Source organism: Bacillus haimaensis (genome assembly GCF_048270625.1).
Taxonomy (GTDB): Bacteria; Bacillota; Bacilli; order Bacillales; family Bacillaceae_I; genus Sutcliffiella_A; species Sutcliffiella_A haimaensis.
The window spans coordinates 3,629,266-3,744,608 of sequence record NZ_CP158164.1; the positions used below are offsets into that span (position 1 = coordinate 3,629,266).

Sequence of the window (115,343 nt, forward strand, 5' to 3'; positions counted from 1 at the left end):
AGCATACGACATTACGAGCCGCTTCCGCTACCGCGATTTTCCCGCCCACTTCAGGGTCCAGATAGAGATAGCGAGAGTTACAGTCTGTTGTCATTGCGAGCGCTTTTTCTGTTCCACGAATGCGGACAACCGCAGCATCGGAGCCAGGCACTACCACTGTATTTGTGCGGACTTGATAATCGTACTGGTCATAGACCCATTCCTTGCTTGCGATGGTAGGCTGCTGCAATAAGGCAAGAAGCGTATCCTCATAGCTATCCACTGCCGGTACGTCTGCTTCCATCTCCTGGAACTCTTTGTAGTAAAGCGGTTCAACAGAAGGCTTGTGATAGACAGGTGCTTCCTCTGCTAGTGCATCAACCGGAACATCTGCGATTACCTCGCCTTTATGAATCAGGCGCAGCATTTTATCATCTGTTACTTTTCCAATTGATACTGCTTCTAAGCCGTATTTCGCTACAATCTCCTGTGCCTCATGCTCACGGCCGACTTCCACGACGATCAGCATGCGCTCCTGGGATTCGGAAAGCATCATTTCATAGCCTGTCATGCCTGTTTCACGCTGTGGTACAAGGTCTAGGTTCATTTCGATCCCGGAACCCGCTTTGGATGCCATCTCTGCTGACGAGCTTGTCAAACCTGCAGCTCCCATGTCCTGGATACCGACCAAGCCGTCCCATTTTACAATCTCAAGGCATGCTTCAAGTAAAAGCTTCTCCATGAACGGATCTCCTACTTGAACTGCCGGACGCTTCTCCTCGGAAGCATCTGAAAGCTCCTCGGAAGCGAATGTTGCACCGTGAATACCGTCACGTCCTGTTTTTGCCCCAACATACATGACCGTATTGCCGACGCCCTTCGCCTGCCCTTTTTTGATATCCTCGTGGTTGATTAACCCGACACACATTGCATTCACTAGTGGATTGCCATCATAGGAAGGATCGAACTGGATCTCCCCACCTACAGTAGGGATCCCGACACAGTTGCCGTAGCCCGCGATTCCTGCCACTACTTCTTCAAACAAATATTTTACACGCGGAGATGTCAGCTCTCCGAAACGCAGCGAGTTTAATAGCGCAATCGGACGTGCCCCCATCGAGAAGACGTCACGGATGATCCCGCCCACTCCTGTTGCCGCCCCCTGGTATGGTTCAATGGCAGAAGGGTGGTTATGACTCTCAATCTTGAAAACTACCGCCTGATTGTCACCGATGTCCACGATACCCGCACCCTCACCAGGACCTTGCAATACCTTTGGTCCCTCGGTTGGGAACTTGCGCAGAACCGGCTTTGAGTTCTTGTAGCTGCAGTGCTCCGACCACATTACAGAGAAAAGTCCTGTCTCCGTATAGTTCGGCAAGCGCCCAAGAATCTTTTCTACCATTAAAAACTCTTCATCGCTGAGGCCCATTTCTTTATAAATGCCCTCTTGCTTGATCATCTCTGGATTTGGTTCAAGAAGTAACGACATGTGATTCCCTCCAATTGCGAACAATAGATTTAAAGAGTTTTAACCCATCATCACTGCCTAAAAGACTGGAAACCGCTCTTTCAGGATGTGGCATCATACCAAGTACATTGCCCTTTTCATTTACAATTCCTGCGATATCTTGTAGACTACCATTTGGATTATCACCATAATAGGAAAAAGCAATTTGCCCATTGCGCCTTAATTTCCCCAAGGTTATTTCATCACAATAATAGTTTCCTTCCCCATGTGCGATGGGGATGGTGATGATTTCACCTTTATCGTAGCTTGATGTAAAAAGCGTTTCATTGTTTTCGACCTTCAATTGAACAGGTCGGCACATGAATTTCAAGTTCTGATTTCTTCTCATTGCCCCTGGAAGAAGACCTGACTCCAGTAAAATCTGAAACCCATTGCATACCCCTAAAATCGGCTTTCCTGCTTCTGCCGCCTTTTGCACCTCAAGCATCACATTGGAAAAACGTGCGATGGCGCCGGAGCGAAGGTAATCCCCATACGAGAATCCGCCCGGAAGCAAGATCCCGTCAAATTCATCCAGGTTCGTGGCATCATGCCATACGTATTCCACTTCTTCGCCTAGTTCGTCCTTGATTGCATGATACATATCTACATCACAGTTGGAGCCCGGAAACACGATGACTGCAAATTTCACGATCCCACTACCTCCTCCACCTCATAGCGGTAGTCCTCGATTACCGTATTGGCTAGCAATCTTTCACACATCTCCTTAACAAGCACATCCAGGTCACGGTCCGTTTTCTCAATCGTCAGCTCCAGGAACTTCCCGATGCGCACTTCCTCCACCTCTTTGTAGGAAAGGCTATGAAGCGAATTTTTAACAGCTGTTCCTTGCGGGTCTAGTACACTCTCTCTTAACGTTACGAATACCTTCACTTTATACATGCTGCTCTCCTCCGATACGCGCTAGAATTTTTTCATATGCATCTGTCAAACTTCCTAAGTTCCTGCGGAAAACATCTTTATCCAATTTCTCGTTCGTTTCTTTATCCCAAAGGCGGCACGTGTCAGGCGAAACCTCATCAGCCAGGATGATCGTTCCGTCTGCCGTTTTGCCGAATTCAAGCTTGAAATCGACGAGGGTCAGGCCCCTATTCGCGAAAAATTCCGATAATAGAACGTTGACCTTCTGCGCTAAATGCTTTAACACGTCCACTTCTACAGGTGTTGCAAGCTTCAGTAGGCTAATATGATCTTCCGTGATCAACGGGTCCCCCAGGCTGTCATCCTTATAGTAGAATTCCACTATCGCCTGCTCCAATGCTATGCCTTCTTCGATGCCAAGGCGCTTTGCCATGCTGCCTGCAGTCACGTTGCGAACGACCACCTCCAAAGGAATGATGCTTACCTTCTGGACAAGCTGCTCGGTTTGGGACTTCTTTTCGATAAAGTGATTTTCGATGCCAGCTTCATGAAGCATGGAAAATAGTAAACTTGTAATCTCGTTATTTAAACGGCCTTTGCCATCGATTGTTGCCTTTTTTTCCCCGTTAAAAGCGGTTGCAGAATTCTTGTACTCAATCCAGACAATGTTCTCATCTGTTGTTGCATACACCTTTTTCGCCTTGCCCTCGTACATAAGGTCTGCTTTTTTCAGCATTGGGGTTGCCTCCTTTTTGATGTGGAAGATAGTTCACTTGGTAAACACCGCTGTTGATTTCCGCACTAGGCTGCGCTTTCCGCGGGGCGGTGCTGGAGCCTCCTCGGGCTTCGCCCTGTGGGGTCTCCAGCCTACCGCTACCTCCCGCAGGAGTCTTCGCCTATTGCTCCAATCAACAGCTAGTCACCTTAAAAACCAACACTAGTCTTTATAATTGCATGGGCTCAAGCAATCCCGGAGCCCATTTTTTAAAGTCCTAGACGTGTAAAAATCGTATCTACGTGCTGCAGGTGGTAGTTGTAGTCGAAGCAGTCTTCGATCTGTTCTGCAGTGAGGCGGGATGTGATTTTCTCTTCGCCTTCCACAAGCGTTCGGAAGTGAACCTGCTTTTCCCATGCTTCCATTGCTTTCGGCTGAACTGTGTCGTATGCTTCCTCACGGGACATTCCTGTGTCGATCAGAGCCAGTAGTACACGCTGGGAGTAGATCAATCCAAGTGTGCGATCCATGTTGCGCTTCATGTTCTCTGGGAATACCGTCAAGTTCTTGATGATGTTCCCGAAGCGGTTCAGCATGTAATTCAATGCAATCGTGGAATCCGGCAGGATGATGCGCTCCGCTGATGAGTGGGAGATATCCCTTTCATGCCATAGCGGCACGTTCTCATAGGCAGTCATCATATATCCGCGGATCACACGCGCCAAGCCTGTCATGTTTTCAGAACCGATCGGGTTACGTTTATGCGGCATAGCCGATGACCCCTTTTGACCTTTTGCGAAGAACTCTTCCACTTCACGCGTTTCACTCTTCTGCAGGCCACGAACCTCTACTGCAAATTTCTCGATGGATGTTGCGATCAAGGCAAGTGTGCTCAGGTAATGAGCGTGGCGGTCACGCTGCAGGGTCTGTGTGGAGATAGGTGCACGCTGCAGGCCTAATTTTTCACACACATACTCTTCCACGAATGGATCGATGTTGGCATACGTTCCAACAGCTCCGGAGATCTTCCCGAATTCGATTCCCTCTGCCGCCTGCTTGAAGCGCTCGAGGTTACGTTTCATTTCCTCATACCATAGGGCAAGCTTCAGACCGAATGTTGTCGGCTCTGCATGCACGCCATGTGTACGTCCCATCATGACGGTGTATTTATGGTCTTGCGCTTTTTCTTTTAAAATAGTGACAAAGCGCTCTAAGTCCTTTTGTAAAATGGCATTTGCTTGCTTTAGCTGATAGGATAACGCCGTGTCCACCACGTCCGTTGAAGTCAATCCGTAGTGTACCCACTTCTTTTCTTCGCCAAGTGTTTCGGATACCGCTCTTGTAAAAGCAACCACGTCATGGCGCGTTTCCGCTTCGATTTCTTTTATGCGCTCGATATCAAATGAAGCCTTCTCTCTAAGCACCTTTACGTCTTCCTTCGGGATGTCACCAAGCTCTGCCCATGCTTCACATGCCAGAATCTCTACTTCAAGCCATGCCTGGAATCTGTTTTCCTCTGTCCAGATAGCGCCCATTTCGGGTCTTGTATAACGTTCAATCATGTTAAAATCCTCCGTTCGTCTTTCTTCCAGATCTGCAGTGAAGCCTCTCGCTCCAAAGCCTGTTCCATTGTATCAGCCAAGATTGTGATATGTCCCATCTTGCGTTTTTCCTTGTTTTCCTTTTTCCCATAAAGATGAAGCTTCACGTCTTCGTAGTCCGAAGTCTGCTCTAGCGCACAATCCACATGTTCCCCTAATAGATTAACCATTACCACAGGCTTCCATAAGGTCGTTTTTCCTAGCGGCAGGCCGCATATCGCTCGGATGTGCTGCTCAAACTGCGATGTTTCGCAGGCGTCTATCGTAAAATGTCCTGAATTGTGGGGGCGCGGTGCCAATTCGTTGATGTAAACTGTGCCGTCTTCAAGGAGAAACATCTCCACCGCAAGCGTCCCAATCAATCCCAGGCTCTCTGCAAGTGCTGCTGCATATTCGAGCGCTCTTTCTTTTACTTCTTCCGCTACTCTCGCTGGTACAATCGATTTATATAGGATGTTTTCCCGGTGTTCGTTTTCCGCAACAGGGAAGGCTGTAATCTGTCCTTCCGTTCCCCTTGCCACCACAACCGAAATCTCTTTTTGAAAAGGGATCCATTTTTCCAGCACACATTCGCCGTGTTCGAGGAGCGCTGCTGCATGTTCAAGTGCTGACTCATCTTTCAGGACCACCTGGCCTTTTCCGTCATAGCCGAAGCGGCAAGTTTTCAGAACCGATGGATATCCAATCTCCATGACTGCTTCCCTTAGCTCTCCAAGAGTGTGGACTTCCTTATAAGGAGCGACCTGAAGGCCCGCTGCCTCGATCGCCTTTTTTTCTGTCACACGGTGCTGTGTAGCCTGAAGCACCTGGCTCCCTTGAGGAAGATAGGCGTTCTGCTCCAACCATGTCAGCGCCTCATAATCGATGTTTTCGAATTCATAGGTCACCACATCTGATATCTCTGCCAGCTTCCTGATCGCTTCCATGTCATCAAAGGCTGCCGTGATTTCCATATCGGCAAGCATACCGCATGGGGAATCGGGTGTCGGGTCCAATACTGCAATTCGGTAGCCCATCGCTCTTGCCGCAATCGCCATCATCCTGCCAAGCTGTCCGCCGCCTACTATGCCAATCATTGAGGGTGGTAGTATTTTTTTAAACAAGCTGCTCACTACTTTCCAACACCTGCAAGCGTGTTTTTTCTCTCTTTTCATCGAGGCGATTGGCGACTTCTTCGTCAAATGCTCCAAGCATCTGTGCGGCTAAAAGGCCTGCATTGGTTGCACCCGCTTTACCGATTGCCACTGTTGCAACCGGCACGCCACCTGGCATCTGGACGATCGATAGCAGGCTATCGAGACCGTTCAGGCTTTTGGATTGAACAGGAACCCCGATTACGGGCAAGGTGGTTTTGGCTGCGACCATTCCAGGCAGATGCGCCGCTCCACCGGCACCGGCAATAATCACCTTTAGGCCTCTTGTACGAGCTTGTTCAGCAAAGTCAAACATCAAATCCGGTGTGCGATGTGCCGAGACGACCTTCTTCTCGTATGGTATATGTAATTCATCCAGCACCTCGCAAGCATTCTTCATCGTGTCCCAATCTGAAGTGCTTCCCATGATAACTCCAACTAGTGCGTTCATCCTGTTCCATCCTTTCAGGTGCTGTATTTTTTGAAAATAGGAAAAGCCCAGCATAGACCGCCCCCTGCTAGAGGGAAAGCGATCCACCTGGGCTCCTGTCATAACAAAACAAGCCTTTGCCATAACAAACATAGATGATCGTAACTTCCCCTCATAGTCCGACCAATTTAAGGCGGTCGGGTAGAGACTTATGGGCCATATTCCCAAAATTATATGAGGTTTCATTATTTCGTTGTTATCTACGTTTATCTTATCGGTAAATTCGGTTTTTGTCAACGGATATCATGAACATTAAGGTCGGATTGTGAATTAATGTTCGTATTTTAGTGTTATTTTTCTACCAATTTACCTTCAAATATAATTTTTTTGCCAATTGGCAGTATTTCTTTATGTCCATCCTTTACCACCTCTTGGAAAATCGGTTCTTCCATTCTTCGTGATGGCTTGTACCCCTCTTTTTCCATACGGAGGAGGCACTGGTCTATGCTCTCATTTTCCATTACTTCAAAGCTTCGTTTTCGCGGCGTCTTGCCCATTCTTTGATTTTCCTTTCCTTCACAGCTTTTACCCAAAACCCGCCATGGATCGTTTTTGGTTCATATGCAATGATGAACGCTTTCGGATCGTATTCTTTTATTGTATGGTATAAGCTTACTTCATATTTTCTTGGTGTTAATATCTGCATCGCCATCCGGTCACCTTCGAGGCCATTCGCCTGCCAGTTTGTCACCCCATAGCCTTTTTCCCTTAAAAGCCTTGGCAGATCCTTGTCATACTCTTTTGTGATGACATTGACGGTCGTATAGCCGAGAGCGAGCTTCTCCTCGATTTTCATCCCGACAATGACACCGATCCCATATCCTAGGGCATAGGCGATCAGATTGTGTATCTCGTTCAGATTATCCAGAACCAGCCCCAACCCGACAACATAGATCACGACTTCCACCATACTGATCCCTGCAGCCAAGTAGCGCTGCCCTTTTAGCGTAAGAATCATCCTTATAGTAAAAAACGATACATAGACAATATTTATTAAAATAATGATTGCTACCATAACCAAGCTATTATCTAGCAAAATTATCTGCCTCCTCGTTGCAAATTCAGTTACTAATTGTACGGGAACCTGCTATTACATGTAAACACCAAAAGCAAATTAATTGGACCATCGTCCTATAAATGGTAGGCTTGTATAGTTGTCCTTTTGGTAACAAATACTTAGAAGAGAGAAGTGATGAACATTTTTAAAGGAGTGAAGACAAGTTGAAGAAAACAACCCCTGTATTTATTGTTTCTATTATCGTTGCAGTCTTATTCATCATCTGGGGTGTTCTGCCTGCCAGTATGCTTGGCGACGCCAGCCTGAATGCCGTTACAGGCGATGTCCAGAGCTTCATCGTGGATAAATTTGGTTGGTTCTACTTATTGACCGCCACCTTTTTCCTATTATTTAGTGTTATTCTTATATTCACTAAGTACGGCCGCATTAAACTTGGCAAGGATACGGATGAACCGGAATACAGCTATCTGACCTGGTTCGCCATGTTATTCAGTGCCGGTATGGGTATCGGATTAGTATTTTGGGGTGCCTCAGAGCCGATGTATCATTTCTATGCCCCACCGACCGGTGAAGGGCAAACTGCTGAGTCAGCCCGGATAGCAATGCGCTATTCATTCTTCCATTGGGGGTTCCACCCATGGGCCATCTATTCGGTGATTGCCCTGGCGCTGGCCTACTTCCAATTCCGTAAAGGAACACCAGGTGTCATCAATCAGATCCTGCGTCCGATTTTTGGCAACAAGGTGGATGGAAAAATCGGTGTATTCATCAACTTCATCGCAGTCTTTGCGACTATTTTCGGGGTGGCGACCTCGCTTGGTCTTGGCGCCATTCAAATTAGTGGAGGACTTTCGAGCATCACGCCTGCTGTCACGAATAATGTCGCGACGCAGCTTGTGGTAATACTGGTCGTGACGGTTCTGTTCATGCTATCTGCACAGACAGGCCTTAACAAAGGAATCAAATATTTGAGCAATCTGAATGTCATCCTGGCAATCGGATTGATGTTGTTCCTGCTTTTCGCCGGTCCTACCAACTTTATTATGGACCTGTTTACAACGACAGTCGGAGGATATCTGCAAAGCCTTCCTTCCATGAGCTTCAGAATGTTTCCTTTTGATCAGGACAACACATGGGTACAGGACTGGACCATTTTCTACTGGGCATGGTGGATCGCATGGGCGCCGTTCGTCGGCACCTTCATTGCCCGTATCTCCAAAGGCCGGACCATCCGCGAATTCTTACTTGGTGTACTTTTGGTTCCGACGATATTCGGTGGACTATGGTTTTCCGTATTCGGAGGCTCTGCCATCTTCCTGGAGTACTTCAAGGACATCCCGGTTTACAGTGTCATTGAATCGCAAGGAATGGAAGTTGCCTTGTTCTCTGTCCTGCAGAATTATCCGCTTGGCATGATCATGTCGGGATTGGCGATTTTCTTGATCTGTACGTTCTTTATCACATCAGCCGATTCTGCGACCTTTGTTCTGGGAATGCAGACGACCAATGGAAGCTTGAACCCGCCTGGATCCGTGAAATTCATTTGGGGAATCATCCAATCAGCGGCAGCAGCCATCCTGCTATGGACAGGCGGTCTCGAAGCATTGCAAACCGCCTCCATCATCGCCGCCTTCCCATTTGCCATCATCATGATCCTGATGGTATTCTCGCTGATCAAGGCATTTAAAGACGAAAGATTTACAGAAGTAAAGCCTAATGAGAGAAAGTTAAAATAACATTAAAAGGGGCCTGACCCTCAGCGCTTTAAAGCGCTGAGGGTCAGGCCCCTATTTTATTTCACCTTCCGCACTTTCCCATATAGCACTGCCGCAGGAATTATCAGAAGTCCACTGAGGACGATCGCGCTTCGGATGTAGTATCTGGTTGCGATGACCCCGACAAATGGTCCACCGAGTCCTTGGCCAACCGCGTTTCCCTGCCCCATAATGGAAAGTACTGTCGCCCTTGAGCCGCTTTCGAGCTGCTGATTCAGCCATGTCTGGTAGATCGGCGCTGTAATGGAACCGATGATCCCCAGCACCCAAAAGCTGAAGATTGCCCAATAGAAGGATGGAGCCAGACCGAAAATGAGCGTAAATACAATTTGCCCAAGCGTAAAAATGAACAAACTGTTTCGTATGATACGGGTCCTATTCACATCAAATTTCCGCTGATACCATTCCATGGCCCCAATGCTGATCAGGCTACCGATGAAGTGAATAATGCCGAACCAGACAACCGGACCCAGATCCCCTATCCTTGGAAAGGCATAGGCCTCCAACAGATGCGCTTCCCATAGGCGGTCGAAGCCTTCCGAAGCAGCTCCCATCAATACCGTAACAAGGAGAAGCATCCAGAGAACCGGCTTCTTTTTGATAAAACCAATACCTGAAAAAAAAGTGGATTTCATGGCACGGAACGGCATTTCTGCCGCTGCCGGTGCTCTGTCAAACCTTTCTTCTTTCATAAAGAAGCATAGGAATATCCCCAATAACACGTATATGCATCCACCAACTATATAAGGAAGATTCAATGCGATGCCGGCCAATACGACACTTCCCACGATACCAATCAGGCTTGCAACTAGACGTAGCTGGTTGGCTCTCACAAAAATGGCAGCTATTGTCTCTTCTCCCGCTTCATCCGCAAGCCATGCCTGATCGGCTCCGCTGAGGAATGTCTCGCCAAGCCCCCTGATAATCTCCGCCACCAAAAGGGATGCGAAAATAGCCAAAGCCCCAAATGCGAAGGCATCTGAAAAATAAGGGATAGACCCCTCAAGTATAAATGCACCGCCAAGTATGAAGGTCGCAGTGATCACCGAAAACCTTCTGCTATAGGTATCCGCCACCACGCCGGTTATCCCCTCAAAAAGGATGATCGTCAACTCAAGGACAGTCCCGATAAGAATGAGCTGAAAGGGATTCAGCCCAAGCTCCTCTATATAGTAAATGGCATAGGTTGTAAACATAATAGCGCTCGCAAGCGAGATAAGAAAATGCATCGTGTAATAGATATGCTTTGTTTCAATTGAATTCATTGTTACCTACCTTCCAATAAGTAACAACACTTCTTCATTTATGGTCCATGCTGTTACATATTATTTTGTCGTTTCCCCTGTGTATCGTTTTCTTGCACATGTAAAATTTTTTGACATGTTGAACACCTCCATTCTGAAATATATCAAAATTCGAAACCTTTGTATTCAAAAAAATTTCGACATACTTTTAGTAGGCACTTACCCACTTTCCATTGCATAGGCTAATGGAAAGATGATTATCGGTAGAAAGGAAGCGTGATGCGTGATGATGCCTTTTAATCAATTTAAAAATATGGGGGATTGGCGCAAACAATGGGATCAGTTTTTCGGGGATGAATTCTGGAACGGATTTGAGCCGTATTTCCAGAACATGCAGACCCAAACGAATCTCTACAAAAAAGAAAATGAGCTCTTATGTGTCATGTGTCTCCCTGGTCTCGTCAACCCGGAGCAGGTACAGCTCTTCGTGCGGCCGCAGCAGCTCGAAGTAAAAGGACAGATCAACCTGGGGATTCAAGGCTATGAGCTGATTGAGGAGGGCATCGCCCAGGGCGACTTCCAGCGCAGCTTCGAACTGCCCTTTCCAGTCAGGGATGACAAAGTCGAAGCCACCTACGAAAACGGACTCCTCTTCATCCAGCTACACCGCCACATACCAAGCGACACCAAAAAACAAATCATCATCCAGCATGGAATAAAAAAAGGATAAAAAACCCTGTGGAGGGGCCAGACCCCCACAGGGTTTTACTGTTTCATGTCGAATATCTATCAGGTTGGTCTTTTTTACCAGATGGAATTTTCATATTTTTTTATTTTTGTGTGAACGATATTAAATTTAGGAGCGTCTCATGGTTGACGCATGGAAAGGAGGCATCTAGTTGGAGCAGGAAAATGATGTTTCTCTTATAAACAAAGCGATATCCGGGAACGATGATGCTTTTACGCTGCTGTTTCAGCGCTATTATACTTTTTTATATAAATATCTTTTGAAGCTAACCCTGAATGAAGATACTAGCAGCGAACTAGCGCAGGAAACGATGGTCAAATGCTATCAAAACCTTGCCTCCTACAAAGCGGAGGGGAAATTCTCCACATGGATGATCTCCATTGCATCCCGGTTGTACATCGACACCATCCGTAAAAAAGAGCGGGAAAAGAAGAAAATTACACGAATCATGCACACCCTATCCAGACAGCTTAACTGGAATTCCCAAAACAAGGGTATAGAATGGAGCGATACTTTTACGGACTTCAATCAGCTGGAAGTGGAGGTCCGAACCCCCATACTCCTCCGCCACTATTACGGCTACACCTATGAGGAGGTAGGAACCATGCTTGGAATCAAACCTGGAACGGTAAAGTCACGGGTCCACAATGGAATCAAAATGCTGCGAAAGGAGTGGGACTGCGATGAGTAGACAGGATAATGAAAAAGACAACACAATATCAAAGCTCCAAAAGGACTGGAAACAGCTTGATGAACTTGGGACGCCTCCTATCCCCACTTTGGAAACATTGAACGAACAACTATATGCCGCAAAAGTCGAAAGAAAAAGAGCATTTCACAAAGAGTTGAGCATATTCATCATAACGGCGCTTGTCATCCTGACTGCATTGACTGCGGCAGTCCTGCAAGCACCCACCATCTTTATCGTAACGCAAGTATCCGCACTGATCGTGGCACCAATCATTTTCTATGTGTTAACCAAAAGAAAACAGGAAGGCCGCATCCTATCATGACCGATAAAGAATTATACATTCTACTGCCGTTGCTCATTCCCGTTCTTTTGACTCAAAGTATCCTCCTATTCATCGATGCAAAAAAGAAAGGAAGCTACGCCTGGTTCTGGGGAATCTGGGGACTTATCCAATTTCCCATGCCAACCTTGTTTTACCTCTTGTTCGTCATACTGCCTTACCATAGAAAAAAGAAAAAGGAGCTGTAATTCTCATGGAATTAAACTGGGCAATTCTCACACCGATTATTATTCTGCAAGCAATCCTCACGATTGCTGCACTTGTAAGCTGCATCAAGCAGGAAGAAACAAACGGACCTAAATGGTTGTGGATCATCATTATCCTCTTCATCAACATCCTCGGTCCGATCCTATACTTCGTCGTCGGACGAAAAAACTAGTAAGGGGCGAAGATTGTGTTAGCAGAAGTAAAAAACTTAACCAAAACATATAAACAGCATCAAGCAGTGAAAGGCATTTCCTTTCAAATTGAAAAAGGGCAATGTGTCGCTCTCCTCGGTCCCAATGGCGCAGGAAAGACGACCTCCCTCCAAATGCTCGCGGGACTCCTCACACCAACTTCCGGCACGATTCAATTTCCGGAGCATTCAAAAAAGGACTATCGTGAGCTGATCGGCTTCCTGCCGCAACATCCTTCCTTCTTTACCTGGATGACGCCCAAGGAGTTTCTACAATTTGCCGGCAAGCTTTCACATTTGCCTAAAAAACAATTAGCGGCAAAAATTGACGAAGTATTGGAGTTTGTCAGTCTTACAGATGTGAAAAATAAAAAGATCGGCGGCTTCTCCGGTGGGATGAAACAGCGCCTCGGATTGGCGCAGGCTCTCCTGCATGACCCCGAGCTTCTCATTCTCGACGAACCGGTATCAGCACTTGATCCTAACGGGCGACGTGATGTACTAAGAATTTTGGAAGAATTGAAAAGCAAAATGACCATCCTGTTCTCCACCCATGTCCTGCACGATGCCGAGCAGGTTTGCGATAGCGTCATCATGCTTAAAGATGGGGAAATCAAATGGAACGGCAGTCTGGCTTCTTTAAAGGAGAATCACTCCACTTCCGCCATCCAGATCAAAACAGCGGAATCACTTGAGCAGACCTTTACTGGCATCCCAAACCTGACCCATATCGACTATCAAGATACCCATACTGCGACCCTTTACTATGAAGAAACAGCCTTCAGCACCCATCATCTTTTAAGCAGATTAGTAGAAAATAGAATGACCCTTTTACATTTTGAAAAACTACAAGATTCCCTAGAGGATGCGTATATGAAGGTGATGAACTCATGAGAAATTTCCTGACCTTATTACAAAAAGAACTGACAGAAAGCCTGCGTAACGGAAAATGGATCTGGCTTCCGATCGCCATTATCCTGATCGGCATCAGCCAGCCGATCACTACCTATTACATGCCACAAATCCTGGAATCAGCCGGCAACCTACCGGAAGGGGCTGTCATAGAAATACCAACTCCTTCAGGAGAAGAAGTTCTGGCATCCACCTTAGGCCAGTTCGGAACAATCGGGACACTATTATTCGTCCTCGGATCCATGAGCGCAATATCCATGGAGCGCCAAAACAGCTCCCTTACACTTGTGATGGTCCGTCCGGTCAGCCCTTTCCAATACATCGCAAGCAAATGGGCTGCCCAGCTGATTATTGCGCTGGTCTCATTCATCGCCAGCTATGTACTTGTCTGGTATTATACGAATCTATTATTCAATCCTGTCGATTGGAAACTCATGCTCTCCAGTCTCGGCATATACAGCCTATGGATTCTATTTATCATATCAGTCACCACACTTGGAGGAACCTTACTTAAAGCATCCAGCGGAATCGCCGGAATCAGCATCAGCCTTCTAGCCGTCCTATCCGTTTCATCCGGACTGTTCACCAGATTTATGGAATGGAGTCCGACAAACCTCAGGAGCCATGCGTCCGGTGTCCTCATGAATGGCGAGCTATTGGACAATGGTCTGATCGTGATTATCACAACAGTTGGATTGTCGTTATTATTCGTTTTGTTTGCCACTTTTAATTTCAAGCGATTCGAACAGTTCTAAAAAAGGGAGGTTGCTTAGTTGGCAACCACCCTTTTTTGATTTTCTATCCGACTTATGTAATCTTCAATTTCCCGTTTATTTTTCAGTACAATGATGGTTTTCCCTTTTCCATATTGACGGAATCGCTCTCTCATCTTTTTTTTACGAGCGTAATAGGTGCTATAAATGAATTTTATGAACGTCCATTCCATCTTTTCCTCGCAGCCATCCCCCATGTCGGGCCTTGTCTTGCCCAGGTTTGTCAGCCACCGCTTAATCACCCGGTACAAGCATGTATACAGTGGAATTTCCAGGTATATCATCGTATCCGCATGCTTCGCCCTGATATCAAATGTACCGGTGTAGTTCCCTTCGATGATCCATTCCTGCTTGTGGTTCACTATCTCCTGCTGTGCTTGTGCAAATTCCTCAATACTTGCCTCCACCCAATTCGGCTTCCAAAAAAGTCGATCCAGATGATGCACCTCAATCCCCAATGCCTCACCCAATCTCCTCGCAAATGTAGACTTCCCAGCACCAGCAGATACCCCAATGACCATAATCCGTTTAATGGAAATCCCCCCCTTTGTTGTAGATTATTAGTATAGCTTAATAGTTGTGATGGTGTCACACCCCACTCGCCAATACCTAGTAACTTTTTCTCCTCGGTCACGGTATGAATCACTCCTTTTCTTACCGTCTACCTCCACTTTTTCTCTCTGATACGGTACGAATCACTCCTTTTCTTACCGTCATTCTCCCTTTTTCTACTCCGTCACGGCACGAATCACCCCTTTTCGTACCGTCACCCTCCACTTTTCCTCTCTGATACGGTACGAATCACTCCTTTTCTTACCGTCACCCTTACTTTTCCTCCTCTGACTACACCAGTGCCAGGCCCCTCCCTCCACCACCCAACCTCTTTCTCCCCAAAACAAAAAAGAGGGGCCTGGCACTAATAAGTACCATCCCCCCACACAACAAATCCAAAGAACAAAACAAAACACAAAAAAAGACCAGCGCCTCATCAGCACTGATCTTCCCTCTAAATTTGCCTGGCAACGTCCTACTCTCACAGGGGGACAGCCCCCAACTACCATCGGCGCTGAAGAGCTTAACTTCCGTGTTCGGTATGGGAACGGGTGTGGCCTCTTCGCCATCATTACCAGACATATTCAATTGAAGGATGTTCCTTCAAAACTAGATAACGTATTTTCTTACCAAGATTCACAAGTGCCGTTCATTGTTTTTTGGGTTAAGTCCTCGATCGATTAGTATTCGTCAGCTCCACATGTCGCCATGCTTCCACCTCGAACCTATCTACCTGATCATCTTTCAGGGATCTTACTTGCTAGAAGCAAAAGGAAATCTCATCTTGAGGGGGGCTTCATGCTTAGATGCTTTCAGCACTTATCCCGTCCGCACGTAGCTACCCAGCTATGCCTTTGGCAAGACAACTGGTACACCAGCGGTGCGTCCATCCCGGTCCTCTCGTACTAAGGACAGCTCCTCTCAAATTTCCTGCGCCCACGACGGATAGGGACCGAACTGTCTCACGACGTTCTGAACCCAGCTCGCGTACCGCTTTAATGGGCGAACAGCCCAACCCTTGGGACCGACTACAGCCCCAGGATGCGATGAGCCGACATCGAGGTGCCAAACCTCCCCGTCGATGTGGACTCTTGGGGGAGATAAGCCTGTTATCCCCGGGGTAGCTTTTATCCGTTGAGCGATGGCCCTTCCATGCGGAACCACCGGATCACTAAGCCCGACTTTCGTCCCTGCTCGACTTGTAGGTCTCGCAGTCAAGCTCCCTTGTGCCTTTACACTCTGCGAATGATTTCCAACCATTCTGAGGGAACCTTTGGGCGCCTCCGTTACTCTTTAGGAGGCGACCGCCCCAGTCAAACTGCCCACCTGACACTGTCTCCCAGCCCGATAAGGGCTGCGGGTTAGAATTTCAATACAGCCAGGGTAGTATCCCACCGACGCCTCCACCGAAGCTAGCGCTCCGGCTTCTCAGGCTCCTACCTATCCTGTACAAGCTGTACCAAAATTCAATATCAGGCTACAGTAAAGCTCCACGGGGTCTTTCCGTCCTGTCGCGGGTAACCTGCATCTTCACAGGTACTATAATTTCACCGAGTCTCTGGTTGAGACAGTGCCCAGATCGTTACGCCTTTCGTGCGGGTCGGAACTTACCCGACAAGGAATTTCGCTACCTTAGGACCGTTATAGTTACGGCCGCCGTTTACTGGGGCTTCGGTTCAAAGCTTCGCTTGCGCTAACCTCTCCCCTTAACCTTCCAGCACCGGGCAGGCGTCAGCCCCTATACTTCGCCTTACGGCTTCGCAGAGACCTGTGTTTTTGCTAAACAGTCGCCTGGGCCTATTCACTGCGGCTCTCTCGGGCTTTAACACCCTAACAGAGCACCCCTTCTCCCGAAGTTACGGGGTCATTTTGCCGAGTTCCTTAACCAGAGTTCTCTCGCTCACCTTAGGATTCTCTCCTCGCCTACCTGTGTCGGTTTGCGGTACGGGCACCATACTCCTCGCTAGAGGCTTTTCTTGGCAGTGTGAAATCAGGAACTTCGGTACTATATTTCCCTCGCTGTCACAGCTCAGCCTTAATGAGAAGCGGATTTGCCTACTTCTCAGCCTTGCTGCTTAGACGCACATATCCAACAGTGCGCTTACCCTATCCTTCTGCGTCCCCCCATTGCTCAAACGGAGTGGAGGTGGTACAGGAATATCAACCTGTTATCCATCGCCTACGCCTTTCGGCCTCGGCTTAGGTCCCGACTAACCCTGAGCGGACGAGCCTTCCTCAGGAAACCTTAGGCATTCGGTGGAAGGGATTCTCACCCTTCTTTCGCTACTCATACCGGCATTCTCACTTCTAAGCGCTCCACCAGTCCTTCCGGTCTAGCTTCAACGCCCTTAGAACGCTCTCCTACCACTGTTCGTAAGAACAGTCCGCAGCTTCGGTGATACGTTTAGCCCCGGTACATTTTCGGCGCAGAGTCACTCGACCAGTGAGCTATTACGCACTCTTTAAATGGTGGCTGCTTCTAAGCCAACATCCTGGTTGTCTAAGCAACTCCACATCCTTTTCCACTTAACGTATACTTTGGGACCTTAGCTGGCGGTCTGGGCTGTTTCCCTCTTGACTACGGATCTTATCACTCGCAGTCTGACTCCCATAGATAAGTCTTTGGCATTCGGAGTTTGACTGAATTCGGTAATCCGATGAGGACCCCTAGTCCAATCAGTGCTCTACCTCCAAGACTCTAACATATGAGGCTAGCCCTAAAGCTATTTCGGAGAGAACCAGCTATCTCCAGGTTCGATTGGCATTTCACCCCTACCCACACCTCATCCGCTCACTTTTCAACGTGAGTCGGTTCGGGCCTCCATTCAGTGTTACCTGAACTTCACCCTGGACATGGGTAGATCACCTGGTTTCGGGTCTACGACCACGTACTCATTCGCCCTATTCAGACTCGCTTTCGCTACGGCTCCATCTCATCGACTTAACCTTGCACGGGATCGTAACTCGCCGGTTCATTCTACAAAAGGCACGCTATCACCCATTAACGGGCTCTAACTACTTGTAGGCACACGGTTTCAGGATCTATTTCACTCCCCTTCCGGGGTGCTTTTCACCTTTCCCTCACGGTACTGGTTCACTATCGGTCACTAGGGAGTATTTAGCCTTGGGAGATGGTCCTCCCTGCTTCCGACGGGATTTCTCGTGTCCCGCCGTACTCAGGATCCACTCAGGAGGGAACGAAGTTTCAACTACAGGGTTTTTACCTTCTATGACGGACCTTTCCAGATCGCTTCATTTACCCCGTTCCTTTGTAACTCCATGTTGAGTGTCCTACAACCCCAAGAGGCAAGCCTCTTGGTTTGGGCTAATTCCGTTTCGCTCGCCGCTACTCAGGAAATCGCGTTTGCTTTCTCTTCCTCCGGGTACTAAGATGTTTCAGTTCCCCGGGTCTGCCTTCAGTACCCTATGTATTCAGGTAAAGATACTGCTCCATTACGAGCAGTGGGTTTCCCCATTCGGAAATCTCCGGATCAAAGCTTACTTACAGCTCCCCGAAGCATATCGGTGTTAGTCCCGTCCTTCATCGGCTCCTAGTGCCAAGGCATCCACCGTGCGCCCTTAATAACTTAACCGTTGACAAACTAATTGTCATGTTTTTTCGATATCAGCGATGATATCTTAAAAGAAAATTACTAAGATGAACGATACTTGTGAATGTATCTTGATATTACTTAACGTTATCTAGTTTTCAAGGAACATGGCTACTGATTTGCATCACTTCATGCGATGCTTCAGAGCGTTACTTCATGCTGCCATGCGCTGAGGAATCCAACTTCTTGAATTCACTTGCAGACGCAAGCGCATATTTTTTTGAGAGAATGCTCTCTCAAAACTAAACAAAACAAACAGCGTCATATTCCTTAGAAAGGAGGTGATCCAGCCGCACCTTCCGATACGGCTACCTTGTTACGACTTCACCCCAATCATCTGTCCCACCTTAGGCGGCTGGCTCCAAAAGGTTACCCCACCGACTTCGGGTGTTACAAACTCTCGTGGTGTGACGGGCGGTGTGTACAAGGCCCGGGAACGTATTCACCGCGGCATGCTGATCCGCGATTACTAGCGATTCCGGCTTCATGCAGGCGAGTTGCAGCCTGCAATCCGAACTGAGAACGGTTTTATGGGATTGGCTCGACCTCGCGGTTTTGCTGCCCTTTGTACCGTCCATTGTAGCACGTGTGTAGCCCAGGTCATAAGGGGCATGATGATTTGACGTCATCCCCACCTTCCTCCGGTTTGTCACCGGCAGTCACCTTAGAGTGCCCAACCTAATGCTGGCAACTAAGATCAAGGGTTGCGCTCGTTGCGGGACTTAACCCAACATCTCACGACACGAGCTGACGACAACCATGCACCACCTGTCACTCTGTCCCCCGAAGGGGAAAGCCCTATCTCTAGGGTTGTCAGAGGATGTCAAGACCTGGTAAGGTTCTTCGCGTTGCTTCGAATTAAACCACATGCTCCACCGCTTGTGCGGGCCCCCGTCAATTCCTTTGAGTTTCAGTCTTGCGACCGTACTCCCCAGGCGGAGTGCTTAATGCGTTAGCTGCAGCACTAAAGGGCGGAAACCCTCTAACACTTAGCACTCATCGTTTACGGCGTGGACTACCAGGGTATCTAATCCTGTTTGCTCCCCACGCTTTCGCGCCTCAGTGTCAGTTACAGACCAGAAAGTCGCCTTCGCCACTGGTGTTCCTCCAAATCTCTACGCATTTCACCGCTACACTTGGAATTCCACTTTCCTCTTCTGCACTCAAGTTCCCCAGTTTCCAATGACCCTCCACGGTTGAGCCGTGGGCTTTCACATCAGACTTAAGAAACCACCTGCGCGCGCTTTACGCCCAATAATTCCGGATAACGCTTGCCACCTACGTATTACCGCGGCTGCTGGCACGTAGTTAGCCGTGGCTTTCTGGTTAGGTACCGTCAAGGTGCGAGCAGTTACTCTCGCACTTGTTCTTCCCTAACAACAGAGCTTTACGACCCGAAGGCCTTCATCACTCACGCGGCGTTGCTCCATCAGACTTTCGTCCATTGTGGAAGATTCCCTACTGCTGCCTCCCGTAGGAGTCTGGGCCGTGTCTCAGTCCCAGTGTGGCCGATCACCCTCTCAGGTCGGCTACGCATCGTCGCCTTGGTGAGCCGTTACCTCACCAACTAGCTAATGCGCCGCGGGCCCATCCTTAAGTGATAGCCGAAACCATCTTTCAATAAGGAACCAGGAGGTTCCTTATATTATCCGGTATTAGCTCCGGTTTCCCGAAGTTATCCCAGTCTCAAGGGCAGGTTGCCCACGTGTTACTCACCCGTCCGCCGCTGACTTACAAAAGCAAGCTTTTGTAAGTCCGCTCGACTTGCATGTATTAGGCACGCCGCCAGCGTTCATCCTGAGCCAGGATCAAACTCTCCAATAAAGAGTTTGAGCTTATGCTCAAATGTTGACTAGCTTATGTTTCTTTTTCGTTCTTTGTTAATCCCTATAAGATTAACGTGGACGCTGTTGTTTTGTTTAGTTTTCAAAGATCATTTTCGCTTCTGTAGCTTGCCGCTCCGTGGCGACTTAATTACTATACCATGTTAACCTTTCAAGGTCAACACTTTTTTTAAAAAACTTCTTTGTTGCTGTGTTCTTTCGAAAAGTAATTTCGTGTTTTGCAGCAACGAATATTAATATACCATCTAACATATAAACCCGTCAACTGTTTTTCTAAAATAATATTTCCGCATTTAATTCCTTCTATACTACTAATCTATCCTCCCCCCCTCGAATGTTGTTTCTTCTATACTATTGTCTTTACCGTTCCCACCACCTACTAAACGTCATTACCCAATTAATCCTCAGAAGTTTTTTCCATCTATCTAACTACATATTGAAAACCCCCGCTCCATTAAGGAGCAGGGGTCAGAATCTAGTAATCTATTCAACTAAAAACACAAAGTATAAGATGAAGATGACGAACAGTCCGTACATGACAGGGTGAATCTCTTTTGCTCTACCCTTCATGATCATCGTGATCGGGTAGAAGATGAAGCCTGCCGCAATACCTGTTGCGATACTATACGATAACGGCATGACGATGATTGTCAGGAATGCCGGTACAGCGATTTCGAAATTGTCCCATTTGATTTTGCCAAGCGCAGATACCATAAGCACACCTACGATGATAAGCGCTGGTGCTGTTACCGGTTCAGTGATGACGGATAACAACGGGAAGAACCAAAGAGACAAAATGAAAAGTAAAGCTGTAACAACGGATGCGAAACCTGTACGCCCACCAGCAGCCACCCCGGCAGATGATTCGATATAAGACGTTGTAGTAGATGTTCCAAGAATTGCACCTGCTACTGTTGCAGTTGAATCTGCGAATAAAGCCTTCCCTGCTCTAGGAAGCTTGTTATCTTTCATAAGTCCAGCTTGATTGGCTACTGCTACAAGCGTACCTGCAGTATCAAAGAAGTCTACAAATAGGAATGTCAGAATGACTACCAGCATTTCAATAGTAAAGATGTCACCAAGGTGAGCAAAAGCAGCACCGAATGTCGGATCCAGGCTTGGTGGTAGTGCGCTTACGACATTAGCAGGCGTATCGATGAGACCGAACATCATCCCAACCGCTGCTGTAATAACGATACCGAAGAAAATCCCGCCTTTGAAGCCGCGAACCATAAGAACTACTGTCACGATCAACCCAAAGATTGCAAGAAGTGTATTTCCAGCTGTTAGATCACCCAGTCCAACTAGAACTGCGTCGTCCCCTACAATCACACCTGCATTTTGGAAGCCGATGAAGGTGATGAACAATCCGATACCCGCTCCCACTGCATATTTTAATTCTGCAGGGATGGAGTTGATGATTTTTTCACGTAGACCTGTAAGTGTCAAAGCGATGAAGATTAATCCTGAAACCAGTACCCCTGCCAAAGCAGTCTGCCAAGGAATACCCATTGTAAGAACTACTGTATAACCGAAGAACGCGTTAAGACCCATACCTGGTGCTAGTGCGATAGGATACTTGGCATATAGTCCCATGACTAGGCAACCAATAGCTGCTGATAATGCCGTCGCTGTGAAGACCGCTCCCTGATCCATTCTTAATGCATCCGGATAGTCCCCTACACTTGCCAAGGAAAGCATAAGCGGATTGACGATCAGGATATAGGCCATTGCAAGGAATGTTGTCAAACCTGCAATGGATTCTGTTTTATAGCTTGTTCCGAATTTTTCAAACTCAAAGTATTTCTTCATATGAATCCTCCTCGAATGTGTGAAGCAGATGATCGTATAAATAAGAAAACGCCCCTGGATACCAGGGGCGTTGACAGACGAGGATAGGGAAATGCATACGGCTTCTCCATTTAAGAGCAGTCATACACCATTCCATACACCTCGTAGTCAAGCCGTTTACGGTAGCCTGGTAGAAACTTTTGGGCCATATTCCCAAATTTATACGAGATTTGAACTATATAAGATATGATTTCTGCTCTTATTTTACCAAGCAACCAGTAGCTCGTCAATACAAAATACGAACATTTTCGACAATAATTTAATATTTATTCGTTTTTTACACATAAAAAAGCTGACTGGCATGAATCCAGTCAGCTTTTCTACCTATTCCCACTCAATCGTTGCAGGTGGCTTGCTTGTAATGTCATACACGACGCGGTTGATATGATCCACTTCGTTTACGATACGTGTAGAGATAATTTCTAACACATCCCATGGTATACGTGCCCAGTCAGAAGTCATTCCGTCGATGGAAGTAACGGCGCGGATCCCGATTGTGTAGTCATACGTACGCTGATCTCCCATTACTCCTACACTGCGGATATCAGGTAATACCGTGAAGTATTGCCAGATATCACGGTCAAGGCCCGCTTTCTTGATTTCTTCACGTAGAATATGGTCGGATTCGCGAACGATTTCAAGCTTTTCATCGGAGATTTCCCCAAGAACACGGATTCCAAGGCCTGGACCTGGGAATGGTTGACGCCATACGATCTCATCCGGAATACCCATTTCTGTTCCCAGTGCACGAACCTCATCCTTGAACAATGTGTTCAACGGTTCGATCAACTGGAACTGCATGTCCTCAGGAAGACCGCCTACGTTGTGGTGGGATTTGATTGTTTGTGCTGTTGCCGTACCACTCTCGATAATATCTGTATAGAGTGTTCCTTGTGCTAGATAATCGATGCCTTCGAGTTTGGACGCTTCATCATCAAATACGTAAATGAATTCGTTACCGATGATTTTACGTTTTTGCTCTGGGTCGGAAACACCTTTTAGTTTATTTAAGAAACGGTCTTTCGCATCAACCTTGATCACATTCATATGGAAGCCTTCGCTGAATGTTTTCATTACCTGCTCGGCTTCATTTTTACGAAGCAGACCATGGTCAACGAAAATACACGTTAACTGATCACCGATTGCTTTGTGGATCAGAACCGCTACTACAGAAGAGTCTACACCGCCGCTAAGTGCGCATAGTACTTTCTTGTCGCCGACGATGTCACGGATTTTTTGCATTTCAATTTCAAGGAAGTTCTCGATGGTCCAGCTATCTGTGCAGCCACAAACGTTGTAGACGAAGTTTTTCAATAGGTCATTTCCGTACACAGAGTGACGTACTTCCGGATGGAATTGAACACCGTACATTTTTTTCTCTTCATTACTGATGCCGGCAATCGGGCATGATGGACTTGTTAAGTCTGTCACGAAGCCTTCAGGTGCTCCTACTACAAGATCCCCGTGGCTCATCCACACAACCTGCTGATCAGGAAGCTCGCTGTATAACGCAGATTGGTTCGTAACAGTAGCAAGCGCTTTGCCGTACTCACGGTGACTTGCTTTTTCCACCACTCCGCCAAAATGCATTGTCATTAATTGCATGCCGTAGCAGATCCCCAGAACAGGAATGCCTAGCTCAAAGATTTCCTCATCACAACGGAAAGAACCTTCTCCGTACACACTGTTCGGTCCACCTGAAAGAATGATTCCTTTCGGGTTCATCTTTTTGATTTCTTCCGCTGTAATCGTATGCGGGTGCAGTTCACTGTAAACACCGAACTCACGGATACGACGAGTTATTAACTGATTATATTGACTTCCGAAGTCTAAAACGACGACCATCTGTTGAATACCTTCCAACCCAATTCACCTCATAATAGAATATTTATTTCGGAGCACGGCTTTCCGCTTATTTTGACCGTAAAAAGGAAAGATATGCCTGAAAAACACAAAAAAACCAGAATTTCCCCCTCATATATACATAAGAAGGCAGAATCCTAGTTTACTAGAAATAAACTGCCTTCATAGTCGGGTAGTTAACGGCAACCCGGTAGAGACTCTCGAACCATATTATCGAGGATATATGAAGCCAATACTTATTTGATTAAATTTGTCCTTATTCTATCAATGTGTTTCTAGGAGGTCAAGATGATGCCTTTTTAATTAAATTTTCCCATAATTCCACCGATTTCTCCCATTCTTCCCGAGATGAGTTTCCACGGTATAGCACTCGTTCGTAGTGGGACGTCAGGCTCTGCATATCGCTGCTCCGGTAGAAATTATCGATATACTTAGCGTACTCCCTTAAAGTCTGCCCATCCTCCCGCACTAGTCCGATGGAATGGAATTGCTTTAATAAGGTGTTGTACGCTTTGCCGAAGGCCTGCTCATCTCTGCGACCCTTGTACCGTGCAATATAAAAATAAGGCTTCCATTTGTTTCTTGTGAAGTAGAGAATGCAGAATAATAAAATCGCTGCACCAAGAGTGATGAGCACCGGTTTCCATGTAAGCTCAAAATCAAAAGTTGTACCTGCTCCTTTCGAAGAACCCCCACCTTCATCAATGTCCTCTTGGCCTGGTTCCGGTCTTTGTGTTTCAGGCTTTTCTGGTGTTTCAGGCAGTTCCGGGGTCTGTTCTTCTCCATTTTCGCCTGCTGCGTTACGGTCTACCGCTTCATACACGAAGCTGTAGGGATTACTGAAGCCGCTTGTCGGTTCATAGGTGACCCATCCAACCTCCGGATAGTAGACCTCCACCCATGAGTGCGCATTGTTATTGGTTACTTCGAGCACTCTGTTGGCACTGTTAACGGCTTGGGCTCCTTGGACTGTTTCCCCTTCCGTGTATCCCTTCACCCATCTTGCAGGAATATCGACTGCACGCAGTAAAGCGATCATGGAAGTGGAGAAGTTGTCGCAGTATCCCATCTGTGTTTCAAAAAGAAATTGATCGACATAATCCTGGTCCCCTGTTGGAACCGCTACATCTGTTGTTTCATAAGTAAAATCATTGTTTCTGAAATAGCGTTCGACCGCCTGGACTTTATCGTGTCTTGTGGAGTAGGAATCCGTGATGTCGACAGCAAGTTCCCTTACCCGCTCCGGCAAGCTTTCCGGCAATTGTGTATAGCGCTCGACGAATTCCTCCTCACTTTCCATTCCGGTTCCAGGAACGGCATTTTTCAATGATTCGATGTAATATCGAGGGAAATTGTAGTTAACCTGATATTCTTCCAATCGGATCGATTCCTCTTCCAAGTCGCTTGTGGTTATCTTTTCTGTGATCGGGTTTATTTTATACAACGCTTCTTCCTCGGCTTCCACTCCGGTAAAGCCGAGTGGATAGTTGATATGGGGATAGGTTTTTTCCATCATGATCGTTGCGGTCAGGGGTCTCTTTTCCACCCCTTCGGCAATCCATTCTACTGTGGTGTTCTCTCCGCCATCAAGTGGTACCGGATCTGCCTCTGTTGCATCCCAGCCCTTACCTGTATAGATATCCTTCGTCTCTACCCGCCAGTAGTGCTTTTGTGTGACCTCTGCCTGGAATACCACCGTGTCATCCGGAACGAACGGCCCTCCGAGACGCGAATCATTTTCTCCATAGCCGATTTTTTTGACTCCGCCTGAACCGTTGCCGCTATCCTTGTTGAAAGATGTAAGAAACGGTACCGGATCCGGCCATATTGGAGCCGCTTTAGGCGACAAGTACCCGACTGTTGCAGAAAGTAGAACAAACACGGTAAGGGGAATTCCCCATGCAAGCAGCATTTTACCTGATTTGTAGATTCCCTCTTTCTCCTTCAGGCGCTCCATATGGACGAATCCCACGATGAGCAGGCCGACAATCATCAGGCGAACAATCGCCGTGTTCCCCTCGTACACCGTAAAGGTATCAAGTATGGCCACATATGTGACCGTGAACACCACAAACAGGAGCATCTGCTTGCGATAAAGAATCCAGTAGATCACCAAATAGCTTACAAGCCATAATAAAATAAATAGGAGCAGGCTTCGAAACAGGCCGGTCATGGAAGTCCAATCACCTGCCCATATGATATCGAAGTTAAAGGTCAGATCCTGCCATAAAAAGGAGAGCCATTCCCTGCTCAGGAACACGCCATCCATGTACAGGACATGAAGAAAATACATCATAAAGCCCATCTGGACGATGATGCTCAAAATGGGAATGATCTGTAGAAAGGACAGGGCAAACGCCACCGTCAGGAACACGATGAATACATAGAGATTGGCAGTGTCTGTCACTTTCTCCAATGGAAGCACCCACTCAAGCAACAGGATGAAGCCAAATACATGCATAAGGAAAGCATACACATTTCTTTGATATGGATTGGCTGTGGCCACCTTAACTCACCTCACTTATTGTCTCGGTTGAATGACCAGCGTTACTAACCTTCACTTGAATATTTCTTCGTTTTAAGAGATTCATATATGAATGCTCTTCCTTCGTCAACCTTGCCCCTTCATCCTTGGTGATGACCACCTGCAGATGAATGTGGCGATGTGATAATTTTTCGAGGCTTTCCACGGTTTCCTTTGTCAATTTACCTGTAAGGAATAGAAAGGTCACCGTTGGCTGGAACTTTCCGATCTCCATTTCTATCACTTTTGCGAAGCTGCGTTTGCTGTTAGGCTGCACCTTTGCCAGGTGATAGTAGATTTGCGAAAACTGCTCCTCCCCGCTTCGCAACGGGAAAACGGAATGATCTTCCCCGACGGAAACGAGACCTATCTGGGATCCATATTTCAATACCGCTTTTGTCAGCGTCGCGGTATAACTGACTGCCGCTTCAAAGGATGAGTCCTGCGATCGATCCAGCAGGAGCACCACATCATGGCTTTGCTGCTGCTCAAACTCCTTTGTCATAATGTCATTCTTTCTGGCTGTCGCCTTCCAGTCTATCCAGGAAAAGCGGTCGCCCGGCTGGTATTCCCGGACGCCCACTGTCATCGAAGTATCGCGGATCAATCTCATATTGGAAGAAGTCGAACCTTGATCAAATTTGTTTTCATTCTGTTTGTAGACCATTTCCGAATAGTGTGGGTAGACCAGGAATTTCCTTTTCTTTTCGATCAGTCTTTCCTTTTCCATCAGCCCAAGGAAATCCCCGGTCTTGAAGCGTATCGCCGATAGAGCGTGCTCCCCGCGGGGAATGCGATCCAGTGCATACTGAAACGTGATGGTGTTTTTGAACCAAGGGAAAATGATTCTTTTCGCCTGCTTGGTCTGCTGGCTGAACAGGAGATTGCTTGGAAGCACTTCCTCCACCAATAAATAGGTGAGCGGAAAAGGAATGGTCCGCTTTAACGTAATGGTTCCGACCAGCCTGTCCCCTGCCTTGTACTGTTCCTGATTCAAGCTTCTCTCCACCTTGAAATCGGCAAGCGGATAAAGCAGCACCAATAAGGAATAGAGGGCAAATGGCAAAAAGCTGAAAAATAGGAACCAGCTGACAAAGCCCCCTTGGAACATGGCATATACAAACGTGATAATGACCAGAAATAGGAAGGAAATTAATTTTGAAACCTTTTTGGCTTTTTGGAAAAATGATCTCATTAGCGGCTCATCGACCTTTGTACAGGGATTGGTGTCCGATCAATCACTTTTTTGACTACCTGTTCCGCTGTCATTCCTTCAAATTTCGCTTCCGATTTCAGGATAATACGGTGTGGCAATACGTATTTAGCCAAATATTGCACATCATCCGGCAGGACATAATCCCTGCCATGTATAAAGGCATAAGCCTGCGCCGCTTTCATGAGCGCAACGGAACCACGCGGGCTCGCACCGAGATAAACCGATTGATGGGTTCTCGTGCGATTCACAAGGTCAACAATATACTCCTTTACCGTGACATCCACGTGGACCTCTTTTACTTGCTTCTGCATTTCCTGGAGCTCTTCCAACGTAATCACCGATTGCAGTTCATTGATTGGCTGGCGTTTTTCTGTGGTATGTAAAATCTGCACCTCTTCTTCCGGAGTCGGGTAGCCCATATTCATCTTAAAGAGAAAACGGTCCAATTGCGCTTCCGGCAGAGGATATGTTCCTTCATATTCAATCGGGTTCTGGGTTGCCATGACAAAGAATGGGCTGCCCAATGAGAGCGTATTGCCATCCACCGTCACACTTGCTTCCTCCATCCCCTCGAGCAGGGCCGCTTGTGTTTTCGGTGAGGTCCGGTTGATCTCGTCCGCCAATACGATATTCCCCATTATCGGACCGGGACGGAACTCAAAGCGCAGTTCCTTCGGGTTGTAGATGGAACTCCCCGTTACATCCGATGGCAAAAGGTCCGGAGTGAACTGAATACGTTTGAATTCCGCGCCAACAGACTTTGCCAACGAGCGCACCATCAATGTTTTTCCGACACCAGGCACATCCTCCAACAGGACGTGTCCTCCTGCCAAAAGTGCTACGATGCTTAATTCTGCAACATGTTCTTTCCCGATCATGACGTTTCCGATATTATCCAAGATGCGTTTGACTTGTAACTGAGAAGTTTCCATTGACAATGTACCCCCTAGAGAATCTATGTTTTTATCATTTTTCCGTAATGACTCTTAACCTTCATACTATTCGCTTGGAACTGGCTAAATTCCTTTTTTAGGTAATATATATAATTTCACAATATTCCCTATTTATAGAATAACAAAAAAAATAGATTAATAGGTAGTAATCACTCTTTTAAAAAAGGTTTCTAAACTTTTGTGTAGAATACTACAAGGAGCGTATTCACATGTGCGGTTAGTGTTCATTAATAAAGAGGTAGATACTGGGATATAGGCGTAATTGGTGGGATTGTTTTCTTTTTTGCGTTATACTGTACTTTAGAAGTTTCTTTATTTTTGGAAAAATTAACCCTGTTTGAAAGAAAAATTTTAAGGAATAAAGATATGATGCTTTGTTCTTAGAGGAATGACATGATGGGGATAAAGAAAAGCCAGCTGGAATTAGCAAGCAGTATCGGAAGAATATTAAGGGATCACTTCGGAAAAGGTCCGGAATCCATTTTCGTAACCATTTCGAGGCCGTATATTACCATTTATTTACGTAATTTTTTGACTCCCATGGAACAAGCATTAATAAATGAAAAGCATGAATTGACTGTAGAAGAGACACGGGATAAGCTCATGCAAAGACTGGCGCCTGAATTGAAGGAACTGATAAAAAATGTGTCCGGTATGGAGATAAACGAATTCTATTATGATTGGACTTTAGCAAATGCTTCAGGCATATTCGTAGGGATCGGCGCGGAAGATGCATTTCCACCTGATTATTCCTACCCGGAAAGCATCAAAGTGGAATTGGAAGTCTCCAATGTAAGCAAAATTGCCGAAAAAGCACCAAATCAAATTTTTTCCCATCAATTAAACTCTCGAACTCTTATCGTTATCCGAAAAGGGATACTGGTTGAAATCGAGAAGATGCTCATTGAACTGGGTTTTGAAGAACCATTGACAATTTCAAAAAGAAAGCTTGAAAAAGGTCTTCTCTATAAAAGAAAAGAACTGTTCGAAGAGTATCTAGATGTACAAATTGATGACATATTTGTAAACTGGGATTTCAATCTGGATAAAAGCACGATCGTATTTATTTTAAATCCTAACAATAGGCAGTAATGATCTAGGCATGGAACTAGACATAAGCCAAAGAGAAGGTGGAAACCGACCTTCTTTTTGGCCTTTTTTATTAGCGGATGTTTTTGCATATATTGTTGCATTTGACGAGAAGAGCCTCATTAGCTGATATTGCTTATAGCCAAAGGAAATTTAAGGTCTCACCCTTGGAGGGTTGTAGAATGACTGTTAAGCACCAGCTGAAAATCAAAGATGAGAAAGATATCATTATAGTAAGAAAAATTGGTCGAGAGGTTGCAACAAGTCTTGGCTTCAACCATATCGATCAGGCCAGAATCACTACCGCCATATCGGAATTGGCCAGAAATGTCGTAAAGTATGCAGGGAATGGTACCATTTCCATTGAAATCATTCATAAGCTTGTTCCCGGTCTGCAAGTAGTCGTGCATGACGAAGGACCAGGTATCGTGAATATCAAAAAGGCCATGGAGGATGGATACACCACTTCCAACGGCTTAGGAGCCGGACTCCCAGGAGTTAAAAGGCTGATGGATGAATTTTTGATTGATAGCCAAGTGGACAACGGCACACAAATACGAGTAGTCAAATGGTTGAGAAATTGACTGCTCTTCTGGCAGGTAAAATGTCCTCTTTCTTATCCTTTACCCCTTACATCTTTTCCTAAACAAATCTCGCAAACTTTTTTCCATTCCATTGACTAGATTACCACCTTAAAGCCCGGTCCACGATGCGGATCCGGGCTTTTTTATTGCGAATTAAATAAAATACCAGATTATACCCACTTCAATTTTCTGGAACTCCTGATAAAATCCATAGAGTAGAATATATATAGAGGGCAATATCTTGAACAAGTTTTTATTTTTATCTTTACTTTGTGCCACACTCCTTCTCCCCTCCCCCATCAACTCAGACGCACATAATGGCGGAAGAGACGAGCTTGGCGGGCATTTCAGAAGCTAAGACTGCGTTCGAAAGAACAGATTATGGTGGAACTGATTCATCTGGCTATTGCAAGAAAAGCAACAGCTGTATAGTGAAAGGGGGCTGACGTGAGTGTCAGCCCTTAACTGTTAGAATAAACCGGAAATCCCCTTCAGATAATGTAGCAGGAAGCCTTTTTCTACCCATTCCCTCCTAAACCACAATGCTTTTTCCAAGCATCTATCTACTCCAAAAGACCGAGCGAAGTCCATTCTAACTACCAATTCCTTCTTTCAATAAAACTTATACACTATTAGTAAAGGGAGGAGTTGTTATCATGAAAATAATAAAAATTACGTTAGAGACCACTTGTTTAGATGAGATGAAATTTTTTTACCATGAGGTTATGGAGCTTCCTCTATTGGAGGATTTTGAGGACTACTTTACGGTCGGAGTCGGAAGTACAAGACTCACATTTATTCATTCGGAGCAAAAGCCCTTTTATCATGCTGCATTTCGAACCGGTTTGGAACACTTTCACTATATGTATCGAAAATTAGAGAAGCTTGGTGTTTTGTTAGAAAATGAGCAGGGAGAAACAAGTATGTTCTGGAAAGGAAAGCAGCTATATTTCCATGATCCCGAAGGAAACATTATGGAAATTTTAGAAAGGCCAAATCCCGCGACAAATCCGATGATAGGCCTTTATGATATATGCGAAATCGGCTTACCCGCACCGGACCTTAGTGAAATGAGTCAATTTCTATCACCTTTGCCTAACGAATTTCCATCTCTTGATTCTACCTTTAGATTTTTCGGTGGAAACGACGGTGTATTTGTTCTAGCCAAAACCGGTCGCCCGTGGTACCCCACCCAAAAAAGCGCCTATAACAGCCCTGTAACAGTTGAAGTTGCAAGTGAAGATGCATCCGAACTGCAATTATATCACCCAACCCTTCCATACAATATAAAGGTGAAGACTCTAGTTTTGGAACAGGGATTTAAGTAACTATTTATTTCTACCTTCCCTATACTCCATCCTTATTTCTGTGGGTGTACGATTTGTATGTTTTTTAATTAGCCGGGCAAAATGTTGTGACGTTTTAAATCCTGATTGATACGCTATCTCACTGACCGTTAATCCTGTATTTTGAAGTAAATCAATGCCTCTATTAATGCGCCTTTCCCATAAATAATGACTAGGCGTAACCCCTTCATGTTTGCGAAATAAGCGAACAAGATGATCCGGTGAAATGGAGACGTTTTCCGCCAGGTCCGCTATTGTTATTTCTTCATAGAAACGCTTATGAATAATCGACTTTACCCTCAGTACAACTGGATGGTAAAGTCGATCAACGTTTGATTGATTTAGTGTTTCTTCAATGAATAACTCTAAAACTGCGGCTCCCAGTGTACACTTCGTATTGGTAATTCCTGTTTGTCCTGTATGTTGAATCTGTAACATTAAATCGGTTATTTGATTCATGGCATCAGAAATAGGCATGTAAAAAGGGAGAAACTTTAATTTATTTTCCATTTCGGATGGCATGTTTTTTACGTGTAAATCAATCCACCTATGCCATGTTTCCTGATCTTTAGCGAAATGAAATTCTTCCAGATTGCCTGGTTGCAATAAACATAAGTTTCCTTGAGGTACTTCGTAATGATGTTTTTGATTTATAGAAACACTCATTTTACCAGTATGAAGAAAAACGAGTTGATAATTCACTTGCTTTCTTGGGCCAAAATGTCCTCCAGGCGGATAAACTACTGTTCCTGCACCTGCACTTAAAATGTTTAAAGAATTTACTTCCATTGTTCCTGTCCATCCTTATCATATGATACTGATTATCCTAAGATATTGATTAAATTTCATTAGTATAAAGGAATTTTTCTCTTTAAATCTTCACGTTCAATTTCAGAATCATGTCTGATGTAATGACAAACATAAGACTTTCTCCATCTGTTGTCTGAGCGATTTAGTGTTGATGAATGTACCAATAAATTATGGAAGAATAGAATATCCCCTTTTTCCATTCTGACGGGAATTTCTTTTGACAGATCTATTCCTTCTGTTTCATCCGTCCATGGTTCATGTTCATTTACTCTCTTCACTTTACCATGTTTCAATAAGCCATATTTATGTGACCCGGGAATTACCCATAAACAGCCATTTTCTTCATCAATTTCTTCCAAGGCGATATATCCTGCAACCATTGTATTTGGATGATTCCGGATATAATAATAATCCTGATGTGCTGCCTGCCCTTTAGAACCGGGCTCTTTATAGAAGTACATGCTTTGTACCCCAACAGCTTCATCACCCATTATCTGAGCGAGCGCTCCTCGAACAATTGGAAGTTTCATCATTTGTAGTGCAAAGCCATCATGTAAATGTGGATTAAATACGCGAAGTTTAAAGCGGTCTTCCGGTTCAACCGCAGCCCACTCTGGCATTACATCTGCTGATCGTATTGTGTGTATATGTGCGTTAAACGTCTCAATTAAATCATGACTACATCCTTTTTTTATTAAAATGTATCCATCCCTGTCATATTGTTCAACCTGCTCATTTGTAAGGGGACCTAACCTTTCTTTTAGTGATTCCATTTTTACCATCCTTTCTCATTGGTTTCATCATACGCTTACTTCTATTATTAAAAATCATCAGTTTTTACACAACATCTTTAACCGACAATTATGTATCTGTATCCGATATTCCTATAATAATTTATGATGATCAAATCACCCAAAATGCGTATCTCCCTGTAACCTAATAAATGAAAAAGAGGCTTCCCACAAGTTTGCTCAACTTATGAGAAGCCCCCATTAAACCGAAACAAGAGGTAAACTATCAGCTATTTTAAATCTTATACATTTCTTCGATGTGCCTCAATGAACTACCTATAGGACGCTTCGCTTCTTCTCTTTCTCAAATATACTAAGCAGCCTGTTCCTATCAGCAGCAGAATAAGTCCAATGGTATAGAAGTTATATAAATTGGTTGCGGTATTCGGAAGCTTTTCCCCATTCACTTTCTTCTCTTGTTTTTGTTCATGTTCCTTAGCGTCTTCACCAGGTTTTCCTGGCATGTTTTCCTCCACCGGGTCATCCGGAATTACAGGTTGCTCCGGATTTGGATCAACCGGTGCAGGCATAGGGTCAACAGGATCGGGCTCATCACTAGGATTTGTTGGATCCGGCGTAGAAGGCACTTCTGCCATGGCACCTTTTGTAAATGTCCAAATATCTGAAACTGTACGTCCCGTGTGCTCATCTTCTACCTCTACATACCACCAATAGCGTTGATTTTCCTCAAGATCCTCCCACACCATCTCCGCCACACTTCCGCTCGAAACAGCTTCTTGCTTGCCAATCTCCACTTCCGTATAAACGTTCACAGCAAAGTAGTCAGTCGAAACTCGTTTTTCTTTTGGCTGTTGGTCGAGATCCAGTACAAACTCGTCCTTTCCAGGATAGTTTTCAGTATCATAATAATTATACTGATCAAGGTACGGAGAGTACGTATTCACGACAATCCGGTTATTATCCGTATCAAAATGGAGCAGTCGCATAAAGCCTTGTCCACCCTCAGGCCCTGCCTGATAGTCGGCAAGCATCTGATAGACATTGCGGTCAGGCACTCCATCTCCATCATCGTCCACTTCATCAATTAGTGTTTGCGCTTCATGATAATGGCCACTCAACACAGCAATGACATTCTCGTTTGGCAGCACGACTTCCTCATATAACTTGTCGCCAAGCGGATGACGCACTCCCGTTGCCTGCAAGTATTCGTGAAAACTTAAGATTGCCATGCGGTCCGGATGGGCAGCAAGCACTTCATTCATCCAGGCAATTCCTTCATCCTCCACACCCCAACCGAGGTAGACCATGATATAGTCATTTCCATTCGAGGAAATAAGGTCATAATGTCCGCGGTTATTTTTGTATGTCCCGCCGTAATAAGGCTTGTCCTCAAAACGGTCCGCGCCAAAGTATTTATAGTACTGGGTGTAGTCATTCGTTTTATGGTCCACGTCATGGTTCCCCGCAAGCACGCCATATGGAATTTCGCGCTCGTCCAAGACACCCATATATTGATCAGCGTAATTCCATTGGGACTCTTGATCGGCCATATTCACAAGATCCCCCGTATGGAACACATACTCAATTTTCATTTCTTCTTCCATTTCCGCTATCCATTCGGTTTGCCTTTCATAGATGTGCGGGAAGCTTTCCGAGTAATACTGCGTATCTGACATCCAGACAAAGGTATAATCGTAATCTTCAGAGGACGCTGGAATTTCATCCTGAACAAGCACGTTGATGTTATGGTCTTTTACAAAATCAGCGACTGCGACCTCACCTTGCAAGTCAAAGTCTTCGGTTCCAGCAATCTTATAGTCAATAATTTCCCACTTATTGGACATGTGGTTCCAGGCATACATCGTCACCTTCCTGCCTTCAAGGGAGTTCCCTCTCCACACAAGCTCGACCTTATCGCCTTCCTGAATAGAAGCATCCACAGTAACATCAAATCGGTGATATGGGAACTCCGTCGAAGAGTCCGTAATCAGATATTCCCCGTCTTCTTTAGAAACAAGGGCAATATCCTCTTCTGTGAAAGCTTCCTCGCCTTCTGGCACCATCGTTTGCGGCGGCTCTACTTCATTGGCATTTTTAAAGCCCTTCATGCGATCACCTTGGGTTACATCATACTTATAGCCACCGTAAAAAGTAACATCTAGTTGATCATCAGTCGGATCGGCCACCCTCACCTTCAATGTCGGGTCTCCGTCAACAGGGGTTTTTGCATCATCCACTGGAGAAACGAGCTCTGGTTTTAGTGGATTTTCATTCACAACAGAAAAATGCACGACTTTTACAGCTTCGTTTCCTGCCTCGTCGATCGCCACAACTTTCAACGTATGCTCACCAGCCGAAAGCTTAGAAGAAGCCGTTTCAAAAGGTGTCGCGATTTCCTTGTCATCAAGTAGCGTCTTCACTTCTTTTACACCAGCAATCGCATCGGTTGTTGTCACATCGAGTGTAAAAGCACCCTTGTATTCCTTCCCTTCTTCTAAGGAAGTCGTGATGCTTGGGGCCGTATTATCAACCATTACCTTTGTTGAGATCTCCTCATCTGCATCCTTAGCAGAAACCACATGCTCCCCATCCGAAACGGAAGTCGTATCCCATTTATAAGATTTAGACGGAGCCTGTTCACCTGTTACCTTAAAAGTAAAGTCTTCAAAAATGCGGTCTGTTCCGTCATCCCCCATGTCAAATACTTGAGCAGGGTCATTTTTCACCGCATCGCGCAGAATGGTTCCATCTGCCAAAACGAGGCGAACATTTCTAAGGTTATAATCGTCACGATTGTCCGCAGATTCCAGGTCAAGCGGGGAAGCCTTGTTACCCGCTCGAATCGTAATCGTATTGTCTCCAAGCTCCAGTTTAGCCGGGTTAATCGGAACGGTTATCGTCTGCCATTCATTGATCCAATCATCAAAAATGTGCAGCACCTCATCTCCCATGGTAACACCGTTTTGGAAGAAGGTGTTGATGCCGCTTACCTCAAAAGCAAAATAAGAGGTATGCTCGACAGCTTGGAACGTTTCTCCTTCAACTTCTTCACCATCTATCAAAAGCTTCACATCTTCAGGGGAATCCGTGCTCGAGGTCCCTTTCAATATCTTCTCTCCAGCGAGAATCTCCCCTTCTTTTACATTCAATCGAAGGCTGGAGAAATCTAGCTCCGTTGTGACATTCACCTTATACGTCTCTGTCGTCACTTCATTCATGCCATCTGAAATTTCAAAGTAATATTCCACATACTCTTTGGCGATAATTTCAGGAGAGTAGACTGTATAGTGGTAAAGCAGGTCATTGTAATCCTTTGTCAGGATGGCCTGTTTGTATTCCGTTTGGTCGTTCGTCCGGTAAAATAAACGGACCGTTTTCACTTCCTTGTCGTCCTGCGCATCCAGAACGATTTCAATATTCTCCGTCTGATCAATCTCGGTTACCTTCGTTAAATTTTCATAGGTCGGCGCAACCGTATCGTCTTCAATCTTCACAGTTTCCGAAGGCACCTGTGAAGGCTCCACCATACCAGGCGTTGCCGCTTTTTCCGCGGCATTTGTCTTGATCATTTGCGTCGTGCCGTCCAACGGGTATTGATAAAACACACCCAAATTGGCCGCCGTATCCTTCACATTCGGAACATCATTGTAATAAGCAACCGCAAGCTCCTGTTTTGAATTTGTTGCCACTACAAGTCCGCGCATCGCACCATTGGCCATGCCGTCGCTATAGATGCGGACGATATTCTGATCCTCCACCAGATTCGAACCGTAATTGGCATTGAAATCAGCCACCGTCTGCTCGCGGTTTTGCGCATTGATGATCCAGAATACAAGCGTTTCCTTGGATGGAATCACCACATCATCCGGAATCGAAGGCCACACCACATCTGTCGCGCTCTCCGCTCCGTAACGATAATAAAGCTTATAATCTTTAAAACTCAAATCCTGATTCGTATTATTATAGATTTCAATGAACTCATAGCCGTCCGCCGACCCAACATTCGTCGAATCCGGAACCACTTCTGTTACCAAAAATGGCGGCAGAGACTGATAATCCACTTCCATTTGTTCTACCGCAATCGTGAACTCTTCCGTCTTGGAAACATTCCAACCATCCGAAGCTTCCACATAATAAACGACATCCCCTGAAACATCCGCCCCTGGTATTTCTGCCGTATAGACAGAAGATCCTTCAGACGTTGGGTTCATGGACAATGAAGTAAATGTCTCGTCCCCTTCCTTTTTATAAAATAAAGTCGCAAAAGGGTTCGCCATATCGTCTGTAATTGTTGCTTCAATCTGAATTGGCGAGTAGGCAATGCCATTGGTGACAGGCGTATGCTCTACCATAGGCGCTATCTTATCTTCCGGAATTTCCTCCAGCTCCACCGGCTTGGTCGGCACCTGGCTTTCTTTTGCAGTACCTGGTGTCGGCGCAGCCACCCCCTGGAGCTTTACCATTGCGGTTCCGCTTGACGGGAAATGATAATCAATGCCTGCTCCATTATTGTCATTGTCACTTCCAAGATAGCTCGCTGACACAACCTCAGCACCATCCGCATCCTTAACTACAAGGGCACGATTGCCGCCATTCGCAAATCCAGGGAACACATCTTTGAACTCCACCACTTGATCTTCTGAGAGCGCCAGCCCGAAGTTTTCGTTAAACTCAGCTAGCGTCCTGCTTCCGTTGTTATACCAGAATACGATTTCCTCCTGGGGCTCCAAGACCACAGCAGGCACCTGGAACGGCAGCTCACTCCCTGTGTCCGTATACATATAGACAAAAGTATAGTTTGCTAGATTCATAGGCTGATTTGTATTGTTATACAGCTCAATAAACTCGTAGTAATCCGTTCCTCCACCTTTAGAGTTCGGAGACAACTCGGTAATTAGCAGGGGCAGTTCACTGTAAGTTTCCGCTGGCACCTCTACCGAAATGGTGGACGGCTCCGTGGCTGCTGTATGGGTTCCATCTGTAGCTTCGATGTAGTAGGTAATTGGTCCATTCACCTTAGAAGCTGGGATTTCGGCGGTATAGGTAGACGTTGCCTCTTGTTGTTGCATACTTAGACTCGTATAGCTTTCCTCTGATTCTTTTTTATAAAATAATGTCGCCTCAGTTACTCCCATGTCATCCGTTACCGTTGCTTGAACGGGGATGGCAGTGAATCTATCCGCTTCTGTAACGGCGGTGTGTTCGATCACTGGCGGTGTTTGGTCAGCGACAGGTGCTTCCTCTTCTTCTACTGTTACCGGCTGCTCGGGAACTTGAACCGCTTCAATGGACCCAGGCGTTGGCAACGCAAGAACCGCATGCTTGTCCATCACCGTCCCGCTCGCCGGAAACTTATACTCAATTCCCGCTCCTCTGTTATCATTCTCGTTTCCAAGATAACTGGCAGAGACTAATTCCTTCCCCTGCTTATCCTTTATCACCAACGCGCGGTTTCCACCATTCGCAAAGCCCGGGAAGGCATCTTTGTAAGAAACCACCTGTTCTTCCGTTAATGCCAACCCATAGTTCTGGTTAAAATCAGCCAAACTACGGTCTCCGTTGTTATACCAGAATACAAGGGTTTCTTGTGGTTCAATGGTTGTTTCAGGTACAGCGAAAGGAATCTCCCTCCCTGTATCCGTATATGTATAAATAAAATTTAGATTCGCTGTAGATATCGCTTGATCGGTATTATTGTAAAGCTCAACATACTCATAATAATCAGTCCCGGCACCGGCAGAATTCGGAGAAATTTCTGTGATGAGTAGATGCGGGAGCAGGTTGTAATTCAGCTCTTCTGTGATGGCTTCTTTTTCCGTTTGTGGTACTTCAGTTGGTTCTTCTGATTGTTCTTCTTTCTGGTCGGCTGGAGGGGCAACTTCTGTTTGATGTTCTTCTGTTTCCAGCTCTTCCACTACGGGTTCTTCTTTTACAGGTTCTTCCGTAACCTCTTCTTCCACCGGTTCCACTTCAGGTGGCTGCGGTTCTACCTGTTCATCAATTAGTGGCTCCGTACTTTCCATCGGCTCACTTTTTTCCTCCTGGTTTGTTGCCTCTACAGGAGTGGTTTCCATCTCCTTAACCTCTTCCTCCGCATGCACCACTGCGCGCGGCACGGCCGGCTGAAAACTCGTTCCCACAATAGTTAAAATCATAAATGACGACAGCAGCTTCCTACCAAACTTACGCTTCTCTTTCTTCATCACTAACCTCCACCGAACTTTTTTGAACATTTAAAATTCTACCGATGGAATGTTAAGTGAGTATGAAGGTGTTGTAAAAATTGTTGATAATTGGGTTTTCTTGTATCCGAATTAATATGAGATGTATTCTTTTCTACAACAGTGAAAATCTATGTTCCAAGTAGATATCAAATGAAATCCTAACTATTTTTTAATAAAATACGAACAATTATCATTTACACATCATAAAAGTTCGTTTATAATCGAACTTGTGTTGAAATTACTTATAAAGTTTCATTCGTATATTCTTAGAAATATGGTCTAAGAGTTTCTACTAGGAGCCGTAAAATCCTAACTACGAATGGGTGGAACAACTCTGCCCATTTTTAGTCTGGATTTTTTGTTGTGTTAAGATTTTATCGAACATTACTATGAAAATAATTTTTTAGGGGTGTGTCTCATGGAAAATGTATTTGATTATGAAGATATTCAGTTAGTCCCAAATAAATGTGTGGTAAACAGCCGATCTGAGTGTGATACTACGGTGACACTTGGTGGCCGTCAATTTAAGCTTCCTGTTGTACCAGCAAATATGCAAACAATCATCGATGAAAAAATTGCCCTTTATCTTGCTGAAAACAACTATTTTTATATCATGCACCGCTTTGAGCCACAAAAGCGCCAGTCATTCATAGAGAATATGCATGCAAAAGGCCTTTACGCTTCCATCAGTGTTGGGGTGAAAGAAGAAGAATACTCATTCGTTGAAGAGCTTGCAGCAGCAGGGCTTACTCCTGAATACATCACGATCGACATTGCCCATGGTCATTCAAATGCTGTCATCAATATGATCCAGCATATCAAAAAACACTTGCCAGAGAGCTTTGTCATTGCTGGGAACGTTGGTACACCTGAAGCTGTACGTGAACTGGAACATGCCGGCGCAGATGCAACAAAAGTCGGGATTGGCCCTGGTAAAGTATGTATCACAAAAATTAAAACTGGTTTCGGAACGGGCGGCTGGCAGTTGGCAGCACTTCGTTTGTGTGCAAAGGCTGCAAGCAAACCAATCATTGCCGATGGCGGAATCCGTACACACGGCGATATCGCAAAATCCGTACGTTTCGGTGCAACAATGGTCATGATCGGCTCACTTTTTGCCGGCCATGAAGAATCACCGGGAGAAACGATCGAATTAGAAGGAAAGCTAGTCAAAGAATACTTCGGCTCCGCCTCCGAATTCCAAAAAGGCGAAAAGAAAAACGTAGAAGGCAAAAAAATGTTCGTCGAGCATAAAGGCTCCTTACAGGACACATTAACCGAAATGGAACAAGATCTTCAATCTTCTATCTCCTACGCTGGAGGAACTACTTTAGACTCCATCCGTCACGTAGATTACGTGATTGTGAAGAACTCTATTTTTAATGGGGATAAGGTGTATTAAGGTTTAGAGATACAAACATGGCAGCATATTTAATCCTGAGGGATTAGGTATGCTGTTTTTTTGTGTTGTGAATTCTTTAAAAGCAGGGGGGCAGATTACACCATGCCGCCCCAATTAAACCACTCCACATATTTGTATCATTGATTGGATTTACTTAACTTTACTTGAGGGGTAAAAGGAACTGGGATGTTTAACTTCGAGATACTACTAAGTGGATATTTAGCGAAAGAAGCCAAATGGAGAAACGTACAGTCTTTAAAATGTCATCCAAAATACACTCCGACACTCCCTTCTTTTTTTGCTGTCGCTAAACAATTTTGTAAAAACTCAGAGATTTGCTTTAGATCCCAACTTTCATCTTTTATTTTTGAATCTATTCTAGCAAGTAATTGATCATAGTCCACTATAGCCTTTTCAATTTGAGGTACGGAAAACATAGAGTGTCCACCAGACCCACTGACTCCTGCATAGTAATCATTGGCATCAAGTAAATCGTAAAGTGTAAGTGCATTATAATTACACTTACTAAATCGTGCATAAGCAACTTCTTCCTTCGCCTTATTGAAGCCTGAAATATCGTGACCCATCAAATTCCTCCTTTCATTTAATTTAGAACGAATGTCAATAAACTTACTTGTCGGATCTATCACCTCCTCAAAGAACAAACCTTTGAATGTAGATATTATCTTCTATAGGTAAATGAGTAATGCAGTTCAGTATTGTTTGGTGAAAAAAGATATAAGAAAAGAATGATTTAGAAGTTGAGCAAAGTAGTTTTTCAATTTGCTGAGGATGGCCAATGTACTGACATAATATAAAAAGCTTGAGGTTGGGGGAAGTTGCATATCCCCATCATTTCATGGTCAGTTACCCTTGTCAAACGACGAAAATAAAAGAATTAGAGTATTTTCTATATAAATTACATTTTTCCTCTAGTCTAATTTAAAGATTTTATTACTCCGCTTAACCTAAAATAAAAAAGAAGCTTCTCATAAGTTTACTCAACTTATGAGAAGCTTCTTAACTTATCTCTTTGATAGCAAAATGGTAGCATTTCACTCTCACCTTACTAACAAATCCTTATCTTGCAAGGAGTTGATGGGAAGATTACATCATGCCGCCCCTATGGTAAGAGTGGTTTATTTCTTTCTATTAGAGTCTCATCATTGCTGTCAAATATAGGATTCTACAATATTAGCATCTTCTCCAGCCGATTTAGGGACAAGTGTAAAACCTACCGGAATCTCACTTCTGATTGCGTCCAATGTAAGTCTCATCAGAATGATCGGTGTCGGTTTATTCACATCGAACAGTCTTGCCACAAACATCCCTTTGTAATCGGAAGGGCTATTGTAAATACAGATAATCGGCATTGAATACTCTTTCATATTGATGTCACTAAATGAATTGATTAATTGGTCTTTTGTTTGCATGTTGATCCTCCTTTGCGTTTTTAAGTTCGGCAGCTGATTAAGCGACTGAATTCCAATTCTATCATCTAGTCATTTTTTATCAGCCTGTTTGCATATTCCAATGCTTTCAGATGGTTTCCAACCTCAATGTAGTGCTCATACATTGTTTTTTCATATGTTCGCAGCTGATGAATCTTTCCGCTTTTCTCCAGCATGGGAATGATATTCTTTTCAATAAATTCATGATAGGCTCCCATTTCTTTCTTTTCTAGCAGGTTCAGCATTTGAAAAAACATAAAACTGCTGTGATCTTCAATCATCTTTGACAACTGTTTACCTTTTTCTATTAACCCTGCCAAATCCGTATCAGCGATGTCATTTTGCAGGCTGCAATAGATATAGCCTATCAAATTATTAAGATACACTGGGCTCCGGGGAGTTGCCTCTAACAATTCCAGCGTCCTTTTATAGAAATCTGCAGCCTTTTTATTTTCTCCTCTAAAGGCATACTCATATGCCAGATTACTGAGCAGTGCTGCCTTCTTTGTTTTTTCATTGATCATGTCGCATTGGGCAATTAGACGATGGTATCTTGCCACCAATTCCTCGAAATCCCAGAGCTCATTTCTGCCCTCACTGATCAGCTTAATGGTTTCTGCGTCGATGACTTTTTTATAGTTACTCGTCTTCCTGAAGTGTTCCAAAGCCAACTCACTGTAATAGTAGGCTTTGACTTTCAATTGGAGGTTAAGATAAGAAATGGCAATCTGGTGAAAAAACTCCTGATTATAGTAGTCTCGTTCGTTAATTTTCAGTAAATATTCCAATGCTTCTTTGAAATTCCCGCTCAGAATTTTTGCCATTCCCAACAGGTGATAAAGCAGGTTGCATTCATATGTATTCAGCTCTTTAAGCTCATTATTCATTTTGTCTAGCAGCTTGTTGGCCCTGGCTAAATCCCCTTGATGCAGAAGATATCTGGCATGTAATAAAGTGTATTTATTCTTAATCGTATGTATAAGGAATAAAGAGTGTTTCTCAATTTCTGTTTTAAGTCGGTCCATCTCACTAACTTGCTGCATAATCATGCTGTCATGCCATTGCTCAAGCATCCGTTCATATTTTTGTAGGGACTCCATTTCATTTTCCAAATGGATGCCCAATTTTTCACTGATCATGCTTGTAATTTCTGATGAATACTGGGTGATCCCTCTCTCAATTTTACTTATATGTGTAACAGAACAGATTCCCCTACCGAGCTCTTCTTGTGTCAGTTCCTTCTTTTCCCGATGAAATTTAATTAGCATCCCTAAACTCACTGTCAACACTCCCGGATTTAGTTGTAAGTAAAATCATCTCTATCATAACGTTAATTTTTCATCAGAAAAAGAGTTGTTTTTCTATTTATTATAAATTTTCTGTCACTTAAACTCATAACGAAAGGGCAATCCTGTTACAAGGACTGCCCTTTTCTAAAACCTATGAAGTGATTCCTAAGGCTTTCTTGATTGATTCTATTGTTTTTCCTTCAGCTTCTTCTTCTGGGTTTGGGGTATCCAATACAAAATCATTCTCACTTAAGTAGTACTTTTCAAGAAGCTTAAAGTCTTTTGCGTCTGTCGTGCCATCAAAGTTGATGTCAGTGTTTCGATAATCCGTGCCCCAATGCTTTTCTACCATGATCGCATCATGGATATCGATTGCATTATCTTTGTTGATATCTCCTGGTTTCGATACCGCTGTTCTGTAATTGAGATATTCTCCTATTTCGATACCGTTTTCCTTACGTCCGACTTCAAGAGGGGTATAGGTCGTGTAATGTCCAGGTATATCGATGACCACCGTATACTTCGTCTCTGTTACCGGTAATTTATCAAAATACACTCTTCCATTGGACTCGAGTCTTGCAGGATAAGAATTCCCTTTTGCATCTTCTACACTTATTGCTGCTCCCACTTCTGAATAATCTCTACTGTAATCAAACCCTCCTGCACTAGTCAGGAACCCTTCGGCACCTAAAAATCCTGCATTAACATTTGAGAACACCGGATAGATTGGATGAAGACCGATTCTTGTCGTTAATCGAGGTCCTCCATTTACTTGCATGGTACTGACGCTACTGAATATTGGTGAATATGCGTTCCTGAATTCGGCTTCATTCGTGTCGACTGTCACTTCAAAAAGTGCAACATCTCCAGATACGCCTTCTCCCGGGATTGAAATATCAATCACAGACTTTGTGGTTCCCGGCTTTGTGGTTGTTTCAACCAATTGTGATCCTTCCGGAAGGCCTTCGGCAAGCTTGAAGTTCACCGGAGCATCCAGAAATATGTCACTATAATAGAAGCTCAATGAAAAGTCATGCGCTTTTTCCAGGTTATTCGCATAGAAGGTATATGTGATTTTATCCCCCATTTGATATGATTCTTTATCCGGTTGGGCAAACACATATTGCGCTCCTTCTCTAGCATAATAAACGACCTTAGGAACTGCCGTGTTTCCTGCATAATCCGCTCCTAAGTATTGAATGTGCGTAATGGACGAAGTGTTAACATATACTTCTTTTGAGAACTTTCCATTCTCATCAAGGTCCACTCGTAAACTTGGTCCGCTAGGTCCATACCACAAATGGCTATCTGCTTGGGTTAGCGGGATGCCTGCGGATTGAGCCGCTTTCATTTCGTTATCCACTATTGTTCCTGAGACAGTAACTGTGCTTTGGCCTTCTGGCAGTTCGACAATCGGAAGATCACCTGTCGGAATAGCGTTCGTATCGTCATACTTCACTATAGGAGCGCCATTTTCAAGACTTATCAAGGATGACTTCTCAAATTGCTTCCCGTTTTTTGCCGTTCCAATCATTTTCACTTCATAGATACCGTCTTCAGCTCTGACCTTCGTATAGCTGATCGGCTTCTTTTCGTGCCCGGTAAACGGGAAGTAATATCCGGCAAATCCTTCAGTAATGTAGTAATAGTAATCAATGGCTGCGCCTGTTGCATTAACTGATGTAATCCAACCCAACTCTTCCTTGGTATCCGGATCTACTAGAACCCAATCCAATCTTTCCATTGGTGAATTCAAGATGAAATCCAGGTCAGTCGCTTTTCTGCTGTATGGATTTTTCACTCGATCCGTTGAAATGCTTGGTGTATAAACTTTAAAGAAACCGATACCCTCTTCCACTACTTTCGCACCAAATGGAATGCGGTAAATTTCTTCTGAATCCTTTTTATTCTTAATCACAATATAGCCTTCGTAAGTTCCTTTTTGGGCTGTTTTTGGAATTGTAAGGGTCGCATTAATGCGTTCTTCTTTATTCTTTTTCACTGTTATTGAGCTAGGGACATTCAATTTCACTCCGTTTTCCCCTGCATCTAGAGAGCCTGACGCTGCAGCTCCAACATTAAATTCTACCGAGATCTCATATTTATTGTTTTTGTTACTGCTATTGGTAATAGATAGACCAGTCGTTTTTTCAATATGTTCATCCCCCATTGGTATGAATCCGTAGCTAAGTCCGCCAGTCTGTTCTGGGATAAGTATTTCTTCTCCGTTTTCAATAAATGACGTTTCATCAAGTACGGAAATGAGCGTATCTGAGTGGATGGCCTGGTATGGATCAATTCTTCCAGCTCCTACCTCATATACACTGTATTGATTTTTTAAAGGATCTGCTGTATTCATCAATAACGATTTAATATCGCCTGGTGTATAATCAGGATTTGATTCCAGCAATAAGGCGGCAACCCCGGCCACCTGAGGTGAAGCCATTGATGTTCCTGATAACCTCTGATAAGCTTGCGAATAATCTGATGTATCTTCTTTATTTTGAATATAAGACGGTACGGTTGAGAGAATATTGACACCTGGTGCCGTTACTTCAGGCTTTATATCATACAGTGTTCCTGAAGGTCCTTTTGAACTGAAGGAAGCGAGTGTGTCACCGCTGATTTCAGCCATGCCCAGTTCTCCAAGTGTAACTGTTGGAGAACCTTCTTCGAACAATTCTTTAACAGCTAACCCATTCTCATTCGTTAAAGAAAAGGTCGGAATGTTATTATTACTTTCTCCCAGATAGTGAGGGATATGGCCTTCTTCAGGATTTGTATTATAAATCACTACCCCTACAGCACCATTTTGTTTTGCATATTCCATCTTTTCAATCAGTGCATACGATCCTCGTACAACAAAAGCAACTTTTCCATTTACATCCTTGCCATTGTAATCAGCAGGTCCACCTTCTCCCACATCGACCATTTCATAGCTTTTTCCTTCCAGCTTGCTGAACTCATCGGTCCATTTGTTGGTCATCAACTGTAATACTCCATTGAGCTGCTGACCTGATATTGAAAATCCTCCGTCATACGTTGTGACATAGGCTGGTGCAGAACTTGCGCCCACCGTCAAAGCGAGTGCCGCCGCTCCAGGGGAACCAAGTGTACTGTTTCCTGAATCACCTGAATTCCCTGCCGCCACAACTGCGGTAACTCCGCTTAGTACCGCATTATCGACTGCAATGCTGGATGCATCCAACGGATTGTTCGTCTGAGCTCCTAAAGATAGATTGATAACATCCATTCCATCCGCTACCGCGCGGTCAATACCTGCTATTATCGCACTGTTCGAACCGCTGCCATACGGACCTAACACACGATAGACATTCAGTTCAGCGTCCGGTGCCACTCCTGTAACTTTGTAGTCAGAATCATTGGTTGCCTGTCCTACAATCGTTCCAGATACATGTGTACCATGATCAGTATAATAGGTGCTTCCTTGATAGGTTTCCGGATAACCTTTTGCTGCCTTCCAATCTTCATACGTAGTTTCCATCGGGTCATCATCATTATCTACAAAATCATATCCCCCTTTATAAGCATCTTTTAAGTCAGGATGATTGTAATCGATTCCCGTGTCAATGACTCCGACCTTGACTCCTTCACCGGTAAATCCTTCTTTATGTAACTTATCAATGTTCAAGAAAGGAATGCTCTCTACTTTTGTTGTTGAACCTTCTTCCTCTGATTTTGGCGGAGGCGCCAGTTGTACTTCGAGCTCACTGTAAACCGCTTTGACCACTTCAGACTCAAGAAGCGTTTTAACTTCATTAGCGGGAAGTGTAATAGTTACTCCATTTAGTGCCGCTTTATATTCATACTTGATTTCATATGGATCTTTTGCGGATTTTGTCTTCTTTTTGATTTTCGTTTCCAAATCTTTTTTGAACCTCTTGTGAGACTCTTCGACTTTTTCCGCCGCTGCTTCTAATGAGACTTTTTCCCCTTTAAGGGATTTCTGGAATTGTTCAGCCTTTGCAGGGAGCTGGTCAAACTCTACAATTACCGTTACCTCTTCATCACTCTCTAAATCTATGTCCCTGGAAAGCTGCAACCCTCTTAAGGATCGGTTCGCTTCCAGATTCTCCAAGGCTTCTCTCTGTTCTTGTGAGAGATTTGCTAAGATGTTCACTGCACTAGTTTGAGATTGTGCATGTCCGATAGATTGGGAGCTAAAAGGTGCGATTGCTCCTACAATAAGGCTGACACTCAAGGCAGCCTTTAAATACTTACCCCTGTTCATGTTTCATCCCCATTTCATCCTGTTTGACTTAATTATAAATCCTGCACTTTGGACCTGTCATTGGGGGGATTATATTGTGTATTTGGCTGGAGTTCAATACTGATTCACAATTCAAAATCTAATGATATCAACCATTACCTGTTATTTCGATATTCGGAATAAGACAAATAGTGTTTTTGGTCCGGGTATTTAGAATCAGTGAATTTGGGAAATAATCAGAAAAAAATCCGATTTCTTTGGATTTTGAAACACTGCTGGGAAAAATTACAAAGAAAAGCTTCGTCCATGGACCATTTGAATATAAGGTTTAGAAGAATAATATTGTTTTAGAAACGGAGGTATATCTTAGAGGCGGAATATAATTTTACAGCCAGCACTATTTCCTGTTTAAGCCAGAAATATATTAAAAAAAGCCCCTCACAAGTTTTATCAACTTATGGGGAGCTTCTATAATTTTTATGTTAGCAAAATGTTAGCATTTCACTCTCACCTTACTCAAAAACCCACTCATATCAAGGGTTTTGGGGCGTTATTACATCATTCCGCCCATTCCACCCATGCCGCCCATATCTGGCATTCCGCCGCCGCCCTCTTCAGGGATGTCAGCTACTACTGCTTCAGTAGTCAGGAACATTGCAGATACGCTTGCAGCGTTTTGAAGTGCGTAACGAGTTACTTTTGTAGGATCTACGATACCAGCGTCAAGCATGTTTACCCATTCGCCAGTTGCAGCGTTGAATCCAACACCAATTTTTTCTTTTTTCAGGCGATCTACGATTACAGATCCTTCTAAGCCAGCGTTGTGCGCGATTTGACGTACAGGCTCTTCGATTGCACGCAATACGATGTTCACGCCAGTAGCTTCGTCGCCTTCCGCTTTGATTTCTGATACTTTGTTGTAGACGTTTACAAGCGCAGTACCACCACCGGCTACGATTCCTTCTTCGACTGCAGCACGAGTGGAGTTCAGAGCATCTTCAATGCGAAGCTTGCGCTCTTTCAATTCTGTTTCTGTTGCCGCTCCAACTTTGATTACAGCTACGCCACCAGCGATTTTCGCTAAGCGCTCCTGTAATTTTTCACGGTCGAATTCAGAAGTTGTATCTTCCAATTGCGCACGGATTTGGCCAACGCGAGCTTGGATCTCTTCTGTGTTGCCGTGTCCGTTGACAACTGTAGTGTTTTCTTTTGTAACCACGATTTTGTCTGCGCGTCCCAATTGGCTGATGTTCGCAGTTTTAAGGTCTAAACCTAGTTCTTCAGTGATCACTTCACCGCCAGTGATAGCAGCGATATCTTGAAGCATTGCTTTACGACGGTCACCGAATCCAGGAGCTTTTACAGCTACTGCATTGAATGTTCCACGTAATTTGTTCACTACTAATGTAGCCAACGCTTCACCTTCTACGTCTTCAGCAATCAACAACAATGGCTTGCCTTGTTGTACCACTTGCTCAAGAACTGGAAGGATTTCCTGGATGTTTGTGATTTTCTTGTCTGTGATCAATACGTACGGATTGTCTAATACAGCTTCCATTTTGTCGGAGTCTGTAACCATGTATGGAGAAGCATATCCACGGTCGAATTGCATACCTTCTACTACTTCAAGCTCAGTAGTGAAGCCTTTTGATTCTTCCAATGTAATGACGCCGTCGTTTCCAACGCGCTCCATTGCTTCTGCAATCAGTTGGCCAACCTCTTCGTCAGCTGCAGAAATAGCTGCAACCTGTGCGATAGATGCTTTGCCTTCGATTGGTTTTGAAATGTTTTTCAATTCTTCAACTGCAACTGCAACCGCTTTTTCGATCCCTTTGCGGATACCCATTGGGTTTGCTCCAGCAGTAACGTTCTTCAATCCTTCGCGGATCATCGCTTGAGCTAGAACTGTTGCAGTAGTTGTACCGTCACCGGCAACATCGTTTGTTTTGCTTGCTACTTCAGCAACAAGTTTCGCACCCATGTTTTCGAAAGAATCTTCTAATTCGATTTCTTTTGCAATGGTAACACCGTCGTTAGTGATTAGTGGAGAACCGAATTTCTTCTCAAGTACCACGTTGCGTCCTTTTGGTCCTAATGTTACTTTCACTGCATCAGCTAATTTGTCTACACCGCGTAACATGGAGCGGCGAGCTTCTTCACTGAACTTAATCTCTTTTGCCATAATTGATAGACCTCCTCAGGAAAGTTAAGTTTTATATTTTTAATTGATTACTTGCTTACTACTGCAAGTACGTCTGTTTCTTTAAGGATTAAATATTCTTTGCCTTCGAATTTCACTTCTGTACCGGCATATTTGGAGAAGATGATGCTGTCGCCTTCAGAAACTTCAAGCGCTACACGCTCGCCGCTTTCAAGTACACGACCTGTACCAACCGCTACTACTTTTCCTTCTTGAGGCTTTTCTTTAGCAGAGTCAGGTAATACGATACCACTTGCAGTTTTTTCTTCGGACTGAACAAGCTCAATTACTAGACGATCACCTATTGGCTTTAACATGAAAACAACCTCCTTGATTTCATATGTAATATTTTTATTTATTAGCACTCTATAGTCTTGAGTGCTAACACAATTATTATAATAATGAATCTCTTCCTGTTTTGCAAGTATCTTTGCTTAAAATTTTTCACCCATTTTAGTACTTTTCCATTATCTCCCCTCAGTCTTCATATAAACCGAAATATCGACATATTTTTCGATAAACAGAACGTCATTTCTGAACACCCTGTTGATCTCCGTTCCAGGTGCTCGCTTTCCGGGAGCCTCCTCGGTGCTGCGCACCTGCGGGGTCTCCCTTGACACGCTGCTCCCGCAGGAGTCTCACACCTACCTTGCACTCCGATCAACAGGGGAATCTTTTAGTCAATATCAACTTGATTAGCTTATATGTAAAGATGGTCCTTTATGGGAACCTTATCATTATAAGGGTAACGTTAGAATATGATACAATACGGAAAGCGAATAATTGACTTTAGAGGAGTTTACTATGACGAAAAAGTATTGGTATGTCATTTTGACCTATGTGTTGATGCAGCTGTCCGGATTTATCGGCTTTCCGATCTTGATGGCTCTTGGTGTGGAACGTGGAGATATTGTGGGGTATTGGACCTTTGTCAGTTTTACGATCGGTCTGTTGATTGTCTGCTTCATTCTGCGGGATGAATGGAAGGAAGGAGACTTTAGGGGAGAGACTGCCTCTGTTCCAAAAACTGTTCTATGGACGGTGCTAGGCTTTCCGATGGCTCTTTTCGGGCAGGGGATCGCTGCCCAAATTCAGTTGAAGCTTTTCGGTATTGAGCCTGGTTCAGAAAATACGCAGGAGATTATGGCCTTTGTCACAGCAACCCCGATCATGATATTTGCGATTACAATTGCTGGACCTATATTGGAAGAGATCATCTTCCGTAAGATAATCTTCGGTTCCCTTTACAAGCGTTTCAATTTTGCAGTCGGACTTATTATCAGCTCCCTTCTTTTTGCTGTTGTCCATAATGATTTCAAGCATCTGCTGATTTACTTTGTGATGGGTGGGATCTTCGCCTTCCTATATGTCAAAACAAACCGGATCATTGTTCCGATCATCGCCCATATCGCCATGAATAGCTTTGTTGTCATTGTGCAGTATGTGTTCAGGGATGATATTGAAGAGATGATCAAGCAGATGGAAGAGATGCAGAACGCGTTAACGAATTTTATCTCCTTCTTCTGAAAATCTAGAGAATCAATGGTAAGGCCATCTACAACTGGAGGACTAGCATAATGAGAATAAAACCGATCAATATGGTCTTTTTCTATGCCATCATGGGATGTCTATTTACGTATCTGGCAGTCGCGTCATTCAAGGAAAGCGTCTTTGAATGGCACACCATGCTGCTGATGCTGATCGCCACCTTCGACTTCGGTGTTAGCATCCGGGCATATCTGCTTCATAAAAGAATCAAAAGCATGCAAAAAAAATAGGCTTCTTACCTTTACGGTAGGTTGCCTATTTTTTATTGAGTTCCTCATTCAGTTTAGCTTCTGCAAGCTTGACCTTTTTGTAGCCGAAGCGTGAAATGATGATGCTGATCTCATAAAGGATAAGAAGCGGCACTGTCACCATTAAATGAGAGATGATCTCCGGCGGCGTAATCAATGCCCCTATTACTAGCAATACAAAGTACGCGTATCTTCTTACTTTTACAAGGATAGCTGGAGTTATAATCCCCAGTCTTGTTAAGAACATCACAATAACCGGCATCTGAAACAGGATGCCAAATGGCAAGGTAAGCTGGAACAGGAATTGAAAATATTCGTTGATCCCGATCACTTGGTTGATATCCAGGCGGTCTGCCAGATTGCTCATGAACTTCACAACAAACGGAAACAGTATGAAGTAGGAAAATGTCAGTCCACTCAGGAACAAGAAGAGGGATATCGGGATATAGCTTAACGTCACTTTCCGCTCCCGCTCATACAAACCGGGGCTGATGAAAGCCCAAATCTGATAGAGCGTAACGGGGAACGTGATGATGAATGCAATCAAAAACGAAAACTGCATGAAGATCTTGATTGGATCTGTAATGCGAAAGGCGTTCATCGTCAGCGCTTCCGCTTCATTTGTGTGCTGTAAATAGACAATGATCGGTTCCGCGAGGAAAAAACCGCCGATCGCTGAGACGAAAAAGAAGGACGCAATGATGATCACTCTTTTTCGGAGCTCGCCTATATGGTCATACACCGACATTTCTCTATCTAGCATATATGTTCATCCTTACATTACTTCGTTTCTTCTTTTTTCTCTGGTTTCGTGTCGTCGTCATCCGCTAATCCTTTAGTTGCGTTTTTGAATTCACGCAATGTATTACCAGCTGCCTTACCCAATTGAGGTAATTTGCTTGGACCGAAGATTAATAGTGCTACGAAAACGATTAACAAGAGGCTACCCATTCCGATTGGACCCATTCTTGCCACCTCCTTGAAGAGGATATTCAAAAAGTCCGGTAAAAATAGCTTCGAATTTCTTCGTCAGCTTGCCTCTCCGCTCCGCAACATTACAAATCATACGCTGCGGTGCTCGAGACTTCGCTTCCTCGAACTTCTTTGCTCTTTTTATCCTCCTTTTTGAACCCCAACTTGAAATATACTCATTCTACTACTTTTTCATTCTGTTGGATAGTGCTTGAGAAAATATACCAATGACTGTAGTTCCACAGCTAAATCAATATGATGGATACGGATGGTTTCCGGCACATTAATACGTGCTGGCGTAAAGTTCAGGATGCCCTTTACTCCTTTTTCCACCAATCTGTCTGCTATCGGCTGCGCGACTGGCGCCGGTACGGTAAGGATTGCCACCGTCACATCATCCGGCAGATGCTCCTCGATGTCATCAAGATGATACACCGGTACACCGCCGATCTCCGTGCCGATTTTCGACTCGTCGATATCAAAGGCCATCACGATCTTCGTGTTATTGTTTTTCATAAAATTGTAATGCAGGAAAGCTGTCCCCAAGTTTCCTACACCTATTAGAGTAACATAAGTCAATTCATCCTGGTCGAGCGTTTTCCGGAAAAAAGTTAACAAATATTGAACATTATAGCCATATCCTTTTTTCCCAAGTGCCCCAAAGTAGCTGAAATCTCTACGGATCGTGGCGGAATCCACTTTCACTGCTTCACTCAGCTCCGCGGACGAAACCCGCTGCTTTCCCGATGTATTCAAGTTCTTAAGGAAACGGTAATACAAAGGCAATCTCTTGGCAGTCGCCTGCGGTATTTTCATCGGTTCGTTATTCATCTTACTCCCCCATTGTCCAACCAGTTTGCGGTTCGTTTCTATATGTAACGGATGTCGGCTCCGTTTTTCGAATTTTAAATCGCTTTCATTTTACCCTATTCCGTGCAATTTTGTAAGAGGTTGCCGTTTCCAATTCTTGATGTGGCGCTTGAAGAAGTATACACTTACATTAGAATTGCATGAGGTGAAAATGATGATTATTCTACAGATAAATCAATTAACGAAATATTTTGGTGCTGACCTTATTCTATCGAATATAAAACTAGAAGTACAATCGAAAGACAGAATTGCACTCGTTGGACGTAATGGGGCAGGGAAGTCTACCTTATTAAAGATCATTTCCAATCAGCTGTCCTATGATTCCGGCGATATCATCAAGCCCAAGGATGTAACAATCGGATATCTCGCACAGGATACCGGGCTTGTGACAGAGCGTTCCATCTGGGATGAAATGTTGACAGTGTTTTCCGGTCTAAAAGAAATGGAAAATCAGATGCGCACGCTGGAAGCGAAAATGGGAGATCCCGCTTATTTTGAGGATGGCCCGCTTTACGCTCGCATTCTGAAGGAGTATGACGAAATTCAAGAAGCCTTCAAGCAAAAGGGCGGTTTTCAATATGAAGCGGATATCCGCTCCGTGCTTCACGGCCTTCGCTTTTCAGAGTTTGATTATCAGACCCCAATCGAGACACTGAGCGGTGGACAGAGAACCCGTCTTGCACTTGCCAAGCTTTTGCTGACCAAGCCTGATCTCCTGATTCTGGATGAGCCGACGAACCATCTCGACATCGATACCCTTTCCTGGCTGGAAGGATATCTCCAGGGCTATCCGGGTGCATTACTTATTGTTTCCCATGACCGCTACTTCCTAGACAAGGTGGTCACAACCGTCTATGAAATCTCCCGGAAGCAGTCTGCAAAGTTCCTTGGCAACTATAGTGCGTACCTTGCACAGAAGGCCGAGCAATACGAACGTGATATGAAAATGTTCGAAAAGCAGCAGGACGAAATTGCGAAGCTCCAGGACTTTGTTCAGCGCAATCTGGCCAGGGCATCCACGACCAAGCGCGCACAGAGCCGCAGAAAGCAGCTCGATAAAATGCAGGTGATGGATCGTCCCCAGGGCGATGAAAAATCTGCCTCCATCATGTTTGATATTGATAGACAAAGTGGGAATGATGTATTGAAAGCTAATAACCTGGCCGTTTCCTATGACAGGACCCCCATTTTCCGGCATGTGGACCTTTCCCTGTCACGCGGCGATAGTGTGGCTCTTGTCGGCCCGAACGGAATCGGGAAGTCCACCCTATTAAAAACACTCGTAAAACAGCTCGAGCCACTTGAAGGCGGCTTTTCTTTCGGCGCCAACGTCTCTGTGAGCTACTATGATCAGCAGCAGGCAGACCTCACTTCCAATAAGACGGTATTGGCCGAGCTTTGGGATGAATACCCGAATAAGATGGAAAAGGAAATCCGTACAATCCTTGGAAACTTCCTTTTCTCCGGGGATGATGTACTGAAGCCGGTTTCTACCTTAAGCGGAGGGGAAAAGGCACGATTGGCCCTCTCCAAAATGATGCTGCAGCGCTCCAATGTTCTGATCCTGGACGAGCCTACGAACCATCTGGATCTGGACAGCAAGGAGATTCTGGAGAATGCCTTGATTGACTATCCAGGTACAATCCTATTCGTTTCCCATGACCGCTACTTCATCAACCGTCTGGCAACCAAGGTCTATGAATTGAGCAGAATTGGGGCGACCGAATATCTCGGAGATTATGACTATTATATAGAGAAAAAAGAAGAGGCCATGGAGCTGGAAAGGCTGGAAAGCGATACATTTTCCTCATCCCCTGTCAGAGCTGCTCAAGCTGAAAAGGAAAAGCCGAGCTATGAACAGGAAAAAGAAGCGAAGCGCCTTGAACGCCAAAAGAAGCGTCGCCTGGAAGAAATAGAAAAAGAAATAGAAGAGATCGAAAACAGGCTGGAAGAAAACGAAAGCCAGCTCTGTCTCCCGGAAGTCTATCAGGATCATGAAAAAGTACTGGAGCTCAACACGCAGAATGAGGAGTTGCAGGAGAGATTAATGGTGTTGATGGAAGAGTGGGAAGAGTTGGTGTGATGAATAAGCTACTTTCTTTTTATAAGAGAGTAGCTTTTTTTAATGGGATTGTGGATAAAAATGTACTTTTAGCCGTTTTTGTCGATACCTGACCACAAAAATAAGAACTTTGTCGATAAAACTCACTTTTCCACACACATATTCACATATCATCCCTTATTTAATAAGTTATCAAGAGGTTTATGCACACTATCCACATTTTCATCACAAGTTATCCACATTTTTTATTCACATTTACATGGTTGACTTTATAGGGAAGTGATACTTTTATCCACAACTTGTCCACAGGGTTGTGCATAACGTATGCGCTTTCTATTTTGGACAAAGCTCTTTTCATAAAGTTTATTGCTTACGATTGTAAAAAATCGGCTTTTGGATTTTTTACTGAAATAAACTTCGTATTATTTAAAAATTAAATTATCTCATACACCGAAAAGAGCACGATGATATGTAAATTTACGTGTTCACGTTGTATTCGTCAAAAACAACAACCTATGCGAAAACCACCTTGTACAAATAAAAAACCTTTCAACTGACGAATCAGTTGAAAGGTTTTTCGATATCGAGCCCGGGATTTCCGTTCAAGTTCATCCCGGAACGTTTTCCTTTTCGGTACAGGACACTTCCTGCAGTAGCAATCATCGCTGCATTATCTGTACATAGTGATAGTGGAGGAATCACCAATTCCTTCCCCACATTATCCACAGCCGTCCGGAGGGCACTACGCAATCCCTTGTTGGCGGCTACCCCACCTGCCAGCAGAACCTGATCCACCTTATAGTATTCCATGGCTTTCAGCGTTTTACCGACCAATACTTCGATGACACTCTCTTGAAAGCTTGCCGCCAAATCTGCAGGGCTGATCTCCTCCCCTTTTTGCTTGGCATTGTGGAGCGTGTTGATAACCGCCGACTTCAATCCTGAGAAGCTGAAATCATATGAATCCTCCTCCAGCCATGCTCTTGGAAGTTTAATGGAAGGTTGTCCCTCCATAGCCAAACGGTCGATATGAGGACCGCCCGGATAAGGAAGCTGCAAGGTTCTAGCCACCTTATCATAGGCCTCCCCTACTGCATCGTCACGCGTTTCTCCGATAACCTCGAAGGAACCATGCTCCTTCATATAGATAAGCTCTGTATGTCCACCGGAAACCACCAGGGCCAGCAATGGAAATTTCAACTCTGCTACCAGCTGATTGGCATAGATATGACCGGCAATATGATGAACACCGATCAAGGGTTTCTGATGTGCGAATGCCATCGCTTTTGCTGCATTCACTCCGATTAAAAGAGCACCAACAAGGCCTGGCCCTTCCGTAACGGCGATAGCATCTATGTTATCCATCGTAAGGCCGCTCTGCTTCATCGTTTCCTCAAGCACGATGGTGATTTGTTCCACATGATGCCTTGAGGCGATTTCAGGAACCACCCCTCCAAAACGCTGATGGCTTTCAATCTGGGAGGAAACCACATTTGCCACAATTTCCGTCCCGTTCTTGATGACAGCTGCAGCCGTTTCATCACAGCTCGTTTCAATCCCTAATATATATTCGTCTTTTTGTTCCTCATTTTTCATAAACTCACCCACATCACTAATGCGTCTTCATTGTTATCCACATAATATTTTTTTCGGATTCCGCCGTTTTGGAAACCATGCTTCCTATACAGGTTCTGTGCCACTATATTGGAGACCCTCACTTCAAGCGATAACGAGATAGCCCCGATCATTCGGCAGTATGCAATAGCATTTCCCATCATTATATCTCCAAGCTTCCTTCCACGACACGAAGGATGGATCGCAATATTGGTTATCTGCGCCTCCCCCATGACCACCCATATTCCACAATAGCCAATCACTCGGTTCTCTTCCTTCATCACAAAATAATGGGCATAAGGATTATTGGTAAGCTCATAATAAAAGGCGTCTTTTGTCCAGGGAGTGGCAAACGAAAGCATTTCCACTTCATGGACCCCCTCAATATCATGGACCGTCATTTTTGCAATATCAATCATTGATTCCATCTTGTTCACCTATTTTTCTTTGCTTTCTAGCCATTTTGCTTCAGCTTCTGCTAAGCGGGTGTAGTTCGGGACAAAGCTATGGACATCCTCCGCTTCCCTTTGCAGCCCGATCAGAGCCAACTCACTCGGACGAGGGTTGTTTTCACTAGTCTCGGCAAAATGAGCGATTTCCCCAAGATACTCTATGATGGTTTCCTTATGCAGGTGCACATCATTCCCGATGAATAATACGTCCTCATTTTTTTCTTTCAGCATGCCCAGCCAATCCGTCAGTGCGATATTCACATCTTCCACTTCCGTCTGTACAGACATGTTATCCCATGTGTATATACCGGTATACACCTGTCCGCGTCTGGCATCCATGATAGGAGATATAACCCCTTTGAAATAACGTCCATTAGCTGCCAACAGCTCCAGACTCGACACGCCTACAAGCGGCACATTCAACGACCACGCCAAAGTCTTAGCCAGCGTAACGCCGATACGTACGCCGGTAAAGGAGCCCGGTCCTCTTCCTACCACAATTCGATCAAGCGTGTCCGGCTTTATCTCGCAATCTTTCATCAACTGATCAACAGCTGGCATAGCACGCACCGAATGGTTTTTATTCAAGTTTGTTACAAGTTCGCCGATCACTCTGTCTTCCTCTACAATCGCCACACCAAGCACATAGCTTGATGTATCAATGGCCAATACTCTAGTCATTCCATTAGCTCCTTACAGATATCTTCATAGCGTGCTCCCCTTGGAGTCAACACAATCTTTCTTTCATCGTCGCCAAGATGGTAGATATAAATCTCCAATCGTTCCTCCGGCAAATACTCCTCAATCAAATGGGCCCATTCCACAACCGTCACACCGCTGCCCATAAAATAATCATCAAACCCGAGATCTTCTTCACTGTCCGCTAAGCGGTACACATCCATATGGTAAAGAGGCAACCGACCCTCATATTCTTTTATGATGGTAAACGTAGGACTGTTCACATTTCGGGTGATATCCAATCCCTTTGCCAGTCCCTTGGTGAACGTGGTCTTGCCTGCCCCGAGGTCACCCTCCAATAAAAGGACCTCGCCTCCATTCAGAAGCTTTCCAAGCGCATGTGAGGTTGTCATTGTTTCCTCTGACGAATGTGTCTTCAACTCGACCTGCATCATATATCCATGCTCCTACTCTTTTAAAAAGTGATTATATCCTTCTTTTTTCAATAATACTTTACTATCTTCATCTCTCATAAAAACCTGTCCGTTTCCAAAAGCCATCACTTCGCCAATTCTTGTGATCCTGATATCCTCATCCTGGCAGCGCTTTTGTAAAAGAGACCAATCTTCGGCACAAATCGTACCTACCAGCTCAAAATCCTCTCCACCGGTAAGCGCCCACTTCAGCGCCTTCTCTTCCTTATATTGAACCATTGATGTACTTAATGGTAGTGTATCCTTGTTTATCACAATATCTACATGGCTGGCCTCGGCTATTTCGATCAGCTCGCTTGCAATGCCATCACTTACATCGTTCAATGCTACCCGATCAAATTCTGTAAGAATCCTGCCTAATTCCACTTGAGGTGCGGGATTCTGATGCTTTCTTATCAACTCGGACCAACCGGAATGATCTTGTAAAAGAACATCTAATCCAGCAGCAGAATCTCCCAATGTCCCAGATACAAACACAACATCACCCGGTTTGGCATTGGACCGGAGGAGACGCTTCCCCTTCTCTACCTTCCCGATGACAAAGACACTCAGTACAAGGGCTTTCCCAGAAGTCGTATCGCCTCCTATAAGGTCCATCCGATACTGGTCCCCCAAATCTTTCATCCCATTATAGATGGCCAAAAGCTCTTCCTCCGGCCAATCTTTTGGAATGGAGATGGAAACCAGATAATAAAGCGGAATCCCTCCCATGGCAGCAATATCACTAATATTCGCTGCAAGCGCCTTATAGCCGATATCATACGACTTCATGGTATGCGGGCTAAAATGGACCTCTTCCACCATGGTGTCCACGCATACCACGCTTTCAAAGCCCTCACCCACCGCAACGATTGCCGCATCATCCCCGATGCCCACAATCTTATCCTGATGGAATAAAGACGCTGGCCTGATACTCCTAATGAACCCAAACTCATCCGAAACCGCCAAAAGCCGACACCCCTCTGCTTTTTTATGCTATCCACTATTATAACGAAAGAAGAAAGAGAAAGAAAATAAATCCTCCCCCCACATCAAAAGGTTTAACCCATCCAAAAAAAGGATATGGACTAGGGATGCATTTATTTTGAAGGAGGAATTCAATAATGGCACATACTGATCAAGATACTCAAAGCAAAGTCGAAAGAACAGTAGAAAACATGGATGATAGCAAGAAAGAAAGAATCCTGGCCGATTTTGATGCCTTTAAAAGCTATTTAAACGACAAAGTATCAGCAGGAAAAAGAGTCGGACTCGGTGAAGAACAACTAGCCATCGCAGCCGAGAAAGTAGCCGACTACCTCGCCAAACACGAAGAGCCAAGGAACAGCGAGGAAAAACTCCTCCAGGAACTCTGGAAAGTCGGAGACAAGGAAGAACGCCACAAACTTGCACACATGCTTGTTAAGTTAGTAGATTAATAGAAAAGCGGAGCCGGCTCGATCTGGCCCGACAAGCTTAAGCCAATTTCCCGGTGGAGGTTGGTTTTTACCTCCGCTGGTAAATTGGCTTAAGACCTCGAGGGCCTAGCCGGCGGAGCTAGACAATGAAAAGCGGAGGGCACCCCCGCTGGGACGTGCAAACTCTCCTAACATAATTACAGTTGAGACAATAGCCCTACCCTAACCGGTAGGGCTATTGGCGTGGGAAGTTTCCTTACAACAAAAATTTTCTGAAAATAAAGGATTTTCAGGTATTTTGTAGAATACTTATCCTCAGGCACAAATAAGTATCAATTGTGGACAAAATTATGTTTAGGAGGGAAATTAATGCGTTTTAAGGGTTTATTGGTTTTTTTCATCATTGTTTTAGCTTTAGTGGGTTGTGGCAACGGAGAGAGTGCAGGTACAGTTAGTGGGGAAGAAGGATTATCTTCTACATTTAAGGAAAACGATCAAAACTTCGAAGTAATACATGCTTACCAATTATTCAATCCATATTATGAAGAATCAAAGAGCCTTCCAAAAGAAGAAGTTTTGGCTTTATATAAATCGAGTATCATTGACCAGGTCAACGATAAATGTTTTAAAGACGGCGAAAATATTCAAATGGCGGAAACAATCTTGAACGAGGAGCCCAAGAATAGAATTGCCGTTCAGGACGTAATCAAAAAAATCGATTATGCAAGTACAAATAAAGCGGTAAAAGAAGCACTAATTCAATCTTCAAAACTATTACCATCTGGAAAAGATACAACTGTTTGTATTTTCCCTACCAATGACTCTTCTACTTTATCGTTTTCGGCCGGTTCAGGGAAGATCATCCTATTATACAACCGCAACTATTCACCTGATATCATCAAATCTGCTGTAGCACATGAATACTATAATAGTGTCGCTTATGAGAAGCAATTTGCTGATTCAACGACTGTCCTGGACCAACTAGTCAATAAAGGAAAGGCGGTCATGTTCGAAAAAACTGTTTTCCCTAATTTCTCTTTAACACCGGTTGATGAAGCCTTCAAAAAGGAACAGTGGGCAAAGATCGAAGGAGATCTTGGCAACTCTGATCCTGATAGAGGAAATGCCATCCTCAAAGGTGGCGCACAGGTACAGCAGCTTCCAAAAAGCTATGGAGCAAGCGAAGGCTATAAAATGGTTAAGGCCTATCTTGATGCAAATCCAGACATACCAATCGAAGAATGGGCAGCGAAGCCTGCAAGTGAGATCTTCGAAGAAACCGATTATCAAGCAAATTACAATTAAGCAAAAACCCTCGCCATCTTGTGATGGCGAGGGTTTTTTGTATGTGTTGTGTTATGAAATGGGTTCGCAAAACAGTTTGGCATCAACTATGTGTGGTTTGGCACGAACTATGGGGTTTTTGGCACGAACTCGCCGTGGTTTGGCATCAACTCTCCCTGGTTTGGCACGAACTCCAATAAAAGCATAAAAAATAGCCTGTGTTTCTAGGCTCATTTTAGTAAGATGCTGTATTTAACTTGTAAATTCAATTCACATTCACCATTCAGCAATTTTATTAGTATAAAAAAGACCAAAAAAAATAACGAAACCAAGTTTCGTTTTCTTTAAAAATGGCGGTCCCGACCGGGATCGAACCGGCGATCTCCTGCGTGACAGGCAGGCATGTTAACCGCTACACCACGGGACCTTATTGGTTGCGGGGACAGGATTTGAACCTGCGACCTTCGGGTTATGAGCCCGACGAGCTACCAGACTGCTCCACCCCGCGATAATAATATGTATAGTAATTATAAGCCTGGCAACGTCCTACTCTCACAGGGGGACAGCCCCCAACTACCATTGGCGCTGAAGAGCTTAACTTCCGTGTTCGGTATGGGAACGGGTGTGACCTCTTCGCTATCGCCACCAGACATATATTATTATACTATAACTTTGAAAGATATTCAAGCATTATTTGCTATATTCCTTCAAAACTAGATAACGTTTTTCTTACCAAGATTCACAAGTGTCGTTCATTGTTTTTGGGTTAAGTCCTCGATCGATTAGTATTCGTCAGCTCCACATGTCGCCATGCTTCCACCTCGAACCTATCTACCTGATCATCTTTCAGGGATCTTACTTACCGAAGTAAAAGGAAATCTCATCTTGAGGGGGGCTTCATGCTTAGATGCTTTCAGCACTTATCCCGTCCGCACGTAGCTACCCAGCTATGCCTTTGGCAAGACAACTGGTACACCAGCGGTGCGTCCATCCCGGTCCTCTCGTACTAAGGACAGCTCCTCTCAAATTTCCTGCGCCCACGACGGATAGGGACCGAACTGTCTCACGACGTTCTGAACCCAGCTCGCGTACCGCTTTAATGGGCGAACAGCCCAACCCTTGGGACCGACTACAGCCCCAGGATGCGATGAGCCGACATCGAGGTGCCAAACCTCCCCGTCGATGTGGACTCTTGGGGGAGATAAGCCTGTTATCCCCGGGGTAGCTTTTATCCGTTGAGCGATGGCCCTTCCATGCGGAACCACCGGATCACTAAGCCCGACTTTCGTCCCTGCTCGACTTGTAGGTCTCGCAGTCAAGCTCCCTTGTGCCTTTACACTCTGCGAATGATTTCCAACCATTCTGAGGGAACCTTTGGGCGCCTCCGTTACTCTTTAGGAGGCGACCGCCCCAGTCAAACTGCCCACCTGACACTGTCTCCCAGCCCGATAAGGGCTGCGGGTTAGAATTTCAATACAGCCAGGGTAGTATCCCACCGACGCCTCCACCGAAGCTAGCGCTCCGGCTTCTCAGGCTCCTACCTATCCTGTACAAGCTGTACCAAAATTCAATATCAGGCTACAGTAAAGCTCCACGGGGTCTTTCCGTCCTGTCGCGGGTAACCTGCATCTTCACAGGTACTATAATTTCACCGAGTCTCTGGTTGAGACAGTGCCCAGATCGTTACGCCTTTCGTGCGGGTCGGAACTTACCCGACAAGGAATTTCGCTACCTTAGGACCGTTATAGTTACGGCCGCCGTTTACTGGGGCTTCGGTTCAAAGCTTCGCTTGCGCTAACCTCTCCCCTTAACCTTCCAGCACCGGGCAGGCGTCAGCCCCTATACTTCGCCTTACGGCTTCGCAGAGACCTGTGTTTTTGCTAAACAGTCGCCTGGGCCTATTCACTGCGGCTCTCTCGGGCTTTAACACCCTAACAGAGCACCCCTTCTCCCGAAGTTACGGGGTCATTTTGCCGAGTTCCTTAACCAGAGTTCTCTCGCTCACCTTAGGATTCTCTCCTCGCCTACCTGTGTCGGTTTGCGGTACGGGCACCATACTCCTCGCTAGAGGCTTTTCTTGGCAGTGTGAAATCAGGAACTTCGGTACTATATTTCCCTCGCTGTCACAGCTCAGCCTTATAGGAGAAGCGGATTTGCCTACTTCTCAGCCTTGCTGCTTAGACGCACATATCCAACAGTGCGCTTACCCTATCCTTCTGCGTCCCCCCATTGCTCAAACGGAGTGGAGGTGGTACAGGAATATCAACCTGTTATCCATCGCCTACGCCTTTCGGCCTCGGCTTAGGTCCCGACTAACCCTGAGCGGACGAGCCTTCCTCAGGAAACCTTAGGCATTCGGTGGAAGGGATTCTCACCCTTCTTTCGCTACTCATACCGGCATTCTCACTTCTAAGCGCTCCACCAGTCCTTCCGGTCTAGCTTCAACGCCCTTAGAACGCTCTCCTACCACTGTTCGTAAGAACAGTCCGCAGCTTCGGTGATACGTTTAGCCCCGGTACATTTTCGGCGCAGAGTCACTCGACCAGTGAGCTATTACGCACTCTTTAAATGGTGGCTGCTTCTAAGCCAACATCCTGGTTGTCTAAGCAACTCCACATCCTTTTCCACTTAACGTATACTTTGGGACCTTAGCTGGCGGTCTGGGCTGTTTCCCTCTTGACTACGGATCTTATCACTCGCAGTCTGACTCCCATAGATAAGTCTTTGGCATTCGGAGTTTGACTGAATTCGGTAATCCGATGAGGACCCCTAGTCCAATCAGTGCTCTACCTCCAAGACTCTAACATATGAGGCTAGCCCTAAAGCTATTTCGGAGAGAACCAGCTATCTCCAGGTTCGATTGGCATTTCACCCCTACCCACACCTCATCCGCTCACTTTTCAACGTGAGTCGGTTCGGGCCTCCATTCAGTGTTACCTGAACTTCACCCTGGACATGGGTAGATCACCTGGTTTCGGGTCTACGACCACGTACTCATTCGCCCTATTCAGACTCGCTTTCGCTACGGCTCCGTCTCATCGACTTAACCTTGCACGGGATCGTAACTCGCCGGTTCATTCTACAAAAGGCACGCTATCACCCATTAACGGGCTCTAACTACTTGTAGGCACACGGTTTCAGGATCTATTTCACTCCCCTTCCGGGGTGCTTTTCACCTTTCCCTCACGGTACTGGTTCACTATCGGTCACTAGGGAGTATTTAGCCTTGGGAGATGGTCCTCCCTGCTTCCGACGGGATTTCTCGTGTCCCGCCGTACTCAGGATCCACTCAGGAGGGAACGAAGTTTCAACTACAGGGTTTTTACCTTCTATGACGGACCTTTCCAGATCGCTTCATTTACCCCGTTCCTTTGTAACTCCATGTTGAGTGTCCTACAACCCCAAGAGGCAAGCCTCTTGGTTTGGGCTAATTCCGTTTCGCTCGCCGCTACTCAGGAAATCGCGTTTGCTTTCTCTTCCTCCGGTACTAAGATGTTTCAGTTCCCCGGGTCTGCCTTCAGTACCCTATGTATTCAGGTAAAGATACTGCTCCATTACGAGCAGTGGGTTTCCCCATTCGGAAATCTCCGGATCAAAGCTTACTTACAGCTCCCCGAAGCATATCGGTGTTAGTCCCGTCCTTCATCGGCTCCTAGTGCCAAGGCATCCACCGTGCGCCCTTAATAACTTAACCGTTGACAAACTAATTGTCATGTTTTTTCGATATCAGCGATGATATCTTAAAAGAAAATTACTAAGATGAACGATACTTGTGAATGTATCTTGATATTACTTAACGTTATCTAGTTTTCAAGGAACATGGCTACTGATTTACATCACTTCATGCGATGATTCAGAGCGTTACTTCATGCTGCCATGCGCTGAGGAATCCAACTTCTTGAATTCACTTGCAGACGCAAGCGCATATTTTTTTGAGAGAATGCTCTCTCAAAACTAAACAAAACAAACAGCGTCATATTCCTTAGAAAGGAGGTGATCCAGCCGCACCTTCCGATACGGCTACCTTGTTACGACTTCACCCCAATCATCTGTCCCACCTTAGGCGGCTGGCTCCAAAAGGTTACCCCACCGACTTCGGGTGTTACAAACTCTCGTGGTGTGACGGGCGGTGTGTACAAGGCCCGGGAACGTATTCACCGCGGCATGCTGATCCGCGATTACTAGCGATTCCGGCTTCATGCAGGCGAGTTGCAGCCTGCAATCCGAACTGAGAACGGTTTTATGGGATTGGCTCGACCTCGCGGTTTTGCTGCCCTTTGTACCGTCCATTGTAGCACGTGTGTAGCCCAGGTCATAAGGGGCATGATGATTTGACGTCATCCCCACCTTCCTCCGGTTTGTCACCGGCAGTCACCTTAGAGTGCCCAACCTAATGCTGGCAACTAAGATCAAGGGTTGCGCTCGTTGCGGGACTTAACCCAACATCTCACGACACGAGCTGACGACAACCATGCACCACCTGTCACTCTGTCCCCCGAAGGGGAAAGCCCTATCTCTAGGGTTGTCAGAGGATGTCAAGACCTGGTAAGGTTCTTCGCGTTGCTTCGAATTAAACCACATGCTCCACCGCTTGTGCGGGCCCCCGTCAATTCCTTTGAGTTTCAGTCTTGCGACCGTACTCCCCAGGCGGAGTGCTTAATGCGTTAGCTGCAGCACTAAAGGGCGGAAACCCTCTAACACTTAGCACTCATCGTTTACGGCGTGGACTACCAGGGTATCTAATCCTGTTTGCTCCCCACGCTTTCGCGCCTCAGTGTCAGTTACAGACCAGAAAGTCGCCTTCGCCACTGGTGTTCCTCCAAATCTCTACGCATTTCACCGCTACACTTGGAATTCCACTTTCCTCTTCTGCACTCAAGTTCCCCAGTTTCCAATGACCCTCCACGGTTGAGCCGTGGGCTTTCACATCAGACTTAAGAAACCACCTGCGCGCGCTTTACGCCCAATAATTCCGGATAACGCTTGCCACCTACGTATTACCGCGGCTGCTGGCACGTAGTTAGCCGTGGCTTTCTGGTTAGGTACCGTCAAGGTGCGAGCAGTTACTCTCGCACTTGTTCTTCCCTAACAACAGAGCTTTACGACCCGAAGGCCTTCATCACTCACGCGGCGTTGCTCCATCAGACTTTCGTCCATTGTGGAAGATTCCCTACTGCTGCCTCCCGTAGGAGTCTGGGCCGTGTCTCAGTCCCAGTGTGGCCGATCACCCTCTCAGGTCGGCTACGCATCGTCGCCTTGGTGAGCCGTTACCTCACCAACTAGCTAATGCGCCGCGGGCCCATCCTTAAGTGATAGCCGAAACCATCTTTCAATAAGGAACCAGGAGGTTCCTTATATTATCCGGTATTAGCTCCGGTTTCCCGAAGTTATCCCAGTCTCAAGGGCAGGTTGCCCACGTGTTACTCACCCGTCCGCCGCTGACTTACAAAAGCAAGCTTTTGTAAGTCCGCTCGACTTGCATGTATTAGGCACGCCGCCAGCGTTCATCCTGAGCCAGGATCAAACTCTCCAATAAAGAGTTTGAGCTTATGCTCAAATGTTGACTAGCTTATGTTTCTTTTTCGTTCTTTGTTAATCTCTATAAGATTAACGTGGACGCTGTTGTTTTGTTTAGTTTTCAAAGATCATTAAATCATTTTGGAGCGGGTGATGGGAATCGAACCCACGACATCAGCTTGGAAGGCTGAGGTTTTACCATTAAACTACACCCGCTAAAAACAAAATCGGGAAGACAGGATTCGAACCTGCGACCCCTTGGTCCCAAACCAAGTGCTCTACCAAGCTGAGCTACTCCCCGTTTAATTTATATGTTGGCGCGCCCGAGAGGACTCGAACCCCTAACCTTTTGATCCGTAGTCAAACGCTCTATCCAATTGAGCTACGGGCGCTAAATTTAGTTGTAATTTTCGTTAGCCGCTCAATGGCGACTTAACTATCATACCAAGTGCAGCATTCAATGTCAACACTTTTTTCGAAAAGTTATTTCGATGCGGCCGAGAAGAGTCGAACTTCCACGGGGTTGCCCCCACTAGGCCCTCAACCTAGCGCGTCTGCCATTCCGCCACGACCGCATATATAAGGCTGAAAAAATATGGTGCGGGTGAAGGGACTCGAACCCCCACGTCAATGACACTAGATCCTAAGTCTAGCGCGTCTGCCAATTCCGCCACACCCGCAAGGTGTTAGTACAAAAAATAAAGATGGCTGGGCTAGCTGGATTCGAACCAACGCATGTCGCAGTCAAAGTGCGATGCCTTACCGCTTGGCTATAGCCCATCGAATAGATGTTTATTTAAAAAGGAATAAGTTCCTCTGGTGGAGGATGACGGGATCGAACCGCCGACCCCCTGCTTGTAAGGCAGGTGCTCTCCCAGCTGAGCTAATCCTCCAGGATAGAAATGGGAAGCAAAACATGCAGTTTTGCATCCCACTTAGTAGTGACCCGTACGGGATTCGAACCCGTGTTACCGCCGTGAAAGGGCGGTGTCTTAACCGCTTGACCAACGGGCCTGAAATATTATGGCGGAGAAGGAGGGATTTGAACCCTCGCGCCGCTTACACGACCTACACCCTTAGCAGGGGCGCCTCTTCAGCCACTTGAGTACTTCCCCGAATATGGCTCCACCAGTAGGATTCGAACCTACGACCCTTCGGTTAACAGCCGAATGCTCTACCGCTGAGCTATGGTGGAACGGTACATGAAATAGTTTTACGAACGTTGCACCCTACGGTACAAAAACCATTAACAAATCGCTATTCTTTCAAATAGGCGACTTCCTTTATTTTAATAAGCTTGTCTTAAAATGTCAAGCCTTTTTAAAACAGAAAAAGATATATGATTATAACATTTTGTACGCTTCGTAAAATAGCGACTTTAATAAAATAGCACAGGTTAATCCTTTCTGTCAATACGGTCTGTGACTTCTTTTAACCTTCCTCTGCATTTCCCGCAACGGTACTTCACTATATTAACTCTTCTTACCCGTTTATATACTTGCTGGCATTGTACACATTCATAATAGCGATAGTTTTTCGGTTTATTGGATGGGGCTTCTATCGGTGTACAGAAGCGAGGCGCCCCTACCTTTTTCAGGAGAATCCTGAAGTCCTGGTCTCGGTGCTTATACCCCATCCCTCTTTGATGAAGGTGATAGTGGCAAAGTTCATGCTTGATGATACCGATCAACTCATCCATTCCTAGGGCATCGTAGTATCGTTTATTTATTTCGATATCGCCTGAAGATGTCAGGTACCTTCCCCGGTCGTCTTAAGACGCGGGTTGAAAGAAGCTCTATGGATAAATGGGAGGTTGAAGTATTTTAAGGAGGTTTCTTCAATCAGGGTTTGCAGATGTTTGTCATCCATGTGTATCTTCCTTTCCTTTGAACCAACACAAGTATACTGCATAAACTACTTATACATAAAGGAAAAGTATTTAAATTTAAGGAGGTAAGCCTTATGCCCTCTTGGTTTAAAAAACAGATGCAACGCGCCTACTTGGAAAAAGACAGATATCAGATTAAGATGCTGAATCAATGTTGGTTTTTTTATCATAAAAAGAACGGATAGAAAAAGAAATGCCGCTCCTGGGATAAGGGGCGGCATTTCTTTTTCATTATTTAGACCTCCTGCTTTTCAGGGGCAAGCATGGTGAGGGAGACTCTTCCCTTGTTCACCTCAACACCGTCCACCCAGACTGTTACGATATCTCCTACTGAGACGACATCGAGCGGATGCTTAACAAAGCGGTTGCTGAGTTTTGAGATGTGGACAAGTCCATCCTGTTTGACTCCGATATCAACGAAAGCGCCGAAGTCCACGACGTTACGGACGGTTCCTTCGAGTTCCATCCCTTTTTTCAGATCTTCAAGCTGCAGGACATCCTTCTTCAATAGAGGTGTCGGCATATTATCTCGCGGATCACGCTCCGGGCGGATCAGGGACTCTATAATGTCCTGTAGCGTAATGTCACCGATGCTCAAGTCTGCTGATAACATTTGGACATCAACATTCTTCAAAGCTAGCTGCAGCTTCTCGGTCCCGATTTCCTTTTCAGAAACTCCTAATTGCTTTAAGAGCTTTTTTACATCCGGATAGGTTTCGGGGTGGATATCTGTTCTATCTAACGGCTGCTTACCGTCGATGATACGCAGGAAGCCGATACACTGTTCATAGGTTTTGGCTCCAAGTCTTGGAATCCCTTTCAATTCTGAACGACTGCTGAACTTCCCTTGCTCATCCCTCTTTTTGATAATGTTGTTGGCCACCGTTTTCGATAATCCTGCCACATACTGCAAAAGGGAGGATGATGCGGTGTTAACATTTACGCCTACTTGGTTTACTACTGTTTCGACCACGAAGTTTAGGGATTCAGCCAATCGTTTTTGGGCAACGTCATGCTGGTACTGCCCGACACCCACTGATTTCGGATCGATTTTCACCAGTTCCGCTAATGGGTCCTGTAGACGGCGGGCAATGGAAACAGCACTTCTTTCTTCTACTTGAAGGTCAGGGAACTCCTCCCGTGCAAGATCAGAGGCAGAGTAGACGCTTGCACCGGCCTCATTTACGATCAGGTAGGATATGCTTTTTCCTGATTGCTGGATAACTTCTGCAATCAATTGTTCCGTTTCCCTTGAAGCGGTCCCGTTCCCTATCGCAACCACCTCGATGTTATAGGTCTGCAGGACATCCAATAGTTTCTGAATTGCCTCTTTCCGTTTATTGACTGGGGCATGAGGATAGATAACTCCAATAGTAAGAACCTTTCCAGTTTCATCCACTGCGGCAAGTTTACACCCGGTACGATAGGCGGGATCTACACCAAGCACAACTCTGCCCTTCAAAGGTGGCTGGAGCAAAAGATTCCGCAGGTTTTCTGAGAAGATATGTATTGCCTGCTCTTCCGCCTTTTCGGTCAGTTCTTTTCTCAGTTCCCGTTCTATGGCAGGTTCGATCAAGCGCTTATAGCTGTCCTCGACTGCCTCTTTTATTAATGATGCGACGAGAGAATGTTCTCTTTTAATCACCTGTTTGTTTAAATAAGAAAGAACTCTTTCTGCAGGCGCCTTAACGGAGACGCGTAGGACATCCTCTTTTTCCCCACGGTTTACAGCAAGTACTCTGTGTGGCAGTACTTTATTAATCGGTTCTTCATATTCGTAATACATCGCAAAGACTTGTTTTTCATCTTTCTCTTCAGACTTGACTACCGACACGATTCGGCCCTGCCTAAAGGTCAGGTCACGGATGTATTGGCGATAAACCGCTTCATCCGAGACCATTTCCGCAATGATATCCTTTGCACCTTCCAACACTTCCTCCACAGTGGATACTTCTTTTTCCCCAGACAGGAACTCCTGTGCCTTTTCCTCGAGTGATGGTGCAGAGGGAAAGCTCATTAGCCATAATGCATATGGTTCCAAGCCCTTTTCCTTTGCAATGGTCGCTTTTGTACGGCGCTTTTGTTTGTATGGTCGATAAAGGTCTTCCACCTGTTGAAGCTTCGAGGCTTTCATTAAACTGCTGCGAAGTTCTTCTGTCAGTTTGCCTTGTTCGTCGATCAGTCGGATAACCTCTTCTTTTCTATTTTCAAGATTCTGTATGTATTGCCACTTTTCCATGACTGCCCGTATTTGGACTTCATCAAGTGAGCCGGTTTGCTCTTTTCGATATCTGGCGATAAAAGGAACCGTATTCCCTTCTTCTAATAGTGAGATCACTTTTTTCGCTTGTGATTTAGTAACCTCAACGTCTTTTGCAAGTTGATTGAGTAGCTGTTCGTTTTTTTGATTCCATTCCACTATTTTTGCCTCCCTACGTTAAATCCCACTTCCATTTTATCAAAGTTTCAAGAGGATGTTCAAAAAGTCCGGTAAAAATAGCTTCGAATTTCTTCGTCAGCTTGCCTCTCCGCTCCTCACGTATCCCAAATATACGCTGCGGTGCTCGAGACTTCGCTTCCTCGAACTTCTTTGCTCTTTTTATCCTCCTTTTTGAACATGCACTTCAAGGGAAAAAGAAAAGACTAACAACATTTGTCGTTAGTCAAAAGCATAAACATTATTGAATTTCACCTGATATGATGGTTACATCGTCCATGCCATCCGTTGTATAGACTGCTGCAATTTCCAGCAGGGAAGTGGCAGATGGAATATCCTTGATGTATTTGCGTACAGATGGAATATTCAAACCATCCGAGTATACAAAGAACTTCATTTTTGACGAAAAAGGAAATCGATGAGTTTTCACATTTTGAGGTTTTCCAGATAAGTAGCCTTTGACCGGAAGAGGATAAATAAGCTTTTCTGACGGAGGGTAAAGGAAAAAACGGATATTACCAACGCAGCTGTAAACAACCTCTTGTTTGTTGTAGTTTACTTTAAAGACAGATACTGCAGCTCCACGCTTATTTTTCATAGCTTCGTTACAAGCTTTCATTATCTCTGTAACGTCTTCTTTTTCATGGGCTTTGGCAGCGGAGATTACCGCTTGCGAAGCATCATGTGCAAATTCCCCACTACCTAAGCCATCAGCTACGACACATATAAAGTAATCATCTGTAGCGTTCACATAGTAGCTATCACCACAAAAGTACATTCCGTTTTTGGGATTCTGATAGGCATTCACGTTCACTTTTTCATGTTGGAACTGTTCAATCATGAAAAGATCTCCGTACTAGTGTTATCCGCTAAAAATGCTTGTTTCAATTTTGTTAAGGCTTTTCTTTGCAGTCTTGATACATGCATCTGTGAAATACCCAGCTTCTCACCGGTTTCCTTCTGGCTCATATTATGAAAGAAGGTGCACTCAATGATCTGCTTTTCTCTTTCGGAGAGTACATGGAATATTTTTTGCAGAAGCATCTGTTGATCCACCTGTTCAAAACCACTGTCTTTGTTACCGACAATATCAAGGATCGTGACGGTGCTTCCATCAGAATCAGCTTCTATTGCGTTATCGACGGAAAGTGCTTGATAATTCTGGCTCATCTCCATCGCTTCCAATACTTCTTCCTCTGTAACCTCTAGATAATCGGCAATTTCATACACTTTCGGAGAACGCTGAAGCTCATTTGTCAGCTCTTCTACTGCCGATTTTATTTTCGGGCCAATCTCTTTGATTCTGCGAGGAACATGGACACTCCACGTTTTATCTCTTAGGAATCGTTTGATTTCACCGATAATAGTTGGAACAGCGAATGCCTCAAAGCTTCTTCCAAAGCTTGGGTCAAAACGCTTCATGGCACCCAGCAATCCAATCATCCCCACTTGGGAAAGATCTTCATGAAAGGATTTGCCTCTCGAATACTTACGAGCGATGGATTCAACAAGTGCAGTATAATGCTCGACTAATTGCAACTGCGATACTTCACAGTTTTCCTGTTGGTACCGCTCCAATAGCATATTAACATCCAATTTATTGGACGGAGATTGTTTCTGCATCCCTTTCCACCTGCTCTCCTTGTACATACTTTGTCATGAAGACTGTAACGCCCTGATTACTGTGTACTTTCACATCATCCATCAGCGTTTGGATTAAGAATAATCCTAACCCTCCTTCAGGCAAAGTTTCTACGGGTTGTGATTCGGAATAAGGTCCAAGCTCCTCTCTGACTTTTTCGAAGTCAAAGCTTTTCCCGTTATCCGCTACCACAAGTTCCAGACGGTCCTTGTAGATTCCAAAACCTAATCTGATATTCCCTTCTTCATCCTGCTTATAGGCATGCTCCACAGCGTTGGTACACGCTTCACTGAGAGCGATCTTGATATCTTCGATTTCATCGTAGGAAAATCCCATACGATTAGCTATTCCAGATAAAGTAAGACGGATAACTCCTACATATTCAGCCTTAGCCGGAAAAGCCATTTCTATATAATCATAAGCCCGGTTCATTGTTCCCCCACCTTTAGTGAACTTATTTAATTTCCATTATTCCTGCTAAACCAGTAATATCAAACAGCCTTTTAAGACGATCGGAAAGTCCGATCAGACGGAAGATCCCATTGTTTGCTTTTACTGTTTTAAAAAATCCGACAAACATTCCTAAACCTGTACTGTCCATATAATTAACATTCGATAAGTCAAAAACGATTTCTCCACTGAAGCCCTCCAGCATCGGGGCAACCTTTTCCTTCACCTTTGGAGCAGTGTAGGCATCGATTTCTCCTTCTAATACAACGATCGTTTGGTTTAATTCTTCTTTTATTTGAATTTCCATATTCATTTACATCGTCACCTCAAACATGAATTAGAATTCCATTTTTGGTCATCTCAATACTAAATACCCGCTTTACAAACTTCTAAACATTTCTTTTTAATATTATTAAAGTAAAGTCATCCCTCAGTTGGAAATCCTGTATCTTTTCCAAGTCCCGGTAAACCAGCTCCACGATCGCTTGAGGAGGCAGATGTATATAGGACCTGATCAGATCTATGATTTTATCAACCTCGATAAAGCCTTCTTCCGTACGGCATTCCGTTACACCATCGCTGAAGAGGATGACCAAATCATTTATCCCTATCTGCTTTTCGTATTGTTCGTAGGTGGCATGGCGATCTATTCCGAGCACCAACCCCCTGGCATCAAGCTCAAAAAAACTGTCTGCAGCAGAGTCATAGTATAACGGTGGTTCATGACCGGCGGACGCAAAAGAAAATAGATGCTTTGTCAGGTCATACATGCCATAGAACATCGTGATGAACATACTGGCATCCACATTCTGCTCTACTACTCTATTTAAATTGCCAAGCACAAAGCTTGGGGCAACCCTCGTATCAGGCAAGCTGTCCATCGCATATTTGATCATCGACATACACATGGCAGCAGGAATGCCCTTTCCGATTACATCGGCTATCGCTACACTGAACGAGTCATTTTCATTATGCACAAAGTGGTAATAGTCTCCACTCATCATTTTAGCGGGTACACTGATCGCTCCAATTTCGACAGCATCCGTCTGCGGGATCTTTGTTTCCAGCAATGTCTGTTGAACATTGACAGCTATCTCGATTTCCGTCTGTATCTCCTGTTGCCGATGACGAAGGCTCTGGTGCTCACGGTACGCTATCCCGTATCCGATCATCACTTCTAGCAGCACATCGAGTGAATGCAGAATATCGTCCGGTATATCCGGGGACAGATCTTGCAGCATCGCCTTATGCACACTGATTATCTCTTCAGGGGAGACCTTTTCCGCCAAAAGCTTGCGGCTGAACTCCTGCCCCTTGTATAAAGCTTCCTCTGATTGCCTGTTTAGATAGGCTGATAATATTTCTTTATATTGTGATTCTATCTCCTCAAAATTCACGGGTTATCCCCCCTTAACGAACCCACTTTACTGCATTGATTGTTGTTCCTTGACCGGATTCAGAGTCAATCGAAAACGAATCCATCAGACGCTTTACCCCTGGCAAACCCGCTCCAAGTCCCCCTGACGTCGAAAAACCGTCTTCCATCACTTGTCTTATATCGGCAATTCCGGGACCATCATCCGTCGCGATGACCCTAAGGCCTATCTTTCCGTATTCATTCATTTCTTCGATGCATATTTGACCTGTGCCTGCATACAAATAAATGTTCCGCGCCAATTCGGATATAGCTGTGGTGATTCTAGCTTGGTCCACAGTACCGAAGCCTAGATCCTTGGCAACATTCCTACCCATTTGTCTGGCAGCTACAATGTCCCACTCATTCCTTATTTTTACACAGGATTGGACAGTCATCTTTTACTCCCCCAATTCCTGTTGTAATTTCTCCAGACCTTTTTCTAAATCCAACGCTGTGAAAACTTCGTCAAGTTGAATTCCGAGTTCAACTAATGTAATGGCAACAGCCGGTTGAATTCCTGTTAAAACAACTTGCGCACCCATAAGTTTTGACATGCTGATTACATCACCAAGCACTTTCGCAATGAATGAGTCGATCATGTCGACAGAAGTCAGGTCGATCACTACTCCATTTGCGCCGGTTTCATGTATCCGATTTAGAAGATCTTCTTGAAATTGCAATGCCGTTTGATCATCTAATTCCCATTGGATAGAGATAAGAAGACAGTTATGAAGTTTCAATATTGGAATTCTCACTCTGGATCCCCCGCAGTCACTATTTTCCTATTAGTAATTTCTAATGCCGTTTCAATACCTTTTTTCAACGAGTTCTTCGTAATAATCTGATCTAAGTTGATTCCTAGATTCACGATGGTTTGCGCGATTTCCGGTCTGATTCCAACAAGAAGGCACTTCGCTCCAACGAGACGCACCGCTTCTGCAGCCTGGATGATATGATGTGCAACCATGGTATCAACTACAGGAACACCTGTGATATCGATCAATACAACTTCCGCTCGATGCTTTACGACACCCTGTAGCAGGTTTTCCATAATTTGTCTCGCGCGTTCCGTATCAATTGTTCCTACTAATGGCATGACCGAGATTTTATCGAATACCGGGATCAATGGCGCAGCCAACTCCTGAAGTGCAATCTTCTGCATGGAAACGGTATGCTCCCATGTTCCTGTATATGTTTTGACAATTTCGTTATAGACAGGACGCAGCCATTGATCGAAATCATACATGATAGAGATTTTACTCGAATCATCCGCTTCTTGCGTCATCCCCTCAAACACGATTTTACCGAACAGCGATAAGCCTTCCGTCACATAAACAAGCGGCCAGCCGAAACGTACAATCTTCTCCGCAAAATCCGTCAATTTAACAGAAAGGTTGTCCGTATTCTGACTGATATTGTTTAAGAGTAAATTGATATACTCACGGCTTGTACTGAGGTAGACCTTTTCCGAAATGGCTTTCAGTTCCTTCTTGTCCCCAATTTCATCCATACCTTCGATCCACTGGTTAAAAATTGATTCTCGGTTCTTTTCGATATAACTGATTATCTCTCGATTCATTATCCCGGCTCCTTTTTATGGTGAATAATATATAAATTCGACAATAATATAAAAATTCTGCTACCTACACTATAAATTTTTCTTATTTTACCTGTCAAATATCTTCAATGGGAGACTATCCATAATTGTGGTTTATTTACCTAAATTTAGTGGTATCAAATAGGGACGGGAAATAGGATTTTTCCTGGGCACAAATTAAAAAAGCTACTCACTCGCTTTGGTGAATAGCTTTCATAATAGGAACGTATACAAAATATTTAGAAGTCAATAAGTCCTAAACTTATTTGTAGCGCCTCGTCTACTTTGTCCATCATTTCCTCATCTAGATGAGTAATTTTGTCAGTCAGTCTTTGTTTATCAATGGTTCTAATCTGTTCGAGCAAGATAACCGAGTCACGTTCAAAACCATAACGCTTTGCATCGATCTCTACATGTGTAGGAAGTTTGGCTTTCTGAATTTGAGCAGTAATTGCAGCTACAATAACGGTCGGGCTAAAGCGATTACCTATATCATTTTGGATGACAAGTACTGGTCGAACGCCTCCTTGCTCAGACCCGACTACCGGGGATAAATCAGCAAAATAAACGTCACCGCGTTTGACAATCAAATGATTACCCCCCGCTAACTAAGCGTTCAACCGTATGCTCCGCCTCATATTCTGCAAGAAAAGCTTCAGATGCAATGTTTAAATTAATCTTAGACATTTCCATGTAGCCACGTCTCATGGACTCGCGAATTTGACGCTTTTTACGCTCGCGAAGGTACATCTTTGTCGCTTGATAAATTAATTCGTTTCGATTGCCGTTTTCTTGTTTTACCAAACCATCTAGCTCCGATACTAAGTTTTGAGGTAATCGAATTAAGATTTCAGTTGTTGCGCTGGATTCAGACACAGCATACACCTCCAAGAAACTACAGACACATATAATTAATACTATTCCATATTCCATAATACCATTAATGCCGGAAATTGCAAAGTCAATTTCCTGAATTCCTACCTATTATCGCATCAAAAAGCCTTTTTTATACAAATGCTACGCTTTTATCCCATTATTGGTTTGTCTTGCAAATAATTTCTCACTTCCATTATACTCTTATTTCTCAGAAACATGCGCGGCACCCGATAGCTGACCATGCAAGGAATCTCATAGTTGATGGTATCGAGCTTCTCTGCCACATCGTCAGAGCTTATTCTCAACCTTTCTTGATTTCCAATTAATGTAACAACCGTTCCTACCGGCAGTTGATATGGAAGCTTTATCATAAATTGATCCATGCAGATCCTTCCAACAATCGGAGCATACTGGCCATCCACCAGTACATTCATTCCCTGCAGCTTTCTGGTCCATCCATCGGCATACCCGAGGGGCACCGTTCCGATCCATTCCTCTTCCTTTGTAGTGTAGGTCGCCCCGTAGCTTACACTTTCACCCAAAGACAGCTTTTTCACATGCACCAATTTTGTATGAAGGGAAAATGCTTCTTTTAAAGGAAATGGCAAGGTCGGCACCATTTCAGGGGACGGAGTGAGTCCGTACATCGCAATCCCCACCCGTACTGCATTAAAAATTCGTTTGGGAAATCTTAGAGTAGCCGCACTGTTGCCGCAGTGAATAAAGGGAACCGATTGCAATTCCTCGACTTCGTGAATCATTTCGCCAAAACGCTCGAACTGCTTCTCCACATAGGTGGAATGGATCTCATCCGCAGTAGCAAAGTGGGTATAGACCCCCTCCAATTGAAAGTTATCCATGCTCTTGATCAGAGAGACAATCTCCACGACTTCCTCCTTGGATCTCGCTCCTATCCTGCCCATTCCAGTGTCCAGCTTTAAATGCAAGTTGATGCTAGCATCCCCAAGGCTGACCCTGCTCGCTTCTTCCAGCCATTCCTTCTGAAAAACAGTCAGTGTGATATCCTCCTTGGCAGCAAGCTCCAAATCGCTTACCCTTGATGCACCCAAAACGAGGATGGGAGCCTTCACCCCCTGCTGTCTGAGCGACATCGCTTCGTCGAGGAATGACACCGCCAAATACTTCGCCCCTGCCTCAAGTGCCACATTTGCCACCTGCACATCACCGTGACCGTAAGCATTGGCCTTCACAACAGCAATGACCGACACATCATCCGTCACATGCTCTTGAACCGCCTTTACATTCTCATAGATACAATCCAAATCAACCTCAACCCAAGTGTCCCGATGAAAGCTCGACATAACCCCCAGCACTTCCTTTACCAACAATTCTTATCCCCCAATAATACCACAAACTTAAAGAGCGTGGACAGGTCCCTTGTCCAGGGACAAGGGACCTGTCCACGCCGCACAAAAAAATACAGGCCCTTAAATAGGACCTGCTCGCTTTATACTCCAGTCTATTTAACAGCTGCACCCTGCACAGAGCGTGCAACCATCATCAATTCTTCCTGCGTTAGATCCTGGGATGCCAATGTGAAATCCATACCCTGATAGTTCCAGGTCAGGCTGTTTTCTGTCAGCGCACCTACCGTGAAGCCAAGGTCTACCGGCTCTCCGCTTACAAAGGCAGATGTACTGACTTCGGAATAGCGTGCTTTTTCCTGAACCAACGTAAACGTTTTGTCCCCGGTAAAGGTTGTGACCACACGTTTGCCGTCATCCGTAGTGATTTCCTTTTGTTCTTTGACTTCCGATCCGGCAGGAACATCCGTAGGCATCAACACATTGAATGGAGCATTTTCCTCATTTACCTGACCGGATGTCGGCAGTCCCACCTGAGCACCAGCCATGTTCTTTTTCACATCGAATGCATCTTCATCGAAGCTTGCGTCGAATTTGAAGTCGGAGAACTCGACAAGCACCAACGGCTTTTTATCCGGATCCATCACTTTCACGCTGACCGGAGTCATATCACTTTTATTTAATGTGATTTCCTGTGTAGGCAATAGCTTATTATTTTGGTAGTTTGTTTTCGTTACGAACACATAATGCTCTTCTGTTGCAGTGAACGTTGCCTCCGGGTCATTTTTGATATCATTCACAAGAGATTCAAAAAGGTATGCCTGGCTGCTGTTTTGCGGCCACTCACTATGAAAACGGAAGCTTTTATTAAGCGCAGGCGTCAATACGAAGACCCCTTCATCATTGCGAAGGATTATCTGGCTTTGATCCTTTTGGGCATTCTTCAGGTTTACACGGTAATAGCCAGGCTTTTTATGACCGATCTGCACTTCATACACCTGTGGCTCTGCGCCAGTTTGCAACGTCATTTTCGCATTGGATTCGTAGCTTTTCATCTCTTCTACTTTTTTACCCAATGCTGCCGTGACGTCTTCTTTCGATTTTGTGCCGCACCCGGCAAGAACAAGGATACTCACAATTCCCACCATTAACAAAAGCCATGCTTTTCTCAAATTTTTCATCCCCTTTGCCTTAATTACATGTTTACCTTAGAGAAAAAGTGAGATTGCAGAGATAACGGAGCTGCCATCTCTTACTTGTACACCTTGTCTCCTTTCTGAACTATGTATATGAGGCAAGCCTAGGGAATATGCAGACTAGCTTTCCAAGCTTTCAATAATTACTTGAGCAACTGCATATTGCTCGCTATGAGAAATGGATAAATGGACATTACTAGATAATGGTCTTGTAAAATAGGGTTTTCCCTTTTCCGTAGTGGCGATATTCATATCCTGAAAACTTAGATCTTTCCCGATCCCGGTACCATAAGCTTTCGAAAATGCTTCTTTCGCGGAGAATCTGCCTGCCAGAAATTCTACTTTTCTTTTATCGCCCAATGCTTGAAATTGCGTCTTTTCTTCATTAGTAAGGACTCTATCCACAAAGCCGGGCTGACGGTTCATCAATTTCCCTATCCGTTCGAGTTCCACAATATCGATACCCGTGCCAATAATCATACAATGACCTCCCTTTAACATATAGTTTGTAGTGTATGACAAGTTCCTTAAAAGACTTTTCCTATGGGGAATGGTACTCTAAATTTAGAAGGAGTGAAAAATATGTTTGTCCGGACTGAAAACTTTCGTACTTTCACAAAATTATATCCTATTATTACCACAATCATAGCCATACATCTAGTACTATGGCTGACCGTTCAGTTTTCCGACTATTTTCTTCACCTGACAGTAGGCTATAATCTATTGGTCTTTGAAGGAGAATATTGGAGGCTGATCACTCCCATTTTCCTGCACGAATCCATTACACATCTGCTTTTCAACTCCCTCTCCCTCGTTCTCTTTGGTCCAGGACTGGAAAGGATGCTTGGAAAAGGAAAATTCATCTCCATGTATCTGCTTGGAGGAATAGCCGCCAACGTGGCAACTCTCTTGCTGGCACCAGTCTACTATTCACATCTGGGGGCTTCAGGAGCAATATTCGCCCTATTCGGCATCTATTTCTATATGGTATTCTTCCGTCCCGACATGCTGAACACCGCGAATTCCCAAATCGTGCTGACCATACTAGCCATTTCACTGGTCATGACATTCTTCACGGGCAACGTAAATATCTATGCCCATATTTTCGGGTTCCTGGCTGGAACGATTCTGGCACCGATCTTTCTCGGCAAAGGAACATATACCCGCTCATTAAGGCAGATTTTTCCGAATATAGGGCACTACCCTTCCCGAGGAAGCAAGGGGCAATCGATTTTCTGGATTGTACTGATCGTGTTGGTCGCCTTGGGGGCATTGTCCAGATTCATGTAAAAAAAGCAAGGATACAGAGGGCGTTCCTCCTATCCTTGCTTTTTTTCATACGTATACCAATCAAAGATCTTCACGCTGTCCTCTTTCTCCACATCCACCACTCGAAAACTCTTGGAGGAGACGCTACTTTTGATGGAAGCATAGATTGTCTGCAAATGCTGCCTCTTTTGGAATTCCGACTCCTTCCACTCAAAGGCCTGGACCCGCTTTTTATGGACCAGCACGATATTCTTATTCACTAACCGATAGGACAACTGCAGCTGTGAACCTCTGATGTTCCATCCTCCTGCACTGTATTGGCCATAGCCCAACGCTCCAGCAAGCCCTACAAGAATGAATGCAAAAAGTCCATACGGTTGGAAAAAATATGCCACAACAGAGGATAAGAGTAATGCAGGAATGATCAGTCGTATCAGATAGCGGGGCAACGACCGTTTAGGCAGTGGCTGAATGCAGTTCTGCATGTTATATTCCGGAGTGAAATCCTGCAGCAGTCCACCAACTTCTTTTACATCTACCAAAGGAAACAGGATGGTCGAAAAATCCGATTCTTTTCCACCAGCTCCACCTGCACTTTCTACATAAACGGTTGCAAGCCCAAACGGCTGTCTCAACAGATTTTGAGAAATGCGAATTGCCTGGATCCTTCCAAGCGGGATGGTCAGCTGCCTCTTTTCGATGATGCCTCTTGAAATCAACAGCTCGTCCCCTAGTTTGATTACAGTGAAATTCCCGTATTTAATCATGGTCATCGCAATGGAAATCAACCACGACAATAAAAGAACGAAAAATGCAACCGAAGCGATAAAGTACACACTCGTCTGCAAAACCAGGTCAAAGCGGTCCACCACTTCTTCATACGGGATAAACTGATCGAGCTGGGAAATAAACGCAACCACTGCGGATAATACGACCCCGATTCCCCCGGAGGTGGTCCCGACCAAAAATAAGGATTTCCAAGCTATTGTGTACGTTGGCTTGGAAATCTCCGTCTCTTCCACCCGAAAAGCACCCAGATCTCCACCCATCACTTCCACTTGCCCATCCACCACGCTGATGGCCGGTCCTTTCTTGAGTAGCACATCACGGAGACGCTCAGCTTCTTCCTTCGTTACTGCCGAGAGTACCGCTTCCGCCTCCGTACCGCCACCTGCTGTCTCCACCTGTACTTTCACCAATCCGAAAATACGTTGAATGATCCCTTCCGAGGTATCAATCGTCTGAATCCTCTCCTGGGGGATAAAGCGGCGTTGTCGCACAAAGACGCCATTTTCAATACGCAGTTCCCCATCTTCGACCCAATAGTAGAAGCGATACCATTCCGCAACACTCCATCCTGAAGTCGCGGCAAACACCACCACCAGGCCTGCACCAGTCAGTAGAAGCCCTAGGGTTTCACCATCTTTCACGCCAATGAAAATAAGGAATAAAAAGGGCAACACAATGCTTTTCATCCGCTTGAATACGCTGACTGCAATTACCGCAAGGTGCATTCTTCTTTTTTCAGACATCATCTTCTGTCACCCGTGCAAGCCTCGAAATATAATCCCTTAACTGATCGGCCTGCTCCTCATCCAAAGCTGGTATCTCATGAATGGTCGCCGCTGTCGAAATCGTAACGGTCGACAAATGGTACCTACGTAAAATTGGACCTTGCTTAGTATCAACATGCTGGACACGCACCATCGGGACAAGGGTTCTTCTTTTAATGAAAATACCCCGTTGGATATCTATTTCATGCTCATGGACCTCATATCTCCATCGCTTCCACTGCAAGACAGGAAAAATAAAAATGGAAAACACCAGGATAAGAAGAAGCAGACCGATTACTATCGCCAAAACCCACCAGGGAGTTTCGAAAAACTGTTGAATAAACCAAAATGCTCCGAACATCCCTAAATAAAATACGGCATTGAGGACAGCTGAAATCCTCCAAACGGATAGCGCCTTCCTGTTGATCATCTGACTAGGTTCCGGCCTCATCACGCCCCCACCTTTCCTAACTCTCTCTTCTCTCTTCTTTCCCAAGTATACTATTTAAAGAAAGAATATGGAAAATTTAATGGATGATAAACGAACCTCCATCCAGTTTTTCTATCTCAGGATATTCCTTCAGATCTTCCATCAAGCGGAACAATGCCTCATCTTTTTTCTTTGCCTCAATCATGCAATGAATCTCCTCCACACTCCCCTTGATCTTTGATAAGAATTCCATAAACATCTTCGGATCGATATAGTCTGCATGTGCCCTGAAATTTTTCTCATCCCTTGGACTCGAGATATGCATTTTCACAGGCAGCGGCGAGTACTCCCATGTTCCTACCACCCTTTCCCACTCTTCTTCCCACTCTTCCTTTTCAAAATGAGCCAGGTGATGATGATAATCGAACACTAGCGGGACATTGAGCTTTTCACAGACATACAAAGCATCCCTCAGATGGAATGTGGTATCGTCATTTTCCAGTATCAGCATTTCCTGCAGAGCCTGCGGGACCAGCGCCCAGTTATGTATAAATTGCTCGAGGGCAAGCTCACGATCCTCATAGCCTCCACCGATATGCAGGACACAGCGATGTTCAGCCGGCATCCTCATCCCTTTAAGGAGTGAACGATGCATACTCAGCGTCTTGATGGTCTGGTTCAGGATATCTTTGTTTTTCGAGTTCAGCAGCACAAAATGGTCCGGATGAAAATCCACCCGCATCGGATGCTCCTCGATGTAATCCCCTATTTCACTTAATATCCCTTTCAACGGTCGCATGAACTTCCATTCACCCAGCTCTTCATGATTCGCCAAAGGAATAAGCTTCGAACTGAAACGAAAAAACTTTATATCATTCGCTACATTATGCCTCAATAAACGCAAGCAGTTCTCCAAATTCGTGACCGAAATGCGCTCCAGCTTATCAATCGCCGCTTCCCGGTCCTTCAGCTTGCTGAATTGCGCAAACGTCATCGTCTTAGACGGAGATGCATTCTGCAGTTGCATACTCATCGCCACATACCCCAACCTTACAAGCGTCATTATCTTCACTCCTTCTTTATTCCTCAGTTTTGGTATAAAGTTAGCATGCCCAAGTTTAAGGGACAGGTCCATCGTCCCTTTTGCAGCACATGCCTTAAGTTAGAAATGCAGGTTTTTACGCCCTGGGACAAGGAATCTGTCCCTAAACCAAAAAAAGCAGAAGAGGCAAGCCTCTTCTGCTTTGTATCATCTATTATACGCGTTCCTTACGGGAAGAGCGTTTGAATCCTTGACGTTTTGCGCTTGCGTCTCTGGAACCAGATCCTGATCCAGGTTTGCCGCTTGGACGTTTAGACCAGTTGCCTTTGCTGCCGCCTTGGCCGCCACTACGGTTACGGTCTCCACCGCCACGATTGCGATCTCCGCCACCACGGTTGCCGCCACGGTCTCTTCTTGAGTGCATTGGCGCTTCTTCAGTCAAGCGGATAGGAGTTTCATCCGGCTCTTTTGTGAACAATTTAAGGGCTGCAGATACTAAAGTAATTGCATCATGCTCTTCTAATAATTGCTCTGCTGCATTGCGGTAGAAGCCAAGATTTTCAGCTTCAACTGCTTGCGTAATTTTCTCCATGGACATTTTTTGTTGGCCTTCCAGCGCTTCGTCCAGTGTCGGAGCCTTCATCTTATCCATTTTACGTTTTGTCACTCTCTCTACATGGTGCAGGTAGCTGACTTCACGAGGGCTGACGAAAGTGATCGCCAATCCGCTCTTACCAGCACGACCTGTACGTCCGATACGGTGAACATAGCTTTCAGGATCTTGTGGAATGTCAAAGTTATATACGTGTGTTACACCTGAGATATCAAGTCCACGAGCTGCTACGTCTGTTGCAACAAGTACATCGATGGAACCTTCTTTGAACTTGCGAAGTACGCTCATACGTTTCGCTTGAGAAAGGTCACCGTGGATTCCTTCTGCAGAGTATCCACGCACGTTCAATGCGTCAGATAGCTCATCTACACGACGCTTCGTACGTCCGAAGATGATTGCAAGCTCTGGAGATTGAATGTCAAGAAGACGAGTCAATGTATCGAACTTTTTCTTTTCAGGAACTTCCACGTAGTATTGTTGGATGTTGGATATTGTTAGTTCTTTCGCTTGTACCTTTACACTTACAGGCTCGCTCATGAAACGCTCAGCGATTGCACGGATAGGTGCAGGCATTGTAGCAGAGAAAAGTAATGTTTGTTTTTGTTCTGGTGTTTCAGCAAGGATTTTTTCGATATCCTCGATGAATCCCATGTTTAGCATTTCATCCGCTTCATCAAGAACAACCGTGTTCACATTTTGAAGACGAAGAGTCTTACGGTTGATATGGTCAAGTAGACGACCTGGAGTACCAACTACGATGTGAGGGTTCTTTTTCAATGAACGGATCTGTCTTGAAATGTCCTGGCCACCAAATACAGAAAGTACACGTACACGTTTATGATAAGCAGCTTTGTAAATTTCCTCAGCTACTTGGATTGCTAGTTCACGCGTTGGGGCGATAACGATCCCTTGGATGGATTCATTTTTCACATCAACATTTTCAAGCAATGGCAGACCAAACGCAATCGTTTTACCTGTACCAGTTTGGGCCTGACCGATTACGTCTTTCCCTTCTAGTGCAACAGGAATTGTTTCCGATTGGATAGGGGTAGCTTCTTCAAACCCCATTCTGTTGATTGACTGCATGATATCATCTGATAAACCTAAATCTTTAAAAAACGCCAAATTATTCCTACTCCTTTATCTATACAAATTAATAAATTAGGCAAACGTCAGACGCTGCCTAATTCCTTATAAGTAGACATTATTAAACACATTAACTGTAATCATAACACTTCAGCTAATAAATAGCAATAAACGTTAATGCCAACTTATAGGAGAAAACCATCTTCCTCTTGTTCTTTTTCCATAAGAACACCGTACCATTTTCAAGCCATCTTACTTTAGATGACCTTATCACTCTTATTAAGCATAAGGCCCTTTCTTTGCTTTCACAAGCATTTCCACCATTTTCCCTAAACGGACAGCACATGTTTTTCCTTTATTGCGCTTTCAATTCACTGGATACACGCGTTTCTTTTGAGAAGCTGTAAGTTAGGAAATACGTTTACTTCTATTTTTTTCATTTATATCCGTTTGTATTCCCAACGTACTTATTCTTTTAGCTCCCTATTTAGTTTTACCCCTTATATAGGGTCAGAAACATCAAGCGATAAATTATTTGCGAGACCTTCAGCTAAAATAAGTACTACACACAGTTATTGCAGTCCCTGAACCACTTCTTCCAAACGCATTCCGCGAGAGCCTTTCACGATTACCACATCATGAGCCTGCAACATTTTCAACAGCTCCCCTATCAGAACCTTCTTATCGGTGTAGGACTTAACTTTATCTGAACCCAGGACGGCCATAGCCCCTTCAGCAATGCTTTTGCCTAGGATTCCATAGGTAAGGACAAAATCAATCCCTTTTTCCTGCACGTACCTGCCCACTTCCTCGTGGAAAGGAATTTCCTGGTCGCCAAGCTCCAGCATATCGCCAAGAACAGCAATTTTCTTATTGTATCCTGTGAGGCTTCCCAAAAGATCTATCGCAGCTTTCATCGAGGTTGGACTCGCATTATATGCATCATTTATTACGGTCCATCCGCCGCTTGTTTCCACCACTTCATTACGCATGGCAGTCAGCGAAACTTTTTCTAACCCTTTTTTCCTATTTTCTTCATTCACGCCAAAAATTTCACCCACCACAATCGAAGCTAGGGCATTTGTCACGTTATGGGCACCTAAAACAGGAATCATGTAAGCAGTTTCTTCTATTATAAATTGCGTTCCATTCCCTTTAAGCACGATATCTTGTGCAACATAATCATTCTCGTCATTTAAACCGAAAGTAATCACATCACAATCGAAATCGGACACTTTATTTGTAAGCAACGGCTCATCTCCATTGATAATCAGTTTTCCGCCTGGCTTGAGTCCTGCTGCAATCTCCAACTTCGCCTCTGCAATCCCCTCTCTGGAGCCGAGTTCCTGCATATGAGATTCGCCGATGTTGGTTATGATCGCTGCATCCGGCTTGGCAATGTGGGACAGAAGCTCGATTTCACCTCTGCCGCTCATCCCCATTTCCAGGACCGCTACTTCCGTGTCTTCTTTCATGGAAAGGATGGTGAGAGGTAGGCCAATATGATTATTATAGTTACCAGCTGTCTTATGTACATTGAAAGTGGTTTGTAGTAGGGAAGTCACCATATCCTTTGTGGTTGTCTTTCCATTGCTTCCTGTTATCCCCACAACCTTCATCCCGATCTGGTCGCGGTAACTGCTTGCTAATTGCTGCAGCGCTTCAATCGTATCCTCGACAAAAATCAAGTTCACATCTGTCGGAGGCTCCGGCTGATCCTTTTGCCATAGTGAAGCGACCGCACCTTTTTCCACAATCGCCTGCTGGACAAATTGGTGGCCGTTAAAGTTTTCTCCAATAATCGGGATATATAATTTGCCGCTCATGTCCTCCCGTGTATCCTTGGACACGCCTTCCACCATGATCTCCCTAAATTCAGAAGCTATCTCTTCACCTTTGGCCATCTCTTGTATTTGTTTCAGGGTTCTTTTTATCATCTTCGTCCACTCTCCTGGGTTCTTATATCATAGAGAAGGGGCTGACATGGACGTTTTAATTTCTTAAAACTCCGTTGTCATCCCCTATCTGTCTAATTAGAATGTGTGTTTGATTTTCTGTTTATCCACATGTCTTTCCTGCGCGTACTGCACAAGCTTCTTGATCAGTTCCGGATAAGGAACATCCGTGTGCTGCCATAAAAGAGGGAACATGCTGAACGGTGTAAATCCAGGCATCGTATTCACTTCATTGATGTACAGCTTTCCTTCCTTTGTTAAGAAGAAATCTGCACGAACCAATCCGGATCCATCAATCGCTTTGAATGCCGTAATCGCCATTTCTTTTACTTGCTCATAGATATCATCGTCAATTTCAGCCGGGATAATCATTGCTGTATCCCCGTCCTCATATTTGGCCTTATAATCGTAGAATTCAGTTTTAGGAGCAATTTCACCCACTACGGAACACTCAGGCTCATCATTTCCCAAAACCCCGATTTCAATTTCACGTGCGCCTTCCAGCCCTTGCTCGACAATGATTTTGCGGTCAAATTCGAATGCTTCGCGGAATGCGTTTGCCAGCTCTTCACGGTTCTTCGCCTTGCTGATTCCGACACTGGAACCCAGGTTGGCAGGCTTTACGAAGCAAGGGAATCCAAGCTCTTTTTCCACCTTCTCATAAGTGGAGTCCGCAGCCTTTTCCCATTCAGAGCGAAGGAAATGAACATATCCTACTTGAGGAAGTCCTGCCTGATCAAAAAGGTTTTTCATGATGACTTTATCCATACCGGCAGAAGAAGCCAATACTCCATTACCCACGTATGGAAGGTTGAGTAGTTCGAGCATTCCTTGAACTGTACCATCTTCACCATTCGGACCGTGCAACAACGGGAATACTACCGTCTGCTGCTCTTCTGTCTGTTCGGATGAAGGCAATGCCAAAGGTGCAATCGTTGTTCCGCCGTCCTCCAATTTAAGCTGCTGAACACTTTCCGCAGGTCCGGATAGAAGACTGCCACTGCGCCATTCACCTTGTTCGGTTATGTATAACGGATAAACGTCGAATTTATCTGTATCCAATGCTTTTGTCACTGCCAATGCAGTCTGTAGAGAAACTTGGTGTTCTGCTGATTTCCCACCATATAGTAAATGCAATTTCGTTTTCATGTTGCTCCCCCTCGCGCGAGTCCTCGATATATTTTAAAAAAAGATAATTTCATTCTTAGTTGTTCCTATTATATCACTTACAAATAAGAATTCGAAACTGGATCTATCATTTAAGTACGTCAATCCTCAAAAATCTTTTCTTAATATATGAATGTCATTCCACTAGCATGTTAAGTACAAACCTAATTACTAAGATAAAATTCGACAAGTTGCTTACCCGGGAAATAAATTTGCTGAAATTGGTCGGTTTATTGTGTTTTACAATGAAGAAAGAGCGCGGATTTTGCGCTCTTTCTGTAAGATATAGCGTTCCTATTGAAGACCGCTGTTGATTTCCGCACTAGGCTGCGCTTTCCGCGGGGCGATGCTGGAGCCTCCTCGGGCTTCGCCCTGTGGGGTCTCCAGCTTACCGCTGCCTCCCGCAGGAGTCTTCGCCTATTGCTCCAATCAACAGCTGGCATACTTAAAAATAACTCTTTTACAGAACATAGACTTGTTTTAAAAACCCATAAACCTAGATTACCAAGTTATTTCCTCAGCGGTTATTTTCTTAGGAGAAACCGCATAAAGGTGATCATTTATATATAACACTCTTTGTATGGTGCTCTCCCAGTCTTCGTATAGGGTGCCTTGGTCTTGATGTGTCATTTTTGTGTGGAGGGTGAAGCCTTTTTCAGGGTCGATTCCGTACACAAGGGCACCTTCGAATTCGAAGCGGTAATCGTGCTTTTCTTTTTCACGGTACATCACGATTGGGAAGGCGAAAATGTCTTTTTCCTTGTTGAATAGAAGTGCCTTATGGTCGTAATTTAATGGCGAATAGGTCGCCTGCCCGCCAATCACTTCCGTATGTTTTTCGATAGGGTTTGCAGGGTCACTGACATCGAATAGGGAGATTTTCACTCCGTCGGTAACAACTCTCGTGCCAAATTGATCCTTTTCTATTTTCGTATTATGACCAAAACCGATCAGATGGTTTTCATCATAAGGGTGCAGATAGTTGCTGAAGCCTGGTATCTTCAATTCTCCCAGTACTTTAGGTGCATTAGGATCGCTGAGGTCAAAGACGAATAAGGGGTCCACCTCTTTAAATGTGACAACATAAGCCTTCTCACCCATGAAACGCACCGAATAGATCCTTTCCCCTCTTGCCAGGTCCTCTACACTACTGATCACCTTCATGTCTCCATCCATGATGAATAAATTGTTGCGTGAAGGCGAGGTTTCATCCCATGCCTGCCCATCTGTTGCAGCGACTCGGAAGTATCCATTGTACTCATCCATGGAAAACTGATTAAGCAGGTAGCCCGGGATGCTTCCGGTGCTTGCGTATTGTACATCCAATCCGTTTACAGAAAATTTATAGATGTCTGTATTTACATCAGTAGGCATCATCCGTCCACTCTGATTGTAGGTTGGAACGGCCACATAGAGATTTTCCTTGGACATGTATATTTGCTGCCCGCTCCCGATATAGGAAAGGACTGTTGCGTCCTGATCCGGCTTGGTCATGTCAAAAGCGGCGATGGTCATGAAATTATCCTCTGAGGACTCCGGAAAGTAGTGAATGTCGGAATAGGCGATGCGCTCCATATCTTCGGATTCTTCCTCTCCTGTTGTATCGGAAAGTCTAGGGCGGAGATCGATTTCCGGATCTTCTTCAAGCATCCAGTAGTTTGGATACTGATTCACGATTACATAGACTTTTTCCTCAATCTTTCTACTTGAAACGTAGCCTCCTTCGAGGGTAAGCGTTTTTTGGACTTTCGGATTTGCCGCATCCGTAATATCGTAGACAATCACTCTCGTCGCGTCATACATTGGCATGATAAGGTCTCGTGCTCTCTCTTTAGAATGGGGCTCGAAAGTTTCTTTCCAATAGTGGCCGAGAATCACTAATTGGCTGCCGTCCAAGAACATCTGATATGGCGAAAAGTCCTGATAGTTGATTTCTGTGATTGTTTCTATCGAGTCGACCGGAGTTGCCTTTGTTATTTTCAGCTTTCCGTCAACAGCCTGGTAAATATACTCTCCATCCGTTTTGACGATATCCGCTTCATCCACGCCTGCCACCTGAACATTGGTGTCCGAATGTCCGGACGAAGAGCTGTCCTCTTCCGATTTGCTACTATCGGCGGAGCGCTCGGCTTCTGCACCGGCAGAAGAATCCTCAGCTTCAAAGACTATTCCATCGCGCATCTGCTTTTCCCTTTTTTCAAGTCTATCCAGGAAAAGCTCGTTCAGCTCTTTTTTGGAACTGATGGTAGGCAGTCCTTTTGTCTTATCCCAATTGTTCTTGCTCACTGAACCGTTTACGGAAGTTGGATCATATTTATAGTAAATGAAACCGAACACTGCAGACATCGATACAATGATGAGGAAAAAGATAATGGCCCTTTTTTGCATGGTAATAAAACCCTCCTTTTTAGTTAGACGAGAGTATCAGTTAAAAAGTCACATTTTCAAACAAAAAAAACAACGCCCACACGCATTCCTGCGCTAGAACGTTGCTCCTTCTCCATCATCATACTGTCGACACTTCTTCTCTCAAACTTTCCATTCCATATCTGCGAACAAATTTACCGAACTGCTCGCGTTTCTTGCCATTTGCAGCATAGGTATCTATCAGGAAGTCGACCATGCTATAAAGCTCTTCTTCGGTTACTTCCCCAGCAAAAAGCTCTGCCGTTTTTGCGTCCAGACCTTTTGCCTTACCTCCCACATACAAGTCATACCGGTCATTATGGCGCTTGATCACACCGATATCGTTGACCAATGGTTCTCCGCATGCGGTTGGGCAACCGGTGTAAGCAGGTTTCAAGGTAAAGGGAACAGGCTTTCCTGCAATGCGCCTGTTCAGCTCCTTCGCAATCGGCATGCCTTCCTCCAATTCCCCTTTACAGAAGTTGCAAGTACGAAGGCTTTTTACATAATTCCCGACAGGATAGCATTCCAGCCCTGCCCCTTTAAAGGCAAGCACCGCTTCATCAAGCTTGCTTTCCGGAACATCCACATAGAGCTGCTGAAATGTCGTAAGCTCTAGTTCATCTTCTTCCTTCATATATGAGGCAAGTACAAGCAATTGCTTGCTGGTCAGTTTGGAGCCAAAAGAAATCCCGCCGTTTACCGCAAGCTTTATCGTTTTCTCCTCTGTCATTTGTCTACCCCTTTATTCCGTGATTTCGATTACATATGGGAAAGCATATACCTTGCCGTCCAATTTGAATTCACCCCAAAGCTTATACATGCCAGGCTTCGTGAAATGCGCTTCGAAGACAGGCTCCGTTTCACTTGCAGGATGGACGTGGATGAATTGCTCGAGCGCTTCATCCACTACGACCACATGCCCCAATGCCCCAAGGTAGTTTTCCGGTTTTGCCCCGTTCAAGTCAAAGGACAGTACCACATTTTCTTTCATCGAAAAGCTCTCCACATTCAAGGTAGCTTGATAGCCGTTCTGTTCTTTTGTCCAGTTTGTTTCCGCTTCAAGATGAGCATGGTCATCCTTATGCTCTCCTTCGTCTTCATGACCCTCATGTTCCCCTATCATCAACGATTTCGGTTCAACCATATACTCCAGATTGGTTGGCTTGATATCTACAAACGCCTGATACATGCCTTCTTCCAGATCTGCCTGAACCTCAAACACTCCTGGATTTTTCTTTTCTGGATGCAGATGATGGAAGCTTTCCAGGTTTTCACTGATCACGATAAGGTGCATCAGCTTTTCATGATTTACGTCAAGCTCATCCATCGGGGTGCCATCCTGATCTTCGAGGGATACAGTGATGGCTCCATTTTCCGTTACTAATTCCGTTTTCACCTCACTGGCAGACTCGCTGTCGTCATGTTCCCCATGACCACCATGCTCTCCGTCTTCACCTGTAGCTTTCTCATCATCTTCCCCATGTGCATGCTCCTCTGTTTCCGTCTCATGCTCATCATGATTGTTGGTGGCACCCTCGTCCTCCGCATAAAAGGAATAAGCGGTATAGCCTCCTATTACAACCAATAAATAGATCACCGCGGAAAGAATCCACTTTTTCATCCTTTTCACCTGCTCTTAATAATTTGTTGTTTTCGCATTCATTGTTGCTTTTGACGTATGCAACATACACACGCATATACTTTATCTTCGTGCCCTTTTCCGGTTTGTTCGTTTTTTTCTCATTTGAATTTTTATTCGGATAACTGTAAAAAATCCAAAAGCCGATTTTTTACGGACAAAAGCAACAAACTTGATGAAAAGAGCCTTATAATTTTACTTTCTGCAATCTTAGTGCATTAAGCACAACAGACACGGAACTGAATGCCATAGCGGCCCCCGCTACCCAAGGTGCCAGGAACCCAAGCGCTGCAATTGGGATTCCGATGGTGTTATATGCAAAGGCCCAGAAAAGGTTCTGCTTGATGTTCTTGATGGTCTTTTTGCTCATCATGATAGCGTCGGCAATGCTGTTCAGATCACCGCGCATCAAGGTAATATCGGCGGCTTCCATCGCAACGTCCGTACCTGTACCAATGGCCATTCCGATATCTGCCGTTACAAGGGCAGGTGCGTCATTGATGCCGTCACCAACCATTGCCACCTTTTTACCTTCCGACTGAAGCTTTTTGATTTCCTCTGCCTTTTGCTCAGGCAGGACCTCTGCGATAACACGATCCACACCGGCAAGGTCAGCAATTGCCTGCGCCGTGCGTTGATTATCGCCTGTCATCATCACTACTTCCAAGCCCATATCCTTCAATCGTTTGATCGCAGAAGCAGAAGTTTCCTTGATGGTGTCCGCAACAGCGATGATTCCTTTATAGTCGCCATCCACCGCAATCATCATTGCCGTTTTCCCATCAGATTCAAGCTTCTGGATCGTTGTCTCGGCATCGGTCAAATCAATGTCATGCTTTTTCATAAGCTTGCGTGTTCCAACTACTACTTTTCTCTCTTTTATGACCGCTTCGATCCCATATCCCGGAATTGCTTCAAATGCCGTGGAATCGCCAAGTTCAATTCCTTTTTCCTTGATTCCATCCACCATCGCTTGTGCCAATGGATGTTCGGATTGTTTTTCCGCTGTTCCGACCAAACGCAGGATTCCCTCTTCTTCCCCTTGGTTTACCAGCAGAACATCTGTCAAAACAGGTTTACCGTTTGTGACTGTACCCGTTTTATCCAGCACCACCGTTGTGATTCGGTGTGTCTGCTCCAAATGCTCGCCGCCTTTGAAAAGAATTCCCAGTTCTGCAGAGCGTCCTGAACCGGCCATAATGGAAGTTGGCGTAGCCAGCCCCAGGGCACATGGGCAGGCGATAACAAGAACAGCAATCAGGTTTACCAAGGCCCCAGCAAAGTTTCCTGGGTCCACGATAAAGTACCATACAAGGAACGTCATTATGGCGATACCAACCACTATCGGAACAAAAATCCCCGAAATCTTATCTGCCAGACGCTGAATTGGCGCCTTGGATCCTTGCGCCTGTTCCACAATCCGGATGATTTGTGCCAGCGCCGTTTCACGACCAATCTTTGTTGCTTCCATTTTCAGAAAACCATTTTTATTCATAGTCGATCCATAGACCGTATCACCGATCTGCTTATCGACAGGAATGCTTTCACCAGTCAGCATGGATTCATCGACAGCTGATTGGCCTTCCAAAATCTCTCCGTCCACCGGTATTTTCTCGCCCGGTTTCACGGATATAATATCCCCGACCATTACTTCCTCTAAAGGCACTTCCATCTCTTTGCCGTCGCGAACCACCAATGCGATTTTCGCTTGTAGTCCCATCAACTTTTTGATCGCTTCCGAGGAACGCCCTTTTGCTCTCACTTCGAAAAGCTTTCCTAAAATAATGAGCGTAATGATGACCGCACTTGCCTCAAAATATTGCTCCACCATATGGGCACCAGAACCGATAGATGCGATGGATAAGTAAAGGCTGTAGAAGTAAGCCGCACTTGTTCCTAGCGCTACCAGCACATCCATATTCGCACTTTTGTTTTTCAGCGCTTTATAGGCTCCCCTATAGAATTGCCAGCCAATGAAGAATTGGACAGGAGTCGCCAGAGCCATCTGCACCCACGGGTTCATCAGCATATCTGGCAAGTAGATGAACGAAGTAAAGGAAAAGTGGCTTACCATTGCCCATAGTAGCGGAATCGTGAGAATCAGGGAAAACACAAATTTCCCTTGCTGTTTCTCCAGCTCCTTCTGCCTGAAATCCTCTGCACCTTCATTCTTTTCCACTTTTACCGTTGCTCCGTATCCGGCTTTCTCGATTCGTGCAATGATATCGGATGGTGTAAGTCTGGATGGATTATATTCCACTGTACCGGTTTCCAATGCCAGGTTGACTGTTGCTGTATTGATGCCGTCGAGTTTGTTAAGGACCTTTTCGATTCTGCTTGAGCAGGCGGCACACGTCATTCCGGTAATAAGGAACTCCGCTTTTTCCTTTACCACCTCATACCCCAGGTCCTGGACTTTTTTCTCGATGTCATGGGGACTCACTTCGTCAGGGTTGTATGTTACCGAGGCGTTTTCCAATGCCAGATTCACATTGGCCTTTTCCACACCCTGAAGCTTATTCAAGCCCTTCTCAATTCTGGTGGAGCAGGCCGCACACGTCATTCCCACTATTTGCATCTGGGTTTCTTTTGACTTTTGACTCATAGCTTTCAACCTCCCATATACCTGTATGGGGTATATTTTATTGGTAAGAAAACGCGCTTTGGTTAAAGCACGCTGTTCTCGTTATTATTCTACTTCATAGCCTTCTTCGTCGATTGTTTCTTTAATCTGATCCAGTGTTACATCTTCACTCTTATATTCAACTGCCACTGTACCGGAGGCAAGGTCCACTTTCACAGAGTTTACGCCAGTCAATTCACCGACGCTACCTTCTACCGCTTTTACACAATGCCCACAGGACATCCCACTTACTTTTAACGTTACTTGTTCCATTTCTCCATCTCTCCTCTATGTTTACTTCATTAATCTTTTTACGGTTACTAATAGTTCATCAATGACTTCCGTGTCGCCTTCTTGGATTCTCTCGACCACACAGGACTTCATATGGCCTTCAAGAAGCAGCTTTCCGACGCCGTTCAAGGCGGATTGGATCGCAGCGATCTGGGTCAGCACATCATCACAGTACGTATCCTCTTCAATAAGCCGCTTCACTCCTCTGACTTGACCCTCTACACGGTTCAGTCGGGAGATCAGGCTTTTCTTGACTGTCTCCGAATGGTGGCTTTTCCGCTCCCCATTGGCGATATGACAGCATTCGTTTGATTCAGGATTTTGATTTAAAATAGGTTCTATTGGAAGGTTTTCCATGGTTGTTGACCTCCTCTCGATATTAAAGTAACATACCCCTATACGGTATGTAAAGCCTAAAGTTTTATCATTTTAAAATAATTTGTTTGTGAGGAAGCGTTTAAATATGTGGAGAGAATTTGTTCTGGACTGGCTGGATATCGCCGGGCCATTTGCCGTTTTACTTAGTATTATCTTCAATACCATCGTCAGCATTCTCGCATTTGTTCCAAGCATTTTTATTACCGCCGCCAATATTGCCTTTTTCGGGTTTTGGGTGGGAACAATCGTTTCTTTTCTGGGCGAGTCGGTTGGTGCGGTTGTCAGTTTCCTGCTTTATCGGAAGGGTTTGAAGGCTTTTTCCCCAAAGGCACTGGAGCGTTATAAATGGCTGGTCCGTTTGCAGGGAACGGAAGGATACCGAGCATTTTTGCTGGTGTTGGGACTCCGTCTTTTTCCATTTGCACCATCAGGCCTCGTCACATTGGCCGGTGCAACAAGCAGGATCAGCCCGATTAACTTTGCCATCGCCAGCACACTAGGAAAAATCCCAGCTCTCCTCCTCGAAGCCTACTCCGTCTACCGTGTACTCGAATGGGGCCTTGAAGGAAAAATCATTCTCACCCTCTTCTCGATAGGGGTGGTGGGTATGCTGTTTTTTCGAAAAAGATAGGAGTTAAAAGATAGGGGCCTGACCCCGTCCAAAAATCTGGAAAAGCTCCCTCCACGTTGCAGTGGAGGGAGCTTTTCTATGTTTGTTATTTGTAGTGTTTGAGAATTGTGTTAGAAAGATAATCTTTTTAATCTACCAGTCCCTCAGCCACATGCTCGAGCAGGAAGGCGGAACGGTCCTTTCCATAGAAACCTAGGTGATGCAAAGGTCTTGTCATGGCAACATATAATAGCTTTACGTCAATTTCCGTTTCTGTATACACCTCATCCAGTGTACATAGCAGGACCGCATCGAACTCGAGTCCTTTTGCAAGCTGTGCATGTACAATGACGACGTCCTTCTGATTGATTTCTTGATTTTCCTTCAGCAACTGGACAGACAAGCCTGTATGCTTCCGGAAAAGCGACTCGATTTTCCCGCATTCTTTCTCTGTTTTCCCGATGATGGCAATCGTCTTCCGGCCCTCCGCATACAATTTCTCAATATCGCGGGCCATCCCTGCCACCATTTCCGCGTCACTGTCTGTCCACTGCACAAAAGCAGGCTTTGCAACATGCCTAACCACAGGCTCCACGCGAGGCAGCTCAAATGGAAGCAGCGCCAAAATGTCATTGGCTGCCTGCATGATTTCCACCGTTGTTCGGTAGCTTTTCTGGAGGGTTGTGTAAGCGGCTCTTGGAAAAATCTCTTCCTTCACCTTATTCCAGTCCTGAATGCCCCGATAGGAGTGGATGCCCTGCGCCAGGTCCCCCACTATTGTAAACATGTCCGTTTCCAGGGCACTTTTCAAAGCAGCCAATTGGAAATAGCTATAGTCCTGTGCTTCATCGATTACCACATTCCTTGCACGCAGGTCCTTATCGATTCCGAACAGGTTATGCTGCAAGTAAAGAAGACCCGCCAAGTCTTCGAGTTCATAGTTTTTCTGTTTATGTAGGTTAGTCTGGTGGTTGATGAAATATCGGATCTGATAGTCATCCAGATATGCTTTTGCGTATTTCGCAAACCGCTCCCGGTCTGTGACAAGCTGCTCATAATAATAGAAGAGTGTGTGCTTGGGAAGCTTTCTGATAAAAGCATTTACTGCTGTCCGTGATTCCTTCATGATCTCATTCACGAGCTCATCCTTTTTGTCCATCGCTTTTGTCACATAGCTTTTCCGCTTTGCCGGATCCAGGTTGGAATTGAAAAGAGCCTTATCCAGCTTGTGGTCATAGAACTTTTCCACTTTGAGTATGAGCGTTTTCTTCTCGGTTCGGACGTAATTCTGCAGGACTTCCTTCACCTTTTCGATACGCCTGTAATAGGGGAGGTAGGTATATTCCCGCTTGATCAGCTGCTCCATCCTCTCAGCGGTATAGAGCTTGAATTTCTCGGTCAGGTAGAAGTCTTCTTTTGGCAGCAATGTCTCCAGAATGTCGGCCAGATAGGCATCCATTATCTCCTTAAACTCCAGTGACCCTTTGAAGCTTGCGAGCCACTGCACCATTTCCGGGTCCTCATATTCGTGATTGATAAAGCCCATCAACTTTTCGGAAGGCGGTCGAAGTTTAATTTTCTTGCCGATACAGCTTTTCACATAGTCGATAAAAGTGGTCTGTAAGATCCGGTCCACCCCGAGCTCAGGGAGAACCTCGGAGATATAGTCGATGAATAGATTGTTCGGTGCCAGGATCATCAGCTGCTCCGGACGGAAATGTTCCTGGTAGGTGTAGATGAAATAGGAGATACGGTGCAGGGCAATCGTCGTCTTCCCGCTCCCAGCCGCTCCTTGGACAATGATCGGCTTGTTGAGATCTGCACGAATGATCCGGTTCTGCTCCTCCTGAATCGTGGATACGATATCGGTCAGACGGTTGCTTGAGCTACCCGACAAAGATTCCTGCAGAAGCTCATCGGTCGTTGTCAGATCAACATCCCTGATTTCCTGCAACTCCCCTTCTTCCATGATGTATTGGCGCTTCAAGGAAAGATAGCCATCATAGACTTCTCCCTCCGCCTCGTATTGGACGTCCCCAAGTCTTCCGTCATAGTATAGGTTCGCAATAGGAGAACGCCAGTCCACAATGATGGGATCCTGTGTTTCCCTATCAAACAGGGAAGCTTTCCCGAAATATAGGACCTCTTCCTGGTCTTTTCCTTCTCGTTTATAATCTACTCTTGCAAAATAGGGCTTATGGTAGATTTTCTTTAAGCTGCGAATTTCCTCTTGTGTCCGCTGCAAAAGGTTGGCGTTGGTCAGCATGTTCATGTAGCTGAAACTGCTGTCCTTGAAGTCCATCCCTTCGAGCGCTTCCTTGAAACTTGAGCGAAAGGACTCCTCGTCCATTTCAGACGCCTTGATGACAATATCCATGTATTTCTTCGTAAACAAAAGCCGTTCGACTTCCTGATCGAATTCAGGATGCTTCTTCTTTTTTTCTCCCAACCTCTTCACACTCCTTGCTTGTTTTGGAGACGCAAAAAACCATGAACTAGAGAAAACTCCATTCATGGTACAATCCTTGGGTTACATTTTTCAAAGTACGCAACGCTCTTATGTTCTTTTTTAGCCGGAAGAATTATTATATACGCTTACAAGACAATTTGCAATTTTCTTTTTTATTATGCACTGTTAGACGCCGCTGTTGATTTCCGCACTAGGCGCAGCGACCCAAGGGGCGGTGCTGGAGCCTCCTCAGGCTTCGCCCTGCGGGGTCTCCAGCCTACCGCTGCCTCCCGCAGGAGTCTTCGCCTATTGCTCCAATCAACAGCTATCGACGGAAAAATACTTTGTTTTGAGAAGCACTCCCATTAATCATTGAATTCATTAGAAAAATAAAGCTGGTTTATCTGTCGCCCCTGTTGGTTGTAGCGTAAGGGGTGAGACTCCTGCGGCAGCAGCGTGTCAAGGGAGACCCCACAGGCGCAAATGCGCCGAGGAGGCTCCCGTGGCCGCCCGCGGAAAGCGAACCCCTGAAGCGGAAACCAACAGGGTATTCAACGTGGACAGTCTATTGCCAAGGTAGACTTTTTATAAAAAAACCTTGTCTATCCTCTCCGTCATATGTAAACTTTAAATAAGTTCTAGTTAACATATTGCATAGGAGTGAGACAAAATGACTTGGAAACAGCTTGCGGAAAAAGTGATTGGTGGTTATTCCGTTACAACGGATGAAGCACTTCAGATCCTTACGGAAAGTGATGAAAATGTGCTCGAGCTCGTTCATGCGGCCTATCAAATCCGAAAACATTATTATAGCAACAAAGTAAAACTCAACCTGATCATTAATGCAAAAAGCGGACTTTGCCCGGAGGACTGCGGATACTGCTCCCAATCGATGAAAGCCGATACGGAAATTGACAGTTATCCTCTTGTCAGCAAACAGGTAATTGTCGAAGGTGCCAGGGAAGCCAAGAAAAATAAAATTGGCACCTATTGCATCGTGATGAGCGGAAGAAAGCCGACCAACCGGGATGTCAACACGGTGGTAGCGGCGGTTCAGGATATCAAAAAAGACATTGAAAGCATCAAGATCTGTGCCTGTCTTGGGCTTGTAAATGATGAACAGGCCCATCTTTTAAAAGAAGCCGGGGTGGATCGCTTTAACCATAATATCAATACAAGCAAAGGACATCACAGTGAAATCACGACGACCCACCAATATGATGACCGGATCAAGACACTGGAAACCTTGAAGAATGCCGGGATCTCCCCATGCTCTGGAGTCATCTGCGGAATGGGAGAAACCTTGGAGGATATTGTGGAGATGGCGTTCAGCTTAAAAGACCTCCACGTGGATTCCATCCCGGTGAATTTTCTCCATCCTATTGAAGGAACAAAGCTTGAGAACCTCGATGATCTGACACCTCTCAAGTGTCTGAAGATCCTTGCTATGTTCCGCTTTGTCAATCCGACGAAGGAGATCCGCATATCAGGTGGACGTGAATACAATCTACGTACTCTGCAAAGCCTGGGACTTTACATGGCAAACTCCATATTTGTTGGTGACTATTTAACAACAAGCGGACAGGCCTCCCAGCAAGATTATCAGATGATTAAGGATCTTGGCTTTGAGATTGAAGAGAATGCATTTGAAACAGAAAGTCAGCATTTCGCTAAAATATAATTAGAAGAAAGCCTGCGTCATCCTATCGTGATGATGCAGGCTTTTACTTAGTTTATAGCCAGAGAAAACTGTTCATTGAGCAGCGCCAGGCGATAGCGTGATAATTCCGCTGTCATCACACCTTGTTGCACCGCCGGGTCATGATTTTTAAAATGTTCTGCGGCTTCCTCGTTTTCCGCCTGAAAGATGACAATGCCAAAACCTGTTGCGTCTGTCTGGTCGGTTCTGCCAGCCAGGATCACGACACCCTTTTCCACATTCTCTTTTAGATATTGAAAGTGCGCAGATACGATATTTCCCTCTTCATCTGTCCAGTTCGCTGCGTCATAAAGTCTTTCTGGTAAGCGTAATACATAAATATAAGTATTCAATTGTTCTACCTCCTTTTTGTCTGTATCTTTAATTCTCCACTTTCGCTCTAATAACCTTTAACAAAATAATTCTCATCTTTTACCAGATGGTGTATAATTATATTGAAATATTTAGAAATTTAAATTAATTTTTGCGATACAGGGGGATTATTCACGTTGGTAAACTATGAAAAAAAGCATCTTTATATGATGGGAGCCATCGCCGTATTAATTTTGACACCTTTCTACATACTTGTTGGGCCTTTTATTTTTCAGGGGATCTTGTTTGATGATGTCAGCGTCTGGCTCCTTCAGACTCCGATGACTGCCTATGGACTGTATGGGATTTCAGCCCTGATGCTGGTACTGGGCTTATTCATTTCATCCTTTTTTGTTAAAAGGGCGATCTACTTCACAAGCCTTGGATTGGTATTGGCTGGAGTTTTATTTGTGATGGGGACCTACTCCTTCAAATCTTTGAGCACCGAGGAAATCGCCTGGGGAGAACCGTTCACTTTTAAAACCAATACCTATTCCTGGGAGGAAGTGAAAGAAGTCATTCTCGTTTCACCTCCTACCGAGGAAGAAAAGCACACCATGGTGTTCTATTTCAATGACGGGAAAGAAGTGACCTTTGTGAGAAACAATGAGTTTCAGGCAGAATTCTCCAACTTTAATACTGCTAAAAGACAGTACAATTTTCCTTTTAAAGCAAGTGAATGACAGAAGAAACTAGCCTATTGGAACGATTTATTGATTGTCGACAGGATACTCCCCTCCTTATGGAGAATCTACTATCACCAGAATTTTTCATGTAAGGTGACAAGCAGTTTCACATAATTATAGGAGGTAGGGAAAATGGAAATTCTATTTGTATTGCTTATCCAACTGTTCATTGGTGGGATCATCGCATTCGGGGTATTCGGAATCATTCAAGTTCTATTACCAAAATTCAATGCACTTTACCTGTTGGGACTGCTCTATGGTGCCGGAAGTGTGTTCGCCCTGTTCAACAGCTGGAAGCAGGAATGGATTCTCTTTACTATTCTCGCTATCATCGCATTATTTGCCATCCTTACTGTAAGATTTTATCGCTATATTTATCAGCTTACAGAACAAAAAGCTAATGATTTTAGAGAAATAAAACTATAAGGCTGGCTGAAAAAGCCTCCAATAGTAACTAGGCAGGGAGACATAGCGTTTCCTTGCCTCCTTTTTGTTTTACGATATGTTCCTCCAGATAACTCGGCCGCCCTGCATATACTCTGCCATCTTTGGGGTATACAAGGAAATAGGAACCAGGCAGGACCAGAGGAGGAAAAAGAGTGAAGAAACTATCGAATGAATATATAGAAGAAGTGGTGAAAGCATCCAGGCCTTTCGCCTCCCGGGGCAGCGTTGTCGATCATATTCCCGATTTGGATCAGTCCCATCTGACCAATCTCGGGGTAACCATTGTCACGCTCGATGGGGAAATCTATTCAGCGGGGAGGACCAGGACAGTTTTTCCTTTCAAAGTATTTCAAAAGTCATTCTCCTTTTAATGGCGTTAGAGGATTTCGGAAAGGACATTGTCTTCCAAAAGGTCGGCATGGAACCGACAGATGATCTCTTTAATTCCATTTCACACTTGGAGGAATATGAAGGAAGCCGGCCTCATAATCCACTGATCAATTCAGGGGCTATTGCGACTGCAAGTTTGATCAAGGGAAGTACGGTGGAGGAACGCTTTGAAAGGGTACTGGATTTCCTGCGAAAAATTACGGAGGACAGCAAGATTGACATGAGCGAGGAAGTTTATCGGGCTGAATGTAAAAATGGTGCTCGAAATAAGGCTTTGGCCTATTTCATGGAAAGTACAGGAGTTCTGTCCAATCAGGAGTCAGACGATGCATTGGACCTGTATAATCGAGTGAATTCCATCGAAATCAATTCATTGGCCCTTGCAAAAATGGGCTGCTTTTTATCCAATCATGGAAGATTGATTGGACGTAAAAAACAGATTATCCAACCTGAATATATTCGAACAGTAAAAGCTATCATGCTGACTTCCGGGATGTACAATGAATCCGGAACCTATGCAGTGGAGGTCGGTTTCCCTTTAAAAAGCGGGGTTTCCGGAAGTATTGTCGGATCCGTACCCGGCCGCATGGGCATCGGAATCATCGGTCCTGCCATTAACAAAAAAGGAAACAGTTGTGCAGGAGGCGAAGCGCTGCGGATTCTCTCGCGTGACCTTGAATTAAGCCTGCTACATGACCGGAATGTCCGGAATCTATAAAAATGCCCAGAGTCAGCTCTGGGCATTTTTTTTATCCGTTTACGACTGTTCCGCCATTTACATGAATCATCTGCCCAGACACATAGGTGGAATCGTCCGAAGCCAAATAAACATATGCTGGTGCAAGCTCTGATGGTTGTCCTGGGCGTCCCATCGGAGAGTCGGTGCCGAAATCCTCCACGTCGTCTCCCGGGAAGGACGCAGGGATCAATGGTGTCCAGATCGGGCCAGGCGCCACCCCGTTGACTCGGATTCCTCTTCCTACGATATTGACGGATAAGGAACGTGTCAGCGCGACAATCGCGCCTTTTGTTGCCGCATAATCCATCAGAACCGGTTGTCCTTTATACGCGACGATAGATGCCGTATTGATAATGGAGCTTCCTTCTTTCAGATACGGCATGGCAGCCTGGATAAAATAGAAATAGGAAAAGATGTTCGTCTGGAAGGTTCGGGTCAGCTGATCGGATGAGATATCCTCGATTTTCTCTTGGTAGTGCTGCTCAGCGGCATTATTCACAAGAATATGTAGACCTCCGAGCTCCTCCACCGACTGCTTTACTACATCAGTACAAAAACTCTTATCCCCGACGTCCCCGGAATACAGTAGACATCTTGTCCCGTAGTTCTCCACCAGACGCTTCGTTTCCTTAGCGTCCTCATGCTCGTCCAAATACACGATGCTTACATCGGCCCCTTCTTTTGCAAACGCGATGGCAACCGCCCTGCCAATCCCGCTGTCGCCACCTGTGATAATCGCATTTCTTCCTTTAAGCTTCCTACTCCCTTTATAGGAGGGATTATCAAAAATCGGTTCAGGTACCATTTTATGTTCATCACCCGGCTGCTTTTTCTGCTCCTGTGCCGGCTGTCCTTCTGTTTGCCGTTTTGTAATATCCTCTTTTGCCATTTCTTCTCTCTCCTTTTTCACTTCATTTAATCGGAAGAAGCAGCCCTTGTCGGAGGCTGCTTTTTTTATTGGACCATATTACCTTAGTTGGAATTATTGGAGTTATCTGAGTTGTTGGAACTGTTCCCACCTTTTTTTCCGATCTCTGCAAAGTGTTCTGTTCCATACTTCTCTTTGACTTTTTCTCCACCTTTTCTCCCCGCCTCTTCACGGCTCATATTTCCTCCGCTGCTATCGCTGCTGTTACTGCTACTGTTGGTGGAGCTGCTATTGCTATTGTTTCCGCTATTGCTGTTGTTTCCGCTATTGCTGTTGTTTCCACTGTTGCTGTTATTCCCGCTGTTGCTGTTGTTTCCGCTGTTGCTGTTGTTTCCGCTGTTGCTGCTGTTTCCACTGTTGCTGCTGTTTCCGCTGTTGCTGTTGTTCCCGCTGTTGCTGTTGTTCCCACTGTTGCTGTTGTTCCCACTGTTGCTGTTGTTCCCACTGTTGCTGTTGTTCCCACTGTTGCTGTTGGTGTTCCCGCTGTTGCTGTTGTTGTTACCGCTATTGCTGTTGTTGTTACCGCTATTGCTCTTATTGTTGTTATTATCATTATTGTTATTACTGTTATTGTTGTTAGCCACTTTAACCAGCTCCTCTTTTCTTATTATTAGTATGTTTTGTTCCAATCGTTCACTTCGCGTTCCGCTTCTTCTTTTGATTTTCCATAACGTTCTTGAATCTTACCTACTAGCTTGTCGTGATCTCCCTCAACCTGCTGAAGATCATCATCTGTGAGATTGCCCCATTTCTTCTTAGCGTCGCCTTTCATCTGGTTCCACTTGCCTTTCATGGTTGCCTGATTCATGAAAATCACCTCCCAAATGTTTTTGTGACATCCTAGCTGGCTCGTCACTAGTAAATGAATTCCACCTATGACAGATTTAAAACATGAATATTTGCTTGTTTCTGAAATTGATTCCATCTTCCTACACTATTTCCCGAAATAAATTTTTGTTTAACATTCCGAAACAGGGGGAATTACCTTCTATGTAGACGTTGAAAAAAATTACCAAAAACTACTATCGAGGAGGAACTTATTATGTTATGGACCGTATTTGCTGTATTAATCGTACTTTGGATATTGGGATTCGCAATGGAAATTGGCGGAGGACTTATTCATATCCTTCTTGTACTTGCGTTACTGGCAATTGTATTCAACCTATTTTCAGGACGTCGTCGAGTCTGACCGCGGACATAGAAAATGAGGACAAGTTGACTGGCTCCATATGGAAAAACCAGTGGAGTCAGTCAGAAAACAGCTATCATATTGATTATCCATTTTAGAAAAAAATACTACGTTTAGTTTGAAATGGCTTAGGGAAAACCAATCATAAGCTTTTAATAAATGTCGAGGAGGCAACCGCATATGTTATGGACCGTATTTGCAGTTTTAATCATTTTATGGTTACTTGGATTCGCATTTGATGTAGCAGGTAACTTAATCCATATCGTTTTAGTAGTAGCACTTATCGCGCTGGTCTGGAACCTATTCACTGGACGCAGACGACCGTAGATAGAGGAAAAAAGAAAAGCTGGCAGCTATCGGGATTTAACCGATAACTGCCAGCTTTTTTTGTTATTTTGTTAGTGTGTCCGTCAATACCGGAACAACCTGTTTCTTACGGGAAACCACTCCACGCAATAGTGTTGTGTTGTTTTCCAATGTTACATTGTATGCCTTCTCTACAGCTGCCGTCTCTTTACCAAGAGCCAATGCAACGGAATCATTTGTCAGGATATCAGTTACGACAAATACAAACAAGTCCAAGCCTTTGTTTGCGATCGTATTAAGGATAGCCAGCTCCAGCTCTTCCTGCAACTTTAATACATCAGCAGTATCCACAGTGTTTACCTGTGCGATCTCCACTTTGTAGTCGCCCATCTGGAACTCTTTTGCATCCAGGGTGATCAGCTGCTCGACTGTTTTGTCGCTCAGGTCGGCACCAGCCTTCAGCATGTCCAAGCCATAGCTGTTCGCATCCACTCCTGCAATGGCTGCAAGTTCATTTGCCGCTTGCACGTCCTGCTCTGTGCATGTCGGGGATTTGAATAGCAAGGAATCTGAGATGATGGCAGAAAGCATTAGACCCGCAACCTCTTTCGTGATTTCCACATTGTTCTCTTTATAAAGCTTGTTAAGAATAGTAGCCGTACATCCAACCGGCTCCGCGCGATAGTACAACGGGTCGCTTGTTTCAAAATTCGCGATACGATGGTGGTCGATTACCTCCAGCACGCGAACCTGAGCAATGTCGCTCACGCTTTGTTGGAATTCGTTGTGGTCTACAAGAATAACTTCCTGCACTTCATTTGCTGCCGTCTCGATCAATCGAGGCACTTCCGCTTTGAAATGCTTTAGCGCGTATTCCGTTTCCCCGTTCAATTCACCAAGGCGAACCGGTTCAGCGTCCATTCCCAACTGCTTTTTAAGTTCTGCATACGCAATCGCGGAACAGATTGAATCTGTGTCCGGATTTTTATGTCCTAATACAAATACTTTTGACATGGTATATTCTCCTTGCATCGTTGTCTTTTTTATAGAGCTATCCACTTTTTCCTTGATAGCTTTTCCTCTTTGAATTTTACCTTAAATGCGGGAGATTTTCAAAAGAGTATGTGAAATTCTATATTTTTAAGCTGCTAGTTGTTTCTTCACTTCATTGATAAAAATGACAACCTGCTCCTGGTATCTTTTGTCACCTTCGTTTTTCCTTCGGGATGATCAGGATCTTCGCTTTCATCATTTTACCAAAGTAAAGTAGATGATTGCGTTTTGTCGATACAAGCTTCAAATTATGATCAATCGGAATTGGGAGATTTTCTTTGCCCGCCGTAAAATAGTCGTCTCCAACATGATACGTTACCCTGAGCTTTTTTGAAGGATCAGGAAATGTCTTCTTGTAAAAGATGTGACCCATTGCCGATAATCCGATGAAAATAATTCCGTAAAAAATTCCAAAGAAAATCACGGACCCAAATATTAATAATAATATTATTCCAATGGGATCGCTCATTCCGGAATAAATGGATGTAAAAACCACTACCAGCGGCATTATGATATACATCAGCTTTTCAGTGAGTCTTGCACGGGGCAGGTTTCTTAGCCCCTCTTTCCCATCTCTTGGCTTAAAACGATAACTCAGCTCGATTTTCTCCAACACTCTCCACCCTTTTATTCTTTTCTACTATTAATACTAACCGAATTTTTTCTATGACTCATGGAATACGGGTTAAAAAAACAAAACTTTTATCCTACAAAGTGTTTTGTGCAGAAATACTCCGTCGAAAATCGTCGAAAATTCATCCTTTACTAGGGAGCCTGGCCCCCATTTATATTACATACTTTTATTCAAGGGTCAGAGGTATCAAGTTATTTTTTCTGAATATTCTTATAAGAATTTGTACTGCTGGAAATTCCTCCTTACTATGTAAGTTAAGGAAGTTATTTTGCTTTCCGAAACTCTACATAATAGGAGGAACAATATGAAAAAGAACTTTCTTTTCAAAACATCAATTGCAGGCATGCTCGTCTTTTCTGCTTTGGCCCCTGTCGGACTTGCCCATGATGCACTCGATGAAACGGGATTAATAAAAGGTGACCGAACTTACTATGACGATCTTGCTGTTCCTCAGATGGAAGGAAGCAAGAATCTAAAACATTTATATGAAGCGGCAGCTCCTGAGATGAACGTTATTCGTGAAGATGGAAAGCAGAATTCTTTTGCAGATGTCTATTCCCATAAAGGGTTTGCCTATGTCGGCACCCATACACGCAATGGCGGGAATGGCGGCGTGCGTGTTCTTGATCTGAAGGACCCTTCCAATCCAAAAGAGGTGGCCGTTTTTGCCCATAATGATATCCCGGGAACCTGGCACGAAAAAGTGATTGTGAAGTCGGTAAACACCGCTGATTTCAAAGGGGACTTGGCTGTAGTGAGTGTGCAGCAGCTGAACCGGAATAATCCTGATTCCAAAGGAGGCTTTTTACTTTATGATGTAACAGACCCTTATGAGCCTCAAAAATTGGGATTCTGGGAGGTTACGAAACAGACGACCGGAACGCATGAGCTTTATTTGACGATGCAAGGGAACAGGGCATTGGTGCTTGCAGCAAGCCCTTATGCGGACTATTACAGTCATGGGGAGGCACGTGACTTTCAGGTAGTCGATGTGTCCAATCCAACGGAACCGACTACATTATGGCAATTCAATCCTCGCAGCATACCTGAGGTCGGAACCGGCTTTAACGGCTACCATTGGGATTCCCCTGACGGTAAAACCCGTCCAGTGTTCAACCACAGTGTCATCGCCGACAATAATGGCCGATACGCCTATGTCTCCATGTGGGATTTAGGAACGGTGATTTTTGATATGAAGAATCCCGAAAAACCAGTGTATTTAGGACGAACTGAGTTTGCCACCGACCAGCAGGGTTCTGCCCACTCCGCTGCCCTGGCTAAAGGGGATACCATTCTGATTGAAACACGTGAGGTCTATCAGCCACTCAAGTCCGGCTTTGAAGCAGCATTCGGCTATACACGTATTTTTGATATCAGGGATAAAACCAATCCTGTTTTGCTAAGTGAATTCAAAACAGAACTGACCACCGATTTTCCAGAGGACGCACCACCTACTTATGCCACTTTCTCCAATACGGTGCATGATCCGAAAGTTCATGGCAATACACTGTACCTAAGCTATTATGCCGGCGGAGTGATTGCAGTGGACATCACCAATCCGTCCGAACCGACCGAAATCGGCCGCTACACACCTGAAAGTGCGAATGTCTGGGGCGTGTTTGTCGACAGGAATTTCGTGCTTGCATCTGACATGGGATCTGGACTGAAGGTATTGTTGAAGAACAACGGGAATGGGAACAAGTCTAATCGGATTTTGGAGTAGAATATAGCGGGAATTGGCAAGCGGGATGATCCCGCTTGCTTTTTTTGTGGATGGGCGACACAGGAAGCAGATTGTGTCTATATGAACCATCAAATGATTTACCTATTTGACCTGACCGAACTGATATGTTTTCAGATGGAGGATTGATTCAAGGTGTGGGGGGTACTTGTCATATATAACAGTTTTAAGGAGGCCGAAAATGAAAAATATAAATGTGAAAATACCTAAATTCAGTAATTCCTTATGGAGAGCATACCCTCCCCTCTCCTCTTTCCAACCTTTAAGAGAGGATATCACTACAGATGTCACGATTGTCGGGGCAGGCATCACTGGGATTACAACCGCCTATCTACTTGCAAAAGAAGGAATTCAGGTTGTACTCCTGGATGCAGGCAAAGTAATCGATGGAACAACCGGTTATACAACCGCCAAAATTTCTTCCCAGCATGGGTTGATATACAACGAGCTGATCCGGACGGTTGGCGAGGATGCTGCAAAACAATATTACAACGCCAATCAAGATGCCCTTTCTTTTATAAGAAAGACCTTCCAATGAATTAAATATCGACTGTGAGCTGACTTCTCAGAGTGCCTATGTTTACGCCACTTCCTCTACCACAGAAAAGGAAATCGAAAAGGAAGCAGAAGCATATGAACGACTCGGCCTGAATGGTGGTTATGCCGCAAGTGGTGATGTTGCTCTTCCATTCGAGTGGAAGAATGCTGTAGTGATGCTAGATCAGGCACAGTTCCACCCTGTAAAATACCTTCAGGGTCTGTTGGCTGAATTCCTACGGCTCGGAGGAAAGGTATATGAACAGACACGGGCAGTGGAAATCGAAAAAGGAAAACAGCCGGTTGTGACGACGAAAGAGGGCCATCAGATTAAAAGTAAACACGTCATTGTCAGCTCCCATTTTCCGTTTAATGACTTTGATGGGCTCTATTTTTCCAGGTTGCATGTAGAACGTTCCTATGCGCTGGCTGTCCGGGTTCGTTCCGAGATTCCCGATGGTATGTATCTTAATGCGGACAAACCATCACGCTCTATTCGCTATTCCCCCAGTCCAGAAGGTGGAAAGCTCCTTCTGCTTGGCGGGGAAGGACACCCTGTCGGCCATAGTAAGCAGGAAAATCTACAGAACTATGAAAAACTAGCTGATTTCGGCGATCGCTATTTCGGCGGTACTATTGATATCCCTTACCGGTGGTCATCGCAGGACATTTTTACACTCGACAAAGTCCCTTATATCGGACAAATGCGGACTGGGAAAGATTGCGTGCTGGTTTCAACCGGCTATGCTAAATGGGGCATGACAAACGGAACAGCGGCTGCATTGCTTCTTAAAGATTTAATCCTTCATCAAGCAAACCCCTACAATGAGTTGTTTGACCCGAGCAGAAGCGAATGGAAGCCCGCCTCCATCAAAAGCTTTGTAAAAGAGAACGCCAATGTTGCCAAAGAACTTGTAAAAGGAAAAGCCAGACGCCAGGATCGCATGCTTGCAGACCTTGGCCCGGACGAAGGCGCACTGGTTATGGTGGACGGAAAGAAAGTAGGCGCCTATAAGGATGTTGCCGGACATTGCCACCTCGTCCAACCAACCTGCACCCACATGGGCTGCGACGTCGAATGGAACAACGCCGAACGCTCCTGGGACTGCCCCTGCCACGCCTCCCGCTTCAACTACAAAGGCGAAGTCATCGAAGGTCCGGCTGTAAAAGATTTGTCGAAATTTGAGGGGGCCTGACCCCTTCTTATTTTTATATAACAATTAAAAAAGTTCATTTTTCGACAATAGGCTGCATGCCATGGGAAGCCTGCATTTTGTTTGTCGTTTAATCAAACGTTTGTTTAAAAATAGCTATATTGATATATGGGTTTTGGAGGGGCTGGCTCTGGGGTGAACATAGACCACGGGTTTGTTCGGGTAGATTAAAGGTCAGCTTTTGTGAATCTGTCCAAAAGTGCCAATAATCGGTCCAAAATGTCCAAGAATCGATCCAAAACATGCCCTAATCTGTCCATTCCACCTGTTAATTGATCCAAAATGACTCATTATCTGTCAACTTTCCAATTAAAGGAAAAATCCCATTGGCATCGCATCCCATCTGAATCGCACCTAAACCCCATGTGCACGCATCAACCTCCGCCACACAAAAAAAGCGCCTACACTTTAAAGTGTAAGCACCCTTCTCACAGTTTATATAAGTCTGCCTGTTTCAGCATATCCGCCTCTCTTTTGGCACGGACGGTCTTTGTTTCTTCATCGATTCCTGTGAATGGATTATGCTCCTTCGGGTTAGCATGCTCTTCCAATGGATCTACTTGATAGGAAGTTTCAGTCTGTCCCTCCATAACGGAAATCGGTTTTGCACTTTCTACCGGCTTTCCTCTATGATTCGCTTCATCCACCAGTACGACAATTCTACCGTTCTCGATATCCGTTGCATACATTGGCGCTTCCCGGTCGGATACTCCCATTTCAAGCAGGCGGTTTCCGACACCTTCTGTTTCTTGTGCTTCATCCGGCATAATGGCGTGCTTTATCTTCTCCATGACGGTATCATCCTCAGGCTCCGTCGTTACCCTCTCGACATTGGTGCCCTCCGGAAAATCGGAGCTGCTCAAATTATGCTGGGATACTATAGAAATTTCATTTGCAGTATAGCCATGGACGATCAGGCCTTCCACTACATTTTTGGTTTCCAATTCCGAATCGTATACACCTAAAATTGTTTTTCTCATCTATAATTCCTCCTAGAAATGTAATAGTTGTTGTTATCTCTTACATTCCCCGGAGGCATTTTTTCGAAACGCGGATTACTAATAATTCGGCTTATCCGAACTGTGCGGCATGGAGCCTGCTGTAGATTCCCTCCGCTTCGATCAATTCATCATGTCGGCCCTGCTCTGCGATCCCGTCCTTCGTGACAACCATGATCCGATCGGCATTTTTGATGGTTGCCAGGCGGTGGGCAATCACTAGCGTTGTACGGTCTTTGGACAGCTCATTCAAAGCCCCTGAATGGCGCGTTCCGTCTCGGTATCCAGCGCAGATGTCGCCTCATCCAGAATCAGGATCGGCGGATTTTTCAGGAATATGCGCGAAATTGCCAGACGCTGCTTCTGCCCACCAGATAGCTTCACTCCGCGCTCCCCAATCACGGTATCAAGACCATGAGGCTGTGAGACAATGAACTCATCCAATTGCGAGCGGCGGGCAGCTTCCATAATTTCCTCATCTGTAGCATCGAGCTTGCCGTATGCGATATTTTCACGAACAGTTCCAGAGAAAAGGAAGACATCCTGTTGGACAATTCCAATCTGACTGCGCAAGGATTCAAGTGTCAGTTCGCGCGTGTCATATCCATCAATCAGAATGCTACCTTCCTCAAGCTCATAGAACCGCGGCAGGAGACTGCACAGCGTCGTTTTCCCGGCACCAGACGGACCGACAAACGCCACCGTCTCCCCTGCACGAATGTTCAAGTTAATATTCTTCAGCACCCGCTCCGTGCCCTCATAACCGAAGGAAACGTTGCGATAATGAATCTCCCCTTCAAGCTCTGCCGCAACGGCCCCCGGTGCATCGGCGATATCAGGCTCCGTATCCAGGATTTCCACATAACGCTTGAATCCTGCAATCCCCTTCGGATAGCTCTCAATGACTGCATTGATCTTCTGAATCGGACCAAGCAGAATATTGGAAAGTAAAATAAAGGCTACAAATTCCCCATATGTCAAATCGCCGCGGATGACAAAGAACGTACCGAACAGCAGTGTGAACAGCGTAACAAGACGCATCAGCATATAGTTTGCCGTCACATTTTGTGCCATGATTTTATAGGATGCCAGTTTCGTATTCCGGTAGTTTTCATTGTTTACGGCAAATTGCTTCTGCTCATGCTTTTCATTGGCAAAGGCCTGCACGACACGGATTCCTCCGATGCTGTCCTCCACCCTCGCATTGATTTCCGCCACATCACCAAACATCCGGCGGAATGTGCGGGTCATTTTTTTATTAAAATGAATGGCAAGCACCATCAGCAACGGAATGACCAAAAACGATAGAATCGCAAGCTTCCAGTTGATGGACAGCATGAGCACAAACGAACCGATCAAGGTCATCACGGCCACGAACACATCCTCCGGTCCATGGTGCGCCACCTCACCGATTTCCTCGAGGTCCTTTGTCAGACGGGAGATGGAATGTCCAGTTTTGTTGTTGTCATAATAGCTGAAGCTCAGTTTTTGCATATGCTGAAAAAGCTTGCGGCGCATATCGGTCTCTATGTTGATTCCGAGCATATGCCCCCAGTAGGTCACGACAAAATGCAGACCTGTGTTGATTGCATATATCGCCATCAGTCCGATGCAGGCCCAGACAATGAGCGTCCAGTTGGATTCCGGCAAGAGTCGGTCGATTACCTGATTGACCGCGAGTGGAAAGGCAAGCTCTAGCAGCCCAACAAGAACCGCGCAGGAAAAGTCCAGAATAAACAGCCATTTGTAAGGCTTATAGTAAGAAAAAAAACGTCGCAGCACGCTTTTCCCTCCTTTTTTCTATGTAGTATTTTTCTATATTGTACCTGTAAATCTCATATTCTAGTATTATTTTCTTCGGGACACTAATGATAATGATTTTCAATTAATACTACTATACTACTCCCAATCCTCCTCCGTCAACGGCTCTTTCTAGGAATACAGAAGCAAGTTATGTTATAAAGAATACAAACGGATCCTATTTTTACAGAACAGGAGAAATAGCGATGACCAATATATTAATTGTGGAAGATGAAAAGAAAATTGCGCGGGTTCTTCAGCTTGAACTGGAACATGAAGGCTATATAACGGACGCTGCCTTTACCGGCTTAAGCGGACTGGAAAAATTCAAAGAAGGCAGTTGGGACCTTGTCCTTCTTGACGTCATGCTTCCTGAACTTAGCGGCATGGAGGTCTTGCGTCGGATACGTGCCACCGGCTCCACCACGCCGGTGATTCTTCTGACAGCGAGAAATTCCATCCCGGACAAAGTCAGCGGACTGGACTTGGGTGCGAACGATTATATGACGAAACCATTTGAAATCGAGGAGCTGCTTGCAAGGGTCCGGGCGACCATCCGTACGGTGAGTACCCGACCGGAAACTAGCGACATCCTCACGTTCCATGACCTTTCCGTCCATGAAAAGACAAGAGAAGTGAAACACAGAGATGAACACATCGACCTGACTCCCAAAGAATTTGAGCTGCTTGTCTTTTTTATTCAAAATAGGGGCCAGGCCCTGAACCGCGAGCAGATCCTTACAAGAGTATGGGGCTTCGACTATTATGGCGACACAAATATTGTAGATGTGTATGTAAGGCATCTTCGGAAAAAACTGCCCCTCACAGAATCCCTACAGACCATCCGCGGTGTCGGGTATCGTCTAAAGGAGTAAATGATGAAGATAAAAAGTAAAATCCTCTTATTCTCTAGCGTCTGGCTCGTCATTATGCTTCTTTTAATTAACGGAGCGATCTATTTCCTTTTTCAAAAAATCATCTTTAACAATGAAGTCAGTCGTGTGAACGAGCACACCAAAACGGTGGTAAAAGAGGTCAACGATGCGATAGCACTCGATGATAATCTGGATAATCTGCTGCGTGCCTATCTTCCGGCAAACGGCATGATCAGGGTGATCAACGAGGATACCAA

At 44.9% G+C, this 115,343-nt stretch carries 98 protein-coding genes, 12 tRNA genes, 6 rRNA genes, 3 pseudogenes and 4 riboswitches (2 of these 123 only partly in view); of the genes and pseudogenes, 31 read left to right on the forward strand and 88 right to left on the reverse strand.

The window, feature by feature from the left end; genetic code table 11:
* From purL to ABN702_RS18480, 9 genes are all read right to left on the reverse strand, one after another.
* Window positions 1–1,471 carry the 5' portion of a phosphoribosylformylglycinamidine synthase subunit PurL gene (gene purL / locus ABN702_RS18440; protein WP_417898202.1) on the reverse strand. 749 nt of this gene lie to the left of the window's left edge, so only the first 1,471 of its 2,220 coding nucleotides appear in the window; its start codon is at window positions 1,469–1,471; its stop codon lies beyond the left edge, outside the window.
* Window positions 1,455–2,141 carry a phosphoribosylformylglycinamidine synthase subunit PurQ gene (gene purQ, locus ABN702_RS18445; RefSeq protein WP_417898203.1) on the reverse strand — a complete coding sequence of 229 codons (687 nt, stop codon included), beginning with the start codon at window positions 2,139–2,141 and terminating at the stop codon, window positions 1,455–1,457. The genes purL and purQ overlap by 17 nt, the downstream gene beginning before the upstream one ends.
* Entirely contained in the window at window positions 2,138–2,392 is a 255-nt protein-coding gene (gene purS, locus ABN702_RS18450; RefSeq protein ID WP_204419130.1) for a phosphoribosylformylglycinamidine synthase subunit PurS, read from the reverse strand. The genes purQ and purS overlap by 4 nt, the downstream gene beginning before the upstream one ends.
* Entirely contained in the window at window positions 2,385–3,107 is a 723-nt protein-coding gene (gene purC, locus ABN702_RS18455) for a phosphoribosylaminoimidazolesuccinocarboxamide synthase (RefSeq protein WP_417898204.1), read from the reverse strand. Before purC ends, purS begins: the two co-directional genes overlap by 8 nt.
* Before the next feature lie 248 nt (window positions 3,108–3,355).
* Window positions 3,356–4,648: an adenylosuccinate lyase gene (purB, locus tag ABN702_RS18460; RefSeq protein WP_417898205.1), complete on the reverse strand. Its 1,293-nt coding sequence runs from the start codon at window positions 4,646–4,648 to the stop codon at window positions 3,356–3,358.
* A complete protein-coding gene (gene purK / locus ABN702_RS18465; RefSeq protein WP_417900965.1) occupies window positions 4,645–5,790 on the reverse strand; it encodes a 5-(carboxyamino)imidazole ribonucleotide synthase in 1,146 nt (381 codons plus the stop codon). Before purK ends, purB begins: the two co-directional genes overlap by 4 nt.
* Window positions 5,783–6,271, reverse strand: a complete 489-nt coding sequence (gene purE, locus ABN702_RS18470; protein ID WP_417898206.1) for a 5-(carboxyamino)imidazole ribonucleotide mutase — start codon at window positions 6,269–6,271, stop codon at window positions 5,783–5,785. The genes purK and purE overlap by 8 nt, the downstream gene beginning before the upstream one ends.
* Before the next feature lie 134 nt (window positions 6,272–6,405).
* Window positions 6,406–6,508: riboswitch (purine riboswitch) on the reverse strand.
* 92 nt (window positions 6,509–6,600) lie between these two features.
* A complete protein-coding gene (locus ABN702_RS18475) occupies window positions 6,601–6,807 on the reverse strand; it encodes an NETI motif-containing protein (protein WP_417898207.1) in 207 nt (68 codons plus the stop codon).
* Window positions 6,771–7,325 carry a DUF2179 domain-containing protein gene (locus ABN702_RS18480; protein ID WP_417900966.1) on the reverse strand — a complete coding sequence of 185 codons (555 nt, stop codon included), beginning with the start codon at window positions 7,323–7,325 and terminating at the stop codon, window positions 6,771–6,773. The genes ABN702_RS18475 and ABN702_RS18480 overlap by 37 nt, the downstream gene beginning before the upstream one ends.
* 206 nt (window positions 7,326–7,531) lie before the next feature.
* Here ABN702_RS18480 and ABN702_RS18485 point away from each other — a divergent pair, with 206 nt between their 5' ends.
* The gene (locus ABN702_RS18485; protein ID WP_417898208.1) at window positions 7,532–9,064 is read left to right on the forward strand and encodes a glycine betaine uptake BCCT transporter; all 1,533 of its coding nucleotides are present in this window, start codon (window positions 7,532–7,534) and stop codon (window positions 9,062–9,064) included.
* A 56-nt stretch (window positions 9,065–9,120) separates the two neighbouring features.
* Here the strand turns inward: ABN702_RS18485 and ABN702_RS18490 are convergent, their stop codons facing one another.
* Complete coding sequence (locus ABN702_RS18490; protein ID WP_417898209.1) at window positions 9,121–10,368, reverse strand: MFS transporter; 1,248 nt, start codon at window positions 10,366–10,368, stop codon at window positions 9,121–9,123.
* Between the two features lie 265 nt (window positions 10,369–10,633).
* Between ABN702_RS18490 and ABN702_RS18495 the strand changes: the two genes are divergently transcribed.
* The 7 genes from ABN702_RS18495 (at window position 10,634) to ABN702_RS18525 (ending at window position 14,190) form a co-directional block, all read left to right on the forward strand.
* The gene (locus tag ABN702_RS18495) at window positions 10,634–11,077 is read left to right on the forward strand and encodes an Hsp20/alpha crystallin family protein (protein ID WP_417900967.1); all 444 of its coding nucleotides are present in this window, start codon (window positions 10,634–10,636) and stop codon (window positions 11,075–11,077) included.
* A 169-nt stretch (window positions 11,078–11,246) separates the two neighbouring features.
* Window positions 11,247–11,786: an RNA polymerase sigma factor SigY gene (sigY, locus tag ABN702_RS18500; protein ID WP_417898210.1), complete on the forward strand. Its 540-nt coding sequence runs from the start codon at window positions 11,247–11,249 to the stop codon at window positions 11,784–11,786.
* On the forward strand, window positions 11,779–12,108 hold the full coding sequence (locus tag ABN702_RS18505) for a YxlC family protein (RefSeq protein ID WP_417898211.1): 330 nt from the start codon (window positions 11,779–11,781) through the stop codon (window positions 12,106–12,108). Before sigY ends, ABN702_RS18505 begins: the two co-directional genes overlap by 8 nt.
* Window positions 12,105–12,314: a transcriptional regulator gene (locus ABN702_RS18510; protein WP_386644864.1), complete on the forward strand. Its 210-nt coding sequence runs from the start codon at window positions 12,105–12,107 to the stop codon at window positions 12,312–12,314. Before ABN702_RS18505 ends, ABN702_RS18510 begins: the two co-directional genes overlap by 4 nt.
* A gap of 5 nt (window positions 12,315–12,319) precedes the next feature.
* Window positions 12,320–12,505 (forward strand): PLDc N-terminal domain-containing protein, encoded by a 186-nt coding sequence (locus ABN702_RS18515; RefSeq protein WP_417898212.1) that lies wholly within the window; start codon window positions 12,320–12,322, stop codon window positions 12,503–12,505.
* Window positions 12,506–12,520: 15 nt separating this feature from the next.
* A complete protein-coding gene (locus ABN702_RS18520; protein ID WP_417898213.1) occupies window positions 12,521–13,417 on the forward strand; it encodes an ABC transporter ATP-binding protein in 897 nt (298 codons plus the stop codon).
* Window positions 13,414–14,190 (forward strand): ABC transporter permease, encoded by a 777-nt coding sequence (locus tag ABN702_RS18525; RefSeq protein ID WP_417898214.1) that lies wholly within the window; start codon window positions 13,414–13,416, stop codon window positions 14,188–14,190. The genes ABN702_RS18520 and ABN702_RS18525 overlap by 4 nt, the downstream gene beginning before the upstream one ends.
* A gap of 14 nt (window positions 14,191–14,204) precedes the next feature.
* On the opposite strand, the gene ABN702_RS18530 is transcribed toward ABN702_RS18525, so the two are convergent.
* From ABN702_RS18530 to ABN702_RS18570, 9 genes are all read right to left on the reverse strand, one after another.
* A complete protein-coding gene (locus ABN702_RS18530) occupies window positions 14,205–14,741 on the reverse strand; it encodes a topology modulation protein (RefSeq protein WP_417900968.1) in 537 nt (178 codons plus the stop codon).
* Window positions 14,742–15,222: 481 nt separating this feature from the next.
* A 5S ribosomal RNA gene (rrf, locus tag ABN702_RS18535) occupies window positions 15,223–15,339 on the reverse strand.
* Between the two features lie 81 nt (window positions 15,340–15,420).
* Window positions 15,421–18,353: ribosomal RNA gene (locus ABN702_RS18540) — 23S ribosomal RNA — on the reverse strand.
* Between the two features lie 292 nt (window positions 18,354–18,645).
* A 16S ribosomal RNA gene (locus ABN702_RS18545) occupies window positions 18,646–20,195 on the reverse strand.
* Together the 16S, 23S and 5S rRNA genes form the textbook arrangement of a ribosomal RNA operon.
* A gap of 503 nt (window positions 20,196–20,698) precedes the next feature.
* A complete protein-coding gene (locus ABN702_RS18550; protein ID WP_417898215.1) occupies window positions 20,699–22,027 on the reverse strand; it encodes an NCS2 family permease in 1,329 nt (442 codons plus the stop codon).
* Between the two features lie 124 nt (window positions 22,028–22,151).
* A riboswitch (purine riboswitch) is annotated at window positions 22,152–22,253 on the reverse strand.
* 137 nt (window positions 22,254–22,390) lie between these two features.
* Window positions 22,391–23,911 (reverse strand): glutamine-hydrolyzing GMP synthase, encoded by a 1,521-nt coding sequence (gene guaA / locus ABN702_RS18555; RefSeq protein WP_417900969.1) that lies wholly within the window; start codon window positions 23,909–23,911, stop codon window positions 22,391–22,393.
* Between the two features lie 163 nt (window positions 23,912–24,074).
* Window positions 24,075–24,176, reverse strand: a riboswitch (purine riboswitch).
* A 36-nt stretch (window positions 24,177–24,212) separates the two neighbouring features.
* Entirely contained in the window at window positions 24,213–26,435 is a 2,223-nt protein-coding gene (locus ABN702_RS18560; protein WP_417898216.1) for a transglutaminase TgpA family protein, read from the reverse strand.
* 1 nt (window position 26,436) lies between these two features.
* Window positions 26,437–27,648, reverse strand: coding sequence for a DUF58 domain-containing protein (locus ABN702_RS18565; protein ID WP_417898217.1), 1,212 nt, complete (start codon window positions 27,646–27,648; stop codon window positions 26,437–26,439).
* Window positions 27,648–28,601 (reverse strand): AAA family ATPase, encoded by a 954-nt coding sequence (locus tag ABN702_RS18570; RefSeq protein WP_386645972.1) that lies wholly within the window; start codon window positions 28,599–28,601, stop codon window positions 27,648–27,650. Before ABN702_RS18570 ends, ABN702_RS18565 begins: the two co-directional genes overlap by 1 nt.
* Before the next feature lie 414 nt (window positions 28,602–29,015).
* Between ABN702_RS18570 and ABN702_RS18575 the strand changes: the two genes are divergently transcribed.
* From ABN702_RS18575 to ABN702_RS18585, 3 genes are all read left to right on the forward strand, one after another.
* Window positions 29,016–29,714 (forward strand): Na-translocating system protein MpsC family protein, encoded by a 699-nt coding sequence (locus tag ABN702_RS18575; RefSeq protein ID WP_417898218.1) that lies wholly within the window; start codon window positions 29,016–29,018, stop codon window positions 29,712–29,714.
* Window positions 29,715–29,893: 179 nt separating this feature from the next.
* The gene (locus tag ABN702_RS18580) at window positions 29,894–30,295 is read left to right on the forward strand and encodes an anti-sigma regulatory factor (RefSeq protein WP_417898219.1); all 402 of its coding nucleotides are present in this window, start codon (window positions 29,894–29,896) and stop codon (window positions 30,293–30,295) included.
* 656 nt (window positions 30,296–30,951) lie between these two features.
* Window positions 30,952–31,623: a VOC family protein gene (locus tag ABN702_RS18585; protein ID WP_417898220.1), complete on the forward strand. Its 672-nt coding sequence runs from the start codon at window positions 30,952–30,954 to the stop codon at window positions 31,621–31,623.
* Here ABN702_RS18585 and ABN702_RS18590 read toward each other — a convergent pair whose 3' ends face one another.
* From ABN702_RS18590 to ABN702_RS18600, 3 genes are all read right to left on the reverse strand, one after another.
* A complete protein-coding gene (locus ABN702_RS18590) occupies window positions 31,624–32,430 on the reverse strand; it encodes a helix-turn-helix transcriptional regulator (protein WP_417898221.1) in 807 nt (268 codons plus the stop codon).
* Window positions 32,431–32,489: 59 nt separating this feature from the next.
* Entirely contained in the window at window positions 32,490–33,224 is a 735-nt protein-coding gene (locus ABN702_RS18595; protein WP_417898222.1) for a phytanoyl-CoA dioxygenase family protein, read from the reverse strand.
* Window positions 33,225–33,514: 290 nt separating this feature from the next.
* Window positions 33,515–39,406, reverse strand: coding sequence for a lamin tail domain-containing protein (locus ABN702_RS18600; RefSeq protein WP_417898223.1), 5,892 nt, complete (start codon window positions 39,404–39,406; stop codon window positions 33,515–33,517).
* 257 nt (window positions 39,407–39,663) lie between these two features.
* Window positions 39,664–39,763, forward strand: a riboswitch (purine riboswitch).
* Between the two features lie 82 nt (window positions 39,764–39,845).
* On the opposite strand from ABN702_RS18600, the gene guaC reads away from it, so the two are divergent.
* Window positions 39,846–40,829, forward strand: coding sequence for a GMP reductase (gene guaC, locus ABN702_RS18605; RefSeq protein WP_417898224.1), 984 nt, complete (start codon window positions 39,846–39,848; stop codon window positions 40,827–40,829).
* 263 nt (window positions 40,830–41,092) lie between these two features.
* Here the strand turns inward: guaC and ABN702_RS18610 are convergent, their stop codons facing one another.
* From ABN702_RS18610 to groES, 6 genes are all read right to left on the reverse strand, one after another.
* Window positions 41,093–41,416: a hypothetical protein gene (locus ABN702_RS18610; RefSeq protein ID WP_417898225.1), complete on the reverse strand. Its 324-nt coding sequence runs from the start codon at window positions 41,414–41,416 to the stop codon at window positions 41,093–41,095.
* Window positions 41,417–42,001: 585 nt separating this feature from the next.
* Window positions 42,002–42,262 carry a hypothetical protein gene (locus ABN702_RS18615; RefSeq protein WP_417898226.1) on the reverse strand — a complete coding sequence of 87 codons (261 nt, stop codon included), beginning with the start codon at window positions 42,260–42,262 and terminating at the stop codon, window positions 42,002–42,004.
* Window positions 42,263–42,327: 65 nt separating this feature from the next.
* Window positions 42,328–43,560: a helix-turn-helix domain-containing protein gene (locus ABN702_RS18620; protein ID WP_417898227.1), complete on the reverse strand. Its 1,233-nt coding sequence runs from the start codon at window positions 43,558–43,560 to the stop codon at window positions 42,328–42,330.
* 160 nt (window positions 43,561–43,720) lie between these two features.
* Window positions 43,721–47,821, reverse strand: coding sequence for a S8 family serine peptidase (locus tag ABN702_RS18625; RefSeq protein WP_417898228.1), 4,101 nt, complete (start codon window positions 47,819–47,821; stop codon window positions 43,721–43,723).
* A 532-nt stretch (window positions 47,822–48,353) separates the two neighbouring features.
* Window positions 48,354–49,982 (reverse strand): chaperonin GroEL, encoded by a 1,629-nt coding sequence (gene groL / locus ABN702_RS18630; protein WP_204419601.1) that lies wholly within the window; start codon window positions 49,980–49,982, stop codon window positions 48,354–48,356.
* A 47-nt stretch (window positions 49,983–50,029) separates the two neighbouring features.
* Window positions 50,030–50,317 carry a co-chaperone GroES gene (groES, locus tag ABN702_RS18635; RefSeq protein WP_417898229.1) on the reverse strand — a complete coding sequence of 96 codons (288 nt, stop codon included), beginning with the start codon at window positions 50,315–50,317 and terminating at the stop codon, window positions 50,030–50,032.
* A 487-nt stretch (window positions 50,318–50,804) separates the two neighbouring features.
* Between groES and ABN702_RS18640 the strand changes: the two genes are divergently transcribed.
* The gene (locus tag ABN702_RS18640; protein ID WP_417898230.1) at window positions 50,805–51,527 is read left to right on the forward strand and encodes a CPBP family intramembrane glutamic endopeptidase; all 723 of its coding nucleotides are present in this window, start codon (window positions 50,805–50,807) and stop codon (window positions 51,525–51,527) included.
* Window positions 51,528–51,577: 50 nt separating this feature from the next.
* Entirely contained in the window at window positions 51,578–51,778 is a 201-nt protein-coding gene (locus tag ABN702_RS18645) for a YdiK family protein (RefSeq protein WP_417898231.1), read from the forward strand.
* Window positions 51,779–51,803: 25 nt separating this feature from the next.
* On the opposite strand, the gene tatC is transcribed toward ABN702_RS18645, so the two are convergent.
* The 3 genes from tatC to ABN702_RS18660 all read right to left on the reverse strand — a co-directional run bounded on the left by tatC (window position 51,804) and on the right by ABN702_RS18660 (window position 53,599).
* Window positions 51,804–52,559 (reverse strand): twin-arginine translocase subunit TatC, encoded by a 756-nt coding sequence (gene tatC / locus ABN702_RS18650; RefSeq protein ID WP_417898232.1) that lies wholly within the window; start codon window positions 52,557–52,559, stop codon window positions 51,804–51,806.
* A 17-nt stretch (window positions 52,560–52,576) separates the two neighbouring features.
* Entirely contained in the window at window positions 52,577–52,762 is a 186-nt protein-coding gene (locus tag ABN702_RS18655; RefSeq protein WP_204419586.1) for a twin-arginine translocase TatA/TatE family subunit, read from the reverse strand.
* A 198-nt stretch (window positions 52,763–52,960) separates the two neighbouring features.
* Complete coding sequence (locus tag ABN702_RS18660; protein WP_417898233.1) at window positions 52,961–53,599, reverse strand: redox-sensing transcriptional repressor Rex; 639 nt, start codon at window positions 53,597–53,599, stop codon at window positions 52,961–52,963.
* Window positions 53,600–53,792: 193 nt separating this feature from the next.
* Between ABN702_RS18660 and ABN702_RS18665 the strand changes: the two genes are divergently transcribed.
* Window positions 53,793–55,721 carry an ATP-binding cassette domain-containing protein gene (locus tag ABN702_RS18665; protein WP_417900970.1) on the forward strand — a complete coding sequence of 643 codons (1,929 nt, stop codon included), beginning with the start codon at window positions 53,793–53,795 and terminating at the stop codon, window positions 55,719–55,721.
* 540 nt (window positions 55,722–56,261) lie between these two features.
* Here ABN702_RS18665 and tsaD read toward each other — a convergent pair.
* From tsaD to thiL, 5 genes are read right to left on the reverse strand one after another with little or no spacing between them, the layout of a single operon-like run.
* On the reverse strand, window positions 56,262–57,296 hold the full coding sequence (gene tsaD / locus ABN702_RS18670; RefSeq protein ID WP_417898234.1) for a tRNA (adenosine(37)-N6)-threonylcarbamoyltransferase complex transferase subunit TsaD: 1,035 nt from the start codon (window positions 57,294–57,296) through the stop codon (window positions 56,262–56,264).
* Window positions 57,293–57,742 (reverse strand): ribosomal protein S18-alanine N-acetyltransferase, encoded by a 450-nt coding sequence (rimI, locus tag ABN702_RS18675; protein ID WP_417898235.1) that lies wholly within the window; start codon window positions 57,740–57,742, stop codon window positions 57,293–57,295. Before rimI ends, tsaD begins: the two co-directional genes overlap by 4 nt.
* Before the next feature lie 9 nt (window positions 57,743–57,751).
* Window positions 57,752–58,447 carry a tRNA (adenosine(37)-N6)-threonylcarbamoyltransferase complex dimerization subunit type 1 TsaB gene (gene tsaB, locus ABN702_RS18680; RefSeq protein WP_417898236.1) on the reverse strand — a complete coding sequence of 232 codons (696 nt, stop codon included), beginning with the start codon at window positions 58,445–58,447 and terminating at the stop codon, window positions 57,752–57,754.
* Complete coding sequence (gene tsaE, locus ABN702_RS18685; RefSeq protein WP_417898237.1) at window positions 58,444–58,899, reverse strand: tRNA (adenosine(37)-N6)-threonylcarbamoyltransferase complex ATPase subunit type 1 TsaE; 456 nt, start codon at window positions 58,897–58,899, stop codon at window positions 58,444–58,446. Before tsaE ends, tsaB begins: the two co-directional genes overlap by 4 nt.
* A gap of 12 nt (window positions 58,900–58,911) precedes the next feature.
* Entirely contained in the window at window positions 58,912–59,886 is a 975-nt protein-coding gene (gene thiL, locus ABN702_RS18690) for a thiamine-phosphate kinase (protein ID WP_417898238.1), read from the reverse strand.
* 155 nt (window positions 59,887–60,041) lie between these two features.
* Between thiL and ABN702_RS18695 the strand changes: the two genes are divergently transcribed.
* Together ABN702_RS18695 and ABN702_RS18700 are read left to right on the forward strand one after the other, a co-directional pair.
* Complete coding sequence (locus tag ABN702_RS18695; RefSeq protein WP_417898239.1) at window positions 60,042–60,356, forward strand: DUF3243 domain-containing protein; 315 nt, start codon at window positions 60,042–60,044, stop codon at window positions 60,354–60,356.
* A 348-nt stretch (window positions 60,357–60,704) separates the two neighbouring features.
* The gene (locus ABN702_RS18700; RefSeq protein ID WP_417898240.1) at window positions 60,705–61,640 is read left to right on the forward strand and encodes a DUF2268 domain-containing putative Zn-dependent protease; all 936 of its coding nucleotides are present in this window, start codon (window positions 60,705–60,707) and stop codon (window positions 61,638–61,640) included.
* A gap of 330 nt (window positions 61,641–61,970) precedes the next feature.
* On the opposite strand, the gene ABN702_RS18705 is transcribed toward ABN702_RS18700, so the two are convergent.
* The 16 genes and pseudogenes from ABN702_RS18705 to ABN702_RS18780 all read right to left on the reverse strand — a co-directional run bounded on the left by ABN702_RS18705 (window position 61,971) and on the right by ABN702_RS18780 (window position 69,005).
* Window positions 61,971–62,046, reverse strand: a tRNA-Asp gene (locus ABN702_RS18705).
* Window positions 62,047–62,050: 4 nt separating this feature from the next.
* A tRNA-Met gene (locus tag ABN702_RS18710) sits at window positions 62,051–62,127 on the reverse strand.
* A gap of 25 nt (window positions 62,128–62,152) precedes the next feature.
* A 5S ribosomal RNA gene (gene rrf / locus ABN702_RS18715) occupies window positions 62,153–62,269 on the reverse strand.
* 112 nt (window positions 62,270–62,381) lie between these two features.
* Window positions 62,382–65,313: ribosomal RNA gene (locus ABN702_RS18720) — 23S ribosomal RNA — on the reverse strand.
* A gap of 292 nt (window positions 65,314–65,605) precedes the next feature.
* Window positions 65,606–67,155, reverse strand: a 16S ribosomal RNA gene (locus ABN702_RS18725).
* A 123-nt stretch (window positions 67,156–67,278) separates the two neighbouring features.
* Window positions 67,279–67,352, reverse strand: a tRNA-Gly gene (locus tag ABN702_RS18730).
* Window positions 67,353–67,363: 11 nt separating this feature from the next.
* A tRNA-Pro gene (locus ABN702_RS18735) sits at window positions 67,364–67,437 on the reverse strand.
* Between the two features lie 14 nt (window positions 67,438–67,451).
* Window positions 67,452–67,528 (reverse strand) — tRNA-Arg (locus ABN702_RS18740).
* Between the two features lie 100 nt (window positions 67,529–67,628).
* Window positions 67,629–67,711, reverse strand: a tRNA-Leu gene (locus tag ABN702_RS18745).
* Between the two features lie 21 nt (window positions 67,712–67,732).
* A tRNA-Leu gene (locus ABN702_RS18750) sits at window positions 67,733–67,816 on the reverse strand.
* A 25-nt stretch (window positions 67,817–67,841) separates the two neighbouring features.
* Window positions 67,842–67,916 (reverse strand) — tRNA-Gln (locus ABN702_RS18755).
* Between the two features lie 37 nt (window positions 67,917–67,953).
* Window positions 67,954–68,029 (reverse strand) — tRNA-Val (locus ABN702_RS18760).
* Between the two features lie 49 nt (window positions 68,030–68,078).
* Window positions 68,079–68,150, reverse strand: a tRNA-Glu gene (locus ABN702_RS18765).
* A gap of 10 nt (window positions 68,151–68,160) precedes the next feature.
* A tRNA-Ser gene (locus tag ABN702_RS18770) sits at window positions 68,161–68,251 on the reverse strand.
* 5 nt (window positions 68,252–68,256) lie between these two features.
* Window positions 68,257–68,331 (reverse strand) — tRNA-Asn (locus ABN702_RS18775).
* A gap of 201 nt (window positions 68,332–68,532) precedes the next feature.
* Window positions 68,533–69,005 (reverse strand): annotated as a pseudogene (locus ABN702_RS18780) (SprT family protein).
* A gap of 93 nt (window positions 69,006–69,098) precedes the next feature.
* On the opposite strand from ABN702_RS18780, the gene cmpA reads away from it, so the two are divergent.
* The gene (gene cmpA, locus ABN702_RS18785) at window positions 69,099–69,209 is read left to right on the forward strand and encodes a cortex morphogenetic protein CmpA (protein WP_204418464.1); all 111 of its coding nucleotides are present in this window, start codon (window positions 69,099–69,101) and stop codon (window positions 69,207–69,209) included.
* Window positions 69,210–69,259: 50 nt separating this feature from the next.
* Here cmpA and ABN702_RS18790 read toward each other — a convergent pair whose 3' ends face one another.
* The 14 genes from ABN702_RS18790 to acpS form a co-directional block, all read right to left on the reverse strand.
* Entirely contained in the window at window positions 69,260–71,443 is a 2,184-nt protein-coding gene (locus ABN702_RS18790; protein ID WP_417898241.1) for a Tex family protein, read from the reverse strand.
* Between the two features lie 259 nt (window positions 71,444–71,702).
* Window positions 71,703–72,302 carry a PP2C family serine/threonine-protein phosphatase gene (locus tag ABN702_RS18795; protein ID WP_417898242.1) on the reverse strand — a complete coding sequence of 200 codons (600 nt, stop codon included), beginning with the start codon at window positions 72,300–72,302 and terminating at the stop codon, window positions 71,703–71,705.
* Complete coding sequence (sigB, locus tag ABN702_RS18800; protein WP_417898243.1) at window positions 72,299–73,084, reverse strand: RNA polymerase sigma factor SigB; 786 nt, start codon at window positions 73,082–73,084, stop codon at window positions 72,299–72,301. The genes ABN702_RS18795 and sigB overlap by 4 nt, the downstream gene beginning before the upstream one ends.
* Complete coding sequence (gene rsbW / locus ABN702_RS18805) at window positions 73,059–73,535, reverse strand: anti-sigma B factor RsbW (protein WP_417898244.1); 477 nt, start codon at window positions 73,533–73,535, stop codon at window positions 73,059–73,061. Before rsbW ends, sigB begins: the two co-directional genes overlap by 26 nt.
* Window positions 73,536–73,557: 22 nt before the next feature.
* Window positions 73,558–73,866, reverse strand: coding sequence for an STAS domain-containing protein (locus ABN702_RS18810; protein WP_417898245.1), 309 nt, complete (start codon window positions 73,864–73,866; stop codon window positions 73,558–73,560).
* Window positions 73,867–73,942: 76 nt separating this feature from the next.
* Complete coding sequence (locus ABN702_RS18815; RefSeq protein WP_417898246.1) at window positions 73,943–74,950, reverse strand: PP2C family protein-serine/threonine phosphatase; 1,008 nt, start codon at window positions 74,948–74,950, stop codon at window positions 73,943–73,945.
* Window positions 74,951–74,963: 13 nt separating this feature from the next.
* Window positions 74,964–75,365: an anti-sigma regulatory factor gene (locus ABN702_RS18820; RefSeq protein WP_417898247.1), complete on the reverse strand. Its 402-nt coding sequence runs from the start codon at window positions 75,363–75,365 to the stop codon at window positions 74,964–74,966.
* 3 nt (window positions 75,366–75,368) lie between these two features.
* Window positions 75,369–75,725 carry an STAS domain-containing protein gene (locus ABN702_RS18825; RefSeq protein ID WP_010195165.1) on the reverse strand — a complete coding sequence of 119 codons (357 nt, stop codon included), beginning with the start codon at window positions 75,723–75,725 and terminating at the stop codon, window positions 75,369–75,371.
* Window positions 75,722–76,549, reverse strand: a complete 828-nt coding sequence (locus ABN702_RS18830; protein WP_417898248.1) for an RsbT co-antagonist protein RsbRA — start codon at window positions 76,547–76,549, stop codon at window positions 75,722–75,724. Before ABN702_RS18830 ends, ABN702_RS18825 begins: the two co-directional genes overlap by 4 nt.
* Window positions 76,550–76,806: 257 nt before the next feature.
* Entirely contained in the window at window positions 76,807–77,157 is a 351-nt protein-coding gene (ndoA, locus tag ABN702_RS18835; protein ID WP_010195163.1) for a type II toxin-antitoxin system endoribonuclease NdoA, read from the reverse strand.
* Window positions 77,158–77,161: 4 nt separating this feature from the next.
* Complete coding sequence (locus ABN702_RS18840) at window positions 77,162–77,443, reverse strand: CopG family ribbon-helix-helix protein (protein WP_078382395.1); 282 nt, start codon at window positions 77,441–77,443, stop codon at window positions 77,162–77,164.
* Window positions 77,444–77,592: 149 nt separating this feature from the next.
* The gene (gene alr, locus ABN702_RS18845) at window positions 77,593–78,765 is read right to left on the reverse strand and encodes an alanine racemase (protein ID WP_417900971.1); all 1,173 of its coding nucleotides are present in this window, start codon (window positions 78,763–78,765) and stop codon (window positions 77,593–77,595) included.
* A gap of 158 nt (window positions 78,766–78,923) precedes the next feature.
* Complete coding sequence (locus ABN702_RS18850; RefSeq protein WP_417898249.1) at window positions 78,924–79,940, reverse strand: LolA family protein; 1,017 nt, start codon at window positions 79,938–79,940, stop codon at window positions 78,924–78,926.
* 144 nt (window positions 79,941–80,084) lie between these two features.
* Complete coding sequence (gene acpS / locus ABN702_RS18855; protein WP_417898250.1) at window positions 80,085–80,444, reverse strand: holo-ACP synthase; 360 nt, start codon at window positions 80,442–80,444, stop codon at window positions 80,085–80,087.
* A gap of 102 nt (window positions 80,445–80,546) precedes the next feature.
* Here acpS and ABN702_RS18860 point away from each other — a divergent pair, with 102 nt between their 5' ends.
* Entirely contained in the window at window positions 80,547–81,254 is a 708-nt protein-coding gene (locus ABN702_RS18860) for a rhomboid family intramembrane serine protease (RefSeq protein ID WP_417898251.1), read from the forward strand.
* Window positions 81,255–81,283: 29 nt separating this feature from the next.
* On the opposite strand, the gene ABN702_RS18865 is transcribed toward ABN702_RS18860, so the two are convergent.
* The 12 genes from ABN702_RS18865 to ABN702_RS18920 all read right to left on the reverse strand — a co-directional run bounded on the left by ABN702_RS18865 (window position 81,284) and on the right by ABN702_RS18920 (window position 96,398).
* Entirely contained in the window at window positions 81,284–82,768 is a 1,485-nt protein-coding gene (locus ABN702_RS18865; RefSeq protein WP_417898252.1) for a PH domain-containing protein, read from the reverse strand.
* Window positions 82,758–83,237, reverse strand: a complete 480-nt coding sequence (locus ABN702_RS18870) for a PH domain-containing protein (RefSeq protein WP_417898253.1) — start codon at window positions 83,235–83,237, stop codon at window positions 82,758–82,760. The genes ABN702_RS18865 and ABN702_RS18870 overlap by 11 nt, the downstream gene beginning before the upstream one ends.
* 76 nt (window positions 83,238–83,313) lie before the next feature.
* Entirely contained in the window at window positions 83,314–84,279 is a 966-nt protein-coding gene (gene uvsE, locus ABN702_RS18875; protein ID WP_417898254.1) for a UV DNA damage repair endonuclease UvsE, read from the reverse strand.
* A gap of 193 nt (window positions 84,280–84,472) precedes the next feature.
* A complete protein-coding gene (locus ABN702_RS18880) occupies window positions 84,473–85,996 on the reverse strand; it encodes a DEAD/DEAH box helicase (protein ID WP_417898255.1) in 1,524 nt (507 codons plus the stop codon).
* A gap of 533 nt (window positions 85,997–86,529) precedes the next feature.
* A complete protein-coding gene (locus ABN702_RS18885; RefSeq protein ID WP_417898256.1) occupies window positions 86,530–87,894 on the reverse strand; it encodes a UDP-N-acetylmuramoyl-tripeptide--D-alanyl-D-alanine ligase in 1,365 nt (454 codons plus the stop codon).
* Between the two features lie 96 nt (window positions 87,895–87,990).
* The gene (locus ABN702_RS18890; RefSeq protein WP_417898257.1) at window positions 87,991–89,061 is read right to left on the reverse strand and encodes a D-alanine--D-alanine ligase; all 1,071 of its coding nucleotides are present in this window, start codon (window positions 89,059–89,061) and stop codon (window positions 87,991–87,993) included.
* A gap of 519 nt (window positions 89,062–89,580) precedes the next feature.
* On the reverse strand, window positions 89,581–91,467 hold the full coding sequence (locus ABN702_RS18895; RefSeq protein ID WP_417898258.1) for a beta-propeller domain-containing protein: 1,887 nt from the start codon (window positions 91,465–91,467) through the stop codon (window positions 89,581–89,583).
* A 118-nt stretch (window positions 91,468–91,585) separates the two neighbouring features.
* Window positions 91,586–92,218 (reverse strand): nitrite reductase, encoded by a 633-nt coding sequence (locus ABN702_RS18900; protein WP_417898259.1) that lies wholly within the window; start codon window positions 92,216–92,218, stop codon window positions 91,586–91,588.
* 12 nt (window positions 92,219–92,230) lie between these two features.
* Window positions 92,231–93,109, reverse strand: a complete 879-nt coding sequence (locus tag ABN702_RS18905; protein WP_417898260.1) for a hypothetical protein — start codon at window positions 93,107–93,109, stop codon at window positions 92,231–92,233.
* Window positions 93,110–93,314: 205 nt separating this feature from the next.
* A complete protein-coding gene (locus ABN702_RS18910; RefSeq protein WP_417898261.1) occupies window positions 93,315–95,732 on the reverse strand; it encodes a heavy metal translocating P-type ATPase in 2,418 nt (805 codons plus the stop codon).
* An 84-nt stretch (window positions 95,733–95,816) separates the two neighbouring features.
* On the reverse strand, window positions 95,817–96,023 hold the full coding sequence (copZ, locus tag ABN702_RS18915) for a copper chaperone CopZ (protein ID WP_417898262.1): 207 nt from the start codon (window positions 96,021–96,023) through the stop codon (window positions 95,817–95,819).
* Window positions 96,024–96,044: 21 nt separating this feature from the next.
* On the reverse strand, window positions 96,045–96,398 hold the full coding sequence (locus ABN702_RS18920) for a metal-sensitive transcriptional regulator (protein WP_417898263.1): 354 nt from the start codon (window positions 96,396–96,398) through the stop codon (window positions 96,045–96,047).
* A gap of 106 nt (window positions 96,399–96,504) precedes the next feature.
* Between ABN702_RS18920 and ABN702_RS18925 the strand changes: the two genes are divergently transcribed.
* Window positions 96,505–97,050 (forward strand): TVP38/TMEM64 family protein, encoded by a 546-nt coding sequence (locus ABN702_RS18925; RefSeq protein WP_417898264.1) that lies wholly within the window; start codon window positions 96,505–96,507, stop codon window positions 97,048–97,050.
* Between the two features lie 127 nt (window positions 97,051–97,177).
* Here the strand turns inward: ABN702_RS18925 and helD are convergent, their stop codons facing one another.
* Window positions 97,178–99,478, reverse strand: coding sequence for an RNA polymerase recycling motor HelD (gene helD, locus ABN702_RS18930; protein WP_417898265.1), 2,301 nt, complete (start codon window positions 99,476–99,478; stop codon window positions 97,178–97,180).
* A gap of 670 nt (window positions 99,479–100,148) precedes the next feature.
* Between helD and bioB the strand changes: the two genes are divergently transcribed.
* Window positions 100,149–101,159 carry a biotin synthase BioB gene (bioB, locus tag ABN702_RS18935; protein WP_417898266.1) on the forward strand — a complete coding sequence of 337 codons (1,011 nt, stop codon included), beginning with the start codon at window positions 100,149–100,151 and terminating at the stop codon, window positions 101,157–101,159.
* Between the two features lie 47 nt (window positions 101,160–101,206).
* On the opposite strand, the gene ABN702_RS18940 is transcribed toward bioB, so the two are convergent.
* Entirely contained in the window at window positions 101,207–101,530 is a 324-nt protein-coding gene (locus tag ABN702_RS18940) for a YciI family protein (protein ID WP_417898267.1), read from the reverse strand.
* A gap of 156 nt (window positions 101,531–101,686) precedes the next feature.
* Between ABN702_RS18940 and ABN702_RS18945 the strand changes: the two genes are divergently transcribed.
* The 3 genes and pseudogenes from ABN702_RS18945 to glsA all read left to right on the forward strand — a co-directional run bounded on the left by ABN702_RS18945 (window position 101,687) and on the right by glsA (window position 103,790).
* Window positions 101,687–102,232, forward strand: coding sequence for a hypothetical protein (locus tag ABN702_RS18945; protein ID WP_417898268.1), 546 nt, complete (start codon window positions 101,687–101,689; stop codon window positions 102,230–102,232).
* A 135-nt stretch (window positions 102,233–102,367) separates the two neighbouring features.
* Window positions 102,368–102,661: a hypothetical protein gene (locus ABN702_RS18950; RefSeq protein WP_417898269.1), complete on the forward strand. Its 294-nt coding sequence runs from the start codon at window positions 102,368–102,370 to the stop codon at window positions 102,659–102,661.
* 209 nt (window positions 102,662–102,870) lie between these two features.
* Window positions 102,871–103,790, forward strand: a pseudogene (gene glsA, locus ABN702_RS18955) (glutaminase A).
* Window positions 103,791–103,821: 31 nt separating this feature from the next.
* Here the strand turns inward: glsA and ABN702_RS18960 are convergent.
* The 4 genes from ABN702_RS18960 to ABN702_RS18975 form a co-directional block, all read right to left on the reverse strand.
* Entirely contained in the window at window positions 103,822–104,700 is an 879-nt protein-coding gene (locus ABN702_RS18960) for an SDR family oxidoreductase (RefSeq protein ID WP_417898270.1), read from the reverse strand.
* Between the two features lie 83 nt (window positions 104,701–104,783).
* Complete coding sequence (locus tag ABN702_RS18965) at window positions 104,784–104,918, reverse strand: hypothetical protein (protein ID WP_417898271.1); 135 nt, start codon at window positions 104,916–104,918, stop codon at window positions 104,784–104,786.
* Window positions 104,915–105,292 carry a hypothetical protein gene (locus tag ABN702_RS18970; protein ID WP_417898272.1) on the reverse strand — a complete coding sequence of 126 codons (378 nt, stop codon included), beginning with the start codon at window positions 105,290–105,292 and terminating at the stop codon, window positions 104,915–104,917. Before ABN702_RS18970 ends, ABN702_RS18965 begins: the two co-directional genes overlap by 4 nt.
* 57 nt (window positions 105,293–105,349) lie before the next feature.
* Window positions 105,350–105,547 carry a CsbD family protein gene (locus ABN702_RS18975; protein ID WP_417898273.1) on the reverse strand — a complete coding sequence of 66 codons (198 nt, stop codon included), beginning with the start codon at window positions 105,545–105,547 and terminating at the stop codon, window positions 105,350–105,352.
* Window positions 105,548–105,781: 234 nt separating this feature from the next.
* On the opposite strand from ABN702_RS18975, the gene ABN702_RS18980 reads away from it, so the two are divergent.
* Both ABN702_RS18980 and ABN702_RS18985 read left to right on the forward strand, forming a co-directional pair.
* Window positions 105,782–105,928 carry a lmo0937 family membrane protein gene (locus tag ABN702_RS18980; protein WP_386642497.1) on the forward strand — a complete coding sequence of 49 codons (147 nt, stop codon included), beginning with the start codon at window positions 105,782–105,784 and terminating at the stop codon, window positions 105,926–105,928.
* Between the two features lie 180 nt (window positions 105,929–106,108).
* A complete protein-coding gene (locus ABN702_RS18985) occupies window positions 106,109–106,255 on the forward strand; it encodes a lmo0937 family membrane protein (RefSeq protein WP_417898274.1) in 147 nt (48 codons plus the stop codon).
* A gap of 63 nt (window positions 106,256–106,318) precedes the next feature.
* Here ABN702_RS18985 and ABN702_RS18990 read toward each other — a convergent pair whose 3' ends face one another.
* Together ABN702_RS18990 and ABN702_RS18995 are read right to left on the reverse strand one after the other, a co-directional pair.
* Complete coding sequence (locus tag ABN702_RS18990; protein WP_417898275.1) at window positions 106,319–107,248, reverse strand: manganese-dependent inorganic pyrophosphatase; 930 nt, start codon at window positions 107,246–107,248, stop codon at window positions 106,319–106,321.
* Between the two features lie 190 nt (window positions 107,249–107,438).
* Window positions 107,439–107,900: a hypothetical protein gene (locus ABN702_RS18995; RefSeq protein ID WP_417898276.1), complete on the reverse strand. Its 462-nt coding sequence runs from the start codon at window positions 107,898–107,900 to the stop codon at window positions 107,439–107,441.
* A 325-nt stretch (window positions 107,901–108,225) separates the two neighbouring features.
* Between ABN702_RS18995 and ABN702_RS19000 the strand changes: the two genes are divergently transcribed.
* From ABN702_RS19000 to ABN702_RS19010, 3 genes are all read left to right on the forward strand, one after another.
* The gene (locus ABN702_RS19000; protein WP_417898277.1) at window positions 108,226–109,644 is read left to right on the forward strand and encodes an LVIVD repeat-containing protein; all 1,419 of its coding nucleotides are present in this window, start codon (window positions 108,226–108,228) and stop codon (window positions 109,642–109,644) included.
* A 199-nt stretch (window positions 109,645–109,843) separates the two neighbouring features.
* Window positions 109,844–110,200, forward strand: coding sequence for an NAD(P)/FAD-dependent oxidoreductase (locus ABN702_RS19005; RefSeq protein WP_417898278.1), 357 nt, complete (start codon window positions 109,844–109,846; stop codon window positions 110,198–110,200).
* Between the two features lie 19 nt (window positions 110,201–110,219).
* A complete protein-coding gene (locus tag ABN702_RS19010; protein ID WP_417900972.1) occupies window positions 110,220–111,395 on the forward strand; it encodes an FAD-dependent oxidoreductase in 1,176 nt (391 codons plus the stop codon).
* Window positions 111,396–111,841: 446 nt separating this feature from the next.
* Here ABN702_RS19010 and ABN702_RS19015 read toward each other — a convergent pair whose 3' ends face one another.
* Complete coding sequence (locus tag ABN702_RS19015) at window positions 111,842–112,393, reverse strand: general stress protein (RefSeq protein ID WP_417898279.1); 552 nt, start codon at window positions 112,391–112,393, stop codon at window positions 111,842–111,844.
* Window positions 112,394–112,484: 91 nt separating this feature from the next.
* A pseudogene (locus ABN702_RS19020) lies at window positions 112,485–114,193 on the reverse strand (ABC transporter ATP-binding protein).
* 224 nt (window positions 114,194–114,417) lie between these two features.
* Between ABN702_RS19020 and ABN702_RS19025 the strand changes: the two are divergent.
* Window positions 114,418–115,086, forward strand: coding sequence for a response regulator transcription factor (locus ABN702_RS19025; protein ID WP_417898280.1), 669 nt, complete (start codon window positions 114,418–114,420; stop codon window positions 115,084–115,086).
* Window positions 115,087–115,089: 3 nt separating this feature from the next.
* On the forward strand, window positions 115,090–115,343 hold the 5' portion of the coding sequence (locus ABN702_RS19030; protein ID WP_417900973.1) for a HAMP domain-containing sensor histidine kinase. 1,126 nt of this gene lie beyond the right edge of the window; only the first 254 of its 1,380 coding nucleotides appear in the window; its start codon is at window positions 115,090–115,092; the stop codon falls past the right edge of the window.

What these genes read in the sequence shown, in the direction of transcription:
- ABN702_RS18830 (WP_417898248.1), bottom strand. Translation starts at nt 76,549, where the DNA reads ATGAATCGAGAGATAATCAGTTATATCGAAAAGAACCGAGAATCAATT.
- ABN702_RS19015 (WP_417898279.1), bottom strand. Translation starts at nt 112,393, where the DNA reads ATGAGAAAAACAATTTTAGGTGTATACGATTCGGAATTGGAAACCAAA.
- ABN702_RS18700 (WP_417898240.1), top strand. Translation starts at nt 60,705, where the DNA reads ATGCGTTTTAAGGGTTTATTGGTTTTTTTCATCATTGTTTTAGCTTTA.
- ABN702_RS18975 (WP_417898273.1), bottom strand. Translation starts at nt 105,547, where the DNA reads ATGAATCAGGCAACCATGAAAGGCAAGTGGAACCAGATGAAAGGCGAC.
- ABN702_RS18660 (WP_417898233.1), bottom strand. Translation starts at nt 53,599, where the DNA reads ATGAATAACGAACCGATGAAAATACCGCAGGCGACTGCCAAGAGATTG.
- alr (WP_417900971.1), bottom strand. Translation starts at nt 78,765, where the DNA reads ATGTCGAGCTTTCATCGGGACACTTGGGTTGAGGTTGATTTGGATTGT.
- ABN702_RS18860 (WP_417898251.1), top strand. Translation starts at nt 80,547, where the DNA reads ATGTTTGTCCGGACTGAAAACTTTCGTACTTTCACAAAATTATATCCT.
- ABN702_RS18525 (WP_417898214.1), top strand. Translation starts at nt 13,414, where the DNA reads ATGAGAAATTTCCTGACCTTATTACAAAAAGAACTGACAGAAAGCCTG.
- ABN702_RS18505 (WP_417898211.1), top strand. Translation starts at nt 11,779, where the DNA reads ATGAGTAGACAGGATAATGAAAAAGACAACACAATATCAAAGCTCCAA.
- ABN702_RS18920 (WP_417898263.1), bottom strand. Translation starts at nt 96,398, where the DNA reads ATGGAAAACCTTCCAATAGAACCTATTTTAAATCAAAATCCTGAATCA.
- ABN702_RS18965 (WP_417898271.1), bottom strand. Translation starts at nt 104,918, where the DNA reads ATGAGCCGTGAAGAGGCGGGGAGAAAAGGTGGAGAAAAAGTCAAAGAG.
- ABN702_RS18515 (WP_417898212.1), top strand. Translation starts at nt 12,320, where the DNA reads ATGGAATTAAACTGGGCAATTCTCACACCGATTATTATTCTGCAAGCA.
- ABN702_RS18665 (WP_417900970.1), top strand. Translation starts at nt 53,793, where the DNA reads ATGATTATTCTACAGATAAATCAATTAACGAAATATTTTGGTGCTGAC.
- ABN702_RS18600 (WP_417898223.1), bottom strand. Translation starts at nt 39,406, where the DNA reads ATGAAGAAAGAGAAGCGTAAGTTTGGTAGGAAGCTGCTGTCGTCATTT.
- bioB (WP_417898266.1), top strand. Translation starts at nt 100,149, where the DNA reads ATGACTTGGAAACAGCTTGCGGAAAAAGTGATTGGTGGTTATTCCGTT.
- ABN702_RS18490 (WP_417898209.1), bottom strand. Translation starts at nt 10,368, where the DNA reads ATGAATTCAATTGAAACAAAGCATATCTATTACACGATGCATTTTCTT.
- ABN702_RS18990 (WP_417898275.1), bottom strand. Translation starts at nt 107,248, where the DNA reads ATGTCAAAAGTATTTGTATTAGGACATAAAAATCCGGACACAGATTCA.
- guaC (WP_417898224.1), top strand. Translation starts at nt 39,846, where the DNA reads ATGGAAAATGTATTTGATTATGAAGATATTCAGTTAGTCCCAAATAAA.
- cmpA (WP_204418464.1), top strand. Translation starts at nt 69,099, where the DNA reads ATGCCCTCTTGGTTTAAAAAACAGATGCAACGCGCCTACTTGGAAAAA.
- rimI (WP_417898235.1), bottom strand. Translation starts at nt 57,742, where the DNA reads ATGGAATCAATGATTGATATTGCAAAAATGACGGTCCATGATATTGAG.
- ABN702_RS18495 (WP_417900967.1), top strand. Translation starts at nt 10,634, where the DNA reads ATGATGCCTTTTAATCAATTTAAAAATATGGGGGATTGGCGCAAACAA.
- ABN702_RS18590 (WP_417898221.1), bottom strand. Translation starts at nt 32,430, where the DNA reads ATGGAAGTAAATTCTTTAAACATTTTAAGTGCAGGTGCAGGAACAGTA.
- ABN702_RS18885 (WP_417898256.1), bottom strand. Translation starts at nt 87,894, where the DNA reads ATGATAAAAAGAACCCTGAAACAAATACAAGAGATGGCCAAAGGTGAA.
- purS (WP_204419130.1), bottom strand. Translation starts at nt 2,392, where the DNA reads ATGTATAAAGTGAAGGTATTCGTAACGTTAAGAGAGAGTGTACTAGAC.
- ABN702_RS18585 (WP_417898220.1), top strand. Translation starts at nt 30,952, where the DNA reads ATGAAAATAATAAAAATTACGTTAGAGACCACTTGTTTAGATGAGATG.
- purE (WP_417898206.1), bottom strand. Translation starts at nt 6,271, where the DNA reads ATGAACGCACTAGTTGGAGTTATCATGGGAAGCACTTCAGATTGGGAC.
- purC (WP_417898204.1), bottom strand. Translation starts at nt 3,107, where the DNA reads ATGCTGAAAAAAGCAGACCTTATGTACGAGGGCAAGGCGAAAAAGGTG.
- acpS (WP_417898250.1), bottom strand. Translation starts at nt 80,444, where the DNA reads ATGATTATTGGCACGGGTATCGATATTGTGGAACTCGAACGGATAGGG.
- ABN702_RS18695 (WP_417898239.1), top strand. Translation starts at nt 60,042, where the DNA reads ATGGCACATACTGATCAAGATACTCAAAGCAAAGTCGAAAGAACAGTA.
- ABN702_RS18475 (WP_417898207.1), bottom strand. Translation starts at nt 6,807, where the DNA reads ATGGGCAAGACGCCGCGAAAACGAAGCTTTGAAGTAATGGAAAATGAG.
- ABN702_RS18985 (WP_417898274.1), top strand. Translation starts at nt 106,109, where the DNA reads ATGTTATGGACCGTATTTGCAGTTTTAATCATTTTATGGTTACTTGGA.
- ABN702_RS18980 (WP_386642497.1), top strand. Translation starts at nt 105,782, where the DNA reads ATGTTATGGACCGTATTTGCTGTATTAATCGTACTTTGGATATTGGGA.
- ABN702_RS19005 (WP_417898278.1), top strand. Translation starts at nt 109,844, where the DNA reads ATGAAAAATATAAATGTGAAAATACCTAAATTCAGTAATTCCTTATGG.
- ABN702_RS18870 (WP_417898253.1), bottom strand. Translation starts at nt 83,237, where the DNA reads ATGAGGCCGGAACCTAGTCAGATGATCAACAGGAAGGCGCTATCCGTT.
- guaA (WP_417900969.1), bottom strand. Translation starts at nt 23,911, where the DNA reads ATGGTCGTCGTTTTAGACTTCGGAAGTCAATATAATCAGTTAATAACT.
- tsaB (WP_417898236.1), bottom strand. Translation starts at nt 58,447, where the DNA reads ATGACTAGAGTATTGGCCATTGATACATCAAGCTATGTGCTTGGTGTG.
- ABN702_RS18570 (WP_386645972.1), bottom strand. Translation starts at nt 28,601, where the DNA reads ATGGAAACTTCTCAGTTACAAGTCAAACGCATCTTGGATAATATCGGA.
- groES (WP_417898229.1), bottom strand. Translation starts at nt 50,317, where the DNA reads ATGTTAAAGCCAATAGGTGATCGTCTAGTAATTGAGCTTGTTCAGTCC.
- purB (WP_417898205.1), bottom strand. Translation starts at nt 4,648, where the DNA reads ATGATTGAACGTTATACAAGACCCGAAATGGGCGCTATCTGGACAGAG.
- ABN702_RS18970 (WP_417898272.1), bottom strand. Translation starts at nt 105,292, where the DNA reads ATGATAATAACAACAATAAGAGCAATAGCGGTAACAACAACAGCAATA.
- sigB (WP_417898243.1), bottom strand. Translation starts at nt 73,084, where the DNA reads ATGCAGAAACAATCTCCGTCCAATAAATTGGATGTTAATATGCTATTG.
- ABN702_RS18580 (WP_417898219.1), top strand. Translation starts at nt 29,894, where the DNA reads ATGACTGTTAAGCACCAGCTGAAAATCAAAGATGAGAAAGATATCATT.
- ABN702_RS18895 (WP_417898258.1), bottom strand. Translation starts at nt 91,467, where the DNA reads ATGCAAAAAAGGGCCATTATCTTTTTCCTCATCATTGTATCGATGTCT.
- ABN702_RS18640 (WP_417898230.1), top strand. Translation starts at nt 50,805, where the DNA reads ATGACGAAAAAGTATTGGTATGTCATTTTGACCTATGTGTTGATGCAG.
- ABN702_RS18510 (WP_386644864.1), top strand. Translation starts at nt 12,105, where the DNA reads ATGACCGATAAAGAATTATACATTCTACTGCCGTTGCTCATTCCCGTT.
- tsaE (WP_417898237.1), bottom strand. Translation starts at nt 58,899, where the DNA reads ATGATGCAGGTCGAGTTGAAGACACATTCGTCAGAGGAAACAATGACA.
- ABN702_RS18910 (WP_417898261.1), bottom strand. Translation starts at nt 95,732, where the DNA reads ATGAGTCAAAAGTCAAAAGAAACCCAGATGCAAATAGTGGGAATGACG.
- ABN702_RS18615 (WP_417898226.1), bottom strand. Translation starts at nt 42,262, where the DNA reads ATGCAAACAAAAGACCAATTAATCAATTCATTTAGTGACATCAATATG.
- ABN702_RS18820 (WP_417898247.1), bottom strand. Translation starts at nt 75,365, where the DNA reads ATGACTGTCCAATCCTGTGTAAAAATAAGGAATGAGTGGGACATTGTA.
- ABN702_RS18925 (WP_417898264.1), top strand. Translation starts at nt 96,505, where the DNA reads ATGTGGAGAGAATTTGTTCTGGACTGGCTGGATATCGCCGGGCCATTT.
- ABN702_RS18575 (WP_417898218.1), top strand. Translation starts at nt 29,016, where the DNA reads ATGATGGGGATAAAGAAAAGCCAGCTGGAATTAGCAAGCAGTATCGGA.
- groL (WP_204419601.1), bottom strand. Translation starts at nt 49,982, where the DNA reads ATGGCAAAAGAGATTAAGTTCAGTGAAGAAGCTCGCCGCTCCATGTTA.
- ABN702_RS18480 (WP_417900966.1), bottom strand. Translation starts at nt 7,325, where the DNA reads ATGGTAGCAATCATTATTTTAATAAATATTGTCTATGTATCGTTTTTT.
- uvsE (WP_417898254.1), bottom strand. Translation starts at nt 84,279, where the DNA reads ATGACGCTTGTAAGGTTGGGGTATGTGGCGATGAGTATGCAACTGCAG.
- ABN702_RS18900 (WP_417898259.1), bottom strand. Translation starts at nt 92,218, where the DNA reads ATGACAGAGGAGAAAACGATAAAGCTTGCGGTAAACGGCGGGATTTCT.
- ABN702_RS19025 (WP_417898280.1), top strand. Translation starts at nt 114,418, where the DNA reads ATGACCAATATATTAATTGTGGAAGATGAAAAGAAAATTGCGCGGGTT.
- ABN702_RS19000 (WP_417898277.1), top strand. Translation starts at nt 108,226, where the DNA reads ATGAAAAAGAACTTTCTTTTCAAAACATCAATTGCAGGCATGCTCGTC.
- ABN702_RS18810 (WP_417898245.1), bottom strand. Translation starts at nt 73,866, where the DNA reads ATGAATATGGAAATTCAAATAAAAGAAGAATTAAACCAAACGATCGTT.
- ABN702_RS18550 (WP_417898215.1), bottom strand. Translation starts at nt 22,027, where the DNA reads ATGAAGAAATACTTTGAGTTTGAAAAATTCGGAACAAGCTATAAAACA.
- ABN702_RS18795 (WP_417898242.1), bottom strand. Translation starts at nt 72,302, where the DNA reads ATGATTGAACAGTTCCAACATGAAAAAGTGAACGTGAATGCCTATCAG.
- tsaD (WP_417898234.1), bottom strand. Translation starts at nt 57,296, where the DNA reads ATGAAAAATGAGGAACAAAAAGACGAATATATATTAGGGATTGAAACG.
- ABN702_RS18645 (WP_417898231.1), top strand. Translation starts at nt 51,578, where the DNA reads ATGAGAATAAAACCGATCAATATGGTCTTTTTCTATGCCATCATGGGA.
- ABN702_RS18890 (WP_417898257.1), bottom strand. Translation starts at nt 89,061, where the DNA reads ATGAAAACGAAATTGCATTTACTATATGGTGGGAAATCAGCAGAACAC.
- ABN702_RS18905 (WP_417898260.1), bottom strand. Translation starts at nt 93,109, where the DNA reads ATGAAAAAGTGGATTCTTTCCGCGGTGATCTATTTATTGGTTGTAATA.
- ABN702_RS18595 (WP_417898222.1), bottom strand. Translation starts at nt 33,224, where the DNA reads ATGGAATCACTAAAAGAAAGGTTAGGTCCCCTTACAAATGAGCAGGTT.
- ABN702_RS18655 (WP_204419586.1), bottom strand. Translation starts at nt 52,762, where the DNA reads ATGGGTCCAATCGGAATGGGTAGCCTCTTGTTAATCGTTTTCGTAGCA.
- copZ (WP_417898262.1), bottom strand. Translation starts at nt 96,023, where the DNA reads ATGGAACAAGTAACGTTAAAAGTAAGTGGGATGTCCTGTGGGCATTGT.
- ABN702_RS18610 (WP_417898225.1), bottom strand. Translation starts at nt 41,416, where the DNA reads ATGGGTCACGATATTTCAGGCTTCAATAAGGCGAAGGAAGAAGTTGCT.
- ABN702_RS18950 (WP_417898269.1), top strand. Translation starts at nt 102,368, where the DNA reads ATGGAAATTCTATTTGTATTGCTTATCCAACTGTTCATTGGTGGGATC.
- ABN702_RS18565 (WP_417898217.1), bottom strand. Translation starts at nt 27,648, where the DNA reads ATGAGATCATTTTTCCAAAAAGCCAAAAAGGTTTCAAAATTAATTTCC.
- ABN702_RS18865 (WP_417898252.1), bottom strand. Translation starts at nt 82,768, where the DNA reads ATGATGTCTGAAAAAAGAAGAATGCACCTTGCGGTAATTGCAGTCAGC.
- ABN702_RS18960 (WP_417898270.1), bottom strand. Translation starts at nt 104,700, where the DNA reads ATGGCAAAAGAGGATATTACAAAACGGCAAACAGAAGGACAGCCGGCA.
- tatC (WP_417898232.1), bottom strand. Translation starts at nt 52,559, where the DNA reads ATGCTAGATAGAGAAATGTCGGTGTATGACCATATAGGCGAGCTCCGA.
- ABN702_RS18625 (WP_417898228.1), bottom strand. Translation starts at nt 47,821, where the DNA reads ATGAACAGGGGTAAGTATTTAAAGGCTGCCTTGAGTGTCAGCCTTATT.
- rsbW (WP_417898244.1), bottom strand. Translation starts at nt 73,535, where the DNA reads ATGAACCGGGCTTATGATTATATAGAAATGGCTTTTCCGGCTAAGGCT.